This is a genomic window from Microbacterium sp. Y356 (genome assembly GCF_059445355.1).
Window position 1 is genome coordinate 1,314,833 of record NZ_JCAIUE010000001.1, and the last position, 114,376, is coordinate 1,429,208.

Below are 114,376 nucleotides of genomic sequence, written 5' to 3' on the forward strand. Positions count from 1 at the left end.
CTCCGGCCGCGGCCGCTACCTCGCGCACGCTCACTGCCACCTGGTTCTCCTCCTTGGGTGATGTCCGCGAGTGTACGGCATCGCCGTCTCGCTGACCTCGTCGGCCGCATGCTCCTCGCAGCTGCATTCGCAGGTATTGCGCTCGCTGTCTCATCACTCTACGCTTGAAACGATTCACACCTTGATCGAGGAGCCCTCAACGATGACCGCCCCCACCCGCATCTGCTTTCAACTCCAGGTCCGCCCCGAACTGCTGGACGAGTACCTCGCCAGGCACTCCCCCGTCTGGCCGGAGATGCTCGCGGAGATCGCGGACTCAGGCCGCCGCAACTACTCGCTCTTCCTAGGTGAAGGCGGAACGCTGATCGGCTACTACGAGACCGACGACGATGCGGCCGCCCAGTCCTACCTCGCCAAGTCGGAGATCGCCGCTCGCTGGGAAGCGGAGATGGCGCGGTTCTTTGTCGATCTCTCCGGCCGGCCCGATCAAGCCGCGACTCCCCTCACTGAGGTTTTCAATCTGGCGGAGCAGCTCTCCGAATCCGCATGAGCGCCTCATGCCCGGCTACGCTGGCCGACACCATCCGTGTTCTTGAGAACGGCTCCGCCCCACCCGCCCTCGACCTGATATAGCGGCCCACCGAGGAAGGTGATCCGGCGACGACCGCGTGAGACAGGTCGCCAAAGACCGGGTCGGCGACATTGAGGACGATCATGCCCAGGTACGCACCTTCTCGCAGATTGACGCCTCCCGTATGAGCGGCTAATATTCCGAGAAGGCAGGGATTGAATCGATTCAGTTTCGCCGGAGCACGCACAAGGAGAGCACCCATGACGACGACGTTCGACTCCATCACCCCCGATCTCGAGAAGCAGGGCATCGAACTCCCGAGCTGGGCCTTCGGCAACTCCGGCACCCGCTTCAAGGTGTTCGGCACTCCCGGCACCCCCCGCGACCCGTGGGAGAAGATCGCGGATGCCGCGCAGGTGCACAAGTACACCGCCCTCGCCCCGTCGGTCGCGCTGCACATCCCGTGGGATCTCGTCGACTCGTACGACGACCTCCGCAAGCATGCCGAAGACCTCGGCGTCGCCCTGGGCACGATCAACTCCAATACATTCCAGGACGACGAGTACAAGTTCGGCGCCCTCACCCACGAAGATGCCGCGGTCCGCACAAAGGCGATCGACCATCACCTCGCGTGCATCGACGTGATGGATGCCACTGGCAGCCGTGACCTGAAGATCTGGCTTGCCGAGGGGTCGAACTACCCGGGCCAGGCCGACCTCCGTGGCCGCCAGGACCGCCTGCAGGAGTCGCTGCAGAAGATCTACGCACGCCTCGGCGACGACCAGCGCCTGGTGCTCGAGTACAAGTTCTTCGAGCCCGCTTTTTACCACACCGATGTTCCGGACTGGGGTACTTCGTACGCTCAGGTGAGCGCGCTCGGCGACAAGGCGATGGTGTGCCTGGATACCGGCCACCACGCGCCCGGCACGAACATCGAGTTCATCGTTATGCAGCTGCTGCGCCTCGGCAAGCTCGGATCGTTCGACTTCAACTCGCGCTTCTACGCCGACGATGACCTCATCGTGGGTGCCGCCGACCCGTTCCAGCTCTTCCGCATCCTCTTCGAGGTCATCCGTGGCGGCGGCCTGAACAACCCCGACGTGGCCTTCATGCTCGACCAGTGCCACAACGTCGAGGACAAGATCCCCGGTCAGATCCGCTCGGTGCTGAATGTGCAAGAGATGACGGCGCGCGCGCTGCTCGTCGACAAGGATGCTCTCACCGCCGCCCAGAAGTCGGGCGACGTGCTCGCGGCGAACGCCGTGTTCATGGACGCCTTCTACACTGACGTGCGTCCGGCGCTGGCCGAATGGCGTGAGTCCCGCGGCCTCGCCGGCGACCCGATGGCAGCGTACGCGGCATCCGGCTACCAGGAGAAGATCGCGGCCGATCGCGTCGGCGGCGTCCAGGCCGGTTGGGGCGCGTAGTCGATGACCACCGGCATCGAGGTCACCGAACGGATCCTGGACGGGCCACACGGCCCGCTCAGGGTGCGCGTGTACGCGCCAGCCACCCCGACGGGTCACGGACTCGTCTGGGTGCACGGCGGCGGATTCGCCGCTGGTGACCTCGACATGCCGGAGGCCGACTGGGTCAGCCGCGCCTTCGCCGACCGCGGCATCGTCGTTGTGAGCGTCGAGTACCGCCTCGCCCCAGCCGTGCACTATCCGGTGCCGCATGACGAGGTCGTCCACGCCTTCCGGTGGGCGACGGAATCCGGCCTCGCCGTCGGCCCGTGGGCGATCGGCGGAGCCAGTGCGGGCGGCAACCTTGCGGCCGGCGCTGCCCTGCGCCTCGCGCACGACGGCTGGTCCGTGCCCAGCCTGGCCGTGCTCGCCTATCCGACACTGCAAGCAGAGCAGGATGCTCCGGATGCGGCGCTGCGTTCACTGCTCGATGCGAACCCAGAGGCTGATCACTTCCGACCGTCCGCGGTGCTGAGCATGTACGAGAACTACGTGGGCGGCCCGGTCTCGGAGGCGGATGTCTACGCGATCGCCGGCACAGCCTCAGCTGCCCAGCTCGCTGCATTCCCTACAACGATCATGATCAACGACGAGACAGACGAGCTCCGCGTCTCCGGTGAAGCCTTCGCGCGTTCGCTGGCGGATGCCGGAGTCGAGATCGACGTTACGACAGAACCCGGCACGACTCACGGCCACCTCAACCGACCGGACGACCCCGCAGCCACGCTCTCCATTGACCGCTTCGCGGCCCGCATCGTTCGCCTGCCCCTCGCTTCGCACACAGCTCTCGACTGACACAAGGAACTCTCATGACCAACCCCACCGCAGCCGCACTCATCGCGCGCAGCAACCGTCTCGGCGCAGACGCGAAGAACACGAACTATGCCGGCGGGAACACCTCGGCCAAGGGCATGGAGACCGACCCCGTGACGGGCCAACCGGTCGAGCTGCTGTGGGTCAAGGGCTCCGGCGGCGACCTCGGCACGCTCAAGGAGCAGGGCCTGGCCGTGCTGCGCCTCGACCGCTTCCGCGCGCTCGTCGACGTCTACCCCGGCATCGACCGTGAGGATGAGATGGTCGCCGCGTTCGACTACTGCCTGCACGGCAAGGGCGGAGCTGCCCCCTCGATCGACACCGCCATGCACGGCCTGGTGGATGCTGCGCATGTCGACCACCTGCACCCCGACTCCGGCATCGCGATCGCCACCGCGGCCGACGGTGAGGCGCTGACCTCCAAGATCTTCGGCGAGAAGGTCGTCTGGGTGCCGTGGCGCCGCCCCGGCTTCCAGCTCGGCCTCGACATCTCGGAGATCAAGAAGCAGAACCCGCAGGCGATCGGAACGATCCTCGGCGGCCACGGCATCACTGCGTGGGGCGACACCTCAGAAGAGGCAGAGGCGAACTCGCTGTGGATCATCGACACTGCCGAGGCATACATCGCTGCAAACGGTAAGGCGCAGCCGTTCGGCGGAGTGCGTGCCGGTTTCGAAGCGCTAGCCCCGGCCGAGCGCCGTGAGCGTGCGGCGGCCCTCGCCGGCACGATCCGCGGCATCGCCTCCACCGACAAGCCCATGGTCGGTCACTTCACCGAGTCCGACGAGGTGCTCGACTTCCTGGCTTCCGAGAACGCACCCGCGTTGGCCGCGCTCGGCACCAGCTGCCCTGACCACTTCCTGCGCACCAAGGTGAAGCCGCTCATCCTCGACCTGCCGGCCACGGCATCCATCTCGGACCAGCTTGCCCGCCTGAGCGAACTGCACGCCGAGTACCGCGCCGACTACCAGGCCTACTACGACGCGCACGCGACCGACGAGTCGCCCGCGATCCGCGGCGCCGATCCGCTGATCGTCCTGATCCCCGGCGTCGGCATGTTCTCGTATGGAGCCAACAAGCAGACCGCCCGCGTCGCCGGAGAGTTCTACGTCAACGCGATCAACGTCATGCGCGGCGCTGAATCGCTCTCCACCTACTCCCCCATCTCGGATGCCGAGAAGTTCAACATCGAGTACTGGGCGTTGGAAGAGGCGAAGCTCCAGCGGATGCCGAAGCCGAAGTCCCACCAGGGTCGCATCGCCTTCGTCACGGGAGCAGCCTCTGGCATCGGCAAGGCCATCGCCACCCGTCTCGCCGCCGAGGGCGCGTGCGTCGTCGTCGCCGACCTCGACCTCGAGAAGGCACAGGCCGCTGCCGCCGAGCTCGGAAACACGGATGTCGCGATCGGCGTTGCCGCCAACGTCGCGGATGCCGACGCCGTGCAGGCCGCGCTCAACGACGCCGTCCTCGCCTTCGGTGGCGTGGACCTCGTCGTCAACAACGCCGGCCTCTCGCTCTCGAAGCCCCTGCTGGAGACCACCGAGAAGGACTGGGACCTTCAGCACGACGTCATGGCGAAGGGTTCTTTCCTCGTCTCCAAGGCCGCAGCGCGCGTGCTCATCGACCAGAAGCTCGGCGGCGACATCATCTACATCTCGTCGAAGAACTCGGTCTTCGCCGGCCCGAACAACATCGCGTACTCGGCCACGAAGGCAGACCAAGCACACCAGGTGCGCCTGCTGGCCGTCGAACTCGGTGAGCACGGCATCCGCGTCAACGGCATCAACCCCGACGGTGTCGTCCGCGGGTCTGGCATCTTCGCCTCAGGCTGGGGCGCGAACCGCGCCGCAACCTACGGTGTTGCCGAAGAGGACCTCGGCCAGTACTACGCGAACCGCACGATCCTCAAGCGCGAGGTCGTTCCGGAGAACGTCGCGGATGCTGTGTTCGTGTTGACCGGACCAGAGCTGACCCGCACGACGGGCCTGCACATCCCGGTCGACTCCGGCGTCGCGGCCGCGTTCCTGCGATGAGCAGCACACGCCCGCGCGCCGTCGCAGCCGTCGACCTCGGTGCGACCAGCGGGCGGGTGATGATCGGGCGCGTCGGCACGGGAACCCTCGAGCTGGAGCTCGTCACACGCTTCCCGAACGGGCCCGTCCAGCGCGAAGACGGCCTGCACTGGGACTTCGACGCGCTCTACGAAAACATCGTCGACGGGCTCGCCGAGGTGGTGCGCCGCGAACCCGAGATCGAGAGCATCGGCATCGACTCCTGGGCAGTCGACTACGGCCTGCTGCAGGATGGAAAGCTGCTCGCCCAACCGTTCCACTACCGCGACTCACGCTCTGAGCGGGGCGTCGCCGAGGTGCACGAGATCGCGCCGTTCGAGGAGCTCTACGCCCGCAACGGTCTGCAGTTCCTGCCGTTCAACACGCTGTACCAATACCGCGTCGACGACCGGTTGGCGGATGCTGACGCAGCTCTTCTCATCCCCGATCTCATCGCGTTCCTCCTCACCGGTGCGCGCGTCGCAGAGCGCACAAATGCGTCCACGACCGGACTCCTCGGCGTCCGTTCCGGCGAGTGGGATCTGGAATTGGCTGAGCGCCTGGGCATATCGACCGAAGTGCTCCCGACGCTCGTCGATCCCGGCACGACGCTCGGGATGCTGCGCCCCGAGCTGGCGGAGCGCATCGGCAAGGAGCTTCCGGTGATCGCGGTCGGATCGCATGACACGGCATCCGCCATCGTCGCGGTCCCGCTCTCATCACCGAACGCGGCGTACATCTCATGCGGAACGTGGGGACTGGTCGGCGTGGAGCTGACCGAGCCCGTCCTGACGGATGCCGCGCGCGAGGCCAACTTCACCCACGAGCTCGGTGTCGACGGACGCTACCGTTTCCTGCACAACGTCACCGGGCTCTGGCTTCTCAGCGAGACCGTGCGCACGTGGGAGGCAGAGGACGGGTCGTCGATCGACCTGCCGGAACTCCTGGCCGCGGCATCCGCTGTCGCCGTGGAGGTCGAGCTGTTCAACGCGAACGATCCTTCGCTCAGCGCGCCCGGCGACATGCCCGCGCGGATCGCCGCGCTGCTGCGTGCGCAGGGTTCCCCGATTCCCGAGGATCGGGCTACGTTCGCGCGCACGATCGTGGAGTCGATCGCCGCCGCCTTCGCCGCGGCCGTGCAGACCGCGGCTGATCTGTCTGGGCGCGAGCTCGACAGCATCCATCTCGTCGGTGGCGGTTCCCTCAATCGTCTGCTCTGCCAGACCACAGCCGATCGTTCAGGCCTTCCTGTGCTGGCAGGCCCCGTCGAGGCGACCGCGCTGGGCAACGTGCTCGTCCAGGCCCGCGCACTGGACGGTACTCCTGCGTCACTCGAGGAGCTGCGCGCGCTCGTAGCCCGCACCCACCCGCCGCAGCGCTTCGACCCGAGCTGAGTTGCCTCTGGCCGGGTCCCGCGACCAGTGCCGGGTGTCGGGTGTCGGGTGTCGGGTGTCGGGTGTCGCAGAATGCCGCCAAACACCTACGGAGACGACAACCAGTGACACCTCCCACACCTGGCGCGGCGGCCGGGTGTCGCAGATTGCCGCTGCACCCGCATCGAGACGACAACCAGTGACACCTCCCACATCGGGGCGCCCCCACACGGAGCAGGACGCCCCTACCGCGCAAGCAGCAGAGGCGTCCCAATCTCGACTCAGAAGTCGAAGTCGCCGATGTTGTCCGCGTTGAACTCGTACGGGTCACCCAGCAGCACGACGCCGTCGGCGCCGACCGTGTACTCGCCGAGGTCGCCCGCCTCGAAGGTGTCACCTTCAGCACCGGTGATGTCACCCTCGATGAGAGCGGCCGCAGCGAAGGCCGACAGGTAGCCGAGCTCCTCCGGGTTCCACAGCGCGAACGCGGTGACGGTGCCGTCTTCGACGTACTCGCGCATCTGGTTTGGCGTGCCGAGACCGGTCAGAGCAACCGTGCCCTTGTAGTCCGAGGTGGACAGGTACCGTGCCGCAGCTGCGATGCCGACCGTCGTGGGCGAGATGATGCCCTTCAGGTCGGGGTGCGTCTGCAGCAGAGCCGCCGTCTTGTCGAAGGAGGTCTGGTCATCATCGTCGCCGTAGACCGTCTCGACGAGCGTGATGTCGGGGTAGTCGCTGGCGAGGTACGCCTCCATCAGCTCGATCCAGGCGTTCTGGTTCGTCGCGTTCGCCGAAGCGGACAGCACTGCGATCTCGCCTGCGCCGCCGATCTGGTCGGCGATGAGGTCGACCTGAACCTTTGCGATGCCCTCGGCATCGGCCTGGTTGATGAACAGGTCGCGGCACTCGGGGTTGGTGTCGGAGTCGAAGGTCACGACCTTGATCCCGGCATCCCGTGCCTCGTTCAACGCATCGCAGATCGCCTGCGGGTCGTTGGCCGAGACGACCAGAGCGCCGACACCTTGCTGCGTGGCGGTGTTGATGTAGCTGACCTGTGCATCGGGTGTGGCCTCTGCCGGACCTACCTCGGCGAAGGTGCCGCCGAGCTCTTCGACTGCGGCCTTGCCGCCCTTGCTGGAGGTGTCGAAGTACGGGTTGCCGAGGTTCTTCGGCAGGAACGTGATCGAGAGGTTGTCAGAGCCGCCCTCTGATCCACCACCGGTATCGCCACCGCCGGTTCCGCCGCTCGTGTCGGCACAGCCGGTCAGAGCCAACGCCGCGGCGACGGCGACGGCCGCGAACGCAGTGACGCGCTTACGTGCAAACTTCATTGTTCTTCCTTTCGTTGGGAATGCCACAGACGGATGCCGGCGGCGAGAAGTACCCTCAGCTGGTCGAGGGGACGGCGAGACGAGGCGGAGGCCCCGCCTTGGCACGTGATCGTTGCGCCCAGGCGAGAAGACTGGCGGCAACCACGGAGGCGACGAGCAAGCCACCGGTGATGATGTTGATGACATCAGAGGTGACGTTCGCGAGGCGCAGCGAACTTCCGAGCACGCCGATCAGCAAAACCGCGGCCACGACGCCGTGCAGCTGACCGCGTCCGCCGAACACCGACACCCCGCCAAGGACGACAGCGGCGATGACCTGGAGTTCCAGTCCTGTGGCGTTGTCGCCGCGCGCGCTACCGAAGCGGAGGGTGAAGAAGATTCCCGCAAACGCGGAGACAACACCGGCGAGCACGAACAGGATGAACTTCGTGCGCTCGACATGCACGCCGGAGAACCGGGCAGCATCCTTCGACAGGCCGATTGCGAAGATCCCTCGACCGAACGGCGTGAAGTGCAGCAGCACGACGAAGATCACCAGCAGAATCAAGAAGGGAATGACGATGTACGGGATCGTGGTCCCGGCGATCTTCGCCTTGGCCAGCGCCGTCCACTGCTCCGGGAAGTCGGTGACGGCCGTGGTGCCGAGCAGGCCGACGGCAAGTCCGCGGAACAGCGCCAGTGTGCCGATCGTGACGGCCAGGGATGGCAGCCCGACCACGGTGACGAGGAATCCGTTGATCGCGCCGCCGACCACACCGACGGTGAGGGCAGCGAGGGCAGCGACTTCGAAAGGCGCACCAGCGTGCGTGAGCACACCGGTCACGACGCTCGCCAGGCCCACCATGCTGCCCACGGAAAGGTCGATCTCACCGGTCACCATGATCAGCGCCATCGGCAACGCGATAAGCAGAATCGGCGCGACGTCGAGCAGCAGATAGTTCACGGTGATCGGCTGCGCGAACCCCTTCACTGTGACCGATGCGACGACGACCACAAGGATGAGAAGCGCGATGATCGCGACCTCGCGAGTGAGCAGGAGTCGACGCCACAGCGGGCGGCCGTGGTCCTGGATGACGCGAATCGTGGAGGTGGTGGATGTCGTGGTCATGATTCGTCCCTCGCCTCGATGAGCCGCCGTTTCTGCCGGACGGCGAGCACTCGGTCTAGCACGATGGCGCCGATGATGAGCACTCCGACAACAGCCCGCTGCCAGAAGTCCTGGATGCCGAGGATAGGCAGCGCCCTGTTGATGGTCATCAGCAGCATGGCGCCGATTGCGGCGCCCCAGACCGAGCCAACGCCTCCGGTGATCGCGATGCCGCCGATGACGGCTGCACCCACGGCATCCAGCTCCCATCCGGCGCCGGCCTGCGAACTGACCGAACCGTAGCGGGCCGCGTAGAACACCCCGGCGAGCCCCGCGAGGGCTCCAGACAGCGCGAAGGCGGACAGCAGACGACGTGTGACTTTGAGCCCGTACAGCTCTGCCGCAGCAGGATCCGAACCGATCGCGTAGTACTCGCGACCGCCCCGGGTGTTGCGCATGTACCAGGCAGCAGCGGCCAGCACGATCAACGCGATGATCGCGAGCACTGGGATGCCGACCAGCTGCGCAGTACCGAGCGCGAGGAAGTCCTTGGGCATGTCAGAGGCGTTGACCCGACTACTACCGGCCCAGAGGACGTTAATGCCGCGATAGGCGTACAGCGTGCCCAGCGTGATCACCATCGCAGGAACCTTCGCGAAGGCGACCAGCGCGCCGTTGATCAGCCCGAGCAGCCCGCCGAAGATGACGGCAGCGAGCACGACGAGGATGATGGGGATGCCGGGAATATCGATGAAGAGCCGGCCCGTGAGATACGCGGTCAGGCCCATCACCGACCCGACCGAAAGGTCGACGTTGCGAGTGATGATGACGATCGCCTGGCCGACCGCGACCAGCACGAGGATCGAAGGCGTGAGCAGCAGGTCGCGCCATCCGTCCGAGCTGAACAGGAAGTTGGGATTCTTCACGGTCGCGGCGATGACGACAATGGCGAGGGCGATGAGGATGCCGAACTCCCGCGCTCGGCCAACGCCGCCCAGCGTCTTGCCGAGCCCAGTGCGCGAGATCGAGGTTGTGGTCACGAGTGAAGCTCCGTTGCGTGTGTCGCGGCGAACATGACGTTTTCACTGGTCGCCTCGGCGCGGTCGATCTCGGCGGTGATTCGGCCTTCACGCATGACGAGCACCCGGTCGGCCATCCCCAGCACCTCGGGGAGTTCGGAGGAGATCATGAGGATGCCCATGCCCTCACCCGCGAGCTGCGAGAGCAGGCGGTGCACCTCGGCTTTGGTGCCAACGTCGATGCCGCGTGTCGGTTCATCGATGATGAGCACGCGCGGATTCGTCGCCAACCATTTCGCGAGAACCACCTTCTGCTGATTTCCGCCGGAGAGGGTCGAGGCGATCGTGTCGAGTGCGTGGGTCTTGACTTCAAGACGGCTCGCCCACTCCTTCGCGGCGCGGTTCTCAATACCCGTGGTGATCAGACCGAACTTCGCAAGTTGACCGCGGATCGCCATGGTGATGTTGCTACCCACACCGGATTCGATCACCAACCCCTGCTTGCGACGGTCCTCGGGGACGAGAGCGAGGCCGGCGCGCATGGCATCGGTCGGGCTTCGTCGCGGCACCGTCGCACCCAGCATCCGCACCTCGCCCTCCCGATACGCGTCGACGCCAAACACGGCGCGGGCGACCTCGCTGCGCCCGGCGCCGACGAGCCCGGCGAGGGCGACGATCTCACCGGCTCGTACGGTGAACGAGATGTCGTGGAAGACGCCAGGGCTCGTGAGAGCGGCGACCTCGAGCAACGGCTCACCGATCGGCACAATCTGCTTGGGGAAGAGCTCGGTGACATCGCGGCCGACCATCTGCCGCACCAGCTCATCCACGGTGGTCTCGACGATCGGCGTCGTGCTGATGTATGCGCCGTCGCGCATCACCGTGACGGTGTCACAGAGCGCGAATACCTCATCGAAGCGGTGCGAGATGAACAGCACCGCGCGGCCTTCATCGCGCAGGCTTCGTGCAACAGCGAAGAGCCGCTCGACCTCCACGCCGCTGAGGGCAGCCGTCGGCTCGTCCATGACGAGAACGCTGGCATCGAGAGAGATCGCTTTGGCGATCTCGATGATCTGCTGGTCGGCGATCGACAGCCCGTCGGTGATCCGGTCGGGGTCAAGCGTCACTCCCAGTCGCTGGAAGATCTGCTCGACCTCCTGGCGCATCGCCTTGCGGTCGATGCGCCCGAGGCCGTTTGTCGGCTGACGTCCCATGAAGATGTTCTCGGTGACGGAGAGATCAGGGAACAGCGTCGGCTCCTGGTAGATAACCGCGATCCCGGCTGCCTTGGATTGTGCCGTGCTGGAGAAGTCGACCGGCTCATCGTGCAGGCGGAAGTCCCCCGAGTCACGCCGATACAACCCCGCCATGATCTTCACGAGGGTCGACTTCCCCGCGCCGTTCTCACCGATGAGCGCGTGGATCGACCGAGAGTGCAATGTCAGGCTGCCTGAGCGCAGCGCCACAACCGGCCCGAAGGACTTCACGACGCGATGCAGTTCCAGCGCCACGCTCGGCGAGCTGTGCTTGTCGTCTTCGACGGCCACTGGCGCGTCCTCTCCCTTGAGGTAGATCGTTTTGATCTGAAGATGAATCTACATGAATCGATTCAGGTAGGTTTCAAGCTAGTGTATGAAAGAACGCCAGGAGGTCAACACCCTGGTAACCGAATCGTGATCCGATCGACGAAGAGAGGTGAGGTCGTGCCTGCGAGCATCCGCGATGTCGCCCAGCGCGCCGGCGTCTCCGTCGGCACCGTCTCCAACGTTCTCAACCGACCAGAAGAGGTCTCGGCAGATTCGGTTCAGCGCGTCACCCTGGCGATCGAAGAGCTTGGCTATGTGCGAAACGATGCGGCCCGGAAACTGCGAGCCGGCACCAGCACGACGGTCGGCTTCGTCGTGCTCGACGGCCAGAACCCGTTCTACAACGACGTCGTCCGCGGCGCGGAAGACGAGGCCACCGCCCACGGGATCGCGATCCTTTACGGAAACACCGATGAGAACCCTTCCCGAGAGAAGGTCTACCTCGATCTGTTTCAGGAGCAGCAGGTGCGCGGCCTTCTGATCGCCCCCTACGGCGACGTGATGACGCAGCTGCGTCGCTTCCGCTCCAGTGGCATCGCCACGGTCCTCGTCGATCGTTTCAGCGGCGACGGGAACTTCTCCTCGGTCTCGGTCGACAGCGTCGCCGGTGGGCGGCTTGCCGTCGAACATCTCATCGAAGTAGGGCGCCGCCGAGTCGCGTTCGTGGGCGGGCCCTTCGACATCCGACAGGTGAACGACCGTCTCGCTGGCGCGAGGGCCGCTGCCGAGAACGCCTCCGTACGAGTCGACCTGGAGGTCATCGCCACATCGGCCATGACCGTCGAGGAGGGCGTCGCCGCCGGCGCCCGCATCCTCGCGCGGCCCCGTCGCGAATGGCCGGATGCACTCTTCGCGGCCAACGATCTGCTCGCGCTCGGGTTGCTGCAGTCGCTTGTGTCCGGCGGTCAGCTCTTGGTGCCAGACGAGATCGCAATTATCGGGTTCGATGACATCCCGTTCGCCGCGGCCGCCGCAGTGCCGCTGTCGTCGATCCGCCAGCCCAGTCGGATGATCGGCCGTACGGCCCTGCGAATCGTGTTGGAAGAGGCGGACGACCCAGACAGCATCCCTCGCCAGACGGTGTTCCCGCCCGAGCTGGTCATCCGTCGTTCCACGACCGGCTGAGCCGTCGTAGCGAACGTTGCCGTTGAGCAGGTCTCCTGGGCCCGCACCCACACCCCACCCGACCAGGTGTCACAGATTGCCGCCAAACACGCGCGGAGGCGACAACCAGCGACACCTCCCGCGTCCGGCATCCGGACCCGGTGTCACAGATTGCCGCTAAACAAGCGCGGAGCCGACAACCAGCGACACCTCGCGCCGCGGCAGCTCAGACCGGCTGAGCCGTCCTAGCGAACGTTGCCGTTGGAGCAGGTCTCCTGAGCGGCGGAGTTCCCCTTGACGTTGTCCGGCAGCGCGAAGACGTTCGGATCTGGCGTCGCGGTCTCGTCTACCGGAACCTCGGACTCTTCGATGATCACTCCCTCGTTCTCGGAGTTCTCGTGCGTGACCTGCAGCTGCTGGTTTGCGTTGATCGCATCCCACATCGCCTGCGCCGATTCCGTATCGGCGACCACTTTGTTCACGTCGAAGGAGTCCTCGAAGGTCGGGTACTGCAGGAAAACGATGTCCTCGAACGGCACGTCCTTGAGAGCGAGCGCGACCTGCACGATCGTCATCGGATTCGTCAGCGTTGTGCTCGCTTCGAGGTTGCTCAGCGCAGTGTTCGCCAGGCGGAGCATGGTGGGGACGTTTCCGAGCACCTCGCCGCTGATGAGTTTGCGGGCCAGGCTCGACATGTACTGCTGCTGGTTGCCGATGCGCCCCAGGTCGCTGCCGTCGCCGACACCGTGACGGGTCCGCAGGAACTGCAGAGCTTCCAGGCCGGAGACAGTGTGGATGCCCGCTTCCATGTCGAGACCGGTGTGGTAGTCCTTGATCGGGCTGGCCAGGCACACATCGACGCCGCCGATCGAGTTGGTGATCTCGATCACGCCGCCGAAGGTGACGGATGCCGCGAACTCGATGTCCTGCCCGGTAATCTGCGAGATCGTCTTCGCGACGCAGTTCAGGCCGCCATACGTGTAGGCACTGTTGAGCGGCTGCTTGCTCATCGCCGAGGTCTCGCTGCCGTCCTCACGCGTGCACGATGGGATCGGAAGCATGAGGTCACGCGGGAAACTCACCGCTGTGACACGTCGCGGTTCCTCTGAGACGTGCATCAGAATGTTCACATCGTTGAGGTTGCCCTCAGAATCCGCACCGGAACAGCGGTCGCCGAACAACTCCGCGTATGCCTCTTCGCAGGTGTCGGTGCCGACCAGCAGCAGATCGAATCCACCCTCGTATTCGCTGATGTTCGGCGGAGCTGATTCCTGGCCGTCAAGCTCGACTGCGTTCGCGCTGACGGTGTTGCTGAGATCAGTGACGACGAACGCCGCAACGCCGAACCCACTGACCAGAACGACCGCGAGGCCGATGCCGATGATCTTCAGGAGCTGACTGATCGGGCCCGGAGACCGCAACTGCCCATGGCGCGCCACGGTCTTGCGGCGACGGATCTTTTCGCTCACGGGGTACCTTTCACTCTGACTGCGGGGGTACCGCAGTCAGTTCTCTGCGGAGGGCGTGGGATTCGAACCCACGAGACATTTCTGCCCACTGGTTTTCAAGACCAGCTCCATCGGCCGCTCGGACAGCCCTCCATCAACAGACGAATCTGTCGATCAGTGGTCGAGTCTAACCGGTTTCATTCTCCCGGTTCGACCTGAGCGGGCGCTGGACGAACCAACAGAGTGTCCAGTGCGAGCGCGAGACCACCCTCTGCGACGTCTGCGGTGACCTCGCCAGCAGCATCCTTGACTTCATCGGGCGCCTGTCCCATCGCCACCGCACGACCGCCGATACTGAGCGACCACCCGAACATGCCGATGTCGTTGCGCCCGTCGCCGGCGACGAAGACCTGCCCGCCGTTGATACCGAGTTCTGCATGAACGCGCGCGAGAGCGGTGCCCTTGTCGACACCCTGCGGTGCGATGTCCAGCCAGGCCGTCCAACCGATCGCATACGAAACCTCGTTGAGCCCGGCATCCGCCACCAGCTCGTGGAAGTCTTCCTCATCATGGCCGGGCGACACCACCACGACACGAGAAACCGGCTGAGCGCCCAGCTCCTCAAGGGTCACTTGCCTGCCCCCGTCGAGCGTCCAGTCATCGATCTCGCCGGTGAACAGCCGCTGACCGGACTCGAGCTCGACCATGTAGTGCGCTTCGGGCAGTCGGTCGGTGAGCAGCGTCAGCACAGTGCGCGGGTCGAAGACCTCGACATGCCAGCGCTCCCAGCCATCCGCGACACGGCGCATCGTGACGGCACCGTTTGAGCAGACGACAAACTCCGGAGTGATCTCGAGTGCATCCACCCAGCGCTCGGTGGCCATCCAACTGCGCCCCGTGGCGATCGTCACCACGTGGCCGGCATCCCGCACACGCGCGACTGCCTCCGGCACGCCAGGGCTCATGGTTTCGTCCTGCAGAATGATCGTGCCGTCGACGTCGAGGCCGACGAGCCAGGGAGCAGTCATTTCGATGCCTGACCCTTCGACGAATTGAGCGGCCGGGTAGTCGGCTCCATAACCGCAAGACCCCCCAGGTAGGGGCGCAGCACCTCAGGAACGATGACCGAGCCATCTGCCTGCTGATGCGTCTCGAGCAGAGCAACGATCCAGCGTGTGGTCGCGAGCGTGCCGTTCAGCGTGGCGACGTGCTGAGTCTTGGCCGGAGCCCCATCCACAGCATCCGGGCGGTGACGCACATCAAGCCGACGCGCCTGGAACGTGGTGCAGTTCGAGGTCGACGTCAATTCGCGGAACGCGCCCTGCGTCGGAACCCACGCCTCGATGTCGTACTTGCGAGCGGCGCTCGAGCCAAGGTCGCCTGCTGCGACGTCGATCACGCGGTACGAGAGGCCCAATGCAGTCAGCATCTCCTCCTGCAACGCGACCAGACGCAGGTGCTCAGCCTCCGCGTCCTCGGGGTTCGTGTAAACGAACATCTCCAGCTTGTTGAATTGGTGCACGCGGATGATGCCGCGGGTGTCCTTGCCGTACGACCCTGCCTCACGGCGATAGCAGGTCGACCATCCGGCGTAGCGCAGTGCGCCGCCTGTGAGGTCGACGATCTCGTCCTTGTGGTACCCGGCGAGCGCGACCTCACTGGTGCCGACGAGGTACAGATCGTCGTCTTTGTCGAGGTGGTAGACCTCATCGGCGTGCTCGCCGAGGAAGCCGGTGCCCTGCATGATCTCCGGACGCACCAGTGTCGGTGTGATCATCGGCACGAAGTCGTGCTGCAGCGCCTTGTCGAGCGCCAGATTCATCAGCGCGATCTCGAGGCGCGCGCCGATGCCGCGCAGGAAGTAGAACCGCGCCCCCGACACCTTCGCGCCACGCTCCATGTCGATCGCGCCGAGCATCTCACCGATCTCAAGATGGTCACGGGGCTCGAAATCGAAGGTCGGCGCCTCGCCCACACGGCGCAGTTCGACGAAGTTCTTCTCGCCGCCGGCCGGCACCCCATCGATCACGACGTTCTCGATGCGAGCAAGAGCGGATGCCGCGGCATCCGCTGCTTCGTTCGCCGCCTGCTGCGCCTGCTTGACACGCTCGGCGAGCTCTTTCGCCTGAGCGACCAGAGCTGCCTTTTCGTCCTTAGGAGCCTTGGCGACCTGCTTGCCGAATGCGTTCTGCTCTGCCCGCAACTCTTCGAATGCGGTAAGCGCCACCCGGCGCGATCGGTCAGCCTCGATCGCGGCGTCGACGGTGCCTTCGTCATTGCCGCGGGCCACCTGCGAGCGGCGGACGAGGTCAGGCTGGTCGCGGAGAAGAGCGAGGTCGATCATCCTCCAAGTCTAGATGGCGTGACACGCACGGGTGGATCCGGGCCGTAGAGTGATCGCCATGAGGAAGAGCACCTCGCGCCACCGCCAGGCGGCTCTCGTTTACAACCCCATCAAGGTCGACGAGAGGCATCTGCGCGGCCTCCTGCGCGACCTGTCGAAGGAAATGGGCTGGGACCACCCCACCTTCTATCCGACGACGGTTGCGGATGCTGGGCAGTCGGTGACCCGAGAAGCACTCGAACACGGCGTCGATGTTGTGCTCGTCGCCGGTGGAGACGGCACCGTGCGCGCGGTTGCAGAGGCCATGGCCGGCACCGGTGTACCGCTGGCGATCGTGCCGAGCGGCACCGGGAACCTGCTTGCCCGCAACCTCGGACTTCCGCTGGTGGATCCGCGCGCAATGATCCGCGCGGCGTTGGGCGAATTCCGGCATCCGATCGACATCGGCTGGGCTGAACTCACCCGCGCGAACGGAGAGACGGGCGAGCACGCGTTCGTCGTCCTCGCCGGTATGGGGCTGGATGCCGACATGATCGCGAACACCCGACCGGACCTGAAGAGATCGGTCGGCTGGGTGGCCTACCTCGATGGTGCAGCGCGGTCCCTCCCGAACGCCAAGCCGTTCCGGATCGTTTATCAGCTCGACCAATCGCGGCTGCATTCCACAAAGGTGCACAGCGTGCTGTTCGCGAACTGCGGCACGCTGCCGGCCGGGATCTCGCTCATCCCGTCCGCATCCGTCATCGACGGCGACCTGGACATCGCGATCATCCAGCCGACCGGCCCCTTCGGCTGGATCGGTGTCTGGCGCAAAATCTGGTGGGACAACTCGGTACTGCGCAGGTTCCGCGCCGGGCGTCTGGTGCTCCAGCGTCGAGGGAAGGATGCGTCGGTGCGGTATCTACGCGGACGATCCATCGAGGCCGCCGCTGTCGAACCAGCACCCATCGAGCTCGACGGTGACGAATTCGGGATCGCCGTCCGCATCCGCTGCCGCGTCGACCCCGGCGCTCTCCTACTGGCGCTGCCCGCTGGCCACCCGGTCGACTCGCTCTGACCTGATCAACCCTCGATCACGGTGACCGTGGCGTCGAGGTTGTCACCGACGAGGGTCAGGATGAAGTCACCGTCGTCGTCGATATCGTCGCTGAATCCGAGCATCGTCGCCCGAGGCGCCATGTCCATGGTGCACACCCCGTCCTGAGTCTTGAACGTCACGGTCGCACCTCCCGGCTGTTCCTCGAGGTTCTCCACGATCGGAGCGCACGTGGACGACCCCCAAGTGAGCAACACGACACCCTCGTCGTCGAACCATCCGGCGCTCGGCAGGAAGTCGGACGATTCACCGGGGATACCGGCAAGGGCGGAGTTCCCTTCGAGATCGACATCATCTGTGACGTCGCCGACTGTAACGATGAACTCGACGTCCTTGGTCGGATCCACGCCCTCTGGAATTCCTCCGATGCTCGCGCGAGGGGCGAGATCGGCGGTGCAGGCCGTCTCCGCACCGTCTGCACTCGGCGCGTCGACGAGAGCGACGGTGACCGTCTGCCCGTTCGCGGTGACCTCGTCGACCACCGGAACGCACGTCGAGGATCCCCAGGTCACGATGGCGAACAGTCGCCCATCGTCGAGCCATGCCGCCTCGATGTCATCATCGGCCACCGGCGTCGTGGACGACCCGGAATCATCCGGTGTCGCGGCGCTCGTCGGTGCCTGGGAACCAGGCGAAGAGGTGCAACCGACAACGAGCAGGGCGGCAGCGAGCACGGCCGACGCAGACAGAGCGAGACGCAGTGAGGAGGTCATGCGCTCAGGGTATCGCTAGAGGACGATCAGCGGCAGAGATTTCTGCCGCTGATCCGGGCGCCGTCGTCGGTCGTTATTGCACTGCCGAGGTGAGGCGGGCGAGGTTGTCAAGCACTGTGGAGCGCAATGGCTGCTTCATCCATTCCTCCAGAGTGAGTTCGCGACTGAGCGAACGATACGTGTCTTCAATCTCGCGCATCTCCGCCACGAACTCCTCGCCGCGCACGAGCATAGAGATCTCGAGGTTGAGCCCGAACGAGCGCATGTCCATGTTGCTCGAGCCGATCACCGCGACCTCGTCGTCGATCGTGAGGCTCTTGGTGTGCAGGATGTACGGCTTGCGGTACATCCAGATTCGCACCCCGGCGCGCAGTAGCGCCTCGTAGTAGCTGCGTTGCGCGTGGTAAACCATCGCCTGGTCGCCCTCTTCCGAGACGAACAGTTCCACCGAGACACCGCGGTCGCACGCCGCGCTGACGGCAATCAACAGCGCACCGTCAGGCACGAAGTACGGACTCACGATCATGATCTTCTCCCGTGCCGCATAGAGCAGCGCGAGGAAGAGTCGCAGATTGTTCTCGACCTCGAAGCCCGGCCCGGACGGGACGATCTGGCAGTCCAGATCTCCGCTTCCGGTCTGCGCGTGCGTGATGTCGATCTCGCTGAGCACCTCGTCTGTTTCGGCGTACCAATCGCTGAGGAATATGGCGTTGATGCTCAGCACGATCGGTCCATCGACGCGGGCCATGAGATCGACCCAGTGCAGTCCACGTTTGATGTTCTTGGGCAGGTTGTATGTCGAATCGGTGACGTTCTGCGATCCGAGATACCCCACAGTTCCGTCGACGACGAGCAGCTTGCGGTGATTGCGCAGATCTGGCCGCTGCATCCGACCCTTGAGCGGCTGCATAGGCAGCATCAGATGCCAGTGTGCACCCATCGCATCCAGTCGATTGATCGTCGTGCGATATCGCGGCTTCCAACGGTTGGCCCAGTGATCAAGAAGCACGCGGACCTCGACACCACGAGCGGCTACTTCTTCGAGTGCACGGAAGAAGTTGTCGGTCGCCTTGTCCGACTGCAGGATGTAGAACTCGACGTGCACGTATTCGTTTGCGGTGCGGATCGTTTCCGCCATCGCATCCAACGACTCCTGATAATCGCTGATCAGATGCGCGCCATTGTCGCCCGAGATCGGCAGTGCACCAAGGTTTTGATTCATCGTCACCAGAGAGGAGAACCACTCCGGTGCGTTCGGGCGCAGCGTTCCGAAGTGCAGTTGATCGCTGGTCTCAGCGATGTAGGCGTTGATTTGATCCTGCTTGCGGCGACGCGCTCGCGGCAGTCGTGGATTGCCGATGACCAGGAAGAGGATCACGCCCACGTAGGGAATGAAGAACACTGCGAGCAGCCAGGCCATCGCGGAGGTCGGGCGCCGGTTGCGCGGGATCACGATGATCGCCATCACACGGATGACGATATCGATGACGATAGCGATCGAAAGAACCCACCATGGCCATGACCATTCCCACATGCGCGTCACCCCCCGCAAACACTGAGCAGAACTCGCCGAACTCGGCGTCTGGCTTCAGAGTAGTCGGTAGCGCAGACAGCGCCGTCAGGCGCGGGGCGGGAGCCCGCGCGCGAGGCGCTCTTCAGCCTCGACCTGCGCGTGTGCTTTCCGCTCAGTGCGGTCGGAGCGAATGATGCTGCGCAGCACAAAGAAAAAGACGACGCTGACTCCGAGTGTCGGCAGAAGCGACCATGCCGCGGCGACCCAGATGTTGTCCATGGTTCCATCGTACGCTGTCGTTCCTTTGAGAAAGTTGACTTGTTCTGCACCGATGGGAGTTAACACCCGAAGCTGTGAGTGCTCGTTTCTGGCAGGACTTCTCCGCGACACTCTCTGCATGAACACAGTCCTTCGTGCCACTGATTCCGCCGAGTTCCTCGGCATCGTCCCGAGCCTCGCCGGGTTCACACCGAGGCAGAGCATCGTGCTGCTGCCCTTTCAACGCTCACGCGCCCATGGCGCGATGCGCATCGATCTGCCCCGAGACGATGTCGATCTCGACGAGTACGTCGACACCGCGATCGGCCTGATTTCGCAGGTCACCGGAACGGATGCTGTCGCCGTGGTGGTGTACACCGATGAGCCCCCGCAGCACACCCCGGACGGCATCGTGCTGCCGTCGACCATCGTCGTCGAAGACCTGCTCGATCTGGCCGTCGATCTCGGGCTGCATGTGGTCGACGCGCTCTGCGTCACACCAGAGGGTTGGTCGAGCTATCTGCACGACGACCCAGTGATGCGTCCGTCTGCCGAGATTCCCGTGGCCCCGACGGTTCCGGGCATCGGCGATGTCTCGGGTGATCAGGATGCCGGCACGGCGCTGCCCGTCGTCGATCTCGCCGAGAAGGAACGCGTGGGTCGAGCACTGCTCGACCTGTCAGACGTGTTGGCGCACGAGCACCTCGGCCTCACCGGCGCACGCGAGAACCCACAGGCCATCGCCGCCTCGGTACTGCTCGACGACCTGCCGCTGTTCTTCGAAGACCTGCTGGATTCTCCGGAGCACCTACCGCCGTTCGTGACCGCAGCTCTGCTCTGGTGCTTGGACCGCCCACGCTACCGTGACGTCGCGCTCCTGCAGTGGGCGACTGACCTGCCGACCGGCATGCGCGCACTGGACGCGCAACTCGCCTACGCCGAAGTCGGCGCAGGCGTGTCAGATGATTTGGGCCAAGTGTTCCTCGGGCGTGGGCCGAGTCCGGACGCCGACCGGCTCACAGTCGCCTTGGCGATCGCCCGCAACGTCGCGGCTCGCGCACCCCGCGCTTCCAAATCCGCACCGCTGACCGCGGCGGCCTGGCTGTCATGGGCGCTCGGACGTTCCACGCACGCCGCGCACTACCTGCGACTGGTCGCCGAGATCGACCCCTGCTACTCGCTCGCATCGCTGATCAGCAGCATGATCGACGCGGCCATACTGCCGGAGTGGACGTTCCGCCGCGGCGAGGCCGCAGGCACCTGAGTGCTACTTGACCAGCGGGAAGAGAATCGTCTCGCGGATGCCGAGACCGGTGATCGCCATGAGCAGACGGTCAATGCCCATGCCCATGCCGCCCGACGGCGGCATGCCGTGCTCGAGTGCACGCAGGAATTCCTCGTCGACTGGCATCGCCTCGACATCGCCACGTGCGGCGAGTTTCGCCTGCTCGACGAAACGCTCACGCTGGATGACCGGGTCGACAAGCTCGGAGTAGCCGGTGGCCAGTTCGAATCCGCGAATGTACAGATCCCACTTCTCCACGACACCGTCGATCGAGCGGTGCTCGCGCACCAGCGGCGAGGTGTCGACCGGGAAGTCCATCACGAACGTCGGGCGCGTCAGGTCGCCCTTCACGAAGTGCTCCCACAGTTCTTCGATGAGCTTTCCGTGCGTGGCGTGCGGCGGAAGACCGACGCCGTGTTCCTGGGCGAAGGAGATGAGGTCTTCGACCGAGTCTTCGGTGGTGAACGTGCGCTCAGCTGCCTCAGATAGCGAGTCGTACATCGAGATGCGATCCCACTCGCCGCCGAGGTCGTACTCGGTGCCGTCGGCCCAGGTCACCGTGGTCGAACCGGTGACCGCGATCGCAGCCTGCTGCACGAGCTCCTGCGTGAGTTCGGCCATCTGGTTGTAATCGCCATAGGCCTGGTAGGCCTCGAGCATCGCGAACTCGGGGCTGTGCGTCGAGTCGGCGCCCTCATTGCGGAAGTTGCGGTTGATCTCGTACACACGCTCGATGCCGCCGACGACAGCACGCTTCAGGTAGAGCTCCGGCGCAATGCGCAGGTACAGCTCGGTGTCGAACGCGTTCGAGCGCGTGACGAACGGACGAGCGGATGCTCCACCATGCTGCACCTGCAGCATCGGTGTTTCGACCTCGAGGTATTCGTGCGAGGAGAAGGTCGCACGAAGACTTGCGTTCACCGCAGCGCGGGCCCGCACCGTGTGGCGCGCCTGCTCACGAACGATGAGGTCAAGGTAGCGGCTGCGAACCCGGCTCTCCTCGCTGAGGTCGCCGTAGGCGTTGGGCAGCGGCAGGATGGCCTTCGAGGCGATCGCCCATTCATCCGCCATGATCGACAGCTCGCCACGGCGGCTGGAGATCACCTGTCCGTGCACGAAGACGTGGTCACCCAGGTCGACGAATTCTTTCCACTGCGCCAAAGACTCTTCGCCGACCTCGGCCAGCGAGATCATGGCCTGGATGCGCGTGCCGTCGCCGGCCTGCAGCGTCGCGAAGCAGAGCTTGCCGGTGTTGCGGCTGAAAACCACGCGGCCCGCGATACCGACGGTGACGCCGGTTTCGGCTCCTGCTTCAAGGTCGCCATACTCAGCGCGTAACGCCGGGATCGCGTGTGTCACCGGCACGCTGACCGGGAATGCTCCACCTGCGGCATTCGCCCGCTGCTCGATGAGTCGCTCGCGCTTGGCGAGACGTACGGCCTTCTGCTCGTGAACGTCCTCGCCATCGGCGTCGTCAGGGGTGGATGCAGGCGCGTCTGGCGCGGTGGTCATAAGGGCTCCTTGGAAGTCTCCCCCAGTTTACCGGGGCGGCGCTGAGAGCCTCGCCGACGGGGCACTCCGCAACTTCCGAGCACACACATCGATACGCTCGAAGCATGTTCCGGCATCGTGTTCCTCGTTTTCTGACCTTGATCGCAGTGACGTCCGGGGTGTTGCTGGCAGGCACGGCGGCCGCAGCATCCGCAGCATCCGCGGCATCCGCAGCAGAACCACGCACCGACGTCGACGATTTCAATTTCTCCACGTGGAGCGCGATCTACGAGATCGGCATCGACGATGACGGACGCGCGACGATGCATGTCGAGGAGACCCGCGTTGCCGAGTTCCCCGACATCGATCAGAACCGCGGCATCGTGGCCGGTTACCCGGAGACCTACGAGGGCGCAGGGCTCGGCACGACGATCCTCTCTGTGCGGGATGAGAACGGCAACGACGTTCCCTACGAGACCGAGGACGACGACGGGTTCATCTACGTCCTCACCGGAGACGACGATTACGTGCACGGCCCGACGACCTATGTCATCGAGTACGAGATGCGCGACGTGATCATCGCCGCGACCGAGACCGAAGTCGACGAGTTCTACTGGAACCTTCTTCCTCTGGACAGCACTCAGGACATCGCAGCGTTCGACGCCGAGATCATCTTTGATGATGACCTGGCGACGAATCTGACCGGCGATGCATCCTGCTATCGGGGCATTCAGGGCTCGACCGACCCCTGCGATCTCACCCGTGACGGATCGACGTTCACCGTCTCCGAAACCGACCTCGCCGCCGGCGACGGCATCACTGTCGCGATCGCCCTCGATCCAGGAACCGTCACTCAGCCTTCGGCCCGCCAGCCCAATGCCGCCACTGATGTGCTGCCATATGCCGTGGGCGGTGGCGCGATTCTGTTGTCGATCGGCGGCTGGTTCGCCACTTCTACCATGATCCGCTCGCGCCGCCGCGGTGCTGGAATCGTCGTCGCGCAGTATGACGTGCCTGCTTCCATGCCGCCGCTGTTGGCGAGCGCGATTGTCCCGAAGGCGAAGAACACTCTCAGCGCTCAGATCATCCACCTCGCCGTGAACGGGATGCTGCGGGTGGAAGAACTGCCAGAGGAAGGGCAGAAGAAGGGCAGGCCGCGACTGCGTCGACTCGACGCTCCGATCCCAGATCCGCTCGATGAACAATCGCTGAAGGCACTGTTCGGCAGCACTGAGCCGAATGTCGTCATGAGGATGCCGAAGAATAGTTCGGCGTTCGCGACACGGATTCAGAAGCTGCTCAAGGTTGGACCGAGTGAAGCGAACAAGCGCGGGTTCACGACGAAGGCGTCGAGCACGCTTGCGCGCGTCATACAGGCCGTCGCACTCGTGGTGTTTGCCGGCATGGTTGTTCTGCTCGGATGGGGCCTGTTCACTGGCCGGGCGTCGGCGGGTCCGGTCTTCTTCGCAACGCTGATGAGCGGCATCGTTGTGCTGATCTCCAGCGTCGTGGCGTTCAAGAAGCACACGGTTCTCACCAAGGACGGCGCGCTGCAGTTGGAGTATTTGGAGGGCGTGCGCGAGTTCATCCGCGTCGCAGAGGCTGACCGTCTCCAAATGCTGCAGTCATACACGGGCGCTGAACGTCGCAGCGACGGCGCCGTCGACGTGATCCACGTATACGAGAAACTGCTGCCGTACGCGATCCTGTTCGGTCAGGAGCGAGAGTGGGGCGAGGTGCTCGAGTTCGCCTATGGCGCTGCGGCGCAGGATCCAGGGTGGATCAACGGGTCCAGCCAAGGCCTTGTCGCCCGAATGCTGATCTTCTCATCGGCAACCCGTTCGTCGTCCACGTACACAGCACCCAGCACTGGCTCGTCTGGTGCTGGCGGCTCGTCTGGCGGAGGATTCTCCGGCGGAGGAGGCGGCGGCGGCTTCTCCGGCGGTCGCTGAGCGCGACGTCGCTCAGGGCAAGAGCGGGTCGGATGCTTCGCGCAGGGCCCGCTCGGCCGTCGACTGTACGAGCGCCGAAAGGTAGCCACCGGGATTCTCCACACCGATGCTGCGCAGAAGCGACGTCGACTGCCCGATTATGGCGCGGGAAAACTCGGATGCCGTGGCAATGGCCTCGGCATAAGCGGCCCGGTCGGCTTCAGCGATAACGATCGGCTCGCACCCGATCTCGACGGCGAGCGCCTGAGCAATCGGCAGCACCGGTGCGGGGGCAGTGACGGCCGCGAAGCTCGCCTGCAGCTGACGGAGGTCAATCGAGGTGCCGGTGAACGAAATAGCCGGATGCACCGCGAGCGGGATTGCGCCCGAGCGCTGCGCAGGCTCCAGAACACCGATGCCGTGGGCGGGGTCGGTGTGCAACACGAGCTGGCCGGGCTGCCACGCGCCGACTTCAGCGAGCCCGTTAACCAATCCGGGAAGCACGTCATGCGGCACGGCCAGAATCACCAGCTCACTGCGTCGCAGCACCTCGGTGGCTTCGAGCACTGGCACGCCCGGAAGGATCCCCGAGACACGGTCGTCATCTGAACCGCTCGTGATTCCCGTGATCGCATGCCCCGCGCCAGCGAGAGCGGCGCCGATCACCGGACCGACGTGCCCGGCGCCGATGATCCCGACGCCGAGCCTGCCGTCACGATTCATGCGGTGCCTGTGATGGATGGAATGTGGGCGGCGCCGGTGCAAACTCTGGCTGTGCGAAATCCGTCTGTCCGGATGCGTCGGGGGCAGGGTCCACGGCCACTGACTCCTGCGCATACTGGGCCCAACGGTGGCTGTGATCGCGGCCTGTGGCAGCAAAAGTTCTGCGGGTGATGTCGTCCATCGTCGTCATCATGGTCGTACTCTCGATGCCGACGACGTCGCCGAGAACGGGACCCGCCACGCTGTGCGCCTTCATCCACGCGACGCGCTGCAATCGATCGATCGGCCCCTGCGACACAGAGACCCCCTGCAGCCTGGCGAGAGGAACCACGGCGAGCTTGCGCCAGAACTGTCCGCGGCGCATCAGCAGCGCGAAGTCGGTCACGGTAAGGCCGTGCCGTTTCCACGACATTGGCCGGCGCCACCAGGCACGACGCTCTAGGGAGGTATACGGGTCATTCTCTTGGGGCCCGAGGATGCCGTGTTCCCAGACCAGCGGGACATCCTCCGCCGGCAGGTCGGGAAGGATGAGCGCGAGCACCCTCTCGACATCGGCGCGCGTGCCGACGGGAAGCACCACGTTGAACTGCTGCGCTGATCCGGACTGCTGCTGAGATGCGCTCTTGCCCGACATGCGGTTGATCTTGATGGTCCACCAGCCGAACGGACGCCACAAAAGTGACTGCGTCACCTCGGCTGCGAAGATACGTCCTGGAGGGATCGTCTCGGTCACCGTCGTGAACAGGCCATAGGTGATGCGGACACCGTCAGGCGTCGGCGCGATCGCGTAGCGCAATGACTTGGAGATCTGTCCCCAGGTGATGGCGACCGTGGCGATGATGAGGGGGATCGCGACGCCGAGTCCGGATCCGAGCAGGATAAACAGGCCGTCTCCATCTTCGTTATCCAGCGCGATGGGCAGCATCGTGGCGATGAACACGGCGAAGATGATCAGGAAGAAGACGAACCAGAGCGCCCCGGCGAGCAACATTGAACCGACGAGCCGTCCGGTCGGGATCTTCACGACACTGTCAGGCGTAACATCGGCGAGGTCGACGCCGCCGATGAGACCGCTCACTCCGTCGTTCATCGAGCCGACAAGCTGGGAGCGCAGCCCGCCAGAAGTAGTTGGCTGCGCGGGCGCGGGCTGTCCGGTACGACGCACTTCACGTGACTGACGGGCACCGGAGGCGAGCCGGAGGATGTCGGTACGAACGGCCTCAGCCTTCGGCGTGGAGAGGTACTCAAGCGGAACGTTCGCGTCGGTGCCGGCACCGACGACCTCGAGTTTGGCCATGCCGATCAGCCGCGCGGGGAAGGGGCGTGTGAGGTTGACTCCCTGCACACGATCGAGCGGCGCGCGTCGGTGCGAGCGGAAGATGATGCCCTTGCGGACCTCGACGTGCTCCTCGGAAATGCGGAACTCCTGGAACCGCCACACCAGCCAGAACCCGACGATGAGCACAATCAAGACGCCCAGTACGACGAGCAGCGCGACCAGAATCAGGTTGTTCGCCAATACCCAGTCCACTGGGTCGCCGCCGGAGTACTCATCAGCATGCATCTCCTCAGGAGTGAAGAGATTGATGAACCAGAAGATGATCCGGTCGCGGAAGTTGTTGAGCACGATGCTCGCCACGATGATGAGCACCAGCCCGCCTTTGAACAGCGGCGTCAGCGGGTGCAGGCGGTGCCAGTCACCATCGGCGAGCGAAGTGCCGTCAGCGAGGATTGCTGCCGGACTCGATGGCCCCTCGTTCGGGGCAGGCTGCTCAGGCGTGCTCACAGGCCGGTCCGACGGGTCTCGGCGACGTCGATGAGTGTGTCACGCAGCGCTTCGGCGGCGGGCCGCGTCAGCCCGGGGATCTGCACGCCCGTCGTGGCGGCAGCGGTGACCATCTTCAGCTGGGACACTCCGAACGCACGATCCAGCGGCCCCTGCGTGATGTCAACGAGCTGCATGCGCCCGTAAGGGACGGCGATGATCCTCTGCCACATGATGCCCTTGCGAAAGACGATGTCATCGGCGCGGAGCATGTATCCGATTGCTTTCGCCTGCCGAGGCAGAATGACGAGAGTGATGAGTTCGATCACGATCAGGATTCCGGCCGGGATCCAGACCCAGGTCTGCTCAAAAGCGATGCTCAGCACAAGCGCCGCGATCAGAAGGAGCGCGAGCAGAATGCCGTTCTGCAAAAGCTGCGACACGACATAGCGCGGTGAGATCTGATGCCAGTGCCCGTCGAGAGCGAGACGTGCGGCGCCGCGAGGTTCGCGGATCTGTGAGTACGTGCCCTCATCCAACACCGGCGGTGTCACCTGCTGAGATGGATCAGCGCCCGGCGTCGGCTCCGGAGGCGGGGTCATCTGGATGTCGGTCATCAGGATCCTTCGGCAGAGTACAGAACTGTTCGGCGACAAGTGCGGCGACCACGAGCACGATCGAACTTGCCACGAGGGCGGCCATCGCCACCATCGACCCTACCGGGGGATCCACCGGGCGCGACAGGAGGAACACCCCTAACCCTCCGCCAAACCCGGCCGTGATCGCACCGAGCAGACTCGACGCCCGAGCCAGAGTCGCTGCACGCATCGCACGGAATGGGTCTATACGGCCGGGCGTGCGTCCACGCGCGCTGCGGCGCACCGGCCAGGCAAGCGAGAGCACCGCAGCAGCGATCAGGAGCAGGAGGAGCGGCAGAAACCCAGATGGAGCGAAGGTGGACCGCCCCGACACCGTCAGCACATGATCGACCAGGTAGCCGATACCCCCGCCGAGCAGCGCAAGGATGATCAGCAGCGCGGCGGATGTGCGCTTCATCCGTGCTCCGGAGCGTCGTCCACGGCATCCGCTCGCAATCGGGCAACCAGCGGGGCGATCCGTCCCCGCCCTGGAATCTCGGCGTCCGAGTCAAGGCTCAGCCACGGTTCGAGTACGAACAGTCGCTCTGCGGCCCGCGGATGCGGCAGCTGCAGGTGTGGGTCTTCAGAGAGAAGATCTCCGTAGGTGATCAGGTCGAGATCGAGGGTGCGGTCGCCCCAGCGTTCGTGCCGTTCGCGGCCGTGCTCGTCTTCGATCGCGTGCAGCAGTCCCAACAGCACCTGCGGCGCGAGACGTGTGCTGACCAGCGCGACAGCATTTACGTAGGTCGGTGCGTCCGGGTCTGGGCCATCCGGTCGCATGGCGACCGTCTCGTACAGCTCTGACAGCCGTACACCTTCGACAAGTGGCAGCCGGGAGATCCGCTCAATCGCGCGACGGATCGTCTCGTGGCGGTCGCCGAGGTTCGCACCGATGGCGATGACCGCGTGCACGATGTCGCGGCCGGGGCGCGGATCCGGTGCCGTCAGCGGCGGCATGCGGATCATCACTGGGCATCCGCACTGATGCGAAAAATGGTGACCGAAACATCCGAGAACGTCAGCGGAATGGGAGCGTGCGGTTTGTGCACGGTAACTGCCACCTGCTTCACGCGCTCTTCCCCGAGAACCACATCGGCGATGCGCTGAGCGAGCGTCTCGATGAGGTTCACCGGCTCACCCGCGACAACCGCTGCAACCCTCTCGGCAAGCTCGCCGTAGTGCACCGTGTCGGTGACATCATCGGATGCCGCGGCATCCGTCAGCGCGAGCTGCAGACGCAGATCGATCACGAACTCCTGACCGTTCTCCCTCTCGTGCTCGAAGACGCCGTGACGGCCGAACACGGTGAGCCCGGTGAGCTGGATCTCGTCCAAGGTCTGCATCATCAGCCCTCCCACGCGTGTGCGATCGCGAGGGCATCTCGGGTCGCTGCGACATTGTGCACCCGCACGGCCCACACACCATGTCGAACGGCCAGTGCACTCGTGACCGCGGTGGCAAGATCGCGTCGCGACTCGTCGATCGCCTCCCCGGATTCCTGGCGAAGAGGTTCGACCAAAAACCGCTTCCGTGACGTACCGATCAGCACCCGGTGACCGAGCGCCGTGATGTCGGCGAGGCCACGCAGAACGTCCCAGTTCTGCTCCCCCACCTTGGCGAATCCGATGCCGGGATCAACGATGAGTCGCGCTGGCGCGATGCCCGCGGCGGCGGCCGCGCCGACACGCTCGCGCAGCTCGCCGGCGACCTCGCGAGAGGCACGACGGTACTCGGCGCGCGCGTACATGTCATCGGAGGGCCCACGCCAGTGACCGATGACGAAATCGGCACCAGATGCGGCGACTGTGCTGAGCATGTCGGGGTCGGACAGGCCGCCGGAGACATCGTTCACGATGCGCGCCCCCGCCCGGACGGCGGCCGTAGCCGTCGACGCGTTCAGCGTGTCGACGCTCACGGGGATGCCCCGGGAGGAAAGCGCCTGGATCACCGGGATGACTCGCTGCTCCTCGACGGCGGGGTCAACGCGCTCGGAGCCAGGGCGCGTGGACTCTCCGCCAATGTCGAGCACTGTGGCACCGGCATCTCGTAATGCGAGCCCGTGGGCGATGGCCTGCTCGGGGTCGATGAAACGCCCACCATCGCTGAAGGAGTCGGTCGTGACGTTGACGATGCCCCAAATTCCGGTCATTACGCGCCCCCGATCCCTGAGCCTGCAGAGAGTCCGATCAGCGTGATCAGCTCTTGCCGGGCGACGGGCTCGCTGTACTCGCCGCGCGCGGCAATCGTCAGAGTCGATGCTTCGGGCTGACGTCCGCCACGCATCGTCACGCAGCCGTGCGTGGCGTCCAGTACGACGAGCACCCCGCGGGTGTCGAGGTGCTCCGCGATCGTGTCGGCAATCTGCTCGCCCAGTCGTTCCTGCACCTGGGGACGCGCCGCGAGCGTCTCGACGACCCGCACCAGGGCGCCGAGGCCGACGACCTGTTCGCCGGGCAGGTACGCGATGTGCGCACGCCCGGTGAATGGCAGCAGGTGGTGTTCACACACTGAGCGGAAGAGGATGTCGCGCAGCAGCACCGCGCCGGAGGGCAGAGTTTCCGGGGCGGGTCCGCGCGCAACGCTGATCGTGTGGGCCAGCGGCGCCGCAGCATCCTCTCCCACACCAGAGAAGAACTCCGCGTAGAGGTCAGCCATGCGAGCAGGAGTCTGCTTGAGACCTGGACGCTCCGGGTCTTCACCGATCGCTTCGAGAAGCTCGCGAGTCAGCCGCCGGACACGATCTCTGTCTACGGCCACGGTCAGGCCGTCGCCGGACGTGCCTGCCCAGATGCGGGCGTGCCGTCTGTCGCGCCGTAAGGTGCCGCAGCATCCACAGATCCTTCGACAGTGGCCGCAGCATCTACCGGGATGACACGCTTCGGTACCTCGATAGGAGGACGAGTCGACACCGGCCGCTCATTGCTGGAAAGCCACAGCGGGCGCTCCGGCAGCTTGCGGATGTCGGTGAAGATCTCGGCGATCTGGTTGTGGTCGAGGGTCTCCTCCTCGATCAGCGCGAGGGCAAGGCGATCGAGGAGGTCGCGGTTGTCGCTGATGACCTGGTAGGCCTCGTCATGTGCCTGCTCGATGAGCTGGCGCACCTGCGTGTCGACGCGTTCGGCGATCGTCTCGGAATACTCGCGTCCGCGGCCCATGTCGCGGCCAGCGAACGGCTCGCCACCCTCTGAGCCGAGTTTGACCGGACCGAGGTCGGTGGTCATGCCGTACTCGATGACCATCTTGCGGGCGATGCTGGTCGCCTTCTCGATGTCATTGGAGGCGCCGGTGGTGGGGTCGTGGAAGACGAGCTCCTCCGCGACACGACCGCCCATTGCGTAGGTCAGCTGGTCCTGCAGCTCGTTTCGAGTGATGGAGTACTTGTCGTCCAGCGGCATCACCATCGTGTAGCCGAGTGCCTTGCCGCGCGGAAGGATCGTGATCTTCGTCACCGGATCGGTGTAGTTCATCGCCGCCGCAGCGAGAGCGTGACCACCCTCGTGGTAGGCGGTGATGAGCCTCTCGCGATCCTTCATGACGCGGGTGCGACGCTGCGGACCGGCGATCACGCGGTCGATGGCCTCGTCCAGTGCGCGGTTGTCGACCAGCTGCGCATTCGAGCGAGCCGTGAGGAGCGCCGCTTCGTTGAGGACGTTCGCGAGGTCGGCGCCGGTGAAGCCGGGGGTCTTGCGAGCGACGACTTCAAGGTCGACGCTCTGTGCGAACGGCTTGCCCTTGGCGTGCACCTGCAGGATGTGCAGGCGTCCCTTGAGATCGGGAGCATCCACTCCGATCTGGCGGTCGAATCGGCCCGGGCGAAGAAGGGCAGGGTCGAGGATGTCGGGGCGGTTGGTGGCCGCGATCACAATGACGTTCGCGTTCGGGTCGAAGCCGTCCATCTCGACGAGCATCTGGTTCAGCGTCTGTTCACGCTCGTCGTTGCCGCCGCCCATACCGGCACCACGGTGACGGCCGACGGCGTCGATCTCGTCGATGAAGATGATGGCAGGCGCGTGTTCCTTGGCCTGGTTGAAAAGATCGCGGACGCGCGAGGCACCGACACCGACGAACATCTCGACGAAGTCCGAACCCGAGATCGAGTAGAACGGTGCCCCCGCCTCGCCGGCGACTGCGCGAGCGAGAAGAGTCTTTCCGGTTCCTGGGGGGCCGTACAGCAGCACGCCCTTCGGGATGCGGGCGCCGATCGCCTGGAACTTGGCGGGGTCCTCGAGGAACTCCTTGATCTCCTGAAGCTCTTCGATCGCCTCGTCGGCACCGGCGACGTCTGCGAAGGTGACCGTCGGGGTCTCCTTGTTGACGAGCTTCGCCTTGGACTTGCCGAACTGCATGACCTTTCCGCCGCCGCCCTGCATCGACGAGAGCAGCCACCAGAACAGCAGGCCCAGCAGCACCAACGGAAGAAGAAGCGAGAGGAAACCGTCGAACCAGGTAGCACGCGGAACAACGTCGTTGAAGCCGTCCTTCGGGTCGGCAGCGTTGACTGCGTCGACGACCTCGGCGGCACGTGCATCTACGTAGTAGAACTGCACCTCCTTCGAGTCCTCGAAGGCCTTCGACAGGGTCATGTCGACGCGCTGGTCGCCGTCGGTGTTGGTGACCTCGGTGACGGTCTCCCCCGACAGGAGATCGAGCCCCTGTTGGGTGGTGATCGTGCTCGGGGCATTGAGGTTTGAGATCAGCAGGAACCCGCCGAACAGCAAAACACCGATCAGCACTACATAGAGCAGCGGATTACGAGTGATCTTCTTCACGTCCATGATGCGTTCAGCGTATCGCGTGGAAGTTAGTGGTCCCCTGGGATTCGCCCATGGCGTACGTCTCCGCGCTCAGCTGTAGATGTGCGGTGCGAGGACGGCGACGTCACGGAGGTTGCGGTAGCGCTCGTCGTAGTCGAGCCCGTAGCCGACGACGAACTCGGTGGGAATGTCGAAGCCGACGTACTTGCAGTCGATCTCGACCTTGGCGGCCTCGGGCTTGCGTAGCAGCGCCAGCACCTCAATCGACTCTGGGCCACGCGACTCGAAGTTCTCCAGCAGCCAGCTCAGCGTCAGGCCGGAGTCGATGATGTCTTCGACGATGAGTACGTGCTTGCCGTGCAGGTCGGTGTCGAGGTCCTTGCGGATCTGCACCACACCGCTGGATTTCGTGCTCGAGCCATAGCTGGAGACTGCCATCCAGTCCATCGGAGCGTGAAATGGCAGCGCTCTGGCGAAGTCGGCCATCACCATGATCGCACCCTTGAGAACCCCCACGAGCAGCAGGTCTTTGCCCTCGTAGTCCTTCGCGACCACGGCCGCGAGCTCATCGAGCTTGGCTATGATCTCCTCCTCTGTCACAAGGATCTCTGCAAGGTCATCTTGGATCTCAGCCGCGCGCATAGATTGATTTTAGGCGACGGTTGCTATGGGTTCCGCAATACTGTGAGGAATGATCGGGCGCACGCCCGCCGAAGGAAGGAATCACCATGGCTCTTGACGACATCCTCACGCAGGTGCCGATCGATGACATCGCCGCGAAGCTCGGCGTCTCCCCCGACGTCGCCAAGGCTGCGGTCGAGCAGGGCGGGGCCGTCCTCCTGGGCGGACTGGCCAAGAATGCCGAGAGCGAAGAGGGCTCTGCGGCGATCAAGAATGCACTCAAGAAGCATGAGGGCGCGAAGAGCGTCACTACGATCGACGACGTCGATCAGGCTGACGGAGAGAAGATCGTCAAGCACGTGCTCGGAGAACAGTCACAGGATGTCGCCGCGAAGCTGACCGCGTCAGAGAAGACCGCAGGCATCGACTTCGGCAAGCTTCTGCCGATTCTCGCGCCGATCATCATGGGCTTGATCGCGAACAAGAACAAGTCGGATTCCACCGATGGTGCGGAGTCCGGCGGGGGAATCGGCGACCTCATCGGAGGACTCCTCGGAGGAGGCGGCAACAACTCGTCTGGTGGCGGGATCGGCGATCTGCTGGGCGGCATCCTCGGCGGCGGTTCGTCATCCGGCGGAGGAATCGGCGATCTGCTCGGTGGTCTGTTCGGCGGCAAGAAGTAGCGAACGCTCAGCGAGCGCGGCTCAGCGCGCACGGCTCAGCGCGCAGTGAAGACGATGCGCCCGCCCTGCCGCACCGCAGAGCAGCCCGGCAGATCGATGGGGCCCTGTCCTGACCAGTCGGTGACGAGTCGAGCGACTTCCACGGTCTGCGTGCGGGTGAGGCTCGCGCCGAACTCGCTGTGCGCGACGAGGCGGATGATGCGGTTGCGCAGTGCGGTCGGGTTCGCCGCGAGCGCGGCGACGCTGACAGAGATGCCCGCCTCGGCGTGCTCGACGATGTCTTCGATCGTCTCGTGGATCATCTCGTCGAACGCCTCGGCATCCTCCCGAAGCTGTTCGGCGGTGCGTGTCAAAGCCTCCGCAATGCCGGGGCCGAGTTCGGCTTCCAGCACGGGCAACACACGTTCACGCACACGCACGCGCGCGAAACGCGCTTCGAAGTTGTGCGGGTCGTCCCAGGGCGTGAGATCGGATGCTGCGCAGAACGCTTGTGTCGTCTCACGACGCACGCCCAGCATCGGTCGCAGCCAGACGGTGTCGTCTTCATCTTCGCGGCGCGGGGCCATGCCCTGAAGACTCGCGGCACCCGAGCCGCGAGCGAGACCGAGCAGCACGGTCTCCGCCTGGTCATCGAGGGTGTGTCCGAGCAGCACGGCCGCAGCATTCTCATCTGCAGCGATCCGGCGCAGTGCCGCGTAGCGTGCATCGCGCGCGGCGGCCTCCGTGCCACCACCACCACCACCACCACCCGCACCGCTGCCTGCTCGTGTCGAGGAGCTCGCCACGTCCACACGCTCGGTCAAGGCGCGGATGCCGAGACTCTCGGCCTTCGCCGCGGCCTCAGCGGCGACATCCGCCGACCCCTCCTGCAGCCCGTGATCGATCGTGGCGCTGACCACACTCATCCGGCGCGAGCGCCCTTCGAATACCGTCGCGGCCGCGAGGGCGAGTGAATCCGCACCTCCAGAAAGAGCGACGATGACGGTCGCTCCATCGGGCAGGTCGACCAGTGCGGTGCGCACGGCGAGGCGGATCTCAGCGATGGCAGGGACAAGCGAAGGCACAACTCAACGGTACGGCACCGAGAAACACCTACCGCGGCATCCGACTCGGTCGTAGTCTGGGCGCGTGACGCAGCCGACGACGTTTGCACCGAAGCGCCTGAAGGCGTTCGTCGATGCTGTCGTGGCGATCGCGATGACACTGTTGATCCTGCCGTTGTTGGAAGCTGTCTCTGATGCTGCGGGCTCAGGGATCGGCACTGGCGCGTTCCTCGCGCAGCACCGCGGTCAGCTCATCAGCTTCGGTCTCAGCTTCGTCCTCATCGCGGCATTCTGGATGGAGCATCATCGGCAGTACGAACGCGTGCGTCGCGTCTCCACACCGCTGCTGTGGATCAATGTCGCGTGGATGCTCACCATCGTGTGGCTTCCGGTTCCGACGGCGATGCTCGGTCAACTGGAAACCGATCCGCTTCAGGCCGCGCTATACATCGGGACGTTGATCATGACACAGGTGATCACGCTCGCCGGAAAGCTGTACTTGGCTAAGCACCTGGTGCTCACCGATTACACCGTCGATGAGCTCCGACGAGGGTCGATCGGCGACATCGCTGCGATCATCCTGTTCTGCATTGCCTTTCCCATCGCCGCGTGGGTGCATATGATCGGGTACTTCGCCCTGCTGCTCGTAGCGCTGTCCGATCCACTGGAGAAATTGCTGTTGCGGATGCGCAGGTAGGGTAGTTCCCGGTATCCGACCGTTTTTCCTGAGGAGTACACGCATGGGCGCACACGACGCCGTCATCGAGATCCCACGCGGCAGCCGCGTGAAGTACGAAGTCGACCACGAGACAGGGCGAGTACACCTCGACCGTGTCCTGTACACGACCTTCGGATACCCCGCCGACTACGGCTACTTCGACAACACGCTGGGCGAGGACGGCGATCCGCTGGACGTACTCGTCCTCCTCGACCACGCACTGTTCCCGGGCGTCGTCGTCGAGGTGCGTCCTGTTGCCGTGCTGAAGATGAGCGATGAGGCCGGCGGCGACGACAAGCTTGTCGCCGTGCTCGCTAAGGACCCGCGCTGGGCCCACATCCAGGACATCGACGACATCGCCGAGTACACGAAGAAGGAGATCACTCACTTCTTCGAGCACTACAAGGACCTCGAGCCCAACAAATGGGTCAAGGTCGACGAGTGGGGAAACGCTGCCGAAGCACAGCGCATCCTCGACGAGGCAATCGTGCGCGCAGGCGAAACCGGTCACTGAACCGCACCAACAACGTCACAGAAGCCCTCGTGTCCGCATTTCAGCGGCCGAGGGCTTCTTCGTGCGTTCGCGAGGTCAGACCCCGATTCCGCGCGCACCCATGAAGTCGATCGGGTTCGTGTAGCCGCCGTTGATGTACACCTCGAAGTGGAGGTGGCATCCGAAAGAGTTTCCGGTGTTGCCCGCGTAGGCGATGATCTGGCCGGCATTGACCCACTGGCCCCAGCCCACCACGATGGCGTTGATGTGCCCGTAGCCGGTGCCGACGCCACCGCCGTGCTGAACGCGAATGTAGTTTCCGTAGCCGCCGTTCCAGCCGGCGTAGTCGACTGTTCCTGACTGCGCGGCAAAGATCGGGGCCCCGCAGCCGTTGGCGAGGTCGACGCCGTAGTGGTACCCGCTCGAGCAGTACCCCGTGCCGCACTGCACCATGCGCGGACCGTACCCTGAGGATCGGTGTCCGCCCTGCGGTCGGACCCAGCCTCCGCTACCGACCGCACCGCCACCGTCGCCGCCGCCAGCGCCTGCTGGAGCACCGCCACCGCCGCCTCCGCCGCCGTTTGCCGCTTCCTCGTCTCGCCGGCGCTGTTCTTCCTCGGCTCTCCGGCGAGCGTCCTCTTCGGCTCTCCGGCGAGCTTCTTCCTCTGCAGCCCGTCGCGCCGCTTCTTCAGCCTTGCGCTTCTCTTCAGCGATGCGCTTCGCTTCTGCGACGCCCGCTTCGTAGTCGGCGACCGTCTTCGCGGTCTCGTCTCGCAGCGCTACGAGCTGTGCCTCGAGAGTGGTGAGGTACTCGGCCTGCTCGGCGAGCGCGGCTTCAGCAGCAGCAGCAGCCTGCTGTGCGGCGAGCATTTTCTCTTCGGCGATCTTCTGCAGACGGTCACGCTCTGTGCGAGCGACGACAGCCTGATCGCTGAGTGACTGGGCGGAGTTGCGAGCAGCGACTGCGTCGTCATAGACCGACTGGTTGTACTGCAGGAGCTTGTCCATCGTGCCGAGGCGCGAAAGCAACTGGTCGGCACTTGCGGCAGAGCCGGCGAAGAAGAGCTCGAGGGCGGTGTCGTCGCCGCCGTTGCGGTAGAGCTGCGCAGCTACCTGTCCGGCCTTGCGCGCGGATTCATCGGCGATCTTCGCCTGCGCGTCGGCCTGAGTCTGCAGCGCTTCGGCCTCGGCGATCGCGTCGAAGAATGCCTGCTGTGCCTCGAAGTACTCATTGCCGGCGGCCTCGGCCGCCGCCTGGGTCTCGGCGACCCGCTGTGTGAGGGCTTGGATCAATCCCTCGATACGGGTGATCTCGGTGGCCTTCGCCGCCTCGTTGCCCCTGGCGCGCTGCACGTCGTCCCAGCTCGGGTACGTGGCCGCATAGGCGGCGTTGACGCCGGAACCGATGCCGAAGGCACTGAGCGCCACCACGCTGAGGGCGCCAAGGCCCAGAGCATTTCGGCGCGTGAGTGCGCTCTTCTGCCAGAAGGTGCGCTGCTCGTCGACGCTGGGTGCGCACCCGCAGGAGTCCCCTGCGTCGAGCGCAGCGTCCATCGTGGACTGCTCGGCGTTCACAGGGCCCCTTCCAACGGATTCACATAAGCCACAGTAACAACATCTTTAACATCCGCAACAAGCAGCGATGATGTTCTGACGTGGCAGATGACACCCCATCGTCCTCCCGAAACGCCCGGGCGCGACGATGACTCGCCCTCGATTCGCGTTTTGCTCAAAAGATCGCTTATGCTTGAGCGTCGGCAAGGAAGTCCCCCGGGACAGCCTCGGCCCCATCGTTTAGCGGCCTAGGACGCCGCCCTTTCACGGCGGTAGCACGGGTTCGAATCCCGTTGGGGTCACTCAATCCGATACAATTTAATAGCATGGCCCTGTAGCGCAGTTGGTTAGCGTGCCGCCCTGTCACGGCGGAGGTCGCGGGTTCAAGTCCCGTCAGGGTCGCTCTAAGCGACGGGCCCTTTTTTCGAAAAGGGCCCTTTCGTCTAGGTTGCGGCAGATTTATGATGTGCCGCATGGCTCTGTAGCTCAGTTGGTAGAGCGCACGACTGAAAATCGTGAGGTCACGGGATCGACGCCCGTCGGAGCCACACGGGTGATCATTACAGTCATCCTAGAAACCCCCGCCTAGCTTCTAACATGGCGGGGGTTTTGCTTTGCCCTGGTGAGAGGCGGTTTCCGAGCCGCTCCCGTGGGCGGTTCCGGCCTGGTCGTTGAGCGAGTGGAACTCCCGGACGTTGAGCGCGCGCAGCGAGATGAAACGCCCTCGGCATGGAGCCTGTGCCGGTTTTGTGCCGGACACCTCCCCGATACCCTGGTTTGATGTTGGAGAATCCCAGGCTCGATGTGAACGACGAACTGCGCACCGCGAAGATTCTGTCATCCAGCTTGATTGATGTCTCCAATGCTGCCGTCGCATCTCTCCCCAGCGAGAAGACCCTTGGTTCTTCGGAACCCTCTGCGGCGACACGACTGTACGTGGCAGCGGAGCAGCGCGACGGAGGACAGCACGTCCTCGAGGCGGCACGCCTGGCCGAGCGTTCATTGCTCAGCGCCTGCGATCGCGCCCGCGCATTTGGCCAGCTCATCCGCACAGAGAAGCGGCCCGCTACCGCCCTCATCACAGTGGCACGTGGCGGGCTGGAAGCAGCGGGGCGGTCCCTGTGGCTCACGGATGCTGTAGACCTCGAGACCCATCTTCATCGAATCATCTCGATGCTCTATGCAGATCTGAGATACGACGTGGGAGTTGCCGACGCGCTCGAATCGCGCACAACCGGCGAGCTAGTCGACGCCGCCGAACGCCGGGACTTCTACTCTTCCGAGCTCACGCGCATGGGACTTCCCCCATCGAAGAAACCCGAGCTCTCCGCGATGGTTCAGAACCTCGTCGCCGAGACGTCGAAACTGTTCGACGAGAAGCGGCTCTACTCCGTGTACTCGGGCATCGCCCACGGACAGCTGGGGGGCCTCAACGCCTTCTTGGTTCCGACCGAAGGCCCATCGGCCCCGCGGCTCAAGGCGCCACTTCCCGTCATCACCGCCGCGTCTCTGCAGCTCATCACCGCCATCCGACTTACCGCCGATCAGTACATCACTTGGCTTGGCGGTCCCGGCGCTACGCGGCCACGGCTCATCGATGCCATGAACCGCGTTGCAAAGAATACGGCTGATCTGCCCGTGGTGGCATTCGCAAGCGATCCTCCCGAAACTAGGCGCGCGGGGGAATTCACGTAGCCTCGGGGCCCAGCTCCACCAACGGCTTCGATTATCCACTCAGTCGCTCGTCGCGGCACGAAGGGAGGCGAGCTGTGAGAACTTTCTTTACTCATGCAAGGCCGGCCTAGCGGCCGGCTGTGAGGGAGTGGGAGGCCGTCCTGCGGTGCGTCCGGTCCTCGCTCCGCTGCGGTCCGGGCGCTCCTCGGCGTCATCCCGCTCCCTCACGGTCTGCCAGAATGCGAGTACTAATAAGCGGAAGGATGCGGCGTGGCATATAAGGAAAACCCCATTGAGCACGTCCTGGTGCAGGACCTGCACCTCGACGTAACGAACTATCGGTTCGCCAATTCGATGCCATCTGAGACGGCCGCAATGAACTACCTCTGGGCGGAACAGAAGGTTGACGAAGTGGCGAAGCTCATCCTCCGTGACAAGTATGTCGATAACGAGCTGCCCATAGTGGTGCGCGAGAACAACAAGTGGGTCTTGCTCGAAGGTAACCGGCGAGTTTCCGCGCTCCTTGTACTTCACACCCCGTCCCTTGCGCCAGCCCATCAATCCGAAGTCGAGCAACTCAAGAAGCGATTTGCGATCGAGGCAGCGTCGCTGCCGTCGATGATTCGAGTGATGGTTTTTGAAAGCAGAGAGGCCGCTGCACCCGTCTTGGCGCGCCTGCACATCGGTCAGCCGAAGAAAGCATGGAATCTCGACGAGCAGGCAAAGTTCGTCCTTGCCCAGCTCACACACGGAACCAGCCTCGACCAGCTCCGCGCTCAGTTGCCAGCTATCAAGGACGTGCCGCGCGTAGTTCGGATGGGTCGCGTGCGCGAAAAGCTGATGGCGACTAAGTTCGAGTCCGACGAGGTGACCGGCTTCGTCCACGGAACGAAGCTCGCAATGTCGTCATTCGAGTACGCATACCGAAACCCGCATATCCAGAAGTTGATCGGACTCGAGTTCGACTCAGAAGCCCGAGTGACCAGGTGGTCCGGCTCGAAGTCTGAGATAGCGGCGCTCGAGCGGCTATTGGACGCATTCCGCACTGGCGAAGTAAACACGCGCCGCGGCCTGAAAGCGGGTACCCCCGAGCATGAGGCTCTCATCAGCGCAATGAGCGGCTCCACGTTGGCCGAAGAACTCAATGGCGACGCCGGCGACGATGGGAATGAACCGTCGATCGCAGAGCCGAGCTCCAAAGAATCAGACACGCCGACATCACCGTCGGGGCCCCATGACGGTGCTGAGGCCCCGTCCGCAGCGGACGATGTCGGCCCTACTCCGGCCGAAGCAACGTCCGACGACGAAAGCAACGGTCTTCCGTCAGACGAACAGTCGGATGACGCCAACGGATCCATGGGCACCACGGAGGAGACTCCTAACAGCGATGATCCGAGCATCCGCCGCGGCCCTAACGCTCCAGAAACAAAAGCATACCTCTCGCTGAGCGGGATTGATGAAAGCAACCTGCCGCTGCCACTGCAACATCGAATGCGAGAGCTACGACGCATCAACGTTGGAGATTTTCCGGCGGCCGCGGCGATGCTTGTGCGTTCTGTAGTAGAAGCATCCATCAAGGAGCACTACGGCTCAGGCAACGGACTACAGGCTACGGGCACCCTTGGCGACGTGATGCTGATCGTAACCCGCGACCAACGGACGAACGGTCAGCTTGCGCATGCTGTCTCACAACTAAACCGGACGAAGCGGGAAGCAAGCAATACCCCCGGTACAGGACAGTGGTTCAACTTAGTGACGCACAGTGTCAATCTCGACATTTCCGGGCCAGATGTCCATACTGCGTGGCGCGTCGTCTATCCGCTCGTGCGCTTCATGCTGACTGAGCGTCCGACGTTGTCCGCATCGCCTCAACAAGGTTCTCCGAAACAATCATGAGCTCTGACGCTCGGCCAGGGTGTCTCGCTGAGTAATTAAGCTCATACGGGAAGTAAAAGTAGTCGCGGTAGAGGCGCTCGATCAGCTCCGAGCGATCGTACGTCATTATCCAATGGGCTGCGGCAACCGTTGACATTATCGCAGCGAGATCCGCGTGGTCTCTTGCATCGAACGCATTGAGATAGAGCCGCGATCCAGCCGCTACGTACGGAGGGTCGACGTACATCAAAGCATTTGTGTCATCCGCGAACTCACGGATCACCGATCGACCATCGTGATCACTCACCGTGATCTGATCCGACATGGCACCGATCGCTCGCAACCTCGAGACGAGCGTGTCCCGATTAAACCTCGCGTCCATCTTGTAGTTGCCCGTCTGGTCGAGCCCGCCGATGACGCCACCCGTAAGCACACCCGAGCGATTCGTTCGATTTAGGTAGAAAAACGCAAAGCCGAGGTCGAGCGTATTGCTCGCGTCCGCTGCACGATAAATATCTCGCTGACGTTTCCACTCGGTCACCGTAAGTGTCGCTGACTTCACCATGCGGACGAACTCGGCGTTCTCGTGAACGATGCTCTGCCAAAAGGCATGCACGGCCGGATCAAAATCGTTCACAACTAGCCGACTCACTACACCTTCGCGTAGAAGCGCGATGCCCGCTCCGGCACCGCCTGCGTACGGTTCAACGTACGTGACATCCGGCAGCCCAAGCTCGCGAAGCAGATCCTCGAACAAGCCTGCGAGCGCCGCTTTTCCCCCGGGGTAACGAAGTGGCGACAGCGTCCCGTAACGTCTGCTGGCACGGATCGCGAGCGGCCGTGTAGTCATGTGAAAGGCCCTTCTACGCGAGATCAAAGCTCGATGTCCCACCTTACGGCTCTCGATGCGACATGCCGAACACTGACCGCGCTGTAGCGATTGCCTGCCCTGTATCGGAAAACGCCACTCTACGAAATCGCCCAGCAGACGGGCATCGACGCCTCCTCGCAGCGCACCTGTGGCTCAATCATGCTCATCCGGAAATCTGCGCCGCTCCCGTGGCAGGTTCGTGTCGAGTCTCCAGAGGAGCCCTTGGCTCGTCGCCAACTCAATCCCGCGAGAGTCACCCTCCAGGCGTGCAAGCACCCATGCTGCAAGACAACAGCTCGTCGCGAGCGTGTGATAAACATCCAGTTCGTGCACATCCGAAGGCGCATCAGCCACTGCAACCACGCCGCTCGTGTCCACGAAGTAGTCAGTAACTGCCTGATCGGTCACATGACTGACTCGGGAGAGCACCGCATACGCCCGCCGAAGGTACCCGGTGTGGTCGAGTTCAGATGCGACGCCTTGATACCCGGTGAACTTGGGCATGCTAGGGCGCGGATCTCCGTTCTCGTCGCGAGGGATCTGGGACTCGACATGCCTAATGATGTCAGCCCACTCAGGGTCCGCCGCATCACGCGATCTCTTCGCATAGTCGGCTCGTGATCGAAGCAACCCAACCTCAAGACGCCGGAGCCCATCTGGAACGAGGTATGCCCACTGTGCCGTAACCGCATGCTCCAACGCGCTTCGAACTAGAACTCGACCTTCTGCGGCGTATCCGCGCTTCTCTAGGTGAAGATAGCCTCTCGCCATTCTTCGTACTCGTTCGAGCAGACCTCCCAGCACTCGAAAGTCCCACGCATACTCCTCAAGAACTTGGATACCCTCTGCGTGCCCGCTGTCCTGGATAAATCTCAACATCCATGGTTCAAGTTGGCTTCGGTTAGGACGGATTCCCATAGCGCTCAATCTACTGAGTTAGACGGATTGTCGCCGCCCTGTCACTTGAAGCGAATCCTTCGCTAACGTGAGCGCATGCACCAATGGCGATCCACCTCAACCAACGCCGAGACGAAGGCGCGGGACATCCTGTCCGCGGCAATGTGGCTTCACTCGACATTCCAGGAGCGCGTATGGTTATGGCGCGGACAGGCTGAGGGCAGTTTTGGTATCGAGCCGGGGGTCCACACCCGCGTGGTCAGGTCTACGTTGCCTCACACCGACGCCACCGCGACTAAGGCAACAAAGTCGCTACTCGACTCCGCCCGAGGGCTAAGGCTCGATGAACGGGACGGCCATACCCTTCCGGATCTCGCGCTGTTAGCCAATCTGCAGCATCACGGCGCAGCTACTCCGTTGCTCGATGTCAGCACGGATCCACTGATCGCACTTTGGATGATCGCCTTCGCTGATGCCAAGAAGCCGGAAAGACTCGACGGCTCAACCGGTTCATTGTTCGGTATCGCGCGCCCACCCCGGGAGCGATGGATTGAACCACTCGACTCTCGCTCACTTGCTCAGGTTGCGTCCACTCTGCAGGATGGAGTGTGGTGGTACAGGGCTCCTGATGTGACGGAACGACTCCGTATTCAGCGTGGATCTTTCCTCATCGCGCCCCTCTCTAACGAAAACAATTGGAGCGACACGACTCTGCCCCTAGATCTCGCACTCGACGAACCCAATTTCATCGAGAATCGGATAAAAAACCGTGGTCAGAGAGGCAACGGCCATCTCGGTCGAGTCCAGGCGTTCCGGATCGTTGTACCCGCTGCAAGCAAGCCGTACTTGCGCCAGTTGCTTGAAGATCGGTCAGGCCTGTCCATCGAAGCGATTTATCCAACGCCGTGGCACCAGCCATTCATTACACAGTTCTCGAGCACATACGGCCGAGCACGGAAGTTGGAGCTTGATTTGTCGCCCGCATCGTAATTGGATCTCCGGAGCGCAACCTAAAACGCACCTGCCGCGACCGGCTGATCGACGATGGTCTGTCGTGTGCCGGTAATGTGCCGGTAGCCCCACTGAAACCACCCTCAACCAGTCGCGACCAACCATGACAACTTCCGCGGAATCACGCGGCAAACGGCGACCAACGGGCACTCGCTAGCCCACCGAATCCAACTGAAAATCGTGAGGTCACGGGATCGACGCCCGTCGGAGCCACACGGGTGATCATTACAGTCATCCTAGAAACCCCCGCCTAGCTTCTAACATGGCGGGGGTTTTGCTTTTCCCTGGTGAAAGGCGGTTTCCGAGCAGCTCCCCTGGCCTGTTCCGGCCCGGTCGTTGAGCGAGTGGAACTCCCGGACGTTGAGCGCGCGCAGCGAGACGAAACGCCCTCGGCGGTTGCTGAGCGAGCGAAGCGAGACAAAACGTCTTCTGCGTCCACTGCGTCCACTGCGTCCACTGCGTCCAAATGGTGTGCCGGTAGCAGGTTCCGGTTCACCCCTCAGGCCCCCGAAGGTGATCGAAAAAGCCCGTCAGATCCGCCCTCCGAACAGCGGAAGCTGCAGTGCAGCACGACTGACGGCGTAGGTTGCCGCAAGCAATACAAGAATCAGAATCGTTCCGATGATTGGAGCAGCGACGGCAGCCCAGCCGCGATCCCGCAATATGTGAATGACCACGGCAGTCGCCACCAGTAGATCGACCGCTCCGATGTAGAAGGTGTTGATCGAAGCGGAAAAGGCGGAGTAATCGCATGAGGTCGCCGTGCAACTGGCGACACTCAGTTGCGACAACCACATATGGACGGCACCCATCAAAGCCACGACCAGCTGCAGACCCCACCACCCAATGGCGGCGCCGACTCGGCTCGGTGATTCCATGTTGCTCATGACGGCACTGTAGCGACTGGCGTGGCGGCCGGGCGTGACGCGCGCATCTTTAAATGAGCGAAGCGAGCCGAACGCTCCCGAGCGTGCGGCCTTCTCGGGCATTTCGCATCTGCTCAATCCCGGCCAATAGCCCAGCTTCCTGTCCCCGGACGTCACCCCACGTTGTAGAGCTAGTCGCGACTGCGCCGCCATGGTCGCTAGCAATTGAGCTCGCATCCAGCCTGCCGAAGGGCAGATCGGTTCTCGTCGGTGGCCTCATGGTTCATGTCCACGCGCTGCATGCCGGAGCGAAAGGGCGGACTCGAAACACCAAGGTCACGAAACAGGCAGTTGATTTCTGCGAAACTCGTTGGATGGCATCCGACGAGCGCGTAACTCTCGTTGCTAGTGAGTACGAAATGTGGGCGCGAAAGGCCGCCGAGATGGGGGTCGAACTCTTAGAGCACCTACCTCACGCGAAGATCGAGCACATTGGATCCACATCTGTTCCGGGGCTACCGGCGAAGCCGGTCATCGATCTAGCGGTCGGCGTAGCTGCGGATGAGATCGTGCTTTCTGGTCGCGAGCTGGTGCGGCGCGGGTTCGATCTTGAGGGAGACCTAGCCGATCACGCGTGGCTGAGCTATCCGGATCGTTCAGCTCGTGTGTTCGTAATCCACATCTTCGAGTTTCAAGGTGAGAAGTGGAGCAAACGGCTACGCTTCCGCGAAATCCTGCTGACGGACAAGAAAAGCCGAGAGAGGTACCTCGCTGTCAAACGGGAAACAGCAGCGCTGGCAAACGGATGGGGCGAGTACACCAGAGCGAAATCTTCTGTTGTGTCCGAGATCCTCACGAACGGCTCGTTCAACCGAAACTAATCAGGACTTTTCCTCATTTTCAGTGAGATCGACATATTGCTCGCGGTCGGGAACAGCGTGCGCCGTATCAGCTGGCGGTCGCGGCGAGACGGCACGCAGTGCCCCCGACTCCGCTGTGCCATGCTCCACAATCTCGATTACGACCGAGTCCCAGCGATAGATATGCGTCCCGGCCACGGGGCTTTGTGACGTGATGTAAAAGAGTCCTGGCCACGCTAGTCCAGAGATCGGCGGCCCGTCCGGGTCCGGGTTCGCCAACGTGACGCCAGCAGCGTCGGCAACATCGCGACCAATGTGGAATGGCATACCGACGACGTTCGGAACGACAACCGTGTCCGCGAATCGATCAGTCATGCACTGCATGGTACGCCGGGCGGTCCGGCGCGACTAGGGACTGGAAACTTCAAAGGGAGAGAGCCCAAGGAACGTTAGATCAGGCGACTACCGCGTACGGCAATGCCAGGTTGACGAGACTCACAACGAATTTCCCCGGCTCTTCATACATGCATAGGTGTGCCGAGTTCTCGAACCAGACAACGTGCTTCGATGGTGCAGTCACCCTTTCGATCCAGCGCTCGACCGGAGCCGTCGGGGTCGTCCAATCGTGGCGTCCGAGGAACTGCAGCACGGGCACATCGAACGCGATCTGATCCCGCGCGTCAAAGCTAAGCAATTGGGGAAGCACCAGTGGCATGGTCGCCTGTTGTCCGACGCCGATCAGGTCCAACTCATCGTCCGTGTAGTACGGCGACAGCTCTTCCGATTCCGTGAAAAAAGCGGAGTCGGATCGATACGCAGATAGCCCCCCGTAATGCTGCGCCCATTTTCGGCAGGTGACGATTCGCTCAACGGTCAATGGCTGCGCGCCGGGATATTCACCGAGTGCCCGAAGCTCCGCGAGTGCTTCATCGTTCTGATCCGCAGTCGCACTCCGGATCGCATGCTCGAAGCTCTCAACTTCGTTCTCAGGACCAGAAATCACCTGGCCGACACCGATGTAACTCCAAAGCAAGTCAGGTCGTCGCTCGGCCAATGTGACGCCGATGATCGTTCCCCAGCTGTGGCCTAGAACACCCACTTTCCTGACGCCGAGCTCGCCCTGGAGCCAGGCAATCAGTTCCACGAGATCTTCGACGTACCTGTCGACGCTCAGGTCCATTTCGCCGTTCACGCTTGCCGCAGACTTGCCACTGGCACGCTGGTCATAGTTGACGACCGTGAAATAGTCTTCAACTCCTCGTTGCCATATCCATGACGACGGCAATGAGGGAAGCGCCGGCCCCCCATGGCAGACGATAAGGACCGGGTTCGTTGTGCTTCGACCTCGAATGGAGACGAACTGCTCAACACCGCCGAGCTCGACGAATGTCGTGCGATCGATCGCTTCGGGGTTGGGAATGCGGCACAGATCCACGATCACTGCTCGGCCGGTTTCGTCACTCATGTCGGTCAGTCTAGAAGGACGGTCGCCCACACCGTCAGAGCCTGTGCCGCAGGCTGGAGCGAGCTGCGGGATTGTGTCGTGACCGAACGTCAGCCTTCGAGGCCGGCGGTGACCCTGGCGAGTTCTGCGACGACATCGCTCAGCTGACCCGTCTTCTCGAGCATCGCTCGCTGGCGCATGGCGCCGTTGCCCCGCGTAAAGATCTGCTCGACCTGTTCGTCGACGAGTGCCTCGTCGCCGTTCTCGCGCAGCGCTGCACGAATGTGATCGACGAGATCAGCGACGACCTCACGCGCCGCGCGCGGCTTGAGCGTTCTTGGATCGATAAGGTCACCTTCGATGCCGAACCGCCCAGCCTGCCAGCTCATGAGGCGGAGCATCGAAACGGAGAAGGGCAGCGGTTCGTCCCCCGCGCGCCACGCCGCGGCAGCGGTATCCACAAGACCACGGCACAAGGCTGCAATCAGCACCGTGTCCGCGGCATCCGGGCAGACATCGGCAACACGAATCTCGACGGTCGGATAGTGGTGCGACAATCGTGCGTCGAAGTAGACCATGCCCTCATCGAAAATGGCACCGGAACCGATCATCGAGGCGACAAGCTCGTGGTAGCGGTCAGCAGTTCCGAACGCCTCAGTCGGACCAGCCGTCGGCCAGCGCACCATGGCCTGCGAGCGAAAACTCGAATACTTTGTGTCCTCACCCTGCCAGAACGGCGAATTCGCGCTCAGCGCGAGCAACACAGGCAACCAGCCGCGGATGCGGTCAAGCACACCGACGCCCTCATCGTCTGACTCCACGGAGACGTGCACGTGACACGCTCCAGTGAGCTGCTCGTTTGCGGTCAGCCCGAAGTGCTCGACCATCTGCAGATATCGAGGTTTGTCAACGACCGCAGCCCCTGCCGGCAGCGGCGACGTTCCGGAAGCGATCACCCGAGCACCTGCACGCCGTGCCGCGGCGATCGCGTGCCCACGCCACAACCGAACATCGTCGCCTAGCGCGACCATGTCAGTGTGCGGAACCGTGTCAGTTTCGACCTGCTGCTGTTGCAACTCGTGCTCGAGCGAGCCGCCCGGTACATCGTCGGATGCGGCGGCCAGCCCCGTTGCCTCAGAATCTGCCGACGCATCGCGACCGCTGGGCTGAACAGATTTCGCAGCTTCGGCCCCGTACCGCAGCGTGCGCGCGGCAACCGATCGAGGTCGGCCGCTCTCCGCATCGACGAGCAGCAGTTCCTCTTCAACTCCGACAGTGCGCATGCGCCCATTTTGTCAGGTTGGTTCGACGGATGCTGCAGGGGTTGCGCGTAGAGCACAAAGCGCCAACCGTGGTTGCTTGCACACGTCGAAGAGAGAAAACTCGGGGTGATTGCGAGAGGAGAACCGCACCATGTGTCGACTGCTTGGTTACGTCACCACCCGTCCGACTTCGGTCGTCGACGTCCTCGGACACGACGACTTCGAGACCTTCACCGCGCTCACCGAGGTGCACAGCGACGGGTGGGGCATGGCATGGCATCGCGCGCTCGGGGGCGACACCGAAGCGATCTCATCCGCGCGCAACGCGTCGGTCGACACCCAATACAAGGCGCTCTCAGAACAGGCGCTCGGATGCTGCGGACTCGTACACCTGCGCTGGGCGACAGGTGGACTGCCGGTATCGCCTGAGAACACCCACCCGTTCACCGACGCGGGGTACGCATTTGCTCACAACGGCCATATCGCACCGATCTCTCACCTCGAATCACAGCTCAGTACGGCATCACGGCAGAAGCTCATCGGCGACACCGACAGCGAGCGCTACTTCCGCCTCATCATGCAATGCATCGACGAGGCTGCTGGCGATGAAGCCGACGGGGTCACCCGCGCGCTCGAGACTTTGGTACGTGAGTTTCCGAACTCGAGCCTCAACGCTCTCCTACTGACGCCGAGCAAGCTGTTCGCAATTCACATCAACAGTCGCGTCGACTCGCCCTTCGAAGCCCTCCGCGAGATCTTCGAGTCTGCCGAGGCGATGCCCGCCAGTCACGCAACCGAGTACTACGCCATGGACTATCGCATCACTGACGACGCCGTGCACGTCATCTCGAGCGGCGTCGACGCGGACGGCTGGACACGGATCCCTGAAGACACCGCAGTGATGATCGACCTCGCGACGCGTGAGGTGACGCGGCTGCATCCAGTACCGCTCGCATAGTCGGTGCTACTTCACGAGCACCCGCAAACCCATCGCGCACTCGGAGGCGAACCCACACGTAGCGCGCCGCTGCAATCGCCCTCAGCGCTGGTCTCGTGCAATGAGGAAGGTCCGCAGCGTGATTCAAGCCAACGCCGTCACCACCCAGCAACCCGCCGCACGGCCGCCGCGGCATCCTCGATCGAGAGATCTCGCGTGTAGACGTTGGCCTCGTTCTCCCTCAGAGGCAGGGATGCCTGCACGCTGCCGGCCTGGATGATGCGGTTGATCGCGTCGTCCGAAGCGTCGAGGACATCATCGCCGGCGAGCAGCGGACCGCCAGCTCGCCTGCGAACGTCGGCATGCGCACGAAGGTCCGCGGGGCGGGGCGTGAGCCGCACGAAGGACACCACCGAGGTCAGGAGCGCCGCGCGCACTGCCGCCGGATCGACCTCGAGTGGCGCGACCATGACGAACCGGTCGGTTCCTACGTCGCTGAAAGCATCGTGCAGGCGCGCGAGGTTCGCCAGCCCCACCGGCCGCTCGACGTTCCATGTGAAAGACAGCTGGGCGAGATCCACGAATCCTGTTCGACGCCCCACACCCCACTCGCTGTTCACGACCGCCCAGCCGATCTGCGATGCGCCCGCCAAGCGCGGACCGGTGATCCACAGCACTCGACTCGCGGCCCGCGTCGCAGCTGACAAGGCCCGGGTCGACCACTCCCGCACGTCGTCCGGCTGCCACCTCGCCAGCACGTCCTCGACAGTTTCGGCCTCCGAGCTGTTGTCTGTCGAGACCCGATCCCACGCTGCATTCACTCGCTCGGCCTCCGCACTCCCCGCTGACAAGAACTGTGCGAGCTGCTCCCGGCTGATATTCCGCGAGCTGAGACGCTCGGATCGGATCCGCTCGGCGGCATCCAGCCATATCGACCGCACCGATACACCGTCGAGCTGTGGCGGCGGGTCATCCGGCCACGCGACCCCGGAGACAACCAGCCGACTCACGCCGGCGCGTCTGAACTCCTCCGCAACGCCGGCAAGCGCTCGCTCTTTGAGCATCCAGCGATCCGGATCATTGTCCGGAGCCGGATAACACATGCCCAATTGATCGATGTCGACGTAACCGGTCGCCACGCCATCGGACGCGAGGCGCCGCGCGACAGCCCACGCCGTCGTCGACTTACCGACGCCCGGCGCACCCGCGAGCCGCAAGAGATCCATCTGATGCATCGTAGTGATGATCGACTCCCGGCAGTATGGACGCATGGCAGAGGAATCGACGACGGCGTCCGCGCGAGCCATGCTGGCTGGCTCTCGCGGCAGGCGGTTGTGTCTGGAATATGCGATGGCCGTCTCCAGCGACATCCGACAGGTGGTCTTCTGGTTCAGATATCGGACCGAACCAGGGCGCACAATTCTTTTCACCGACGCCGGCGCGACCGAGTCATTCACTCCACCCGAGTACACTCCGACAGATCTCGTCGCCCTCCTCGATTCACTCGACTTGGCGCACCCGAATGAGGAAGCGGTGCGCGCAGCGCTGATGGCCTCGGTTGATTTCGCCCGTTACTGGCAGGAGCCCGACGGTGAGGATTCTGTCGCAGCACTTCCGCAGCTGCGTGCTGTGCTGACGAGGATCGCTGAAGCCGTGCTCTCATCGCAGACGGCGGCTGGATGGGACTCTGCGCGCTCAGCCGAGCAGTGGGCCATCGATTGGCGCGAGCCGGCGGATGCTTCTCCGCTGCCGTCGGATGCCTCGACTCTTCTCACCGAGTGGGACCAGGCGCAGCGAGAAGAGGAGACCCGCGCGGCACACGTGCGCCCGCGCGACCCTCATGCGAACTTCTCGGGAGAATGGTGGTCGGTGCCCCAACGGCCGCTCACGTCTCAAGGGCGGGTCGCGGACGCGCTCGAACTCGTCGAGGACTCGTTCGGCTGGGAAGTCGCGACCGTCATCCCCGTCCGCGGCGACGGACGCGTGCTCGAGATACGCACCGCCGACGACTGGGCGGAACTGTGCCGCGCCTATCCATTCGAGGTCACAGCATCCCGTCGCCACGATTGGTTCCGCGTGACCGGAAGAGATGGGCGCTGGCTCATCCCCGACTGGTTGCGTGTCGCGAAAGAATGGGATGCCGTGCACCTCAGCACCCTCGCGTATCTCTGCGCTGCCGCAACACTCATCAAGATCGATGCGGAGTACGCGACGGTCATCGGAGGATGGGCGCCGGATGCCACCATCTGGCTCACGGACGCTGCACACGAGCAGGAGCAGCCACGTCAGCGCTGGATCCGAACCCGCGACGGCGACGAGTGGGTTCAAGCCTGACGGGCGGCCCCTGATCGGCTCAGCTCAGCTCGATCGAAACCGTGACGTAGGAATGTGCTGGCAGTTCTACCTCGAGGCCGCGCGAGTGTACGCGGATGCCGTCATGAGCAACCGGCGCGACCGCGTCTGGGGTATCGGGCGTGTTGTGTGCCTGCAGCGAGCCGCCCGTCAGCACCCGGGCCGCGAAACCCGTGACGTCGCGGCCGCGCAGATCGAGCACGATGGTGCGCGCTTCGGCGGCGTCGAGATTCGACAGCGAGATGAGCGCCGCCCCGTCCTTCGTGGATGCCGACGCCGATATCAGCGACAGCTGCGTGCCGTCCACGTCACGTGCCGGGATGTCGCCCGTGAACGAGACGTCGAGGGATGCCGCATCATGATGCCCCGTGTTCATCTCGAATACGTGATAGCTCGGGGTGAGCACGAGTGCGCCGGTGTCAGGATCGGTGAGGATCATGGCCTGCAGCACGTTGACTGTCTGGGCGATATTGGCCATCGCGACGCGATTGGCGAATGTGTGGAACACATCGAAATGGACGGATGCCACCAGCGCGTCGCGCAAGGTGTTCTGCTGGTACAGGAAGCCGGGGTTCGTGCCTTCCTCAACGTTCCACCACGTTCCCCACTCATCAACGACGAGCCCCACAGTGCGCTGCGGGTCATAGACATCCATGACGGCGCTGTGTCGCCGCACGAGTTCCTCCATGTGCCGCGCCTGGCGCAGCGTCGTGTACCACTCGTCCTCCGTGAAGGTGGTCGCATTACCTTTATCGCTCCACGAACCCGACATCGTGTAGTAGTGCAGCGACACCGCCTGAAAGTGCTTCCGAAGCTCGCCACCACAATTGCTGCAGTCGAGCGACTTCATGAGTGTCTCCGTCCACGAGTAGTCGCCGGCGTTCGCGCCGGCGGCGATCTTGTAGACAGAATTGTCGCCATGGTTGCGGATGTACGTGCTGTATTGGCGCGCGACGTCTGCATAGTGCTCGGCCGTCATGTTGCCACCGCACCCCCACGGCTCATTGCCGATACCGAAGAACGGCACCTTCCACGGCTCATCCCGTCCGTTCTCGCGGCGCAGTTCCGCCATGGGCGAGTCATCCCCACGCGTGAGGTATTCGACCCACTCACTCATCTCGCGGACCGTTCCCGACCCGACATTGCCGTTGATATACGGTTCGGCGCCGAGCAGGTCGCACAGGTGCAGGAACTCGTGCGTACCGAACGAGTTGTCCTCCACGACATCGCCCCAGTGCGAGTTCACCATCCGTGAACGCTGGTCGCGCGGGCCGATGCCGTCCTTCCAGTGGTAGTCATCGGCGAAGCACCCGCCGGGCCAGCGCAGGTTGGGGATGCGGATCGCGCGCAGCGCGTCGACGACATCGAGACGGATGCCGTCCTCGTTCGGGATCTCGGAGTTCTCGCCGACGAAGAAACCGCCGTAAATGCAGCGTCCGAGGTGTTCGGCGAAGTGTCCATAGATATGCCGACTGATCGTCGCACCCGGCAGGTCGAGGTTGATAATGGCGGCCAGGTCAGCGCTCAATGTGTCTGTCTCCAAGTTGGATGGTGTGTTGTCGTGCTCGAAAGTCATCGAAGTTGCGCAACGACCCTCGAGTGGCCCGGCGCGATGTCGAATATCGCGCTTCCGGATTCGGTCGTGATCTCATAGGTGCCGGCGAAGCCGGTCAGCTCGACCCGCCCATCGGCATCGCTGCGGCAGTCGCGATCAGCCATCCACCACTCCCCGCGGATGAGATCCCGAAGCGCGTCGTATGAAGGTTTGGGGGTGCCGTCGACGCGTACGAGTCCGGCAGGCGCGCCCAGCCAAGCGCTCGCGTCGTCCAGGCCCCAGTACGTGATCGACTGCACGGCGGGGTGCGCGACCAGTGTGCGGTAGTGCCGCACGATGTCATCCGCCTGCCTGGCCTCGCCCTCGACTGTGGAAGGCCATTCCGCCACACGGAAGTCATTGAGGTCGTCGATTTCGGGAGGCATTAGGTCACCGGAGACGAGCGTCGTCTCCGTCCAGTGCAACGGCAGGCCGAAACGACCGAATCGGTCGCAAATGTCACGCAACTGATCTTCGCCACGGAAGCCCTGATGCATGTGCGACTGCAGCCCGATCGCGTCGATCTGGATGCCGGCATCCAGAACTGCCTCGACGAGTTGCTCATACTCCGGGCCGAGATCGAAGTCATTCAGCACGAGGAACGGATTCGTCCCCTGGCTGCGAGCCTCGTCCACCGCAAGGCGGACCATCTCGATCCTGCCCTTCTGCGCCGCCAGGCGAGTCACCGCATTAGGAACGCCATCCGGTTCGTTCTGAAAGCGTGGCATTATGACGACCTCGTTGATGGCATCCCAGGCATCGATGAGCCCCGCAAAGTCGTGTGTCTCCCGGCGGATTCGCGCACGCAGTTCCGCCTCTGCCTCATGCAGCGGCAGGGCATCGAGCCAACGAGGTTTGACGGTATGCCACACGAGGGGATGCCCCTTCAGTCGCACACCCCTGTCTGCATACCAGCGGGCGAGCCGCTCGACGTACTCGCGGGCGGTGTGCCCCCGTTCTGGCTCGTAGCGTCCCCAGTAGAACTGCGCGAGCGTTGCCGTGTCGAACAGATTGAGCCAAAGTTCCCGGAGGCTCTCATCGGCGTCGAGATCGACGGTGGTGCAGCCGAACTGGAATGCGTGATGTACCTGCCGCATCGTGAGGTCGGCGCTGGCGAGGGGCGCTCCGCTCGCATCAACGAGCTCGATCACCGCATTGCCACGGCGGTGCGCGTACAGATCGGGTTCGCTGATACTGCTCACCGGTGGCCGTCCCATCCGCCGCGGGCTAAACGACGGTCATGTCGATGACGCCGCGCGCGGAGCGGGTCACTACCATCGCTCAGCGCGGCTGTTTGTATATCGATAGACTAAGCATACTGCGCCACCCATCGAGGTCAAGTCGGACGTCGGTGTCTGAGAGACTGTGCAGGGAGGGTCACAATGGTCACAATGAGCGATGTCGCACGTGCAGCAGGCGTGTCGGTGATGACTGTCTCCCATATTCTGAACGGACGCCCGCGGGCATCCGAGGCCACCCGCGAACGCGTTCTCAACGTCGTGTCCGACCTGGGATATGAGATCAACCTCACCGCGCGCAATCTGCGTTCAGGGCGAACCGACGCTGTCGCACTCATCGTGCCGAGCTTCCATGATTACTTCGGCGCCGTGGCCGACCGGCTCGCTCTGCTCCTCGAAGCGTCTGGGCACCACCTTGTGCTCGAGCGAACGGCCGGGACCGCGGAACACGAGCGCGAAGCGTTGTCGCTCTCCCGACTGCGCATGTACGACGGAGTGCTGCTGTCCGCTTTCGGAGTCAGCCCTGCTGAACTCGAGATTGCGGGCAAGACCGTGCCGCTGGTGCTGCTGGGCGAACGGGACATGCCAGCCAGCCTCGACCATGTGCGCTTGGACAATGAGGAGGGCGGACGCTTGGCCACCGAGCACCTCATTTCACGAGGCGCTCGGCACATCGCTGTGATCGGCGGCCGATTCGAGACCGAGCGCAGCATGGCCTCGGCCCGCCGCGAAGGCTGGGAGACAGCCCACCGCGAGGCAGAACTCGCGTGCGACCCAGGGCTCGTGGTCCCGGTCGAGGAATACTCGATGAGCAGTGCCCGCGATGCAATGCGGAAACTGTTGGATTCAGGTCGCAGATTCGACGGCGTTTTCGCCGTCACCGACATCCTCGCGCACGGGGCGCTGGCGGCGCTTGGCGAACGCGGCATCCGCGTTCCTGACGATGTGCAGGTCGTCGGCTTTGACGATCTCGACATCGACGAGTTCGTGACACCGGGCCTGACATCGATCAACCCGAACCATGACGATCTGTCCGCAACGGCCGTGCGACTGCTCAATCAGCGAATGGCCGGCCTCAGCGAAGCGCCTGAACACGTGGTTATGCCGGTAAGCCTGGTGGTGCGCGGTTCCACGCGCTGAAATTCGCCTCTCACTCACCGGCGGTGAACCGGACGGTGACGGCGTTCACCACCGGACGTGACATCAGTTCGATCATCACCACGAACGCCCAAGCGAGCAGCAGAAGTGCGATCTCCGTGGCGAAGTAGACCAACGCAATCGCAACGATGGCCAACGAGATGAACGCGAGGCTTACCCGCCAGCGGGAGAACAGTTCGACGGTGGCGATCCGCGCCACATCGCGGGTCCGAAAGGAAAAGAACGAGCTGATCACGAGTGCGTGCCCCGCCCACAGGACGCTCAACACCGCAAACACGACGCTGACTCCACGGAGGGCTGGCCCCGCGAATACGGCATCGGCGAAGACGATGTTGACGCTCAGGACGACACCCGCCACCACCACGGGCACCCACCATTTCAATACGTCCCGCACGTTCAACAGGTAGCCCTTGAGGAACACGAGGAACGGGCCTTCGTCCGAATCCTGTCGCCAACTGCGAACCGTGTAGAGGCCCGCTGACAGCGCGGGTGCGACCGGCAGCAGCGCAACCACGAACACGGGGATGTTGGACAGGTCCGATCGGAACAGCATCTGCACGATAACCGTCGGAAGGCACGCCAGGGCAAGACTCAGCCCTAGCGCCATATGCCGATAGATCACGTCCGTGACGCGAGTGAGCGGCGCGTCGGCGACACGCGTGAGGGGCGCGTCGCCGACGGTATCGATCCGTCTGCTCATGACCGGCCTTTCCAGGTGTACGGGATTGTCGCCAAGGCTCAGCCCTTGACCGAACCAAGCATGACGCCAGAGACGAAGTAGCGCTGCACCATCGGGTACACGGCCACGATCGGAATCAGAGTCAGAATCATCGTCACCGCTTGTATATTCGCCGAGATGGCATCCTTCTGCGTCCCGGCGGCCGCAGCGCTCTCGGTCGCCGCCGACGAGGCGCCCGCGATGAGGTTGCGTAGGAACAGAGTGACTGGGAACAGCTCCCGCTGGTCGAGGTAGAGGAACGCGCTGAACCAGTCGTTCCAATACGCAACGGCGTAGAAGAGCACCATCGTCGCGAGCACGGCCTTCGACAGCGGGAGGGTGATGCGGGTGAAGATGCCCCACCAGCCGAGACCGTCGATCTGCGCGGCTTCTTCGAGCTCGCGCGGCAGGTTCTCGAAGAAAGCCTTCATGACCAGCAGGTTGAACACCGACAGGGCTCCCGGAAGCACGACCGCCCACATCGTGTTTTTCAGGCCGAGCGACGAGATGAGCACGTAGTTCGGGATGATGCCACCGTTGAAGAACATCGTGAACACCGCGAGGCCCGTCAGCAACGATCGCCCGCGCAGGTGCTGCTTGGAGATGACATACGCGAGCATCGTGGTGAGCACCATCGCGATGCTCGTGCCGATGACGGTGTAAAGCACGGTGTTGCCATACGACGTCCAGAACTGCTTGTTCTGCGCGACGGCCACGTACGTGTCAATGTTGAACCCGACAGGGATCAGGTTGACCAGTCCCGCTTTGATCGCCCCAGGGCTGGAGAATGACTGTGCCAGCACCGCGACGAACGGGTAGAGCATGATCGCGCATATCAGCAGCAGCAGGATCGTGTTCAGGATAGTGAAGGTGCGATAGCCCTTCGTGTCGCGGATTCCGACCGGACGCGCGGCGCGGCCGCGATTCGACGGTGCCGCCATGCTTTGGATTACCACAGGCTTGTTCCCACCAATCGCCGCGAAATGAGGTTCGCGGTCATGATCATCGCGAAGCCGATGCACGCCTGGAACAGGCCGATCGCCGCCGCATAACTGAGGTTGTTCGAGACCAGTCCGACCCGGTACAGGTACGTCGATATGACGTCGGCTGTCTCGTAGGTCAGCGGGTTGTAAAGCAACAGCACTTTCTCGAAGCCCACATTGAGGAACGTGCCGATGTTCAAAATCAGCAGCGTGATCATCGTGGGGCGGATACCCGGGAGCGTAACGTGCCAGGTCTGGCGCCATCGACTGGCGCCGTCGATGCGTGCCGCTTCGTACAGCGAAGCATCGACCGTCGTGAGCGCGGCGAGGTAGAGGATGGTGCCCCACCCGACCGTCTGCCACGCCTCGGTGCCGACGTAGATCGCACGGAACCATTCCGCACGCTGCAAGAACGGGATCGCCTCACCTCCGACCGCTTCGATGAACTGATTCACCGTTCCGGTCACGGACAGCAACTGCATAGTCATGCCCGCCACGATCACGATCGAGAGGAAGTGCGGCAGATAGGAGATCGACTGGACCGTGCGTTTGAACACCGTCTTGCGCACCTCGTTGAGCAGGAGGGCGAGCACGATCGGCAGCGGGAAACACACCAGGAGGGTCAGGCCCCCGATGATGACCGTGTTCGTGAACACATGCCAGAACGTGGGGTCGTTGATGAACATCTGGATATAGCGCAGCCCCACCCATTCCTCGCCGAAGATGCTGCCGCCTGGGCGGAATCGACGGAAGGCGATGACGTTCCCGATCATCGGCATGTACCGGAAGATGGCGAGGAAGATCAGCGGCAGAACCGCCATTGCGTAGAGCACCCAGTCGCGTCGAAGCGCGGTGCGCCACGGCACCGCAGGCACCTTCGCAGAGCCGGGAGACCTGCGGTTTCGGCCCATGCGCAGCACAGAACCACGAGGGCCAGGCGTAATGAGCGTCCTCGTATCGGATTGCTGCTCCGATTGAGAGACCTCCTGCCCGAGGTTGAGGGTCATCTATCGCTCCTTTGCGATGCGATGGGCGGTGGGACGGCACCAGGATGCCGACCCACCGCCCGCCTGCGGCGGGATCAGTCGGACTTTTCCGCGAGACGCTGCTGCGCCCCGTTGATCAGATCGAGATACCCCGAGAGGTTCTGACCGTCAGTTTCGCCAAGGAACGCGTCCCATTCACTGAGCGGGCGCTGACCAAGGATGAATTTCAGTGTGTTCGTGTTCAGACTGTCCTTGATGGGTGTGGACATCAGAGCGGACTGCTCAAGCTCGGCTTCGTTCAGCGGCGCGGCTGGGAAGGGCGCACGAGGAGTGCGCGTTGACGTCACGGTGTCGATGTAGTCCACGAGCTGAGCCGAGTTATACGACTCCTTCAGCGCGCGCGACTCGGTTGAATCGGCGAGCACACCGTTACCGAAACCAAGATCCGTGAGGAGGTCCGTCTTGCCATCTGGGTTGATGTTGAATGCGTTGTACGAGAACTCGGGGTTCAGCGTGATCGAGCCGTCGTCGGCCTTCGTGTAAGTTTCGCCTTCGACACCCCAGCGCAACATCTCGCGAGCCTCCGGGTTGTAGTACAACCAGTCGAGGAACTGCAACATCGTGAGGAAACTCGGGTCCTTGGCTGCGTCAGCGGTGAGCATGAAGCCATTCCAGAAGTTGCGCGGCTCGATAACTTGCCCTGCCGGCCCACCCGGCGGTGCGATCTGGACGAGCTCGTAGTTGCCTTCGCCTACCGTCTCGTTCAAGGCGGTCGCGAACTCTTGCACGGTGCCGGCCGCACCGGATGCCGCGAACACCTCGCCGGCGGCGAACTTCTCGGTGACCGTGCCTGCGCCGTCATTGGCTGCGGTGAAAGACTCAGCGTCCAGCAAGCCGTCTTCGTAAAGGCCGCTGAAGTACTCCACCATCTCGCGGTAGCCCTCGTTACCAGCGAATTCAAACTCGCCCTCGTCTTCGTTCCAGAAGGTGGCGTTTCCCAGGCCCCAGCCTGCGACCGTACCGAAGGCATGCGCGGCGTAGTTGATCATCGCTTGACCTTCGAAACCGTCAGCCAAGGGGTACGAATCGGGGTACTCCGCCTTGACCTTCTCCAGGCCATCGCGCAGTTCATCCCACGTCTCGGGGATCTTGGCACCGACCTCGTCGAAGATGTCCTTGCGCAGGATGATCGTGAAGACCGGGACCGACACCTCCTGAAGACCAGGCAGCATGTAGTACTTGCCGTCGTCTTGGCGGAGGTTGTCCATCATGTCTTCCAGACCCCACTCCTTGACGTACTTCTGGAAGTTCGGCATCTTGTCGACGTAGTCACTCATGGGAAGAACGGCGCCGGCCGCAGCGAACTGATCCTCGTCGCCCGTGTAAGTCAGCGGAATGACGTAGGGCGCGTCACCGGCGCTGATGAGCAGGCTCCGCTTCTCGGTGGCGTCACTGAACGGGATGTTGGTCAGGTCGAGGGAGACATTCGTACGCTTCTCGATCTCGTCGAACACCTGCCACGAGTCAGTAATCGGGCTGTCCGGCCAATCGGTCCAGAGCATCGAGAAGTCCACCGGCTCAGTGGCTTTGAACTGCTCGTCCGCCTGGAAATTCTCCATCGCACCGACGGCAAGGTCCTCCAACGCGACGCCATCGTCGGCATTACTTTCTCCCGCGCCGCAGCCGGCGAGTACGAGTGCTGCAGAGACCGCGACGGCTACGGCCGCACTCCCCCGCCGCGCAAGTGCTGATGTCCTTCGTGTCATTGCTTCATGCTCCTCATTGAGATGTACCGCAGGGGGAATTCACACAATCCACCGATTTTGGTCTATCGATCGACTAACGCAGTCTATCGATAGACTGATTCTTGTCTACCCCGAATCAATGACAGCCGTAACAATGCGAAGTGATTTGACGAAGGTCACCCGCAGCATTGCCACCGGTAGGCTGAGTGCGCGTCGACGATCGTCCGCAAAAATCCCAGCGCATCGCCGACGAGAATGCATCATGCAACCGCAGGAGTCTCCATGTCCGAAGCCGCCACTCGCCGCATCGAGTTGACCTTGCACAAGCCCTGGTTCGCCCTGTACATCGCCCCGAAACCGACATTCGTCATCGAAGGCCGCGGTCAGCCAATCCAGTGGGGTCTCGGCACTTGGCAGGTTCCGTCTGACAAAACGGTGAAGCTGGGGGTGTTCCTCTTCAACCGGTTGTGGCGCTTCGGTCAGGCTGAGTTCTCACTGGAACCCCACCACGCGCCGGCGATCAAGTATCGGGCACCAATGCTGCCTTTCCTTCCCGGTAGGATTCAGCTCGATACGAATCGAAGCACGAACGCATAGCGAGTTAGCCCACATGCCCCCGGCAAGGGTGGTATTCAGCTTGCGCATTGCCACAATGGGAGTATGTCCCGCGAACGCGAGTGGCGGCTGCTGACTTCGGTACGCCGCGCCATCCGAACGGACCCGTCACGGGTCGCACTCACCGAGGCATATCCGGTCCTCAATGAGACCGTCGTCGTGAAGATCCTCGACCTCGCGCTGCGGGTGGGCGAGTCTATGTTCGCCGTCGGTGCCTCTGCTCACGATGCCACCTTCGCCATCACTCGAATCTCCCAGTTTTACGGACTCACCGGGGTGCAGGTTGAGGTCGCATTCAACGCCATCACCGTCTCTTACCATCGCGGCGAGGAGGACTGGCCGACCACACTGCTCCGCGTGGTGCGCGCCGCGTCTCCGGATCACGCGAAGCTGCAGCGATTGCAAGCGCTGGTCGTCGACATCACCGACGGAATGGAACTCGGCCCAGCGCGGATAGCCTTCCGGATCATCCGACGCACGCCATTCTTGTATCGCCCCATCGTCGTGATCATTGCCCGTGCGCTACTCACCGTCGGCGCCGCGATCCTGTTCGACGCTTCACCGATCATCATCCTGCTTACCTTCATCGCGGCGCTCTGCGCTGCGTTCACCCAGGCCGGCCTCGCGCGCCTGCAGGTGCCATCGTTCTTCAGCCAGATCGCCGGCGCATTCGTCATCACCGCCTTCGCCGCCATCGTCTCGGCCCTCGGAGACGCGGGCATCACACCCTTCGCTGAGGTACAGCCTTCGATCATCGTCGCCTCAGGCATCGTGCTGATGCTCTCCGGCCTGACCGTCGTCAGTGCCGCGCAAGATGCCATCGACGGGTTTGCGCTCACTGCCGGCGGTCGCATCCTCGACCTCACGATGCAGACCGTCGGCGTCGTGCTTGGCATCCTCATCGGCCTCGAAGTCGCTCGCCTGTTCGGATTCAGTGTGGCTTTGCCCGACGACGCTCTGCCGTTCGGCTCGCTCCCCTCACAGATCGCTGGCGCCGCGATCATCGCCGTAGCGGTCGCGTTGTTCAACGGCGCGGGGATTCGAATCATCCTCGTCAGCGCAGTGCTCAGCGTGATCGCGATCCTCGGCTACAGCTCCACGATCCTGCTCGACATCCACGAGGGCGCGGCGAGCGCCGTCGGCGCGCTTCTGGCCAGCTTCGTCGGCATCCTGATTGCACGCAATCTGCATGTCCCCTCCGTCGCGGTCACGACCGCAGCGATCGTTCCACTGGTACCCGGTTTGACCGTCTTTCGGGGATTGCTCGGGATCGTCGATTCCGACGGCACTGCAGAAGGGATGCTCGTCAGCATCAGCCCGCTCGTGCTCGCCGCGTCCATCGGCGTCGGCCTCGCTGCCGGCGCATCCCTCGGGCTCTACCTGGGCACCCCGTTGCGTGCCACCCTCGCCAGCGTCGCGAAATCGCGCGCCCGCGTCAGACGCTGACGGAACGCCGCCTACCCGGGTCAGCCACGGCTGCGCGCGACGTAGACGGTGTTCGATGAGACCCCACCGGTGACGGGGTTGTCGAAGTCGACGACGTGCGCGACGGCGTCGTCGAACACCGCGTTCAGTTCGACCATGAAGTCGTCGTCCGGCGGATCATCCGACCACAGCGCGAAGACACCACGCGGCGCGAGATGTCGGTCGAGTGCGCGCAAACCGGCCGCGTCGTAAAGGTCAGCATGCGTCGGGTCCAGCTGGTGACGCGGCGAGTGATCTACGTCGAGCAAGATGGCGGAGTATCCGCCGCGATCCGCGGCAGGTTCCGCGCGGATGACGGCGAAGAAGTCGTCCTCGACAAGGGTCGTCCTCGGGTCGCCGACGAGCTCGGTCGACACCGGCAGCAGCATCCGCTCGTGCCAGCCGATCACGGCGCCGAGTCGGTCGATCACCGTAAGTGCGCGCACCCGTTCGTCGCGCAATGCGGCGACAGCCGTGTATCCAAGCCCGAGACCGCCGACCAACACTGACAGGTCATCGCCCTGGACTGCGGCGAGCCCGAGATTCGCGAGTTCTTCCTCTGCCACCGTGAACAGGCTCGACATGAGGTACTCGTCGCCGAGCTTGACCTCGTAGATCTCCTGACCCACTGACGGCTCCGTGCGCCGCCGCAACATCAAGTCGCCGATCGGGGTGGGCTGCCAGTCAAGTTCTTCGAACCGAGTGATCACTGCGGCATCCCTCCGTCTCTGCTCACACTACCTGCCGTATTAGCCCAGTCACTGCAAGTATGGGTTTCGTGAACAGTGATTACGGAACGGGCAAGAACGCCAAAGACACCTCGTCTACGCCGCGTCCGGCCACGCGTGCCGTCGAAGTAGCACGCAACATCGCACGCAGCTTGAAGGATCTGCCGCCGAAGAGTGTGCATCCGGCGTTGATCCCCGGAGTGGGAGTGGAGCAGACCGGGCGCACGTACCGCACCGATTGGTTGGTGTTCGGCGTCGCAGCGGCCTTCGTCATCGCATTCATCAGCTGGGGTGTCTTCGGTGGTGAGAGCCTGTCGGCCACCGCACAGTCCGCCCTGGACTGGGTCATCGAGTACACCGGAGTCTTCTTCACCTCGGTGGCGACGGCGATCCTGCTGTTCATGATCTACCTCGGGGTCAGCAAGTACGGTCGCATCCCCCTCGGGCGCGATGGCGAAGCCCCCCAGTTCTCGATGTTCTCCTGGATCTCGATGCTTTTCGCCGCGGGCATGGGCATCGGCCTGGTGTTCTGGGGAGCAGCGGAGCCGCTGACCTTCTTCGAGACACCACCGCCTGGAACAGTCGAGGGCGGAACGCTCGAGGCCATGCAGACGGCGCAGGCACAGGTGCTGTACCACTGGGGTCCACAGGCGTGGGCTTTCTACGCACTGGTGGGCGCCGCAATCGCGTACGGATCGTTCCGCCGCGGGCGCACGCCACTCATCTCATCGGTCTTCGCACCGTTGCTGGGGGAGCACAAGACGACGGGTCCGCTGGGCAAGACGATCGACATCTTCTCGATCCTCGTGACACTATTCGGCACGGCGGCGTCTCTTGGTCTTGGTGCCTTGCAGATCGGTCATGGCGTCGAAATCGTCTCCGGCATCGGAGAGATCGGCAACGGGGTACTCATCGCGGTGATCGCCGTCCTCACCGCCTGCTTCATCGCCTCAGCAGCTTCCGGCGTGTCTAAGGGAATCCAGGCACTGTCGAACATCAACGCTGTCGCAGCCATCGTGCTGTCACTGTTCGTCTTCTTCGTCGGCCCGTCACTGCTGATCCTGAACATAATTCCATCGATCGCTTTCGAGTTCATCAATGATCTCCCCCAGATGATGGGACGCTCCAACGCACAGGGTGAGGCGACACAGCAGTTCCTCGCCTCCTGGACGATCTTCTACTGGGCGTGGTGGATTTCCTGGTCGCCGTTCGTCGGCATGTTCATCGCCAAAATCTCGCGCGGCCGCACCATCCGCCAGTTCGTGCTGGTCGTGATACTCGTGCCGTCGCTGATCTCGCTGGTCTGGTTCGCGATCTATGGGACGACCGCGATCGACCAGCAGATGAACGGAGCAGAGCTGGCGACGACTCCGCCGGAGAATGTGCTCTTCGGTGTGCTCGAGAATCTCCCGCTCACGGGGATCACGAACATCGTGCTGATGCTCCTCATCGCGATCTTCTTCATCACCGGCGCCGACTCGGCATCTCTCGTGATGGGCACGATGTCGCAGCAGGGCCGTCCAACGCCCCAGCGCTGGGTCACGATCACCTGGGGCACGCTCGTCGGCGTGATCGCTGCGGTACTGCTTGCTACGGGGGTCGAGGGCAGCGGTCTGCGCGCACTGCAGAATGTGACGATCATCGCCGCGTTGCCGTTTGCCGTCATCCTGGTGTTCATGATGATCGCACTGATGAAGGACCTCAGTCGCGATCCGTTGATCCTGCGCGACAAGTACGCACGGCAGGCACTCCGGCACAGCGTGCGCACGGGGCTGGAGGAATACGGGGACGGCTTTGCACTCATTCCGAGCGAGTATGACCATTCCCTGGACGGACACCCTTGGATCGACGTGCCAGTAGATGAGGCGTTCACCGAGGTATTCGAGACCTCGGCGCTGCCGATCATCACGACCGATGAGGTTGCCGCGGATGCATCCCTGATCGAGCCGGATTCTTCGGATGCCTCGGATGCCTCCGATGCCTCAAACGCCTCGGACGCCTCGAACGGAGATGCAAAATGAGCGACGCGACGACCGACGATTGGGCCCGCCTCTGCGCACTGTTGGACGACGACCCCGAGCTTGAGCCGGCCGTGAGGCAGGCAGCCACCGGAGGGCTCGACGCCTGGCAGGCACTCCTTGATGGGCTCGACGAGGCGGGCGCGCTCGCCTACCTCGATGGGAAAGACACCGGAGTTGAGTTGGCCGACGCACTACCCGCGCTCCCCCGGATCTTCCAGGCCAGTATCGATATCGATGCCGTCGGCGACGTCGACGGCGACCTGCCCGCCGCAGTCGCGCGCGCCGACGAGCTCCTCCACCCACACGGATTCCGCCTGATCTACCTCGACGAAGACTCGGACGCCTATCCGCTGATCGCCGTTCCGATCGCCAACGCCGAGGAGATCATCGCCCTCTCGCAGCGCGTGGGGCACACCGCGCGCCTATTCGGCTGAGGCGAGGACCTTCCTCCGGACGACACTGATTACGCGATGACGCCGACCTCTGCATCAGGCGGAGTCAATTTTTGGTCCTGCGCGGGAAACAGCACCTTCTGCACGATGATGATGATGCTCGCCGTCACCGGGATCGCCACCAGGGCGCCGAGGATCCCCCCGAGTGCACCGCCACCGACCGCGGCGATCACGACGATCGCACCCGGTACGGAAACCGCGCGACTCATGATGCGCGGGCTCAGCACGTACGCCTCGATCTGCATGTAGATGAGGTAGTAGATGGCCGCGATCAGCGCGGTGACCGGTGCGTTGAACAGACAGATCAACGAAATGATGATCGATGCACTGAGCGTTCCGACGAGCGGGATGAGCGAACCGATGAATGCGATCAGCGCCAACAGTGCCGGAACCGGCGCCCCAATGATGCTCATCAAGATGATCGTCAGCACCGCGTTGATCGACGCCAGACTGACCTGACCGATCACATAGCGCCCCACCGCCGTTGACACGTCTTCGAGCAGCTCGCTGAACCGGGGCCGCCGATATGCAGGAACGAACCGCGCCGCGGTCCGCTTCATGCTCCGCAGCGACGCCATGAAGTACAGGGTCAGGATGAGCACAATGATCACCCCGGTGACTCCGCTCGCGATCCCCGATCCCACAGCGATCAGCCCCCCGCCGATCTGGCCAAGGTTGTCGGGATCCTGGAAGAATTCCAGTGCGCCGTTGGCAGCGTTCTCAATCTCTGCGCCGTATTGGCCGGTCACCTGCGTGAACCAGTCGCTACCCATCACGTCTTCGATCATCTTCGGTGCGTCTTCGACGAGATTGCCGATCTGGCGCACCAGTATGGGCACGATCGCGAGCAGGATGCCGGCGAAGACCGCCAGCACTCCGGCGACCACTACGGTCACTGCTGCAGCCCTCGGCATCCGCTTCTCCAGAAACACCACGACGGGGTCGAGGCCGAGCGAGAGGAACAACGCCACCCCGATATAGATCAAGACCGTCGCAAGCTGGCCGACGATCGCGCCGATCAGAAGTGCGACGAGCACTCCCAGCGCCCCGACGAGCCCGAATCTGAACGGTTCGATCCGGTTCAGATGACTTCTGTTGCCGGACGTTCCACCGTCATTGCTAGCCCTAATACGACCCCGCATGATGCCCCCTCTAGTTCAATTCCGTGTGACATTTGAGCACCCGCAACGTCGTAGGTCAAGGGGCGTGCAATCAATGGCGATTCGTGATTCAGGTGGGAAGCAAACCCCACACCACAGGCCGCGGCAAACCGTCGACTCGGCGCTCGAGCTCAGCGGCGAGCGCGATGATCGCCGCTTCGCCACCAGGACGCCCGATCAGCTGCACGCTCACTGGATGCCCCGATGCATCAAGGGTCACCGGAACCACCACGGCGGGAAGACCTGCGACGTTCACGAAACTCGAGTACGGGGCGTAGCGCACCTGCTGCGAGAAGTTCTCCGCGGCATCAGTCGAGTGGAACCATCCGACCGGCTGCGGGGGTAGCGCGAGCGCCGGAGTCAGCACCGCATCGAATGGCGCGAACGCCGTGATCGTGGCACGTTCGAATGCCGTTGCCGCGGCGAGCGCCTCCAACACCTGCGCACCGCTCAGGCGACGCCCCTCCCGAACCAGCCACGCCGTGATCGGCTCGACGAATTCAAGCTCGACATCCGACAGGGTCATGCGCGCCGCGCTCGTGCGCCAGATCGTCGTGAACATCTCCGCATAGCCGCGCGGACGCCAGTCGAACTCGTCGACGCCGTGTCCGGCATCCAACAACAGCTCCGCCGCCACCGAAACCGCCCGCGCCGCATCCGGGTCAAGCCGAATGTCGTCGGCATCGTCCCACGGTGAGACGGTCGTCACGCCGACACGAGCGGATGCCGCATCCGCCGTCGCTGCGTCAAGAAACGGACCAGAGCCGGGCGCCACCGTGGCATACGGGTACGGCCGCCCGCCCACTTGCACGTCAAGCAGCAGCGCAGCATCCGCGACCGTGCGGGCGATCGGCCCCGCCACCGGCAGCCCACCGGGACTATCAAGTCCCGAAGCGAACGGGATGCGCCCGCGCGAGGGCTTGATCCCCACAACGCCGACCGTCGCGGCCGGAATGCGGATCGACCCGCCACCATCGGATGCCGGGGCGAGCGGCAGCAGCCCCGCCGCCACCGCGGTCGCTGCTCCCCCGCTTGAGCCGCCTGCACCGTTCGCCGGATTCCACGGGTCACGCGCGGGAGGTGCGACCTGCGATTCGGTGTATCCGGTGAGTCCGAACTCGGGGGTGTTCGTCTTGCCGAGGCTGATGCCGCCCGCCTCATCGAGCACCGCGGCCTGGTCCGCCGTGGCATCCGGCACGAAATCCTTGTGTAGGCGGGAGCCGAACCGCGTCGGCACTCCGGCGCGTGCGACGAGGTCCTTGTCCCCGAACGGGAGTCCCCAGAGGGCGCCCTCAGGTGCCTCGTTGGCCATGGTCGCGGCGCGGTCGCGCGCGGCATCCGCTGTTACCTCCACGAAAGCGCCGAGTCCACTGTCGAGCCGGTTGATGCGTTCGAGGTAGTGCGCGACGAGATCGGCCGGGCTGATCTCACGCGAACGAAGCGCCGCCAGTTGTTCGATCGCGGTCAGGTCGTGCAGCTCAGCCATGGCTCGAGCCTACGGGTGACTTGCCATCGAGCATCCACCGATCGGTGGATACGCGAATCAGCCGCCCGGCCGCTATCGGCCGGCCCTGCACCAGGCCACGCTGGAACCATGACAGAAAACGTGATCGAGGTTCGCGACCTCCGCAAGTCTTACGGAGCCTTCACCGCCGTCGATGGCATCAGCTTCGACATCCACCGCGGCGAGACCTTCGCTTTGCTGGGACCGAACGGTGCGGGCAAATCCACGACCATCGAGATCCTGGAGGGCTACCGCCACCGCACTTCCGGTGACGTGCGAGTTCTCGGCGTCGACCCACAACGCGGCGGACTAGCTTGGAAGGCGCGACTCGGCATCGTGCTGCAGTCAACCGGCGAGGCCGGCAACGCTTCGGTGCGCGAACTGCTCACCGAGTTCGCTGGCTATTACCCTCGCCCTCGCGACATCGACGAGGTGATCGCTGCGGTCGGGCTCGAACAGAAGCAGAAGACGCGCGTCGGCAAGCTCTCCGGCGGGCAGCGGCGCCGCATGGACGTCGCCCTCGGCATCATCGGCCGCCCCGAGATGCTCTTCCTGGACGAGCCGACGACAGGTTTCGACCCCGAGGCCAGGCGCCAGTTCTGGAGCCTCATCAACTCGCTGAAGGCCGAGGGCACCAGCATCCTGCTCACCACCCACTACCTAGACGAAGCCGCGCAGCTCGGCGACCGGGCAGCCGTCATCACAGGAGGGGTGATCTCCGCGATCGGCCGCGTCGACGAGATCGGCGGGGCGGATGCCCGCACCCCACGCGTGCGCTGGACCGACTCCGACGGCACGACTCACGAACAGCACACCGATCAGCCCGGCGCCGTCGTGGCCGGGCTGTTCCGCGACGGCGGGGAGCCGCGCGGGCTCGAAGTCGTCCGTCCCACGCTCGAAGACATCTATCTCGGCCTGATTCGCGAGCAGTCAGAAGCCGACACCGTTTATAACTCCGCAGAAACGGCCGAGAAACTCGCAAAACCTGCAGCGGCACCTGCATCCACGCTGATCTCTGAGGAGTTGTGAACATGAACGCCACCACACTGACCCCGAATGCCACGAACTTCGGCCTGCCCCGCACCTTGCGTCTCGGCGTCCGCCGCATCGGCTTCGAGCTGCGCCAATACTTCCGCGCCGGAGACCAGGTGTTCTTCACCTTCCTCTTCCCGACGCTGATGTATCTCGTCTTCGCGACGATCTTCACCGGCGACATCGGCGAGGGCCCGGATGCCGTGAGCATGGCGACGTACTACCTGCCAGGGCTCATCGCCGGTGGCATCCTGCTCTCCGGATTGCAGGGTCCGGCGCTCGAGATCGCTGCGGAGAAGAGCGACGGCACACTCAAGCGCCTCGGTGGCACACCGATCTCGCCCGTGACGTACTTCATCGGCAAGCTCGGCCAAGTCTTCGTGACCGCCATCCTTCAGATCGCCCTACTGATCGTCGTCGCCGCCGTCCTCTACGGCGTAGAACTACCGACGGATGCCGCAACATGGGGCCGCTTCGCCTGGATCTTTGTGTTGGGACTCATCACCTGCACGCTGCTCGGCATCGCGCTGTCCTCCGTGCCGCGCACCGGTAAAACGGCGTCAGCGGTCGTCATCCCGATTGTGCTGCTCATCCAGTTCATCTCCGGCGTCTACATCGCGTTCTCGATGCTCCCGGAGTGGCTGCAGAATGCCGCCGGTGTGCTGCCGGTGAAGTGGATCGCACAGGGCATGCGCTCGGTGTTCCTGCCGGATTCCTTCGCGGTCGCCGAGGTCAGCGGCTCATGGGATCTCGGGCTCATCGCGCTTGTGCTTGTCGGTTGGCTCGTGGTCGGACTCATCATCAGCCGGCTGACGTTCCGCTGGATCCACCGCAACGGATGAACAGGGGTGGAAGAGTGGTACGCATGAGCAACAGCATCCACCGCGAGCAGCTGGGCTGGGATATCGCCAGCGGCGGGCTGTTCATCGTGATCACGATCATCGCGTTTGTGGACCCGCCCCGATTCCCCGGATCGCCATGGGTGTTGGTCACGATCGCTGCCGGCATCCTCGCCGTCTACGCGTTCGGTGCCCGGCGGTACGTCAGCATCCGCGAATCACCGCTGCCGACTCCGTTGACCTCGGCGCTCCTGCAGATCAGCCTCGTCGTCCTCCTCGCCGTCGGAACCTCACTCGCTCCGAACATGCTCCTGCTGCAGACCATCGTGCTACCGCTGATCTGGATGACGTCACGATCCACCCGCCAATCGGTGCTCGTCACGCTCGCGAATGCGCTCATGCTGACCCTCGCCTACTCGGTGTGGGGCGGATTCGAACCGGCGACGGTGGTCGCCGGCTTCCTCACCTCGGGCCTCTCCGCGGCGTTCAGCATCGCTTTGGGACTCTGGATCACGCGCATCGCCGAGTGGGGCGCTGAGCGCCAGCGTCTGCTCGCAGAGCTCACCGAAGCGCAGACCAGCCTGGAGGCCGCCAGCCGCGAAGCCGGTGCCACCGCCGAACGCTCGCGTCTTGCACGAGAAGTGCATGACACGATCGCGCAGACGCTGACCAGCATCGTCATGCTCGCAGAACGCGCCCGCCGCGATGGATCAGCCGACACCATCGCTCTGATCGAGGAAGGCGCCCGCGAAGCTCTGCGCGAAGCCCGCACGCTCGTGGTCGTCGAGTCGCCGGCGTCCACCCCTTCTGGTTCACTCGCGCAGGCGTTGCACCGACTCGGCGAGCGATTCGAGCGCGAGACCGGTGTGAGTGTTCGCGTGGAGGCGTCCGAGTGCGACGTATCGCGCGACATCCAGGTCGTCCTGCTGCGCTGCGCACAGGAGGGGCTGGCGAACGTCCGCAAACATGCCGCTGCGAGCGCGGCATCCGTCGTCCTCACGATCGGTGCCGACGCGACGCTTACTGTGCGCGACAACGGCCGCGGTCTCGGCGATGCCACCATCGATGCCAGCCATGGCTTCGGGCTGGCTGGCATGCGTGATCGCATAGCTCTCGTAGGAGGAACGTTGAACGTGACGGATGCCGCACCGAACGGCACGGCTCTCACCGTGCACATCCCATTGAAATCTGAGGCGGCGCTGATCGCTGCGGAGGTTCCGGAATGATCCGCGTCATTGTCGCCGACGACCACCCCATCGTGCGCGCCGGCATTGTCGGACTGCTCTCGCTGGATGACGGACTCGAGGTCGTCGGCGAGGCGTCAGACGGCGCGGAAGCAGTCGCGCTGGCGCACGCGCTGCGTCCAGACGTCGTGCTGATGGATTTGCGGATGCCCAACCTCACCGGAGCCGAAGCCACCGCCCGTCTCGCCGCAGAACTACCGGATGTGCGGGTGCTGGTGCTCACCACTTATGAGAGCGACGACGACATCCTCGGCGCGATCGAAGCCGGCGCCAGCGGCTATCTACTCAAGGCCGCACCGCAGGAGGAAATCGTTGCCGGCATCCGCTCGGTCTCTGACGGCCACACGGTGCTCGCGCCTTCGATCGCGGCGACCCTGGTGACACGCATGCGCACCGCGCGCGAGGAACGCCCGCAACTGAGTCCGCGCGAACTCGACGTTCTGAGGCTCGTCGCGGCGGGAGGCAGCAATCCCGCGATCGCGAAGTCGCTGTTCATCGGCGAAGCGACGGTGAAGACGCACCTGCTGCACGTGTTCGAGAAGCTCGGGGTCTCCGACCGCACTCGCGCCGTCACGCTCGCGTTGGAACTCGGGTTGCTGTAGCAACGGTCGCACGTTCGAGAGCGTCCGCGTCGACGCCCCTGACGATCAGCCAGACACCAAGACTGAACTCCCATGCGGCGATAGGGAGGGCGGCGATCGCCGCGATCGCCGACACCTGATCCACCACATCGAAGACCGTCAACAGAGCGGATGCCGCGAGCAAAGGCGCCCCAATCAGACCGATCAGCGGGATGACGCGCGGCACGAGCCGGGCGCGGTACAGCACCGTGCCGAGCAGGAGTGCGTTCGCGGCAGGCAGCAGGCCCGGTCCCGCAAGGAACGCCGCGTCGTGGAGTGCGACAAGCACCGGCGCAGCACTGCCGTCCGCGCGCCCGATGTCCACCAGCGACAGCAGCGCGATCACGCCGACGAACACGGTTGAGGCCTCGAGCACTCGCGAGCCGACGAACCCGAGTGCGAGCGCTTCGTTCGCCCTCCGCACGAGCGGGTAGAGCGCGATGGCCGTCCCGAGGCAGCTGAGTGCGAGCAAAACGTCAAGCACGATCGCCCACCTCATGGATGCCGAATCACCAGCTCCGAGCGAGTCCAGGAACGGCTGCTTCAGTGCCAGGGCGGGGATCGAGGTCACGAAGGTGACGAGGTACAGGATGCCGGCGATCCTGGCGAGCGTGCGGTCGGACATGGTTTTCCCTTCGAAATCAACGAAAGGTGTACGGCGTACACCTGTTCACCCCGAGCCTAGGTGTACGCTGTAAACTCGTCAAGAGGGAGATCGATGACCGCACCGAAGCGCGTACCCCTCGACCGAGGTCGCGTCCTCACCGCCGCCGCCGCGTTCGCCGATCGCGAAGGCTTGGCACCGCTCAGCATGCGCGCACTTGCGGGCGGACTGGGTGTCGTGCCGATGGCGCTCTACAAGCACGTCTCCGACCGGGATGATCTCATCGGTGGAATGATCGACCTTGTCGTCGCGGAGTATGAGGCGCCGGCATCCGGTCTTCCTTGGCGAGACGCCGTACGTGCGCGGGTGCTGTCAGCGCGGGAAGCGCTGGCTCGGCATCCGTGGCTGCGATCTGCGATCGAGAGCGCCACCCGGCAGACTCCGGGCGCTCTCGCCTATGTGAACGCCGTCGCCGGAGAGTTCATCGATGGTGGAGTGTCAGTAGATCTCGCCCACCACGCTATGCACGCGCTGGGCTACCGCATCTGGGGGTTCAATGCCGAGGCGTTCTCGGCCGCACCTGCGCCGGCCGCGGCATCCGAAGCAGAACAGCAAGCGATGATGCAGTTCATGGCTGCTCAATACCCGCATGTCACAGCGATCGCGATGGATGCGGCCATCCGCAACCCGCAGGGCGCGTGCGACTATCAGTCCGAGTTCGAGTTCACACTCGACCTGCTGCTCGATGCCTTCCAACGCCTGCACGAGACCGGATGGGTGTCGCGGGTAGCGTGACCTGCAGCAAGTTTTGCGGCCGTAACGAACTTTTGCGGCCCTAACGAACTTCTGCGGCCACTCCCGAAGGATGTGGCCGCGGAAGCGCGGATGGACCGCTGAAGTTTGCGGGGAGCTATGCCGCTGCGCGACCGAACTGCGTCGCAGCAGGGCAGTCGAACGGATCGGCACCCGCGGCGAGCCCGACGCGGTTCAGGTACTCGATGACGATCGCATAAGAGCGGATCAGGTTCGTCTCGGTGTACGGCACGTCGTTCGAGATGCAGTAGTCGCGCACGATGCCGCGAGCCTTGGCCAGGTGCGGCCGTGGCATGTTCGGGAACAGGTGGTGCTCCACCTGGTAGTTCAGGCCACCCATGAACATCGTGACCCACCAACCACCGGAGATGTTGCGAGAGGTGCGAACCTGCTTGGTGAAGAAGTCCAGTCGGGCACCCGGCTCAATGATCGGCATGCCCTTGTGGTTCGGGGCGAACGCGGCGCCCATGTATACGCCGAAGACGGCAAGCTGCACGCCCATGAACGCGAACGCCATCCCGAGCGGGAGCATCAAGAAGACCGGAACCAGAACGGCGGCGAGACGCGCGGTGATGAGTGCCAGTTCAATCCAGCGACCCTTGACACCCTTCTTAGTGAACAGGTACTTCAGGCCGAGGTAGTGCAGGTTCAGACCCTCCAGCGTGAGCAGCGGGAAGAACAGCCACCCCTGCTTGCGGGTGATCAGGCGGATCAGGCCACGGGACTTGGCAGCATCCTCTTCGAGGAACGAGACCGTGTCGACTTCGATGTCCGGGTCCTTGCCAACCTGGTTGGGATTGCCGTGGTGCTTGGTGTGCTTGTTATCCCACCAGGAGTAGCTCATGCCGACGAGGCCGACGAGGACGCGAGCGAGGCGGAAGTTCGCCGGCCCAGAAGTCAGCACCTGCCGGTGTGCAGCTTCGTGCGCAACGAAGGCGATCTGCGTGAAGATGATGCCGAGCGCGCCGGCGATGAGCAGCTGGAACCAGCTGTCGCCAAGCAGGATGAACCCGGTGATCGCACCACCGAGGGCGAGGGCGATGCCCACTCCCGTCAGCAGGTAGAACCACTGGGTGCGATTGAGCAGTCCGGTCTCACGTACGACCTGCGACACGCTTCGATATGCCTTCGCCATCGGAGGGAAGTCGGCATTGCCTGCGTACGTCTGGCGTACTGGTCCGAGGATGTTTTCGGTCGTTTCGACGACCGTTGAGGTGGAGATAATGCTCTCCTGTCGATCGGAGCCCTTGAGCTGTGAAGCCAAGGGCGGACGCCGTTCGCTTCACTCCAGGCTAACGTGCCCCGTATACGCCACCGCGTATACGTTCGGCCAACGGAAGCGACCTTCAGGAACGAGCCCTGGTCAGATGACGACGCAGCGTCTGCCGAATCGAACGCGTGCGGCGGCGCGGCGGGTACTCGAGGGCCGACCGAGCGTCGGCGAGTGTGGAGAACGAACCGAGGTCGGCTCCGTGGTTGTCGTGGACAACGTGTGTGGCGCCTTCGCGCTCGACGAAACCGGCGAATTCGCCTTCGCGGGTCGCGACAAAGACGTTGTCGTCTGCTTGTTTCCAGTTCAGGGGTAAGGGTGAATGTGTGGACGTACTGCTCATTATGGTGATGCTCATTGCTTTGTGCGGACGCGCGCGCAGGCGCATCTCAGGTTCTTGAAATCAGAAGCGGATGCCGCGCGCGTCGGTGCGAGCGGTCCTTTACGGCCCTGATCAGTGGCTACGTGAAGCGCCGAATCACGGCGAATCGTTCACGTTGCACAATCAGCCTACCAGCCCTTCCACGATGCGGGCTGGGAACGCTCAACTTGTCACTCAGACGTCGGCCGTGCGTGCGCCGATCTGATTCGGCATCATCAATCAGCCGTGAGTACGTCCATGATGTGCTCACCGATGAGCAATGACGCCGTTGCCGCCGGTGACGGCGCGTTCAGGACGTGGAGGGTGCGGCCGCTGCGCACGAAGTGGAAGTCGTCGAGCATCCGTCCGTCCCTGCCAACCGCCTGCGCCCGCACGCCTGCTTGGGAGGGCGCGAGGTCGCCGGGTTGCAGTTCAGGGAGCATCTCCCGCGCGGCGCGCAGCATCGCGCGCCCGGAGAGCGAACGGAACACCTCTTTCGCCCCCACGCCGATATAGCCAGCGCCCAACCGCCAAGCACCGGGGAAGGCGAGCGTATCCGCAGTGTCGCGGATCGAGATGCGACTCCAGGAGTAACCCTCTCGCGCAAGTGCCGGCACGGCGTTCGGCCCCACGTGCACCGTGCCGTCGATCCCGCGCGTGAGATGCACGCCGAGGAACGGTAGGTCAGGATCAGGCACCGGATACACCAGCCCCTTCACCAGATGGGCACGGTCTGCGCGGAGTTCGCTGTACTCGCCACGGAAGGGAATGATCCTCACGTCGACAGAAAGTCCCGATCGACGGGCGATCCGGTCGGCGTGCAGCCCTCCGCACACGGCCACCCGATGAGCGACAAGCGAGAGATCACCAGCCTCGACTCTGGCTCCTTCTCCCGACTCCACGACAGAGGACACCTCGGCTCCGAACCGCACCTCACCTCCGGCTGCCCGCACCTCTGCGGCGAGCGCCCGCGAGACCTCCCCATAGTCGACGCGTCCGGTCGGCTCGACGACGAGCGCAGAGAGGACATCGATGTGGGGTTCACGTTCTGCGATTTCGCCGGGTTCTGGGTCGCGGACCGACACCCCGTTGGCAATACCCCTGGCGCGCAGCGCCTCCAATCTGGGGAGCTCCTGCGGACGAGTGGCGACGACGAGCTTGCCCGGAACGTCGTAGCGGATGCCGTGCTCCTGGCAGAATTCCTGGAGCAGGCGACCTCCGCGGATCGCGAAGTCGGCCTTCAGTGAACCGGGGGCGTAGTAGAGCCCCGAATGGATCACGCCCGAATTCCGACCAGTCTGGTGCAGCGCGACGTCGCGCTCCTTCTCGAGGATGACGAGCGGGCGATCTGGATCACGCCGAAGCATCGCCCTGGCGGTGGCGAGTCCGACGATTCCGGCCCCGACGACAACGTTTGGCAGCATGAGCAGCATCCCTTCCGTCAGGCGGGTTGCATCACACGAGACGAAGCAGCGCGCCGCCCCTCATCCTAGGGTCGCCCGTCGACGCTCAGAGCTCGCCGGGGCGCATCGCCTCGGCGTCGATCGCACGGATGATGCGCTGCCCCGCCGTATCAGTCGGCGGCTCAGCCGCGGCATCCGACTTCCCCCGCCTGCGCGGCGCATAAACAACCAGCGAGTGGAACAGGAACCTCGCGAAGAACGCGACGATCAGCGAGAGCGCAGTGGCCAGCACGCTGGAGATGTGCCAGGTCTCGACCATGAGCGCCATAATCGGAATGCGAAGCGTCGCTTCGATGCCATTGAAGGTGAATGATGCGCCGAACCGCGCCCAGGCGCCGCGGGCATCCTGACGCATATCGGCGAACACGAACCGTTCCTGCAGCAGGAAGTTGCCGATGATCGTCACCACTGCGCCGATGATCGCCGCCCAGACATATGGCATGCCCATCGTCGTGAGCGCCCACATGATGCCGAGATTCGCGACCGCGCCGATCACGCCGATCAGCGCGAACAGCGACATCTTGCCGAATCTCAACCGGGTCAGGTGTGCGACGAAGGTGGCACCCTGACGTAGCGTCGCCTTCGACGTGCCATTGCGGCGCTCAGAGAATTCCATCGGAACCTCGGCGATGCGCACATCCGACCGAGCGAGGATCTCCAGCAGGATCTTGAATCCCTGCGGCCGCAGGGCCGGCAGATCGAGGCGTCGTCGATCGACGAGGAAGAAGCCGGTCATCGGGTCTGTGCTGCGCGCCAGCCGCCGCGGGAACATCGCTTTCGCCAGCCAGGTCGCCGCCCGCGAGACGCCGAATCGCAGCGCCGTGCCGAGCCCACGGGAGTCACCCCCGCCGACGTAACGGGATGCCGCGACGACATCAGCGTCGCCCTGCTCGAACCGCTTCAGCATGATGGGCAGCAACTCGGGCGGATGCTGCAGGTCACCGTCCATCACGATGCAGATGTCGCCTGCGGCCTCTGCCATGCCCAGCACGACCGCGCCGCCCAGCCCGCCGACGTTCGCACTGCGATGAATCACCCGCACCGGCAGCGCAGCGTCGGAGGCGACGCGCACGACCTCCGCGGCCGTGTCGTCTGAGCTGTCATCGATGAAGAGGATCTCCGCTTCGCGGCCACCCAATGCCCCACCGATGCGTGCGACGAGTTCGGCGACGTTGTCACGCTCGTTGAAGGTCGGCACGATGACAGTGATTGACGTTCCCACGTGCCTCTCCTCCCCGACGCTCGCATTGCCAGCATCTATCGTTTCATGGCTTGCGATCCGACGGTGACAGCACTTTCGACGCCCGGTCTGCTGGGTCGACATATCCTGGATATATGACTTCTCCTGCCTCTGACACCATCACGTTGTTCGGCGCCGACTGGTGCCGTGACTGCATCCGCACCAAGAAGCAGCTCGACGAGCTCGGTGTCGAGTACACCTACGTGGACCTGGTTGCTGAGCCGGCCGCCGCTGACATCGCCAAGGAGATCTCCGGGCGCATGAACATCCCGGTCATCGTGTACCCGGATGCTTCGCATCACGTCGAACCTTCGAACGACGACGTCGAGTCGCGGCTTCGCGAGCTCGCGCTGATCTGAGCAGGCTGATCTGACCCGGCTCCGCGCCGCTACACTGGCGCGATGAGCACTGGCGCTCGGCCCGAACGAGCATCCTCCCGCCTGTCTCCGCGCACGATCGTGAATTATGCGATCGGCTCGCTGGGCACCGGCGGTTACGCGACCCTTCCCGGGCTTGTCCTGACGTACTTTCTCACCGACAATCTGGGTGTCGCCGCCCTCGCCGCTGGACTCATTGTCACCTCCGCGAAGGTGTGGGACGTCGTCATCGATCCGCTGATCGGGGCGGCATCCGATCGCCAACTCGCACGCACCGGCTCTCGCCGCGGATTCATGGTGACCGGCGCACTCACACTGCCGGTCTTCTTCGCGCTGACGTTCGCCGTGCCGCCGTCCTGGGGCCCTGCCGCGAGTGCGACCTGCGTGCTGCTGGCATTCCTCGGCACCGCGACTGCGTTCAGCCTTTTCCAGGTGCCATATGTCGCGCTGCCGGCCGAACTCACCCGCAGCTACGACGAGCGCACCCGCCTGCTCGGCTGGCGCGTGGTCGTGCTCACCGCCGCGATTCTGCTGTTCGGGGCGGGCGGGCCCATGCTCCGCCGCGCCACTGGCGATCCGGTCACCGGCTATCTGCTGATGGGCATCGTCGCCGGCGTCGTGATCGGGATCGGGATGCTGCTCGCAAGTCGCACAGCGACGGATGCTGCTGCCGCGGCCGGTTCGATTCCTGAGCCTGCCGAGGGATCAAAAGTCGTAGCGTCCAGCCTTCGCGACCAGTACCTCTCTGGGTTCCGGGCGCTGCGCCGCAGCATCCCGTTCCGCGCGTTGCTCGGCACCTTTCTGCTGCAGGCCCTTGCCACCGGCACGATGCTCGCCGGTGCGCAGTACGTCGCAAGCTGGGTTCTTCGCGATGAGGCCGCGGTCGAGCTGCTGTTCGTCGCGCTTGTCGGCCCTGCGCTTCTCGCGACGCCAGGCTGGACGGCAATCGCGAACAGGATCGGCAAGGAGCGAGCGTTCTTCGGTGCCAGCATCCTTTTCTTGGTCGCCTCCGCGACGATCACCATCGCGGTCTGGGCTCCTGGCGAATGGATATACGCCTCAGTGGCCGTGGCCGGTATCGCCTACGCCGGCCTGCAGTCGTTGCCTATGGCGATGCTGCCGGATGTGATCTCGCACGACGAGCTGACGAGCGGCCCAGGCCAGGCAGGCACCTTCACCGGGATCTGGACAGCCGGCGAGACCATCGGATTTGCGCTGGGTGCCACCACCGTCGCACTCGTGCTTGCCGCAACAGGTTATGTCTCCAGCGTGGCCGGCCTCGACCTCACCGGCGCCGTAACTGTGCAACCGGACGCCGCGATCGCGGGCATCGTGCTCAGCTTCAGCATCGTGCCAGCCGTCCTGATGTCGCTGAGTCTCATTCCTCTCCTCCGGTACCCGCTGCGCCGGCACGATATCGAGACCGCGGCAACCCAGCCCGCATAGGCTGGAAACCCGCCTGAAGGAGATCCTGATGACCTCAGCAACCGCTGCCGCGACCGGTCTGACTGACACCGATCGCGCACGCCTCGACACCGCAATCGACGAGCTCGAGACGGGCTCGCTCACTTGGTCTGCTCTCGGCGTCGGCCAGCGCGCGACGCTACTGCGCGCTGTTCGCACAGCTGTCGCCGCCTCCGCTGAGGAGTGGGCGCACACCGCCGCAATGTCCAAGGGGTTGAACGGCAGCCATCCCTTGCGGGGCGAGGAGTGGCTGGCAGGGCCGTACAGCGTGCTGGGAGCGCTCGACGCATACATCGAGACGCTGTCTCGCCTGGCCGAAGGACGCAATCCGCTCGAGGGAATCCAGCTCGGTCGCGCACCGGGCGGCCGAACGATCGTGCACGCGTTCCCGCTGACCGGCATCGACAAGGTGCTGCTCTCTGGCTTCACCGGCGAGGTGTGGCTCACGCCTGGCACGACGCCGCGATCGGCGCGCGCGGGGGCAGGCCTCGCCCAGCGCACTCCCGCAAGCGCCGGCGGTGTCGGCCTGGTGCTCGGTGCGGGCAATGTCACCTCGATCCCCGTGCTCGATGTGCTCTACGAACTGCTCGCACACAATCGCACCGTACTTCTGAAGGTGAACCCGACGCAGGATGCTCTGGTGCCGGTCTTCGAACACGCCCTGGCCGCACTGATCGAACCAGGCTTTCTACGGATCGTCCGTGGTGACGGCGAGACCGGCGCCTACCTCACGGCTCACAAGAAACTGATCCATGTGCACATCACTGGGTCGGCAGCGACCTTCGACACGATCGTGTGGGGCAAAGGCGCGGCAGGCAAGCGCCGCCGCAGGGAGAACCGCCCGCAGCTGAAGACGCCGATCACCGCGGAGCTCGGCGGCGTTTCGCCCATCATCGTGGTCCCCGGCGAGTGGACGGAGGCCGACCTCACGTTCCAGGCAGAGCACATCGCGACGATGCGACTGCAGAACTGCGGCCACAATTGCATCGCCGGTCAGGTCGTGATCATGTCGTCCGATTGGGCTCAGCGCGATGCGTTCCGTGTGGCACTGCGTCGCGCCTATGCGAAAGCCCCGGAGCGTCCGGCCTGGTATCCGGGCTCCGTCGACCGGATGCAGCAGGCGAGCGATGACTACCCCGACGCCCTTGTGCTCGGCGATCGCCTGCTCGTTGAGATCGGCGATGGCGACGACGCGAGCGCGCTGCAGAGCACCGAGTACTTCGCTCCCGTGCTCGGCGTTGTCGAGATCACCGGCACCGGTCAGGAGTTCTTGGATGCCGCCGTCGCCTACGCGAACGACGAACTCCAGGGCACGCTCGGCGCAAACCTGCTGATCGACCCGACCACGCAGCAGTCCCTCGGCACGGGATTCGAACGAGCGATCGCTGACCTGCGCTACGGCTCGATCGCGATCAATGCCTGGACCGCATTCGGCTTCATCACACCGACGTTGACGTGGGGCGCATTCCCCGGGAACACGATCGACGACGTCGGCAGCGGACTCGGCGTCGTGCACAATGCCCTGCTCCTCGACAACGTGGAGCGGTCGGTCGTGCGTGGCCCATTTCGCCCGTTCCCGCGCTCGCTGCCCGTCGCAAACGGCGGCGGACGCTTCACGATCCTGCCGAAGCCACCATGGTTTGTCACTGCACGCACTGGAGCGGTCGTGTGTGAGGGCCTGACGCGTTACCGCGCGAGTGGCGACGTCCTGGGTCTGGCGAAGACGCTGTTCCAGGCACTTCGCGCCTGAGCCGATTACGCGGGTCGGCGCGGATCAGTCGTCGGCGAAAAGATCGGTTGCGTCGCGCAGCGCGCTCTGGATGCCGGGTTCGGATGCCGCGTGCCCGGCGTCATCGACAACGACGAACTCCGCCTCCGGCCAGGCTCGGTGCAGATCCCACGCGGTCATCATCGGCGTGCAGACGTCGTAACGCCCCTGCACGATCACCGCGGGGATGTGCCGGATCGCGTCTACCCCGTCCAGCAGCTGCCCCTCAGCCCACCAGCCACGGTTCACGAAGAAGTGGCTCTCGATGCGGGCGAATGCCACCGCCGTGGCATCCTCGGTCATCTCCGCGACCTTGTCTGCATCCGGTCGCAGTGTGATGGTGGAGCCTTCCCACGTCGACCACGCCTTCGCGGCCGGAACGTGAACGGCAGGGTTCGGATCGAACAGTAAGCGGTGATAAGCCTCGATCATGTGGTTGCGCTCGAGAATCGGAATCGGCGCGACGAAGTCTTCCCACAGGTCGGGAAAGAGTGCACCCGCTCCGCCCTCGTAAAACCATTCCAGCTCCATGCGGCGGAGGGTGAAGATGCCGCGCAAAATCAGCTCGGTCACCGCATCCGGATGCGTCTGTGCGTAGGCGAGCGCGAGTGCACTCCCCCACGAGCCACCGAAGACCTGCCACTTTTCGATGCCAAGGTTCTTACGCAGCAGTTCGAGATCGGCGATCAGATGCGCGGTGGTGTTGAAACGAAGATCAGCTTCTGGCTCGCTCGCGTGCGGCTTGCTGTTGCCGCAGCCACGCTGATCGAAAAGCACGATCCGGTACTTCTCCGGGTCGAAGAACTGTCGATGCCACGGGGCGGTGCCGCCGCCGGGACCGCCGTGCAGGAATACGACCGGCTTCCCGTCAGGATTGCCGCTGACCTCCCACGCGATGCGCTGTCCGTCGCCGACGAGAAGCGTCCCGCTGTCGTACGGCTCGATCGGTGGATAAAGCGCATCCAGATTCATATTCAACCCCCGATGAATAAGATTTGCCGCCACATGGCGGTCTCTTCACCGTACCGCGCAGCACCCGCCGACTGCGGGAGGAGAGACGCTATCCGAGCTGGTCTGCGCTGATCGTGAAGGTGTCGCAGCTGCCGAGCCCGTTCTCGTAGCCGCTTGCGAACCACCTCTGACGCTGGTCGCTCGAACCGTGCGTCCAGGACTCGGGGTTGTTGAAGCCGGACTGCTCCTGGATGTGGTCATCGCCGACGGCAAAGGCGGCGTTCAACGCGTCCTCGATCTGGGCCTCGGTCGGTGTCTCCAGGTAGTTCCGGCCCTCCGGATCAGTCTGACTTGCCGCATCGGCAAGCCAAGCGCCCGCGTAGCAGTCGGCTTGAAGCTCGGTGCGCACGCTGTTGCTGGCGGGCCCGGTGCCGTTGTTCGGGTAGGCGTCCATCGTGCCGGTGATGCTCTGGATGTGATGGCCCCACTCGTGGCCCACGATGTAGAGCTGCGCCAGTTCGCCGGCGGATGCGTCGAACTGCTGACGCATGATCTGGAAGAAGTCCGGGTCGATGTACACGCCCTGCTCCGGAGGGCAGTAAAACGGACCGACCGAGTTCGACGCCGTGCCGCACTGCGTCGACGTTTGACCATGGAAAACGTACAGTTGCGGCGGCGTGTAGCCCTCGACATGCTGCGCCCAGTATTCGTCGAGCATCAGCTGGGCGCCCGCCATGCGGCAGTCGTCCTGTGTGTTGGCATCCTCGCCGCTCTCGCAGGCGAGCACCGTGCTCTCGTCAGATCCCGATCCGGGGTCTTGGGTGCCGCCGACGAGCCCCGACAGGTCGATGCCGAGCAAAGGACCGGCGACGAGCGCGATGAGGACGAGCAGTCCGATACCGCCGCCAGCGACCGCGGCTGTGCGCCCGGGACGACGAGTCTTGTGGCCCGAGATATCGGCGTCAGGATTGAACGTCATGCGATGAGATTACCGCGCACTCTGTGCTTGAGTGACCCCCAGTCGTAGGCTCGAATCATGTCGACCACAATCACGATCACAGGTGCGGGCGGGCAGATCGGGTATGCGCTGCTGTTTCGCATCGCCGCAGGGGCACTGCTCGGCCCTGACGAGAAGGTGCGGCTGCGGCTGCTCGAGATCCCCCAGGGCCTCAAGGCTGCAGAAGGTGCGGCCCTCGAACTGCAGGATGGCGCATTCGACCTGCTCGAGCACGTCGAGGTGACGGACGACGCCGCCACCGGCTTCGACGGGGCAAACCTCGCACTGTTGGTCGGTGCTAGGCCACGCGGGCCCGGTATGGAACGTGCTGATCTGCTGGCGGCCAACGCCGGAATCTTCGGCCCCCAGGGCAAGGCGATCGCCGACAACGCTGCGGCCGATGTGCGTGTCACGGTAGTCGGCAACCCCGCGAACACGAACGCGCTGATCGCCGCGGCATCCGCTGACGGGCTGCCCTCCGAGCGCTTCACGGCCCTGACGCGTCTCGATGAGAACCGTGCCCGCGCTCAGCTCGCCCTAGCACTGGATGCACCGGTCTCGAGCATCCGACGCCTACCCATCTGGGGAAATCATTCCGCGACGCAGTTCCCTGATGTCTCGCACGCGACCGTCGATGGGCGGCCGGCTCTCGAGGCGCTCGCGGAGCGTGTCGGTGATGTCTCGGCGTGGCTGGAGCAGACCTTCATTCCGCGGGTCGCGAAGCGCGGTGCCGAGATCATCGAGGTGCGCGGTTCTTCTTCCGTGGCATCCGCCGCGAACGCGACGATCGAGCACACCCGCGATTGGGTGCAAGGGACGGATGACTGGACCAGCGCCGGCGTCGTCTCACACGGTGAGTACGGCGTTCCGGAGGGGCTCATGTCATCGTTCCCGGTGCGCTCGATCGACGGCGAGTGGCAGATCGTCGAAGGCCTCGAATTGGATGCGTGGGCGCGGGCGCGAGTGGACGCGTCCGTCTCTGAGCTCGTCGAGGAACGCGAGGCGGTGCGGGGGCTCGGGGTTCTCTGAGCCAGTACCGCGCACGCTCGAGAACAGGGCAGAATGGATGCTGGAGGTGCGCCGATGAGTGATTCGACTGATCTGACGACCGTATCCGGACATCACGAGCCATTGACAAGCCCGCTGCATCTGCCGCACCAGGCGACCCAGTGCTCGAAGTGCTTCACCCAGCTTCAGCACGACCACGACTGGTGGCACGCACGCCCCACTGGATCGCGCTTGGTCGGGCTGGTCGTCTCACGCGATGGGATGCCGTCGGTCGTGCAGCAGCGCGACGACCTGACCCGGTTCGGTGTCCCGATCGAAGGGTTCCGGCATCCGGCACCCGAGATCCTGGAGAGCTGGAGCGACCGTCTGGCGCGTTTCATCCCCACACTGAAGAAGGGTGATGTGCTCGTCGTCACGAACGTGCACGCGCTGGGCCGCGACCGTGACGAAGAGACCCGTACGATCACGGATCTGCGTCAGCGCGGGATCATGGTGAAGGTACTCAGTACCGACTCACGCCACCTCGCCGACGCGATGCGCTGAGCAGAGCAGAGCAGCTCAGTCGCCGTCGGAATCGCTCTGATTTCGCAGTGACTCATCGTCGAGTAGAGGAAGGTCCGCGCGGGTAACAACCTGTGTGGTCACCGCGTACTCGACCAGGCGGGCACGACGGTTGGTCGCCAGCTTGCCCGGGCCGCCGCGAAGACCCTGCACTCCCATACGGTCAAGCTTGTCGCAGACGTTGTCGAGCTTGCGGTTGAACTTACTCATCGTCCACCCGAGACGCTCGGCAGCGACGCTCGACGACGGCAGCTCGTTGATGCTCACGCCTTCACGGCGCAGCATCGGCTCGGCAAGGGCGACCATGAGCTGCTTCTGCAATGGCGTAAAACTGGCCGGCATGACCGTCTCTTCGCCGCTCATTGACGCTTCCACCTGGTGGGACACCTCATACGGGGCCTGCTCGGTGTGCAGGCTCAGCTCATAGGTGACGGGGCCAGCAGTAAACACGATCACGCTGCGCTCGAAGACAAGCGGCATCCGTGCGCCCGGCGAGAGCCACGACTGGACCGCGCCGCCGGCGCTGGAGACCGTGGCCGCGATACGCACGCCGATGTTCGCCAGCCACCACAGGCCATCGCGGTGCTGCAGCTCCAGGAAATGGCGGTGCAGGTAGGGGTTGTCGTCGATCTCGAGGTCACCCTCGCGTCCGATAATGAACGGTTTCTCTGTGGGCAGGTCGTGCCATTCACCGGCGAACTCAAGGCGAAGCGGTGCGACATGGTTCGCATCCCTCGCCCTGGCGGCCTCTTCAGGCTCCGAAGCAGGATTCAGTTCATTCACGTAGCGAGCCCCCTCGGGAACATCCTGCCATGGAGGGGGCGGCGGCGCTGGATCGCGATGCGGTCAGTCGAACTTTGGGCGCAATTCCTCGCAGATCTCGTCGAAATTGCGCGGCGTGACCTTCCAGCGTTTCTCGTCAGTGTCCTCGAATATCACGTTGTAACGTCCGGATACACGGTCGAACTGAACGAGAATCTTCACCGGCAACGTCTCATCCGGTTTGTAGTAGCTGTCCGTATACGCCTTTACCGCCGGTGCGACCGCCCACGGGTCTGAAGCAACGGCAGTGATGACACCGTCAGGAGAATACGTGTACCCATGAGCCTCGTTGAACTCCCCTTCGGGGAATTCGAGGATCATCGCGAAGGAGTCCCAACCACCGCTGTCGCCCTTCATGTTCTCGATCAGCGCTCGAATGACATCGGCTACGACGTTGTCTGGCATGACGTTTCCTTTGGGTCGATTCAAAGCTGGTCAATCCGGTCAAACGTCTGATCAGCGATGTTGGCGAAGCTCGGGTCGCGGACTTGAAGGATTCGGCCTGTAACTGGGTCGGACACCACATACACGACCTGAAATCTATCAGGTCGTATTGCCCCGGGCGGATCGACTGAGATGCGGTAGTCGACCCGGCAGCCCTCGGCAACGGAATCGGCCCACTCACTCTCCATCTTCTTCCACGCGCCCCGGTTGAGGTTGGCGATCTGTGGCACGATTCCTTCATCCGCGGTGTCCCCGAAGAAGCGATGCGCGCCAAGGTGCCCACCGTCGTCGCCTGGGTTGCCGAGATGGCCGACCGCGGTTGCGTTGTCGCCGCGCGTCGTACCGCCGAAGTCCGCAAGGATCGTGCCCTCTTCCTGGACGGGCCGCTTCGAGTCAGGATCCCAGTACGTCGTCTTGGTGTTCGGGCTTCGCGGAGTGACGGTGCTGTTGAGATTGTCAGTGTCGCGTACCTTCTTCACCACGGCGTCGAGGTGTTCGGTGATCTTGTCGGCAAGCCGTGGAAGCTTGTCATCCATGTGGCGAGCGGCATCAGCACCCGCTTGCTTCAGTTGTCGTATCGCGGCTCTCGCTCCTGCGCTCATCAGGCGTCCCCTCCGAAGTCGAGTGCGGAGAATTCCGAGAAGAACGTCGACGTCAACGTCTGAATATCCGCACCGTGCAGCTTCATCTCCGACTGCGCATCCTCCAACGCCTGCAGATCCGCGTAAAACTCATCCGAATCGCCCACAGAACTTTCCACCATCGGCGCATCCAAGATCGCATCAAGCACCGCAGGCAATTGCTCGGCCATCGGCTCAATCGCCATCGGCAGAAGCTGATTCAGCAACTGCTCCACTGCGATGTCCACCGCCGCATTCAGCAACTTCTTCTTGATCAGCAGCATCGGACCCGCGCCCACCGCAGTGATCGGATTCGTCAACATCGCAACCAATGTGACCAACGTTGTCGTCACATCGACGATGACCTTCATCTTCAGCGCGAAGATCGCGTCTGCCCCGATATCCATCGCCGTCGACGCCGGGGGCATAATATCGATCAGTTTCTGCAGGTTCTGCGAACGATTCGTGTTCCATGCGCTCATCGTCGCGGGGCCCGTGTGACCCTTCATCGCACCGCCAAGGTCCCCATTGACCTTGCGATCCACAGCCTGAATCACTGTTTCCAAATCCGAACCAAAGGTGCGCACCAGGACAGCGCCCTGGCGCACCTCGTCCTCGTCGATATCCGGCCATTCAAAACCCAGCTTCTCCAACACCCAGACAAGCTCGTTCGGCAACATCATTCCCACGATCGCACCTCCTGGATCGACTGTATGATCCGGGCGCAGGCACCACCATGGGTAGCACTTCCCACATAGCGGTGTCCGTGCACGCCGTTCACTCTCCGGGGTAATCGATCTCGATACTCGCGAAGCGCGTGTCTGGGATCAGGTTGATCTCGACCGTCGCACCATTGAGAGAGCCGGGTTCCAGTCCGAATCGTTCCTCGAGCTCGGCGTGACTGAGACCTGTCAGATCGTTTGCCTCGCTAGCAGGAGCGAGGAATCTCGTGTCTCCTTGGCCCGTTTTGCCGTACTTGTCTGGGTCGTCCTGCCCGATCGCATCTTCATACAGCTCTTCGACGAACTGCCCCGGCACCTTCTTCGGCACGTCCTTGATCTCGTCGAGGACGTCGCCGGGGAGCGCACGAACGTCCTTGCCCAGCGACAGACCGAGATCACGGGCAGAGTTGTAGTCCGGGTTGCGGTGTCGCGGCTCGTGTCCGAACGACTCGCGACCGCGAGTGACATCCTCGACGATCTTGTACTTCTTCGCGTGCGACGTGGACGGTTCAGCGCGGTGCTGCGGAGTGCTGTCGCGTCCGCGCCGGTCCACGCCACGAATGCGGTCGGCATCTGCCCGGTGCTTTCCGCCGCGTTTGCGAAACGCACCCGCGAAACCCTGTTTGAACTCGCGCCCTGCGCCATCCACGGCATCCACGAGGTCCCGCATCAGCGTCTTCATCGATGACATCGTTCACTCCCCTGAGATCTGTAGGTTGGCGAGGTCTGCGAGCAGTCGATCCGTCAGATCCTCGACATCGGCGGCGTGCGCATCCATGTCGTCGGCTGCCTGGTCGAGAGCTACGAGATCCGCGTAGAACTCGTCCGCGTCGCCAACTGCGCCCTCGACGACGGGAGCGTCCAGCATCGCCAACACCAACCCCGGCACCTGTTCCGCGAGGGGTTCGATCGCCAGCGGCAGCACCTGGTTGATGACCTGCTCGAGCGTCGCCTCCATCGCCATCGAGAAGAGCTTCTTGCGTGCCAGTATCAGCACCGCGGCGCCGCCCAGCCCGAACGGTCCTGCGGCCAGCAATGGGATCAACTGGGCGAGAGTGACCGTGACGTCGATGATCACCTTCATCTTCAACGCGAGCACGATATCCGCGGCGAGGTCGATACCGGTGGCTGCGGGTCCGAGAATATCGAGCAGCTGTTGAACATTCTCGGAGCGGTTGCGATTCCACCCGGTCACATGTGCGGTGCCGGTCTGTCCGACCATAGCAGCACCGAGGTCGCCGTTGATGCGACGATCGGCTGCCTGCACCAGCGTCTCCATGTCGTCGCGGTAAACGCGCACGAGACCGGCGGCCTTCCACACCTCGTCTTCATCGATGTCGGGCCATTCGAGCCCCATCTTGTCCATCACCCAGATGAGCTCGTTCGGCAGCATCATTCCCACGGCAACCACCTCCGGCTATGACGCTACCGAGGGGCGAGTGCAGAGGCGATGGGGAGATCAGCCCATCACGCTGGTATTTTCCCTTCAGTAATCGTTTAAAGATTCTAAAGTGGAATATCTTCTTGTTTCGGATCAAACCCTTCAGTCTCAGGATATTTCCACTATTTTAGAACAAATCTTCGATACTGACTCGATTTTGCGATAAGCTGAAGACATGTCAAAGCTGACCGTTCTGCACCAGGCGCTCTCTCGCCTTGATGAAGTGTGGGCAGACGCCAGCGAGGCAAATGACCTTTCGAGGGAACAGCTCATCGCGGTCACGAACGCGGTCGGCCTGTTGCAGCGTCGGTTGGATGCTGTGCATGTCGATGTGGCGGCGGGGATTGCGAGCGAGTCACGTCCTGAGCTCGGCGCCGACTCTCTGGCGAAGCAGCAGGGATTCCGTTCGGCGGCAAAGCTGATCGCGGCGGCGACTGGCGTGTCGACTGGGGACGCGTCGCGTCTGATCAAGGTGGGCGAGGCAACCGCGATCCGCACGGATCTGCTGGGCTCGCGCCTGCCTGCGAAGTACCCGCGTGTGCGGGAGGCGATGGAGGCCGGGACGCTCAGCGCGCAGGCGGCGGCGTTGATCATCGCAGTGCTGGAGCGGTGCCGGATCGCGGCCGGGCTGGAGCAGACGTCCGAGGGCGAGCAACTGTTGGTTGACGCTGCACCGGGACTCGCACTCGATGAGGTGCGCCGACTCGTGGTGCGCGTGGAGGCATGGCTGGATCCAGACGGTGTGGAACCGCGTGAGGATGAGCAGCGCGGCAGACGTTCGCTGACGTTCCACGAGCGTGGCGGGCGGTTGCACTTCGACGGGGACTTCGACGTCGAGACCGGTGCGCCGATCGTGGCCGCGCTCCGCGGTTACGTGTCCGCCGCGTTCGCCGCCCGCAACAACGCCCCCGATCCGGATGCTCCGGATGCCGACCGCCGTACTGTCGCGATGTTGCAGGCCGACGCGCTCGCCCTGTTCTGCTCTCACGCCCTCGGTTGCACATCGCGCACCCCTGTTGCCGGAGCGACGGTCATCGTCCGCATCAACTATGCAGACCTCGTAAACGGCACCGGGACGGCGACCATCGACGGCATCGACCAGCCCGTCAGCGCAGGCGCCGCACGGCGAATGGCCGCAGGCGCCGGCGTGATCCCGCTCGTCCTCGGTGGCGACAGCGAAATCCTCGACTGGGGCAGACACAAACGCCTCTTCACAAAATCACAACGCCTCGCGCTCGTAGAACGCGACGACGGATGCGCGATGTGCAACCTCCCACCCGAGATGACCAAAGCACACCACCTGCGATGGTGGAATCGCGATCACGGACGAACGGACCTCTCCAACGGGATCCTCCTGTGCGAGACCTGCCACCACCGCATCCATGACAACGGCTGGGAAATCCGCATCGACGGGTCGGGTACCACCGCAGGGGTCTGGTTCATCCCGCCCGTCTACGTCGACCCCGCACGCACACCACGCTTAGGCGGCCGCGCACGATTCGACATCGCGGCTTGACTGTCCGCGACACACTCTCGATCGCCGGGAGCGTGGTCAGCGCGGCGGTTCTCCAGGCACGAAGTAGCGCAGCGGCGATAGGCCAGTGCGCACGACGGCCTCGCCAGCGGCATCGAGGAACTCGTTCATTGTCGCCACACTGAGTGCGCCTGCCGGATCCGCGATGATCACATTGTCAACGACTGGCAGCAGCGTCGCGGTGCCCTTTGGCCAGGTCGCGAACGTGGTGGTGACACCGGTCTCGAGGACCTGAATCTTGGGGTCGGCGAGGTGAACATCGGGACGCTGGAGCGCCACGGTCTGCGCCTCGTACGCACGCACGCCGAACAAACGGAGTACGCGCTGGATGCGCATCTCGAGCGCCGGGAAACGCTCGAGCCACGGGAACGGTGCCCAGGCGCCGTCATCAAGGATGATGGGGTGAGCGCTCACCAACGGACCACCCGCGTCATACAGTTCCTCAGCCAGGTCTAGAACGCGTGCGATGCCGGCCTCGTCGTCGGCTCCTGCGATCACAAGTCGGTCACGCGACAGCGCGAACACGACCGGGGCGCCCTGAAGCGCCACCGCTGCGGCACGCGTGCGATCGATCAGCACTGCCGAAGCCAGCACTTCATCGTTGATGACGATCGTTCCCGCCACGACGTCGGGCAGTGCGCCCGCCGTTGCTACGGCCGCAGCCACCGCGTCGCTGAACGGGCGTGACCATTCCTCTGCCTGCCCCCGAGTGACCGCCGCGCGAATGTCGCCTGCGTCCAGTCCGACGAAGATCTCGCCGCCGACATACTCCACCCGAGGATGAGCGTCGCCCGGAGCCGTGATCGACAGCACTCCGAGCTCGCTCGCACCGTAGATGCGTGGTACCACGTTCACGTCGACGTTCCCAAATGCACCTGTCATGAGTCCTGCCCCTCTTCGTCCACCTTTGCCAGGGTATCTGCCGTCACAGACGCCTCCCGACGTGCGAACTCGACCACTTCCGCCCACGACCAGCTGAGGTCCAATCGCGGTACCTTCTTCGCAGGTCGGCGCGTTGATACCCAACCGCTCGGAACCACGTGCACGGCGATCATTGTCTTCGGGGCCGGTAATGGTTCGCCGTGAACGACCAGGACCACCGCACAGTCGCCGAATTCCCACCAGTCAGCTCGTCTGACTCCTGTGCGCACCAGCTCCGACACATATCGCCCACTCTGACCGGGCTCAGGGGCAAGATCGATCGCGATCGGATTGCCCTGCCGGTACGAGCATGAACTCCGAATATCGATCCACAGCTCGTTGGCTCGATCACGCAGCTTTTGTCGTTCGGATGCATCCCCGTCACGCTGCAGTGGCTCCCAAGACAGCGGCACGATCCACGCCGCACCTTTCGACAGAAGAGGTACGTTGTTCGCGAGCCACTGATCAGTGCGGTCCAGCGTCAGTCCGGGGGCCGTCAGTCGAGCTTCGACGGCGCGAATGATCACTTCCCCGCTCACGATGAGCTTCTCCCCGCTGAACGAAATCACGGCGCCAGTACGGACCGAGTCAGGAGCAAAGGCCTTTTCGAGACTCATGGTCGCGTCGGCATGCTTTGGCTCGTTCCGGGCCAAAGTCCGGGGTTATAGTCATCGCCGCCGTTGGGTATGACGTTGCCATCATTGTCCAAGACGGCCCCTACTCCGGTGGCGCTTCCAGGAATGTCAATCACTGCCTCTGGAACCCCCGTCGGCAGGTAGCCTCCCGGAATCCACTGGGCGTTCGCGCCGCCTTCGTTGCCGGAAGGCATGCGGATGTTGGCGAGTTCGGACGGATCAAAGTGGCGGATTTCCAAGGGAAGCGGGTTGCCGTCCGCATCGAAGAAGTCACTTGGCTGCATGCCGAGCCGATCCGCAAGTTCAAAGGGATTTCCACCCGTCTCGTCAAGAATCTCCTGCAGCTGCGAGGTGGGGAACACGTAGGTGCTTCCGCCATTGCCTGGGCCCCATTTGTGCAGAGAGTCTGAGAAGTAGATCCGGCTCGCGCCGTCTTCAAATTGGGCGAGGTGATTTCGGATGTAGTCGTCGTCGAGGTACTCGCTCGGGTCGGGACGGTCACCCTTACCCCAGCTTTCGACCTGGTTCGGATTCCAGCCGGAATCCGTGTTCCAGCCATCCCGCAGCTCCTGCGGCACGCCGGTGTTGTCAAGATCAGTGACGTCGCTGTTGTTGCGCTTGTGCGCATTACCGTGCTTGCGGAACATCTCCGCGAGCTGCCGCACGTGAATCGGCATGCCATCAAGCGAATGCTTAATGGCATCGGCGATCTCTGAACCAGGACCCCTACCCATACTCAGTCTCCCCCGATGTTGAGCGTGGCGAGATCTGCCATCAGCCGCTCCGTCAAAGTCTCGATATCGGAGGCGTGCATTTCCATGTCACCCTCCGCTTGTTCCAAAGCCTGCAGATCGGCATAGAACTCATCCGGGTCACCCGCGACGGCCTCGACGATCGGCGATTCCAGCGCCGCCATGATGGCCGCCGGAAGATGCTCAGCCAATGGCTCGACCACCATCGGGAGCACCTGATTCAATGCCTGCTCCACCGCGATATCAACCGCCGCATTCAACAGCTTCTTCTTGATCAGCAGCATCGGACCCGCGCCCACCGCCGTGATTGGATTCGTCAACATCGCCACCAACGTGATCATCGTCGTCGTCACATCCACGATGACCTTCATCTTCAAACCGAAGATCACATCAGACGCGATATCGACACCCGTCGGCACAGGACCCAGCAGATCCAGCAGCTTCTGCAGATTCTGCGAACGGTTCGTATTCCACGCGCTCACATACGCGGGTCCCGCCTGACCACGCATCGCCATCGCAAGATCCCCGTTGACCTTCCGGTCCATCACTTGAATCTTCGACTCCAGCTCACCGTGGAACGCGCGAACCATCTCGCCGCCTCGACGTAGCTCGTCCTCGTCGATGTCCGGCCACTCGAACCCCAGCTTCTCCATTACCCAGATCAGCTCATTCGGCAACATCATTCCCACAGCAAAACCTCCAGAGGAGACTCTACGGGTCGCGACCGCTGCCTCGCGATGGGGAGAACAACCCACAGCGTCCGGTTCACGGCACGACCGCCCACTGCACGGAGCCGTACGTCAACGGAGCCGCCGCGCCGTTGCGTGATGTGACGCCGGTCACGTCGCGATCGCTGATCGTCACCCGCGGATTCGCGGCGATCGGAAGTGCGATGGCGGCACGCACAATCGTCGCCTCAATCTGCGCACGAAGATCTCGTGCTTCGTAGATATCAGTGGTCTGGGCGAGCTGAGTGATCAGAGCGTCACGCTCTGGATCCGCGTGGCGAGTGATGGATGCGTCACCCTGACTGCCCCACTGCGCAGCGATCTGCCCTGGCGTCTGCGGGATCGGCACGCGGGCGATCACTGCATCCCACCCGCGCTGCACGAGCGCGCCGTCGAAGTCATCGCTGCCGCAGTCGACCACGCTCCAGCCGAATTCGCCTGCGGCATCCCGAAGTGCCGCGAACGCCCCGACCGCGAACTCGCTCCGCCGGTCGTACAGCACGCAGACATGTGTTCTTGGAGCGAGACCGGCAGCTTCCCGCTCCAGCGCCGGGTCGTCTCCAGGATCGCCGAGCGTCTCGGCGAATCCGGAGTCGGCGCTCACGATGTCGTGGGCGCGAGAGCCGGGCGCCGACACCATCGATGTGGTGACGGCGTACGCGGCGGCCCATTCACCGGAACCGCGCTCCACCATCGCACTCGCCGGTACCGCGTGGATGAACGCGGTTCGCGCCTGCTGCTCAGTGAAGACACCAGCAGGATTCAACAGCATCGCCCACACCGTTCCGTCATGCGTTGTATCAACAGTGAAATCCTTGCGCTCAAGCTCGACGATCGGCGCCCGATTGGCCGCGATCGGAGCCACTTGCGCAGCATCCAGCTGGTCGCCGATCGTGGCGATCGGGTCGTCGCCCGGTGGCACGAGATCGATGCGGGCGACCTGAGGCGTCACGAGACCCTGGTACGACGGGTTCGGCACCAGCGTCACACTCTGTCCTGCTTCGCTGCGATCTGCCCCTTCAACCAGGAATGGTCCGCTGGAAAGCATCAGATCCGCGGGAAGTTCCCCCTGGTCGGAGAGCTCGAAGCCTTCGTTCCAGACCTTGGCGATCGCCTCGAGCGCGGTCGGATCCCGCTCTTGAATCGCCCGGATGACCGCCTGCTTCGCCTCCATGTCGTCGTCCATGTTGAAAGCGAGTCGACCGACGACGTGCGCGGGCACCGGCACCGTGACCGCCTGCTGCCACTCGATAATCGGCCGCGGAAACGTCACCTGAATCGCGCGTGCGAACTCATCAACGATAGGGATCGCGAGCTCGGGATCCGCTGTCTCGCTTTGGTCACTGAGGTCGAAGTATCCGGATGCCCCGGCCCAGCCCAGCAGCAGATCTGCCGCGTCGAGAGGGATGTCATCCGACCACGACGGCTCGGCGAGGTCAAACCGCACCGTGAACGGGTCGTCACTGACGATCGTGACCGCGCCGAAGCCTTCGTCGGGAACGAACTCGCCGTCGATCACGTCTCCGAAGTCGCCTCGGATCGTCTCGGCGATGTCGACGTTGCCTGACGTGGGGGATGCGGCGGCGTTGGTCGATGTGAACTCGCCCGTCCACCCCACGGTGATCGCCGAACCGGGCACGACCGATTCCGGCATCGCCGGCGCGCACGCTGCCAGGCTCACCGCAAGGAGGGCGACAAGCGGTACCGCGATGCGGCGGCGCATCCTCATGACGTCACCGTCACACGAAGTCGGCGCTGTCGTCGCCTTCAGCCATCTCGCGGAAGCGCTCGCTCTCTTCGCTCTCCAGCCACGCGCGCGCGTGCTCCAACAGCACCGCCGGCGAATCCTGTGCCTCTTCAGCAGTAGCGAAGGGCCCGATCGTGTCCTCGGAAGGGCGCTCATCCGCACGCTGGACCGACTGGGTCGACAGGTTGTACCAGTAGCTCTGCGTTCCGCTCATGTTCCCGATTCTATTCGCCGTTTAATGTGCGTCTCAGGCAAAAACAGAGGTCGTGGCGTCAGTCCCCCCGACGCCACGACCTCCGAAAGTGCAATGACTCAGGCGCCGCCGGCCATGCTCGAGTCGGTGTCGCGGATCTGGTCCGCCATCTGGTCGAGTGCCTGCGCCATATCGTTCACGGCCTCCGCAGCATCGTCGAGCGAGCTCGTGAGCTCCGAGTACGACGTGTTGTACGCCACCGAAGCGTTCTCGGTCTTGAACCCGTCCTGGACGAGGTCCTCAATGACGCCCTGCAGTTCCTTCAGCGTGTCGGTGACGGTGGTACGTCCGTCACGAAGGCGCTGAGCCGCGCTTTCCATCTCGCTGTATGTTGCACCAAAATCTGCTGCCATGAGAGCCGCCTCCAAGTTTCGTCTTCTTCAGGCCGCTCGGCCTCTTACAACGAGGTTAGCCAAGGTTCTCGATCTGGCATACGGGGAGCGGTACCCATGTACCTCTACCCATGAGTCGGCGCATCAGGCACGAACGGGATCTGCATCGTGACAGCTTTACCCGCCTGTACGAAGATGCCACGACCGACGGGAAAGTCCGATCGCTTGACGCGGCCGAACGGAGATTTGAAGATCGATTCCCCGTCGTAGGTGTCTGGCTTGAGCACGATGCCCTGCCTTCCGGTCTTCCACTCCCCCATCACACCGATGCTGCCGCTGGCACGGCTGATCTCGGCCTCGCCGATCAGCAGATGGTCGCTGTTGTTCATCGCCTGCAGCAGTGCCCGCATCGGGCGGTCAGCCGCACCGTCGGCCAGGTGCGGCATGTCCTCGATGACGATCATGATTCGGCCATCGGGCGAATCGCTTACGACCAGTTCTGCGAGCTCTGTGGCGAGGTCCTTCTCGTCCTCGGCGCGCGTCGCGCTGCGCACCCACGGACGGAAGTCCTTGAGCTCCGAGCGACGGCTGCCGAAGTGATACATCCGCACGTTCGGGTTGAAGCGCTCCATGGCAATGATGAGCGCCTTCAACGTGTTCGTCCTGCCGGATGCCGGGGGACCCGAGATCACGAACGAGCCGATCGGCTCGAAGCCGTGAGGTGCGAGTGTGTCGTCGGCGACGCCGAACACCGGCATCCCGCCTACCTGTGCCGGCATCTCGGTCACCGGAACCATAGTCGGAAGTGCGCCGATCTCCGGCAGATCACGCACGCCCTCCTCGCGAAGACGGTCAGCGAGCACAGCGAGCGCCTTGGTCTGTTCGACCACGTTCATCGTGCCGCCCAGTACCGCGATCTGCGCCTCATGCCCGTCGATGACCGACCGACCCGGCGCGGATTGCTCGTCAAGGATGTCCCGCGGCGCGTTCAGCAGCATGTACTGGCTCGGATCTCCCATCCGCAGCACGACGCGACGCGAGATGTTCGCCGCGACCGCGCTCGGCACCGCGTTGCCGCGGTCGGCGGTGATCACCGTGTGCACGCCCAGTGTGCGTCCCTCGCCGAGGATGCGCATGAAGATGCGGTAGAACGGCGCACGGCCCGGCGCGAACTCCCAGTCCTTCTTGAACTCGGGGAAGTTGTCGATCAGCAGCAGGATGCGCGCCATGTTCGGATCGACGAGTTCCCGGTATTCCTGGACGGATGCCGCGCTGGCAGCCGAGAACGACGCGGAACGGCGATCCATCTCCCGATCCAGTGTGCGCAGCAGTCGCTGGATGCGCTCGACGTCTGCGCTGTCCACGACAGAGCCGACATGCGGAAGTACGGCAAGCGCACCCAACGCACCCGAGGCGAAGTCAAGGCAGTAGACCTGCACGCGGCCACGATCCGGCCGCATGCCTGCGGCTGTGCCGATCGTCTTCAGGAGGGTCGATTTACCTGAACCGGAGGTGCCGTAGATCACCAGTGAGCCATCGCGGTCAGGGGCGAACACCGCCGGCTGCTGCAACTGCTTCTCGGGCACATCCACCAGCGCGAGCGGAATGCGAGTGTCACCATCATTTGGCAGGTCGTACAGATCCACGAGTGGCGACAGGTCGTCGAGCCATGGGCGGCGGGGCCGGATGAGTCCCCCGACGTCACTGGCGCGGATCAGCGTCGACACGATGCGCTTCTGGTCGTTCGGCCCGAGATCCTCCTCGTGGGAGTCGGACTCGGCTGGGCGGTCGGATTCCCACTCCGCGCTGGAGCCGAAACGCAGCTCGGCCACGCGCACCTCGGCCACCGCGGCATCGTCGTCGGTGGTCCAGCCACCCGCGTACGCCGACTGGAACGGTACAAGCCGGCCAGGGCCGGTCTTCGCGATCGCACGGCCGGGGATCGCTGCGGAGAAGGTCGACGCGATGCCGTCGTCGACGACGTCGCGGGAGTCTGCCTCGTCCGCCATGCGCAGGGCGATGCGCAGGTTGGTGTTCGCGCGCAGGTTGTCTTTGATGACACCGGCTGGTCGCTGGGTCGCCATGATCAGGTGGATGCCGAGAGACCGACCGCGCTGTGCAATGTCGACCACGCCATCGACGAACTCCGGCATCTCGGATGCGAGAGCGGCGAACTCGTCGATCACGAGAACGAGGGCTGGAGGGCACTCCGGATCCTGACGCTTCTCGAGCTCGAGTAGATCCTTCGCCTTCTTGCGATTGAGCAGATGTTCCCGCTGCTGCAGCTCGGCTCGCAAGCTCGTCAGCGCACGGCGCACGAGGTGCGGGCTCAGGTCAGTCACGAGCCCCACGCAGTGCGGCAGCTCCACGCAGTCGGCGAAGGCGGATCCGCCCTTATAGTCAACGAACAAGAACGTGACGCGATCCGGACTGTGCGCCGCAGCCATACCAAGAACCCATGCCTGCAGGAACTCGGATTTTCCCGCGCCGGTCGTGCCGCCGACGAGTGCGTGCGGGCCCTGCGTGCGCAGATCGAGTGCCATCGCGTCGCTCGCCCCTTGGCCGATGATCGCGCGGAGCGTGCCGGACTTCTTCAGCCGAGGCCGAGGTCTCGGCGAGCGATCAACGATGGTGTTGTTCTGCCGCCAGCGCTCGATCACGACCTGCGGGTCGTCCGCGATCGCCGGGTCGACCAGTTGCAGGAACATCACCGAGCTGGGGATATCGGACGCATCGTGCACCACGGTGCTCGCGTCCACCACCGGCGCAAGACGTCGCGCGAGCATGTGCATGTACGCGTTGGAGACACCTTCCACTCGCACATGCTCGAAGTTCTCACCGGTGCGGACCAGGCCCACCTGGGCATCTTCGAGACCCGTTGTGACGTCGATGTAGCTGCGGCACACGGCCGGGAGAGACTCGACTGTGGGCGAGAGGAACACGGCGTGCACGCCGCGATCCGCGCCGCGCTCCAGCACATCCGTAAGTCGCCCACGGTCGACCGGCGCATCACTGGTCACGAAGACGATCACCGACAGCGGTGGAGTGCTCTTGTGATCGGTAGCCGCACGAGCGACATCCGTCCCGTACAGCTGCGGATTCCAGTCCTCCTTGAACGGCCCGCGCGGCTCACCTCCGCCGCCTTCTCCGCCGGCGCGCAGCACGTACTCCTCGAGCATGCTCAGCAGGGCGGCACCTGTCGGCGCGGAATCCGCGAGTGCCAAATCCCGGAACGGGCTCTTCTCGCTGGATGTGTGCGGCATCCATTTGAGCCAGTCGAGCTCGGGTGTCCATGCGGAGTCGGCGAAGGCTACGGCGACCACATCGTTGGGCGCGTGCAGCCCGAACAACTGGACGGCCATGCCGCGCATCGTGTCTGCCACCGCGGCTTGAGGACCAGCGATTCCGATCGATCCGGCGTCGGCCATCGTGTCAAAAACCGGCACGTCATCTACGAGCTCGTAGCGCTCGCGCAGTCTGTCGATGCGATCGATGAACTCAGGAAGGCCGTCCGGCTCATCGGCATCGGCGATCATGTTGCGTGCCGGGAGCCTGCAGCTGCCCAGCCTCAGGCCGAGGAAGTTCCAGTGCTCTGGCCGCCTCGTCCACAGCATTGCACCCAAGCGCATTGCGTGGTCGAAGACCTCGGCGACAGGCGGCGCCTCCGCGTTGCGGGCGCGTTCTTCTTCCGGCTTGCCACGGAAGAAATCCTCTTCAAGCTGTTCATACTGTCGCTCGAACAGGAGGAACTCGTGATTGGTACTCTTCTTGCTCTGCACCGCCTGATTGATGATGTTGCCGAACGCCATCAGTGGCGTCATCACGATCATCAGGAGCGATCGCGGATTCTCATTAAGGGCGTACAGCGCCATGCCCATCAGGATCGGCGCAACCAGGATCGGCCAGGGGAAGATCTTGCCGATCTTCTCGGTGGGCAGACGCGGGGACTTGAACCGCGTCCCCGGGTAGCGCACCTCGACACGAGGGCTGCGGTTGAAATGCAGGCCGCCGCCTCGTTCGATGATCGGCTCCTCAGCCGCCGAGCCGTCAAAGGATCGCGCAAGGCGCAGGACGAGCGTGGTGCCGCCGATCACGAACGGCTCACCCTCTTCAACCCGCACGCGCTGCACCGCGACGCCGTCCACCAGCACGCCGTTCGCGGAGTTCAGGTCGACGACTTCGATGTGCGTACCGACTTCGAGTCGGGCATGACGCTTGGAGACCATCGGGTCGAGGAGCACAACATCGTTGTCCGCGTCCCGCCCTACGAACACGTGCCCGGCTGCGATGGCGAACTCCTGACCTTCGAGAGTTCCTGCGGTGGCGCGCAGTACGCCGACGATGTCGCCTCTTCCGGTGGACGCGTAGTTCGGGCCGTAATTGACGATGGATGCCGCGAAGCCGGAGCCGATCGGTGCTTCGCCGATTGGGATGTCCGGTTGAAGGGGAATGAGCCGCTCACCGGCAGGGGGCGCGACGGCGAGTGTGAGCACGTCTCCCTCGGCGACGGGTGTCGACCGGGTCGGATCCGCCTCGGCGACGTGACGGGCCACGTCAGCGGTGGTGGCCGTCGAATCCGTCGTGATCACGATATCGACGGGATCGCCCGCCTGACGGTGCAAGGTCAGCTTCAGTCGCATTCGTGTTCCTCAGTCCTGCTCAACTCGCCAGCGATCATGTGCTCGCCCTCGCTCATATCCGAATCACGGCCGCCGTACGGTCGCCGATCCGAATCAGGTCGCCGTCCGTCGTCATGACCTGCGAACCAGCAACGACAACGTACTCGACACCGTCTCGGATCAGTCCCGACCCGTTTGTGGATCCGCAGTCGGCGATCTCAAGTCCACCGTCGACGGGGCGCACCAGCAGATGGGTCTTCGACAACGACCTGCTGTCATCTGCCAGCGCGATCGGTCGTGCCCCAAAGTACTGCGCCGGATCCGGGTTGCGCCCAAGAAGGACGGGTTCGGATATCAGGATGCTCTCACCCGTATCGAGGCGCAGCCCGAAGCGTGCCGCCGGGGCGGACTCAGGCACGGGCACTGGGGCAGGCTCCGGTACGGGCGCTGGGGCGGGCTCCAGCATGGGCGCCGGAGCGGGCTCCGGAGCGGGCTCCGGAGCGGGGGTCGGGTCGGGAAGCGGCGCGTCCAGGCGAACGCCAGACGCCACAGTCTGGGGCTCCGCTCCGGCGGCGGGCGTGCCGTCAGAGATCCGGTATCCGCCGAGCACCGGCTTGCCCGCCTCACCTGGGCCGGCCTCCGCAGGCGGGACCGTCTGGGGGAGACCAATAACCGGACGCTCACGCGCCTCGTAGGGACGCGCAACACCGATCACGCCGGCGCTGACGCGGTTGCCTGGGCGATATTCGGGCTGCGCCGCCGGATCCACCGGGGTGGCAAGGGAAGGTAGCGCCGATCGCTCTGGAGCCGGCTCAGCCTTCACCATCTTGCGTGCGACACGCATCCGCTTTTCGTCGTAGGGTTGCAGCCCCTTGCGTACGTCCACCAGCCAGACGTTCGTTGCCTTGTCGTGCCATCCGCGACCGCGACGCTGTGGGTCGAGCGTCGGAGAGATCAGGAACAACACGAGGCCAAACAGCGGCACCAGGCTCGCGGCTGCGACGATGAGGAAACGAAGTAGCACCGCGCCGAAGCCAGGACGCTCGAGCGTGCGCACATTCACGCTTCGGATGCCGGCGATGGCCTTGCCGATCGTCAGCCCCTTGGTTCCGTGGAGGGCCAGCTGCACGATGCTGAACACGAGGGTGAGAAGTACCGTGACGCCCGCCGTCACGACAGCGAGTACGAAACTCGGATGATTGATGAACCCGTAGGACGAGATCGATCCGGTTGCGAGTTTGAACAGTAATGGCATCGCGCCGAGCCAGAGCGGCAGCTGCAAAAGCAGCCAGAACGCAACATCGCATGTCAGGGCGAGTGCACGGCGCCCGAACGGAGCACGCAGCAGGCCGAGCGCGGCGGCATATGCGGGATCCGGTCGCCCATCGGCGTCGAGTCCCTCAACCGTCTGCTTCTTCTCGTCGATCTCCCAGATCATGTCAGCTCACGCATCCCCGCACCGGTTCGGACGAGCGCCCGTCCGCGCGGATCAGGGAGACGTCGATGCAGACCTCTCCTGGCCCCTCCGCGGTGAGCGTCGCCGTCGGCGTCGTCACGCGCTCGGGGCTGGTCTCTCCGGAAAGGACGATCTGCTCCCAGATGTAGAAGTCGCCCTCTTGCTCGTCTGGATTCGCCCAGGTGAAGGTGACCTGTTCACCGTCACGGGTACCGGTGACATCAGTCGCACTCGGGACGGCAGTCGAGACGACGTCCTGTGGGTCCACGACCTGTTCGGTTTCCTCGGGGTCGGGCTGCGGGGCGTTCAGACTCGTGGCGATGAGGTTCACGCCGATGATGCCGCCGACGATGACCACCACCGCCGCGGCGATCCCGCCGATGATCCAACCCATGCGCCCCCGAGCAGGTGACGCTTTGACCTCGGCAGGGGCGAGTCCCGGCGTCTGCGGCGTCTCCGGCGCATGCGGCGCCACGATCCGTGGCGGACGCAGCAGGGTGCGGTCATCCGCGGAATCCTGCGATGGCTCGGGAACGACGACCGTGGGCGGCCGCATCACAGTGTCGTCGACCTTTGGCGAGACCGGCGCAGAGTCGAGGCTCGGGGCGAACGGCTGCGTCATCGCGGACGGACGGGTCGCTCCAGCATCCGGGGCGATGCTGACGACTTGACGCACCCTGGTGAGTCCGTCGTCATCATCGTCGATCTGCTCGACGGGATGATCATCGACGATGTCGATAGGTGTGACGGAGTGCGACAGCTCGATCTGAATCTTCTGCAGCGCACGTGCGAAGGCGACAGCACTGGGGTACCGGTCGGCGGGATTCTTTGCCATCGCCCGGTCGAGGACGCGCTGCAGACTTGCCGGCGAATCCGCGCGTTCGAGTGGTACCAACGGAGCGCGTTCGATGCGCTCGATCAGGTCAGCGCTGGCGTTGCGCTCACCCGGACGTTCGAACGGCGAACGCCCTGCGAGCAGGGTGAACAGGGTGGCACCGAGGGCCCAGACATCCGACCACACGCCGCTCCGCGGCGGGTCGCCGAACGACTCAGGCGGCGACCACGGAATCGACATCCCCATCGCTTCTGGGAGAGTGGCGGTCGTCGAGGCGATGCCGAAGTCGGTGAGCGCAGGGCGGTTGTACTCGGTGACGAGGATGTTTGCCGGCTTGATATCGCGGTGCAAGACACCGGCACGGTGCGCGGTCTCCACGGCTCCGGCAACCTGGATGCCGACGCGCAGAGCCTCAGCGACCGAGAACGGCTCCTTACGTGCACGCAACTGCAGGTTCGGTCGAGGGCAGTACTCCATCACGAGGTACGGTCGGCCGTCTCCGGCAACCGCGGCCTGATAGATGGTCACGATCGCCGGGTGCGTCGACAACATCGCCATGACGTTCGCCTCGTCGGCGAACTCCTGCGCGGATCCGCTCGAGATGCGATCGGCCAACAACACCTTGACGGCGACACGCCTCTTCGGCATCTGCTGCTCATACAGGAACACGTCGGCAAAGCCACCAGTGCCCAGCGGCTCCACGTATGTGAAGCCAGGAAGCTCGGGAGGCGAAGAGGGGGGTCTGCTCACAGAAGACCCTCGAACGTGACGACGACACCATCACCGAGGTCGACGGCGTCGCCGCTCAGCACCAAGACCTGCTCACCGGGGTGCAGGCGCATGGGATCGACACCCGGCCGCAGCAGCGTAGAGCCGTTCGTGGTGTGCAGGTCGATCACCACCACCGTGTCACCCTCTGGGCGCACCTCAAGGTGATTGCGGGAGATGTCCTGCTGGGGGCTGTCCACCGCGATGAGGTGAGGCAGGTTGGCGCCGCTGGCCCTGGTCGATCGCGGCCGCCGGCCGATGATCACCGGGCGGTCAAGAGTTGCGCTCTGCCCTGTGGAGAGCCGGATGCGGCCGACGGACGCCACGGGGATCACGACGGTCGGTGCTTCCGATGATGACGCTGCGGCCGGCTCACGGAGCGCGCGGGCCTCGGCGAGCGAGATGGTTTCACCGTCATGGTCGCCGGTGGTGCCCTTGGGCACGGGACTTCCCGCCGGGATGATGTGGACAGTGTCGCCCCACAACAGATCGAAGTCATCTACCTCTGCGGTGGAATCGACCTGCTCCGGCATTAGCGTGTCTGCAGTGTCTGGGCCCTCGTCCGAGGCAGCAGAAGGTGTCTCCTGTCGTAGCGGCAGGGCCACGGGAACGGGAGGAGCCACCGGCAATTCCAGCTCCACCGTTGCCGGCGCCGCTTCTTGTTCCGGCTCTTGTTCCCGCTCCGACGCCACCAGCTCCACAGTCACTGCAGCAGCGAGCACCACACCGCCGACGATCGGGAAGGAGACATCAGCGTCGTCTGCGATTGCGATGTGTATCCGGCTGGCCGAGCGGATCAGACGTTCACTCCAGGTGGTGATTTCTCGTCCGCTGACGCGCATCTCACCCTCGGGTGAGTCGACCGTGACATCGGGCACACCGCGTACGGCGACGCGAACGTCTGCGCCATCCGTGGCGATCGCCACGAAATCCGGGATCCCTGCGAGTGATCCTCCGGAGCCGAGGGTGAGCAGATCCACCAGCGCGCCGAGTTCATGCGCGTCGCGCATACCGTCCCAGATCTCGGCGACGAACGCCGCGTCTGCTCGCGGAGGCAAAACGATGACGGTGTCTGCCCTGATGAGCGCGTTCCACTGTCCAGGGCGATAGGTGACGTTCATGGGCGCACTCCTCCTGCGGCTTCGCGCGGACGAGTATCCGCGATATCGGGAACATCTGTCTCCACAGGCCGCCCCGGACGGGACGCGACGGAGACGGCGTCGACGATCACGGCCGTCACGTTGTCGCGACCGCCGGCTCTCACAGCTTCGGCCACAAGGACGTTGGCCGCGTTCTGCGGGTCGGCCTCGAGGGAAAGGACGTCGCGGATGTAGTTGTCGGGCAGTTCAGAGCAGAGCCCGTCCGAGCAGACCAAGATTCGGTCGCCGAGGTCTGCGGGGAACATCCAGTAGTCGGCCTCGCCGGTGCTGCCGCCGCCAATCGCCCTGGTGATGATGTTGCGGCGATGATCGGTGGCGGCTTCAGCCGAAGTCAGCTCGCCAGACTCCAACAGCTCCTGAACAACTGAATGATCCACACTGATCTGTTCCAGCTCGCCGTCCGACAGTCGATATGTGCGGGAGTCGCCGATGTTCAGGACGAGCCAATAGCCGGTGCCGTCGACGGAGGCCAGCACGACTCCACTCAAAGTGGTGCCTGCGCGTCCGGTGCTGGCGGTGGAGATGTCGTCGACGGCGAGACGTGCACTGCTCACGGCAGCGCGCACATCATCGAGGACGAGTGACTCACGGCCGGAATACCGCTCGAACTCGGCGAGCGCCGCGGCGCTCGCGCGCTCCCCCGCCTCATGTCCGCCCATACCGTCCGCGACGAGGAAGACGGGAGCGCTCGCCAACAGCGAGTCCTCATTCAGAGTGCGGCGACTGCCCACATGCGTGGCCGAGCCGGACGTCACGATCAGCGATGCACTCATACGTAGCCGCCGATCGTGACGATGCGATCGCCGATCTCGATGGCATCGCCGAGACGGACGCTCACCTGCTCGCCCGGGGCGCATGCGATCCGCTCCCCGTCTCGCACGATCGTCAGTCCGTTGGTGGAGTGACGATCCATCACCCATCCGCCGCTGACGTCCGCACCGGCTTCGAAATGAGTCTTCGACAGCGACAGCGTCTCGTCGCGCACTGACACCACGGTTGCACCTTGCTCTGGAAGGGGATTGCGCCCGAAGAGGGTACGCCCGGACACCGAGACTCGGGTGCCGTCATCCCAGGTGAACACCAGCCGGTGGCCGGGGACGCTGATCCGGGTGTCCTCGATGTCCTCCGGTTCAACGCCGTCTGAGTCGGCAACCGCGGCGAGATCGGGCACGATAGTGAGCTCGCGATCGAGATCGGGCTGTGAAACCGTCACATCGGCGGTCCGCGCAGGCCGCTGCGGCGGGGTGTCCTGCGTCACACCGGGCACGAACGCAATCAGCGCTTCCTCGGCAACCGGTGCAGGCGGCGCGACCGGTGCGACAGGTGCAACAGGTGCGGAGCTCGGCGTCACAGGAACGGCCGGCATCTGCGGAACCATCGGCATCTGCGGAACAGTCGGCCGCGGGGCCGTCGCGAGTGTGGGCGATCCGGGCTGTGCCTGCGGCAGCGGCGGGCGCGGCGGCACCTGCATCGCCTGGGTTGGAGGAGCCGCAGTGGCCGCGGTCGGCACCGTGTGCGAGTCCAGCATCAGCGATTTCGCGACCTTGTCGTGCCAGCCCTGGAATCGCCCCGAGCCGTCGAACAACGGCGTGAAGTAACCAACGATGATGGATGCTGCGAGGCCGAAGATGATGTTCCGCACCAGGGTCATGCCGAATCCGAGCGGCGCGCCGTCGACCTCGCGCACGAGGCGGATGCTCTGCGCGCGCATGCCGATCGACCCACGGCCGCTCTGCATAAGCGTGTAGACGATGAACCATCCGAGCATTACCACCGAGATCAGCGGGCCGCCGATGGCGAGCACGCCGAGGATCCCATCAAGGCCTGCCGAGATGGCAACCACCGTGAGAATTATGCTGAGCACGATCCCGAGCCCGGCCGCGATCGCGGCGTCGATGATGTATGCCACGGCGCGCCGCGACGTCGGGGCGACCGTGCCGAACGCCAGTTGTGTCATGGTGTCTCACTCTCGGATACATCGGAAGTGCTGTTCTTGATCGTGCCAGGTTCTCGTCGAACGCGCGCGGTCGCGGCATCCTTCAGGCCCTGGATACCTGCCGAGAGGTTCGAGCCTCCCAACAGTGAGCGGAGGTTCAGACGTGCCTTGATCCGCTTCCAGAACCCGACCTCGCTGCCGAGGCCGACGACGATCTCGTCGACCTCCTTCCAGAAGGCCTCGACCTCTTCTGGGCTCGGGTCGCTTGGGCCGAAGACCTCGGCGTCGGCACGATCGGCGAGCGACGTCGCGGCAGAAACCGCCAGCTTCTCGGCGACATGAGCGGCCTCCTCACTGCGGGTGGCGCCGGCGGTGAAGCGCGCCCCATAGTCGACCGCCCGGTCGGTGAGCTCGTCCCAGCCGCCGGAGATGCGATCCGCGGTGCGCTCTGCAGCCCGGCGCGACCGGCGACGCGACGCCTTCCACGCGCCGATGATGATGAACGGTGAGGCGAGCAGGGCGATCACGCCGAGCGAGATGCCACCGATCGCGAGGATCACGGCGATGATGCCGCCGATGTCCGACTTCTCATCCTCGGACTCGCGATCGTCCGGAAGGGTCGGCGGAAGGTCGACCGGCTCCTGCGGCGGAGGCGGCGGCTGCAGCACCTGCGGCTTCGGATCGGCACGGGGCTTGGTGTTCTGATCGTTCGGAACCTGGTCTTCCGGAGGCGTCGGATCGAACGACACCCATCCGAAGCCGTCGAAGTTGACCTCGACCCAGGCATGCACGTTCTCGCCGGTCGCGGTGAACACGGCGTCCTTCTGCTGTTCTTCGTCGGGATAGAAGCCCATCACGACGCGTGCCGGAATACCGAGCTCGCTGGCGAGCAAGGTCATCGTGACCGCGTACTGCTCGTCGTCTCCGACCATCTGCGCGCCGCCGATGAGAGTAGAGATGCGCTCGGAGGTGTGCCCGGCGCGTGAGATCACCTCACCCTCCAGTCCGTGGCTGAAGAAGCCCTCTTCCGAGAGGAATGTCTCCAGCGCCCGCACCTTCTCGATCGGCGTCTCCGCATCCGCAACGGTCTCCGCAGCCAGCGCGGTGAGGTCTTCGGGGACGTTCTCGTTCTTGGGCGCGCGCACGGTGCCGAACTCGGCATCCGCGAGCTGCTCCTCGGCATACTGCGCGGGGATCGTCGTCTGCACGGAGTAGGCATCGCCCTCCGCGATCCCGCTCGTCGTGACCGCGGTGCCGGTGCCTGTGCTGTAGTAGGTGTTCCGTCGCAGCTCGTCTGCATCGTCGCCGTCGAAGGTGAACTCCGACACGGCGCCGGCATTGGGTACCCAGACCCCGTCGTAGTCGCCGATCTCGAACTCCAGCGTCACCGGCACGCCTTCGGCGCTAGGTGACATGTTGGAGCGGATGGGCGAGAATGCGCTGGAAGAGCCGGGGCCTCCGTCTACGACATTGATGACCTGACCGTCGAACTCGTCCATGGATGCCAGCCGGATGCGCGCACCGGGCGGAAGACCGCTCACTGTAAACAGCGTCTTCTCGGCGGCGTCACGCACATCGCCGCGGAAGGACTGCAGCGCGCTGGGGTAGTCACGCACATCGAACGGAGGGATGACGACGTCGCGGAGCACGTGGCGCGTCTCGGACGGAGTGGTGAACGCGCTGGTGGCGACGCCTGCACCACCGGCGAGCGCCAGCACCGCAGCCCCGGAGAGCAGCCGACGCGTGCGCATGTGACGGGCACGCGCCACATCGACCTGGCCGGCCGATACGGCCGCGTTCTGCGGAGAGGCGATCTCGCGCAGGGCGAGCCAGGCCACACTCACGATGGCGAAAACAGTGCCCTGGATGGCGGGAACGGCGGGCTCCGGAGTGCCGAAGGCGATAACCAGCGCGAGCAGTGCGCCGGCGGGCATCAACGCCCAGGCAGGTCGGGTAAGACGCAGAGCGAGAGATGCGGTGAGTACTGCGGCGACCAGCATCAGCAGGAACGGCACGATCAGGTGCCCGTCAGGCGCGGCCACCGGTGCAACTGTGGTGAGCATCCGCTTCCACGCCGTGATCACCCCGACCGCCAACTGCTGCAGCGTGTCGAGCGTCGGGATGACGCCAGCGATCGCCGTGTGCGGGAGCGCGAGCGCGCCTCCGAAGACGAAGTAGACGAGCACGGTGAGCCCGGCGACGAGGAGGACACCCCACTTGCGCCAGGTCGAGACGGCGGCGATACCGATGCCAAGCGCCATCCCTCCGAGCGCGGCGACGAGGTAGCTCGGACCCGCGAAGCTCGGCCAGAACCCCACAACGGAGACGCCGAGCAGCACTGCCACCGCCGCGAGATCGATCATCCATCGGCGAACGAAGACCGGCGGGGCAGCGGACGCGCTCATGCGAGAACTTTCTGGAGTGCGAGGGGGATCTGGTCGAGCGCGCCGAGGCTGACGACATCCGCATCGGCGATCCGACGCAGTGTAGGCCGTTCGACCGTCGTGTCGGCCACGACGGCCATCACGCGTGCGCCGAACGGCAGACGTGAGCAGGCGAGGCGGAGCTCTTCGTTCGAGACTTTCGAGCCACAGACGAGCACCACGACACTCGCGAGCGGCATCGTGGCGGCGATTAGGCCGCTGAGCTCCGAGATGCCGCCGTCACGCGGTTTACTGCTCTCCACGGCCGCGAGCGAGTCGAGTAATTGCTTGCCGCTGCCCGCCCGCAGTTCGCTCCCCTGCACGCGCGCATCAACGCGCTGCGAGTCGCGCAGGGCGCGCAGGCCGACTGAACCGGCCACCGAGACACCGAGCTCGAACTCGGCGTCGGTCGCGTAATCGCCGCTCGAGCGCGAGAGGCCGATGACGAAGTGGGATCGGCGGGTCTCCTCGTACTGTCGCACCATCATCACACCTGTGCGAGCAGTCGAGCGCCAGTGCACGTGACGAAGGTCGTCTCCAGGCTGGTACTCGTTGAGCGCGTGGAACGAGACGTCGTCCCGAGAGAGATCTGCGGCGGGAAGTCCTTCGAGATCTCGGAGGAACCCCAGAGACTGGCCGCCGAACATCACCGTCTTCGGGTGCACATAGAGGTCGACGGGATCATCGCGCCGATGTGCGCGCTCGAACAGCCCCAGCGGGTCGCCGCGCACTACGCTGACTGGGCCGACCTTGACGACGCCGCGCCTCTGGGTCGGGATCGCGAACAGCTCCTCCGACTTCTCCCCCGGCGCGAGCCGGTGGATGCCGAACTCACCGCGTCCGGCCCCGACTGGAAGTACCACCCGCGATGGCAGGATCGCACGACTGCTCGGATTGGCTAGCGTCAGCGCACCGACGGCTCGCTCACCGACAACCACACGGGTGCGCGCTAGATCGAGCGCGACGTCATACTCGGTGCGCCCGATCAAGAAAAGTGCGCACAGGATCAGCGTGATCGTGATGACGACGGCGGCGATCGTGGGCTCGATCCAGCCGAGGCGCTGGCCAAGCAACCAGAAGACGATCACCAGCGCCATGAGCACCCAGGCGAGCGGTCTGATCACTCTCACTATCTTCCGCAGACGCGCGCCGATTCGCGCCCCGATGACCGCCGCGATGTCGCGCCAACCGGCGTCGCGTTCGATCTCCGGTGCGTCTGGCGGCGTACCTGCGGTCATCAGGCCGCCGATCGCGCCTGCGGTGCCGCCACACGGTCGAGCACACGGTCGATGACGACATCCGGCGTCGTACCAGCGAACTCGGCTTCGGCGTCGAGCAGAAGACGATGCTGCCACGCTGGACGGACCAGCGTCTTGATATCGTCCGGCAGCACATAGTGCCTGCCGTGGGCCGCTGCCCAGACCTTGGCCAGACGGACTAGCGCGATCGCGCCCCGCACGGACACTCCCAGGCGTACGCCGGTGTCCTCACGAGTCGCTTCGGCAAGCTCTGCCACGTAGCGCAGTACCGCCGCGTCGACATGGGCACTCGCGCCGAGGTCTGCCATATCGGCGACCGCACTGGTGGTGATGATCGCCGAGAGCCTCGCGGAGGGGTTGCGATCGGACGCGCCCGCAAGGATGTTCTCGGTCACCGCAAGGTCTGGATAGCCGATCGAGGTCTTGATGAGGAAGCGATCGAGCTGCGCCTCGGGGAGCTTGTAGGTTCCGGCCTGTTCGACGGGGTTCTGCGTCGCGATAACGAGGAACGGGCGGCCAGCCTCGTGCGTGACGCCGTCAACCGTGACGCGTGACTCTTCCATAACCTCGAGCAGCGCGGACTGGGTCTTCGGAGAGGCGCGGTTGATCTCATCCGCCAGCACGATCGATGCGAAGATCGGGCCCTTGTGGAACTCGAACTTGTGCTCCTGCTGGTCGTAGATGGTCACGCCGGTCACGTCAGATGGCAACAGGTCAGGTGTGAACTGGATGCGTGAGCTACTGCCCTGCACCGTCGCGGCGAGCGCCTTCGCGAGGCTGGTCTTGCCGGTGCCTGGAGCATCTTCGAGGAGCACGTGCCCCTCAGCGAGCATCGACGCCAGCACGAGGCTGACGATCTCACGCTTGCCCTGCAGTGCCTTGTCGACGTTGTCGACGAGGCGGTTGAAGGTGCCCTGGAACCAAGCGGCCTGCTCGGAGGTCATTGTCATGCGTGTGATTCCTTGTTTCTCTCAGAGAGTGCGCTCACGGCTACCATGCGCGTTTCTCATAGGCTTTGCCGTCAATTTCCACCCACACGTTGTCGCCCGGGTACCCGTAGTAGCAGGAAAGCTGCTTCGTATTGTTGGAGGGGACGTCCACGGGGTTGTTGCCGCCGACCGTTCCTTTGTCTGACACGCATTGCACGTTGTGTTGACCGCCCGGGAAATCCTTGGTGTTCAGCAGGAAGTACGCACAGGACGCCGAGTCGCAGTTTGGCATCCCCTGAGCGGAGTCACCGCGGGTTACCCAGGCGCGCGGGGACGGCGGTGGTGGCGGTGGCGGTGGCGCCTCCGCCGTGGTGCGCGAAATCGAGGTGGTCTTGGTCTGTCCTACGGCGTCTGTGACTCGCACATGCATCTTCACCGGCTGGCTGTACCCGTAGTTGCCGGTGGTGCTCCCATTGAGAGCGACTTTTGCCCACGCACCCCCGTCGAAGCGAACTTCCATCACGATGTCCCGGCCGTTGCGGGCAGGGGCTGTCCAGGACCAGTTGATCGTGGTGCCGGTGACGGCACCGTCTGCACCGGGCTGGCCCACCTCTCCGTAGGGTTGCACGGCAACGGACGACGCGGACGACGCTCCGGCGTACACAGTTCCGTCCACGGTCGCGACTGCTCGAACGCGGATCCCGTAGCTGCCGTTGTTGCCTACCTGGCCGTTGCCGATCGTCGTGCCGTCCCAGTCCGAACGCCAGCCGCCGTTGTTCACGCTGTATTGGTACGTGACCTCATTGGCCCTGGCACCGTTTCTGTCCCCGGGCGTGTAAGTGACCGGGCTGATCACGTTGTCACCCGGGCTGCCGGTAACATTCGTCGGCGCCGAGGGTGCGATGACACCTCTCCGTTCCGCTGACGGTGGGCTCCAATCGCCCCAGCCCGCCTTGTTGATCGCGTGCACGATGTAGGTGTATCCGGTCTCCGACGTGTTGACAGTCACTGCCTGGCTGGTCTGACCGGCCGGCACGTTCAACGTCTGCACGACCGTGGATCCGTTGCGCACCTGCAGCTGGTAACCGGAGATCGCGTCACCGTTATTCGACGGTGCGACCCACGACACGCGCATCTGCGCTTGCGAGCCCACCGGGTCCAACGCCGACGTCGTCGGCGCGACCGGTGCGGCAGGGGGACCAGCCGGAATCTCCGATGTCGACCAGCCGCTCCAACTCGACGGCTCGGGCGCCTTGTTGTGCGCCTGCACCTGCACCTGGTAATCCGTGCCGTTCTCCAGCCCGTCCCAGACGAGCGTGTTCCCGGTGACCTTCTTCTCTGTGATGCCGGACGGCGGGGCCGGTGAGATCCGCAGGGTGAAGGATTCGACTGGGGACCCGGGTGTCGTCGGCGTCGTCCACGCCACAGCCAACGACTTGTCACCGAAGTTAAGCGTCGGCGGGGCCGGGGTGTCCGGGCGGGCATCCGGACGCGCGACCTCGGAGACAGCCGAAGGTTCCGAATCGCCCACCCGGTTCGTCGCGGTCACCTGGAAGGTGTACTCGACATTGTTCGTCAGCCCATCCAACGTGCAGGTGGTCGTGTCACACACCTTCGAATACGGGCGGCCACCCACGCTGGTCACGGTGTACTTCGTGATCTCAGCACCATTGTTCGTCGGCGCCGCAAATGACACGGCGACCTTACGATCCTGCACACTCGTCACCGTCGGGCGTCCTGGCGCATCCGGAACGCCCTGCACAGTCAGGACGATCTTCCCTTCGACCTCGCGGTCGGCATCCTCAGTCGCATCCTGGATCCGATAACGCACCACCATGGTGCCCACGAAGTCGTCCGACGGCGTCACGGTCACCTGGTCGCCGTCCACCTTCACCGAACCTTGGCCAGTCTCCCGCTGCGCGGACAGGACCTTCAACGGCGTTTCCGGGAAGGGGTTCGAGTCGTTCGCCAGTACCGGGACGGTAACAGGTTCGCCCTGATCGGCTTTCGCGATCGTGTCGGTGTTCGCGGCGGCGAGCGGCCTGGTCGACGCGGTCACGTGCACGAGAATCGTGCCCTCGATCGGATCGGTCTCTCCATCGGAGACGCGCACGGTCAGGGTCGCCGTCGTCCCCTTCTTTGCATTCGACGCCGCCTCGACGCTGAGCGTGCCGCCCTCGATACCGGCAGTGAGTCCGTCGCCGGGGCTGCCCACGAGTGCGAATTCGTGCTCGTCAGCGGCATCCGGATCGGTCGTCAGAGCGGCCAGATCGAGCGTCGATACGGCCTCCCCTGGCGAGACCTCGAGTTCCCCGCGAATGAAGGTCGGTTGCTGATTCTCAGGCGGCAGCACCCTGATCGGGATGGTCAGCGTCGCCTTGCGTCCGTCCGGATCGTCGGGGCCGGTGCCGTCGGTCACCTCGAGCGTGATGCCGTCTTCGCCGAAGTATCCCTCCGCGGACGTGTAGACCAGTGTGCTCGGGTCGCGGATGAGATTCGCGCCGTTCGCGTGGGCGGCGCTCACCTTGGCGTGCTCGGTGATGATGACACCGTGGCCGTCGGCAGCGGTCACGTAGTCGGCGAGCGGGAGCACCTTCGTCTCACCGCTGACGACCTCGACGGCGGCGGCGAGGATGGGCACTGGGCGCAGATCCGCAACGGCAGGAACAAAAATGAACGCCGAAGTGGTCAGCCCGTCAACGTCGGTGAGCCCATAGCGGATCAGCTGCATCTGGTCGCCGATGGTCACCTGAACGCTACCGTCTGGCATCTGCGTCGCGCCCTCGCCGAGATCGACGTCGAGCGCCTCGGTCGTGCCGTCCGGATCCTCATCATTTGAGAGGATGTCGACCGTGGTGGTCAGCTCGCCGACCTCCAGGTCCTCCATCCGCACCCAGTCATCACGGGCGATCGGGGCGAGCAGCGGAACCTCTTCGTCCACGGTGATCTGCAGCACAGCATCCGCGGTGGCGCCGGCCTCGTCGACAATCGTGTACTGGATCGACGTCTCGATCGCATGATCCGGTGCCTGCACCAATACCCGATCACCAGAGACGCGGGCGGTCAGCCCTTCCTGATCCGGCACGACCAGTGCATCTTCGACCAGGGCGACGGTTCCACCCTCCGGGTCGGAATCATTGACCGTGACGGGAACCGCGACCTCGCGGCCAGGGCGGACGACGATGGAATCCTTCACCGCGTACGGCGCCTGGTTAACGTTCTCTGCAGGTGCAATGCCGACCCTGATCGTCGCGAGTCCCTCTTTTCCGAGGCGGTCCCGCACACGGTAGGTGAACGTGTCGACACCACTCGAATCGGCGTACGCCTCGTAGGTGAAATAGTTCTGAGCGACGGTGACGCGCCCCTTCGCGGGGTTGGATGCCAGACCCACCAGCTCGATGGAGTCCCCATCGGCGTCGATCCCATCCAGCGGCACCGCGATGTTCGTCGTCTTGCCGCTGAGCACACGCGCCGTGATATCGCGTGGACGAGGAGCAGCATTGTTCTCCTCATCGACCGCCAGAATCTGGATCGTGATGTA

Annotated in this window: 104 protein-coding genes and 4 tRNA genes (2 of these 108 cut by a window edge); 37 read left to right on the forward strand and 71 right to left on the reverse strand. The window is 64.2% G+C overall.

Features of this window, described 5'->3' with window-relative positions; all coding sequences use genetic code 11:
* Window positions 1-40 carry the beginning of a LacI family DNA-binding transcriptional regulator gene (locus AC1C2Q_RS06335; protein WP_495449423.1) on the reverse strand. It extends 962 nt beyond the left edge of the window, so only the first 40 of its 1,002 coding nucleotides appear in the window; it begins with the start codon at window positions 38-40; the stop codon falls past the left edge of the window.
* A gap of 162 nt (window positions 41-202) precedes the next feature.
* On the opposite strand from AC1C2Q_RS06335, the gene AC1C2Q_RS06340 reads away from it, so the two are divergent.
* The 5 genes from AC1C2Q_RS06340 to AC1C2Q_RS06360 all read left to right on the forward strand — a co-directional run bounded on the left by AC1C2Q_RS06340 (window position 203) and on the right by AC1C2Q_RS06360 (window position 6,295).
* On the forward strand, window positions 203-550 hold the full coding sequence (locus tag AC1C2Q_RS06340; protein ID WP_495449424.1) for an L-rhamnose mutarotase: 348 nt from the start codon (window positions 203-205) through the stop codon (window positions 548-550).
* 281 nt (window positions 551-831) lie between these two features.
* On the forward strand, window positions 832-1,998 hold the full coding sequence (rhaI, locus tag AC1C2Q_RS06345; protein ID WP_495430239.1) for an L-rhamnose isomerase: 1,167 nt from the start codon (window positions 832-834) through the stop codon (window positions 1,996-1,998).
* A 3-nt stretch (window positions 1,999-2,001) separates the two neighbouring features.
* A complete protein-coding gene (locus AC1C2Q_RS06350; protein ID WP_495449425.1) occupies window positions 2,002-2,832 on the forward strand; it encodes an alpha/beta hydrolase in 831 nt (276 codons plus the stop codon).
* A 14-nt stretch (window positions 2,833-2,846) separates the two neighbouring features.
* Window positions 2,847-4,883: a bifunctional aldolase/short-chain dehydrogenase gene (locus AC1C2Q_RS06355; protein ID WP_495449426.1), complete on the forward strand. Its 2,037-nt coding sequence runs from the start codon at window positions 2,847-2,849 to the stop codon at window positions 4,881-4,883.
* Window positions 4,880-6,295 (forward strand): rhamnulokinase, encoded by a 1,416-nt coding sequence (locus AC1C2Q_RS06360; RefSeq protein ID WP_495449427.1) that lies wholly within the window; start codon window positions 4,880-4,882, stop codon window positions 6,293-6,295. Before AC1C2Q_RS06355 ends, AC1C2Q_RS06360 begins: the two co-directional genes overlap by 4 nt.
* A 260-nt stretch (window positions 6,296-6,555) precedes the next feature.
* Here AC1C2Q_RS06360 and rhaS read toward each other — a convergent pair whose 3' ends face one another.
* From rhaS to AC1C2Q_RS06380, 4 genes are read right to left on the reverse strand one after another with little or no spacing between them, the layout of a single operon-like run.
* The gene (rhaS, locus tag AC1C2Q_RS06365) at window positions 6,556-7,605 is read right to left on the reverse strand and encodes a rhamnose ABC transporter substrate-binding protein (protein WP_495430243.1); all 1,050 of its coding nucleotides are present in this window, start codon (window positions 7,603-7,605) and stop codon (window positions 6,556-6,558) included.
* A gap of 55 nt (window positions 7,606-7,660) precedes the next feature.
* Window positions 7,661-8,713, reverse strand: a complete 1,053-nt coding sequence (locus AC1C2Q_RS06370) for an ABC transporter permease (protein WP_495449428.1) — start codon at window positions 8,711-8,713, stop codon at window positions 7,661-7,663.
* Window positions 8,710-9,732 carry an ABC transporter permease gene (locus tag AC1C2Q_RS06375; protein WP_495430245.1) on the reverse strand — a complete coding sequence of 341 codons (1,023 nt, stop codon included), beginning with the start codon at window positions 9,730-9,732 and terminating at the stop codon, window positions 8,710-8,712. The genes AC1C2Q_RS06370 and AC1C2Q_RS06375 overlap by 4 nt, the downstream gene beginning before the upstream one ends.
* Entirely contained in the window at window positions 9,729-11,258 is a 1,530-nt protein-coding gene (locus AC1C2Q_RS06380) for a sugar ABC transporter ATP-binding protein (protein ID WP_495449429.1), read from the reverse strand. The genes AC1C2Q_RS06375 and AC1C2Q_RS06380 overlap by 4 nt, the downstream gene beginning before the upstream one ends.
* Window positions 11,259-11,414: 156 nt before the next feature.
* Here AC1C2Q_RS06380 and AC1C2Q_RS06385 point away from each other — a divergent pair, with 156 nt between their 5' ends.
* Window positions 11,415-12,422 (forward strand): LacI family DNA-binding transcriptional regulator, encoded by a 1,008-nt coding sequence (locus AC1C2Q_RS06385; RefSeq protein ID WP_495430247.1) that lies wholly within the window; start codon window positions 11,415-11,417, stop codon window positions 12,420-12,422.
* 224 nt (window positions 12,423-12,646) lie between these two features.
* Here the strand turns inward: AC1C2Q_RS06385 and AC1C2Q_RS06390 are convergent, their stop codons facing one another.
* From AC1C2Q_RS06390 to serS, 4 genes are all read right to left on the reverse strand, one after another.
* Window positions 12,647-13,870 carry an LCP family protein gene (locus tag AC1C2Q_RS06390; protein ID WP_495449430.1) on the reverse strand — a complete coding sequence of 408 codons (1,224 nt, stop codon included), beginning with the start codon at window positions 13,868-13,870 and terminating at the stop codon, window positions 12,647-12,649.
* Between the two features lie 47 nt (window positions 13,871-13,917).
* Window positions 13,918-14,002: transfer RNA gene (locus tag AC1C2Q_RS06395), tRNA-Ser, on the reverse strand.
* Between the two features lie 44 nt (window positions 14,003-14,046).
* On the reverse strand, window positions 14,047-14,877 hold the full coding sequence (locus AC1C2Q_RS06400; protein WP_495449432.1) for an HAD family hydrolase: 831 nt from the start codon (window positions 14,875-14,877) through the stop codon (window positions 14,047-14,049).
* Entirely contained in the window at window positions 14,874-16,193 is a 1,320-nt protein-coding gene (gene serS, locus AC1C2Q_RS06405; protein ID WP_495449433.1) for a serine--tRNA ligase, read from the reverse strand. Before serS ends, AC1C2Q_RS06400 begins: the two co-directional genes overlap by 4 nt.
* A 58-nt stretch (window positions 16,194-16,251) precedes the next feature.
* On the opposite strand from serS, the gene AC1C2Q_RS06410 reads away from it, so the two are divergent.
* On the forward strand, window positions 16,252-17,250 hold the full coding sequence (locus AC1C2Q_RS06410) for a diacylglycerol/lipid kinase family protein (RefSeq protein WP_495449434.1): 999 nt from the start codon (window positions 16,252-16,254) through the stop codon (window positions 17,248-17,250).
* A 5-nt stretch (window positions 17,251-17,255) separates the two neighbouring features.
* On the opposite strand, the gene AC1C2Q_RS06415 is transcribed toward AC1C2Q_RS06410, so the two are convergent.
* From AC1C2Q_RS06415 to AC1C2Q_RS06425, 3 genes are all read right to left on the reverse strand, one after another.
* Window positions 17,256-18,002, reverse strand: coding sequence for a hypothetical protein (locus AC1C2Q_RS06415; RefSeq protein WP_495430252.1), 747 nt, complete (start codon window positions 18,000-18,002; stop codon window positions 17,256-17,258).
* 73 nt (window positions 18,003-18,075) lie between these two features.
* Window positions 18,076-19,536, reverse strand: a complete 1,461-nt coding sequence (gene cls / locus AC1C2Q_RS06420; protein WP_495449435.1) for a cardiolipin synthase — start codon at window positions 19,534-19,536, stop codon at window positions 18,076-18,078.
* 84 nt (window positions 19,537-19,620) lie between these two features.
* On the reverse strand, window positions 19,621-19,794 hold the full coding sequence (locus tag AC1C2Q_RS06425; RefSeq protein WP_495449436.1) for a hypothetical protein: 174 nt from the start codon (window positions 19,792-19,794) through the stop codon (window positions 19,621-19,623).
* 118 nt (window positions 19,795-19,912) lie between these two features.
* On the opposite strand from AC1C2Q_RS06425, the gene AC1C2Q_RS06430 reads away from it, so the two are divergent.
* Window positions 19,913-21,037, forward strand: a complete 1,125-nt coding sequence (locus tag AC1C2Q_RS06430) for a DUF4192 family protein (RefSeq protein ID WP_495449437.1) — start codon at window positions 19,913-19,915, stop codon at window positions 21,035-21,037.
* A gap of 3 nt (window positions 21,038-21,040) precedes the next feature.
* On the opposite strand, the gene lysS is transcribed toward AC1C2Q_RS06430, so the two are convergent.
* Window positions 21,041-22,570, reverse strand: a complete 1,530-nt coding sequence (gene lysS, locus AC1C2Q_RS06435) for a lysine--tRNA ligase (RefSeq protein WP_495449438.1) — start codon at window positions 22,568-22,570, stop codon at window positions 21,041-21,043.
* A 104-nt stretch (window positions 22,571-22,674) separates the two neighbouring features.
* Here lysS and AC1C2Q_RS06440 point away from each other — a divergent pair, with 104 nt between their 5' ends.
* The gene (locus AC1C2Q_RS06440; RefSeq protein ID WP_495449439.1) at window positions 22,675-24,501 is read left to right on the forward strand and encodes a DUF2207 domain-containing protein; all 1,827 of its coding nucleotides are present in this window, start codon (window positions 22,675-22,677) and stop codon (window positions 24,499-24,501) included.
* A gap of 12 nt (window positions 24,502-24,513) precedes the next feature.
* Here AC1C2Q_RS06440 and AC1C2Q_RS06445 read toward each other — a convergent pair whose 3' ends face one another.
* The 10 genes from AC1C2Q_RS06445 to hpt all read right to left on the reverse strand — a co-directional run bounded on the left by AC1C2Q_RS06445 (window position 24,514) and on the right by hpt (window position 33,002).
* A complete protein-coding gene (locus AC1C2Q_RS06445) occupies window positions 24,514-25,203 on the reverse strand; it encodes a DUF2520 domain-containing protein (protein WP_495449440.1) in 690 nt (229 codons plus the stop codon).
* Window positions 25,193-26,989 (reverse strand): PH domain-containing protein, encoded by a 1,797-nt coding sequence (locus tag AC1C2Q_RS06450; RefSeq protein WP_495449441.1) that lies wholly within the window; start codon window positions 26,987-26,989, stop codon window positions 25,193-25,195. Before AC1C2Q_RS06450 ends, AC1C2Q_RS06445 begins: the two co-directional genes overlap by 11 nt.
* A complete protein-coding gene (locus tag AC1C2Q_RS06455; protein ID WP_495450550.1) occupies window positions 26,986-27,570 on the reverse strand; it encodes a PH domain-containing protein in 585 nt (194 codons plus the stop codon). Before AC1C2Q_RS06455 ends, AC1C2Q_RS06450 begins: the two co-directional genes overlap by 4 nt.
* A complete protein-coding gene (locus tag AC1C2Q_RS06460) occupies window positions 27,536-28,024 on the reverse strand; it encodes a DUF3180 family protein (protein ID WP_495430260.1) in 489 nt (162 codons plus the stop codon). The genes AC1C2Q_RS06455 and AC1C2Q_RS06460 overlap by 35 nt, the downstream gene beginning before the upstream one ends.
* Window positions 28,021-28,572: a 2-amino-4-hydroxy-6-hydroxymethyldihydropteridine diphosphokinase gene (folK, locus tag AC1C2Q_RS06465; protein WP_495449442.1), complete on the reverse strand. Its 552-nt coding sequence runs from the start codon at window positions 28,570-28,572 to the stop codon at window positions 28,021-28,023. The genes AC1C2Q_RS06460 and folK overlap by 4 nt, the downstream gene beginning before the upstream one ends.
* Window positions 28,572-28,949, reverse strand: coding sequence for a dihydroneopterin aldolase (gene folB / locus AC1C2Q_RS06470; protein ID WP_495450551.1), 378 nt, complete (start codon window positions 28,947-28,949; stop codon window positions 28,572-28,574). The genes folK and folB overlap by 1 nt, the downstream gene beginning before the upstream one ends.
* 2 nt (window positions 28,950-28,951) lie before the next feature.
* A complete protein-coding gene (gene folP, locus AC1C2Q_RS06475; RefSeq protein ID WP_495449443.1) occupies window positions 28,952-29,755 on the reverse strand; it encodes a dihydropteroate synthase in 804 nt (267 codons plus the stop codon).
* Complete coding sequence (gene folE / locus AC1C2Q_RS06480; RefSeq protein WP_495449444.1) at window positions 29,755-30,363, reverse strand: GTP cyclohydrolase I; 609 nt, start codon at window positions 30,361-30,363, stop codon at window positions 29,755-29,757. Before folE ends, folP begins: the two co-directional genes overlap by 1 nt.
* Window positions 30,364-30,365: 2 nt before the next feature.
* Window positions 30,366-32,381, reverse strand: a complete 2,016-nt coding sequence (gene ftsH, locus AC1C2Q_RS06485; RefSeq protein WP_495430264.1) for an ATP-dependent zinc metalloprotease FtsH — start codon at window positions 32,379-32,381, stop codon at window positions 30,366-30,368.
* A 69-nt stretch (window positions 32,382-32,450) separates the two neighbouring features.
* A complete protein-coding gene (hpt, locus tag AC1C2Q_RS06490) occupies window positions 32,451-33,002 on the reverse strand; it encodes a hypoxanthine phosphoribosyltransferase (RefSeq protein WP_495449445.1) in 552 nt (183 codons plus the stop codon).
* 86 nt (window positions 33,003-33,088) lie between these two features.
* Between hpt and AC1C2Q_RS06495 the strand changes: the two genes are divergently transcribed.
* Window positions 33,089-33,664, forward strand: a complete 576-nt coding sequence (locus tag AC1C2Q_RS06495; RefSeq protein WP_495449446.1) for a DUF937 domain-containing protein — start codon at window positions 33,089-33,091, stop codon at window positions 33,662-33,664.
* Window positions 33,665-33,699: 35 nt separating this feature from the next.
* Here the strand turns inward: AC1C2Q_RS06495 and tilS are convergent, their stop codons facing one another.
* Window positions 33,700-34,728: a tRNA lysidine(34) synthetase TilS gene (tilS, locus tag AC1C2Q_RS06500; RefSeq protein WP_495449447.1), complete on the reverse strand. Its 1,029-nt coding sequence runs from the start codon at window positions 34,726-34,728 to the stop codon at window positions 33,700-33,702.
* Window positions 34,729-34,792: 64 nt separating this feature from the next.
* On the opposite strand from tilS, the gene AC1C2Q_RS06505 reads away from it, so the two are divergent.
* Together AC1C2Q_RS06505 and ppa are read left to right on the forward strand one after the other, a co-directional pair.
* Window positions 34,793-35,404 carry a TMEM175 family protein gene (locus AC1C2Q_RS06505; protein ID WP_495449448.1) on the forward strand — a complete coding sequence of 204 codons (612 nt, stop codon included), beginning with the start codon at window positions 34,793-34,795 and terminating at the stop codon, window positions 35,402-35,404.
* Between the two features lie 43 nt (window positions 35,405-35,447).
* Complete coding sequence (gene ppa / locus AC1C2Q_RS06510; protein WP_495449449.1) at window positions 35,448-35,939, forward strand: inorganic diphosphatase; 492 nt, start codon at window positions 35,448-35,450, stop codon at window positions 35,937-35,939.
* Between the two features lie 75 nt (window positions 35,940-36,014).
* Here ppa and AC1C2Q_RS06515 read toward each other — a convergent pair whose 3' ends face one another.
* Window positions 36,015-37,472: a peptidoglycan DD-metalloendopeptidase family protein gene (locus AC1C2Q_RS06515; RefSeq protein WP_495450552.1), complete on the reverse strand. Its 1,458-nt coding sequence runs from the start codon at window positions 37,470-37,472 to the stop codon at window positions 36,015-36,017.
* Window positions 37,473-37,701: 229 nt separating this feature from the next.
* Between AC1C2Q_RS06515 and AC1C2Q_RS06520 the strand changes: the two genes are divergently transcribed.
* The 5 genes from AC1C2Q_RS06520 to AC1C2Q_RS06540 all read left to right on the forward strand — a co-directional run bounded on the left by AC1C2Q_RS06520 (window position 37,702) and on the right by AC1C2Q_RS06540 (window position 41,042).
* Window positions 37,702-37,774: transfer RNA gene (locus tag AC1C2Q_RS06520), tRNA-Glu, on the forward strand.
* Between the two features lie 26 nt (window positions 37,775-37,800).
* Window positions 37,801-37,874: transfer RNA gene (locus AC1C2Q_RS06525), tRNA-Asp, on the forward strand.
* 73 nt (window positions 37,875-37,947) lie between these two features.
* A tRNA-Phe gene (locus tag AC1C2Q_RS06530) sits at window positions 37,948-38,020 on the forward strand.
* A 232-nt stretch (window positions 38,021-38,252) separates the two neighbouring features.
* Window positions 38,253-39,167, forward strand: coding sequence for a hypothetical protein (locus AC1C2Q_RS06535; protein WP_495449450.1), 915 nt, complete (start codon window positions 38,253-38,255; stop codon window positions 39,165-39,167).
* A 249-nt stretch (window positions 39,168-39,416) separates the two neighbouring features.
* Entirely contained in the window at window positions 39,417-41,042 is a 1,626-nt protein-coding gene (locus AC1C2Q_RS06540; RefSeq protein ID WP_495449451.1) for a hypothetical protein, read from the forward strand.
* Here the strand turns inward: AC1C2Q_RS06540 and AC1C2Q_RS06545 are convergent.
* Together AC1C2Q_RS06545 and AC1C2Q_RS06550 are read right to left on the reverse strand one after the other, a co-directional pair.
* On the reverse strand, window positions 40,978-41,871 hold the full coding sequence (locus tag AC1C2Q_RS06545; protein WP_495450553.1) for a DNA adenine methylase: 894 nt from the start codon (window positions 41,869-41,871) through the stop codon (window positions 40,978-40,980). The genes AC1C2Q_RS06540 and AC1C2Q_RS06545 overlap by 65 nt on opposite strands.
* A gap of 174 nt (window positions 41,872-42,045) precedes the next feature.
* Window positions 42,046-42,810 carry a DUF5677 domain-containing protein gene (locus tag AC1C2Q_RS06550; protein WP_495449452.1) on the reverse strand — a complete coding sequence of 255 codons (765 nt, stop codon included), beginning with the start codon at window positions 42,808-42,810 and terminating at the stop codon, window positions 42,046-42,048.
* Between the two features lie 75 nt (window positions 42,811-42,885).
* Between AC1C2Q_RS06550 and AC1C2Q_RS06555 the strand changes: the two genes are divergently transcribed.
* Complete coding sequence (locus tag AC1C2Q_RS06555) at window positions 42,886-43,779, forward strand: FRG domain-containing protein (RefSeq protein WP_495449453.1); 894 nt, start codon at window positions 42,886-42,888, stop codon at window positions 43,777-43,779.
* A gap of 551 nt (window positions 43,780-44,330) precedes the next feature.
* Here the strand turns inward: AC1C2Q_RS06555 and AC1C2Q_RS06560 are convergent.
* Window positions 44,331-44,687 carry a hypothetical protein gene (locus AC1C2Q_RS06560; RefSeq protein ID WP_495449454.1) on the reverse strand — a complete coding sequence of 119 codons (357 nt, stop codon included), beginning with the start codon at window positions 44,685-44,687 and terminating at the stop codon, window positions 44,331-44,333.
* A 353-nt stretch (window positions 44,688-45,040) separates the two neighbouring features.
* Here AC1C2Q_RS06560 and AC1C2Q_RS06565 point away from each other — a divergent pair, with 353 nt between their 5' ends.
* Window positions 45,041-45,547 (forward strand): GrpB family protein, encoded by a 507-nt coding sequence (locus AC1C2Q_RS06565; RefSeq protein ID WP_495449455.1) that lies wholly within the window; start codon window positions 45,041-45,043, stop codon window positions 45,545-45,547.
* Here the strand turns inward: AC1C2Q_RS06565 and AC1C2Q_RS06570 are convergent, their stop codons facing one another.
* From AC1C2Q_RS06570 to AC1C2Q_RS06580, 3 genes are all read right to left on the reverse strand, one after another.
* Entirely contained in the window at window positions 45,548-45,901 is a 354-nt protein-coding gene (locus tag AC1C2Q_RS06570) for a hypothetical protein (RefSeq protein ID WP_495449456.1), read from the reverse strand.
* Between the two features lie 79 nt (window positions 45,902-45,980).
* Window positions 45,981-47,021, reverse strand: a complete 1,041-nt coding sequence (locus AC1C2Q_RS06575; RefSeq protein ID WP_495449457.1) for an alpha/beta fold hydrolase — start codon at window positions 47,019-47,021, stop codon at window positions 45,981-45,983.
* Between the two features lie 59 nt (window positions 47,022-47,080).
* Window positions 47,081-48,253 (reverse strand): glutamate--cysteine ligase, encoded by a 1,173-nt coding sequence (locus AC1C2Q_RS06580; protein ID WP_495449458.1) that lies wholly within the window; start codon window positions 48,251-48,253, stop codon window positions 47,081-47,083.
* Window positions 48,254-48,383: 130 nt separating this feature from the next.
* On the opposite strand from AC1C2Q_RS06580, the gene AC1C2Q_RS06585 reads away from it, so the two are divergent.
* On the forward strand, window positions 48,384-49,190 hold the full coding sequence (locus AC1C2Q_RS06585) for a class II glutamine amidotransferase (protein WP_495449459.1): 807 nt from the start codon (window positions 48,384-48,386) through the stop codon (window positions 49,188-49,190).
* 137 nt (window positions 49,191-49,327) lie between these two features.
* On the opposite strand, the gene AC1C2Q_RS06590 is transcribed toward AC1C2Q_RS06585, so the two are convergent.
* Window positions 49,328-50,395 carry an AAA family ATPase gene (locus AC1C2Q_RS06590; protein ID WP_495449460.1) on the reverse strand — a complete coding sequence of 356 codons (1,068 nt, stop codon included), beginning with the start codon at window positions 50,393-50,395 and terminating at the stop codon, window positions 49,328-49,330.
* Window positions 50,396-50,438: 43 nt separating this feature from the next.
* On the opposite strand from AC1C2Q_RS06590, the gene AC1C2Q_RS06595 reads away from it, so the two are divergent.
* On the forward strand, window positions 50,439-51,503 hold the full coding sequence (locus AC1C2Q_RS06595; RefSeq protein WP_495449461.1) for a hypothetical protein: 1,065 nt from the start codon (window positions 50,439-50,441) through the stop codon (window positions 51,501-51,503).
* A 19-nt stretch (window positions 51,504-51,522) separates the two neighbouring features.
* Here the strand turns inward: AC1C2Q_RS06595 and AC1C2Q_RS06600 are convergent, their stop codons facing one another.
* Together AC1C2Q_RS06600 and AC1C2Q_RS06605 are read right to left on the reverse strand one after the other, a co-directional pair.
* A complete protein-coding gene (locus AC1C2Q_RS06600; RefSeq protein ID WP_495430278.1) occupies window positions 51,523-53,049 on the reverse strand; it encodes an alpha-N-arabinofuranosidase in 1,527 nt (508 codons plus the stop codon).
* 44 nt (window positions 53,050-53,093) lie between these two features.
* Window positions 53,094-54,317, reverse strand: a complete 1,224-nt coding sequence (locus tag AC1C2Q_RS06605; RefSeq protein ID WP_495449462.1) for an endo-1,4-beta-xylanase — start codon at window positions 54,315-54,317, stop codon at window positions 53,094-53,096.
* Between the two features lie 189 nt (window positions 54,318-54,506).
* Between AC1C2Q_RS06605 and AC1C2Q_RS06610 the strand changes: the two genes are divergently transcribed.
* A complete protein-coding gene (locus AC1C2Q_RS06610) occupies window positions 54,507-55,493 on the forward strand; it encodes a LacI family DNA-binding transcriptional regulator (protein ID WP_495430280.1) in 987 nt (328 codons plus the stop codon).
* Between the two features lie 10 nt (window positions 55,494-55,503).
* On the opposite strand, the gene AC1C2Q_RS06615 is transcribed toward AC1C2Q_RS06610, so the two are convergent.
* From AC1C2Q_RS06615 to AC1C2Q_RS06630, 4 genes are all read right to left on the reverse strand, one after another.
* Window positions 55,504-56,211 carry a hypothetical protein gene (locus tag AC1C2Q_RS06615; protein ID WP_495449463.1) on the reverse strand — a complete coding sequence of 236 codons (708 nt, stop codon included), beginning with the start codon at window positions 56,209-56,211 and terminating at the stop codon, window positions 55,504-55,506.
* 38 nt (window positions 56,212-56,249) lie between these two features.
* Complete coding sequence (locus AC1C2Q_RS06620) at window positions 56,250-57,170, reverse strand: carbohydrate ABC transporter permease (RefSeq protein WP_495430282.1); 921 nt, start codon at window positions 57,168-57,170, stop codon at window positions 56,250-56,252.
* A gap of 8 nt (window positions 57,171-57,178) precedes the next feature.
* Window positions 57,179-58,123 carry an ABC transporter permease gene (locus tag AC1C2Q_RS06625; protein ID WP_495431719.1) on the reverse strand — a complete coding sequence of 315 codons (945 nt, stop codon included), beginning with the start codon at window positions 58,121-58,123 and terminating at the stop codon, window positions 57,179-57,181.
* A 170-nt stretch (window positions 58,124-58,293) separates the two neighbouring features.
* A complete protein-coding gene (locus AC1C2Q_RS06630) occupies window positions 58,294-59,964 on the reverse strand; it encodes an ABC transporter substrate-binding protein (RefSeq protein WP_495449464.1) in 1,671 nt (556 codons plus the stop codon).
* 261 nt (window positions 59,965-60,225) lie between these two features.
* Between AC1C2Q_RS06630 and AC1C2Q_RS06635 the strand changes: the two genes are divergently transcribed.
* A complete protein-coding gene (locus AC1C2Q_RS06635) occupies window positions 60,226-60,540 on the forward strand; it encodes a hypothetical protein (RefSeq protein ID WP_495430284.1) in 315 nt (104 codons plus the stop codon).
* A 63-nt stretch (window positions 60,541-60,603) separates the two neighbouring features.
* On the forward strand, window positions 60,604-62,004 hold the full coding sequence (locus AC1C2Q_RS06640) for a threonine/serine exporter family protein (RefSeq protein WP_495449465.1): 1,401 nt from the start codon (window positions 60,604-60,606) through the stop codon (window positions 62,002-62,004).
* Between the two features lie 20 nt (window positions 62,005-62,024).
* Here AC1C2Q_RS06640 and AC1C2Q_RS06645 read toward each other — a convergent pair whose 3' ends face one another.
* Window positions 62,025-62,732: a spermidine synthase gene (locus AC1C2Q_RS06645; protein ID WP_495430286.1), complete on the reverse strand. Its 708-nt coding sequence runs from the start codon at window positions 62,730-62,732 to the stop codon at window positions 62,025-62,027.
* Window positions 62,733-62,800: 68 nt separating this feature from the next.
* On the opposite strand from AC1C2Q_RS06645, the gene AC1C2Q_RS06650 reads away from it, so the two are divergent.
* Together AC1C2Q_RS06650 and AC1C2Q_RS06655 are read left to right on the forward strand one after the other, a co-directional pair.
* A complete protein-coding gene (locus AC1C2Q_RS06650) occupies window positions 62,801-64,771 on the forward strand; it encodes a BCCT family transporter (protein WP_495449466.1) in 1,971 nt (656 codons plus the stop codon).
* Window positions 64,768-65,205, forward strand: coding sequence for a DUF6630 family protein (locus tag AC1C2Q_RS06655; protein ID WP_495449467.1), 438 nt, complete (start codon window positions 64,768-64,770; stop codon window positions 65,203-65,205). Before AC1C2Q_RS06650 ends, AC1C2Q_RS06655 begins: the two co-directional genes overlap by 4 nt.
* Before the next feature lie 29 nt (window positions 65,206-65,234).
* Here AC1C2Q_RS06655 and AC1C2Q_RS06660 read toward each other — a convergent pair whose 3' ends face one another.
* Both AC1C2Q_RS06660 and AC1C2Q_RS06665 read right to left on the reverse strand, forming a co-directional pair.
* Window positions 65,235-66,260 carry an AI-2E family transporter gene (locus tag AC1C2Q_RS06660; protein WP_495449468.1) on the reverse strand — a complete coding sequence of 342 codons (1,026 nt, stop codon included), beginning with the start codon at window positions 66,258-66,260 and terminating at the stop codon, window positions 65,235-65,237.
* 193 nt (window positions 66,261-66,453) lie between these two features.
* A complete protein-coding gene (locus AC1C2Q_RS06665; RefSeq protein WP_495449469.1) occupies window positions 66,454-67,869 on the reverse strand; it encodes an amidase in 1,416 nt (471 codons plus the stop codon).
* 108 nt (window positions 67,870-67,977) lie between these two features.
* Between AC1C2Q_RS06665 and AC1C2Q_RS06670 the strand changes: the two genes are divergently transcribed.
* The 4 genes from AC1C2Q_RS06670 to AC1C2Q_RS06685 are packed head-to-tail and all read left to right on the forward strand — an operon-like array spanning window position 67,978 to window position 71,604.
* Window positions 67,978-68,916: an ABC transporter ATP-binding protein gene (locus AC1C2Q_RS06670; protein WP_495449470.1), complete on the forward strand. Its 939-nt coding sequence runs from the start codon at window positions 67,978-67,980 to the stop codon at window positions 68,914-68,916.
* 2 nt (window positions 68,917-68,918) lie between these two features.
* Window positions 68,919-69,761 (forward strand): ABC transporter permease, encoded by an 843-nt coding sequence (locus tag AC1C2Q_RS06675; protein ID WP_495449471.1) that lies wholly within the window; start codon window positions 68,919-68,921, stop codon window positions 69,759-69,761.
* A 23-nt stretch (window positions 69,762-69,784) separates the two neighbouring features.
* Window positions 69,785-70,984 carry a sensor histidine kinase gene (locus AC1C2Q_RS06680; protein ID WP_495449472.1) on the forward strand — a complete coding sequence of 400 codons (1,200 nt, stop codon included), beginning with the start codon at window positions 69,785-69,787 and terminating at the stop codon, window positions 70,982-70,984.
* On the forward strand, window positions 70,981-71,604 hold the full coding sequence (locus AC1C2Q_RS06685) for a response regulator (RefSeq protein ID WP_495449473.1): 624 nt from the start codon (window positions 70,981-70,983) through the stop codon (window positions 71,602-71,604). Before AC1C2Q_RS06680 ends, AC1C2Q_RS06685 begins: the two co-directional genes overlap by 4 nt.
* Here the strand turns inward: AC1C2Q_RS06685 and AC1C2Q_RS06690 are convergent.
* Window positions 71,573-72,247, reverse strand: a complete 675-nt coding sequence (locus AC1C2Q_RS06690) for a DUF4386 domain-containing protein (protein ID WP_495430295.1) — start codon at window positions 72,245-72,247, stop codon at window positions 71,573-71,575. The two genes, AC1C2Q_RS06685 and AC1C2Q_RS06690, sit on opposite strands and share 32 nt — an antisense overlap.
* A gap of 93 nt (window positions 72,248-72,340) precedes the next feature.
* Here AC1C2Q_RS06690 and AC1C2Q_RS06695 point away from each other — a divergent pair, with 93 nt between their 5' ends.
* Entirely contained in the window at window positions 72,341-73,021 is a 681-nt protein-coding gene (locus tag AC1C2Q_RS06695) for a TetR/AcrR family transcriptional regulator (RefSeq protein WP_495449474.1), read from the forward strand.
* Window positions 73,022-73,136: 115 nt separating this feature from the next.
* On the opposite strand, the gene AC1C2Q_RS06700 is transcribed toward AC1C2Q_RS06695, so the two are convergent.
* From AC1C2Q_RS06700 to AC1C2Q_RS06715, 4 genes are all read right to left on the reverse strand, one after another.
* Window positions 73,137-74,303 carry a fatty acid desaturase family protein gene (locus AC1C2Q_RS06700; RefSeq protein ID WP_495430297.1) on the reverse strand — a complete coding sequence of 389 codons (1,167 nt, stop codon included), beginning with the start codon at window positions 74,301-74,303 and terminating at the stop codon, window positions 73,137-73,139.
* 82 nt (window positions 74,304-74,385) lie between these two features.
* Complete coding sequence (locus AC1C2Q_RS06705) at window positions 74,386-74,652, reverse strand: hypothetical protein (protein ID WP_495430298.1); 267 nt, start codon at window positions 74,650-74,652, stop codon at window positions 74,386-74,388.
* Between the two features lie 254 nt (window positions 74,653-74,906).
* A complete protein-coding gene (lhgO, locus tag AC1C2Q_RS06710) occupies window positions 74,907-76,094 on the reverse strand; it encodes an L-2-hydroxyglutarate oxidase (protein WP_495449475.1) in 1,188 nt (395 codons plus the stop codon).
* Between the two features lie 85 nt (window positions 76,095-76,179).
* A complete protein-coding gene (locus AC1C2Q_RS06715) occupies window positions 76,180-77,355 on the reverse strand; it encodes a glycosyltransferase (RefSeq protein ID WP_495449476.1) in 1,176 nt (391 codons plus the stop codon).
* Window positions 77,356-77,468: 113 nt separating this feature from the next.
* Here AC1C2Q_RS06715 and AC1C2Q_RS06720 point away from each other — a divergent pair, with 113 nt between their 5' ends.
* From AC1C2Q_RS06720 to AC1C2Q_RS06730, 3 genes are read left to right on the forward strand one after another with little or no spacing between them, the layout of a single operon-like run.
* Window positions 77,469-77,732 carry a glutaredoxin family protein gene (locus AC1C2Q_RS06720; protein WP_495430301.1) on the forward strand — a complete coding sequence of 88 codons (264 nt, stop codon included), beginning with the start codon at window positions 77,469-77,471 and terminating at the stop codon, window positions 77,730-77,732.
* Window positions 77,733-77,774: 42 nt separating this feature from the next.
* Window positions 77,775-79,196, forward strand: a complete 1,422-nt coding sequence (locus tag AC1C2Q_RS06725; protein ID WP_495449477.1) for an MFS transporter — start codon at window positions 77,775-77,777, stop codon at window positions 79,194-79,196.
* Between the two features lie 28 nt (window positions 79,197-79,224).
* A complete protein-coding gene (locus AC1C2Q_RS06730) occupies window positions 79,225-80,964 on the forward strand; it encodes an aldehyde dehydrogenase family protein (protein ID WP_495449478.1) in 1,740 nt (579 codons plus the stop codon).
* A 24-nt stretch (window positions 80,965-80,988) separates the two neighbouring features.
* Here the strand turns inward: AC1C2Q_RS06730 and pip are convergent, their stop codons facing one another.
* A complete protein-coding gene (gene pip, locus AC1C2Q_RS06735; protein ID WP_495449479.1) occupies window positions 80,989-81,954 on the reverse strand; it encodes a prolyl aminopeptidase in 966 nt (321 codons plus the stop codon).
* An 88-nt stretch (window positions 81,955-82,042) separates the two neighbouring features.
* Window positions 82,043-82,912 (reverse strand): KPN_02809 family neutral zinc metallopeptidase, encoded by an 870-nt coding sequence (gene ypfJ / locus AC1C2Q_RS06740; RefSeq protein WP_495449480.1) that lies wholly within the window; start codon window positions 82,910-82,912, stop codon window positions 82,043-82,045.
* A gap of 57 nt (window positions 82,913-82,969) precedes the next feature.
* Between ypfJ and AC1C2Q_RS06745 the strand changes: the two genes are divergently transcribed.
* Together AC1C2Q_RS06745 and AC1C2Q_RS06750 are read left to right on the forward strand one after the other, a co-directional pair.
* A complete protein-coding gene (locus tag AC1C2Q_RS06745) occupies window positions 82,970-83,959 on the forward strand; it encodes a malate dehydrogenase (protein WP_495449481.1) in 990 nt (329 codons plus the stop codon).
* Between the two features lie 54 nt (window positions 83,960-84,013).
* Window positions 84,014-84,481, forward strand: coding sequence for a recombinase family protein (locus tag AC1C2Q_RS06750; protein ID WP_495430307.1), 468 nt, complete (start codon window positions 84,014-84,016; stop codon window positions 84,479-84,481).
* A 15-nt stretch (window positions 84,482-84,496) separates the two neighbouring features.
* Here AC1C2Q_RS06750 and AC1C2Q_RS06755 read toward each other — a convergent pair whose 3' ends face one another.
* The 6 genes from AC1C2Q_RS06755 to AC1C2Q_RS06780 form a co-directional block, all read right to left on the reverse strand.
* The gene (locus AC1C2Q_RS06755) at window positions 84,497-85,177 is read right to left on the reverse strand and encodes a hypothetical protein (protein ID WP_495450554.1); all 681 of its coding nucleotides are present in this window, start codon (window positions 85,175-85,177) and stop codon (window positions 84,497-84,499) included.
* Between the two features lie 168 nt (window positions 85,178-85,345).
* Window positions 85,346-85,726 carry a hypothetical protein gene (locus AC1C2Q_RS06760; protein ID WP_495449482.1) on the reverse strand — a complete coding sequence of 127 codons (381 nt, stop codon included), beginning with the start codon at window positions 85,724-85,726 and terminating at the stop codon, window positions 85,346-85,348.
* A gap of 20 nt (window positions 85,727-85,746) precedes the next feature.
* Entirely contained in the window at window positions 85,747-86,301 is a 555-nt protein-coding gene (locus AC1C2Q_RS06765) for a DNA/RNA non-specific endonuclease (protein ID WP_495430309.1), read from the reverse strand.
* A gap of 65 nt (window positions 86,302-86,366) precedes the next feature.
* Window positions 86,367-87,068: a WXG100-like domain-containing protein gene (locus AC1C2Q_RS06770; protein WP_495450555.1), complete on the reverse strand. Its 702-nt coding sequence runs from the start codon at window positions 87,066-87,068 to the stop codon at window positions 86,367-86,369.
* A 94-nt stretch (window positions 87,069-87,162) separates the two neighbouring features.
* On the reverse strand, window positions 87,163-87,798 hold the full coding sequence (locus AC1C2Q_RS06775) for a hypothetical protein (protein WP_495449483.1): 636 nt from the start codon (window positions 87,796-87,798) through the stop codon (window positions 87,163-87,165).
* Between the two features lie 3 nt (window positions 87,799-87,801).
* Window positions 87,802-88,503 (reverse strand): WXG100-like domain-containing protein, encoded by a 702-nt coding sequence (locus tag AC1C2Q_RS06780; protein WP_495431722.1) that lies wholly within the window; start codon window positions 88,501-88,503, stop codon window positions 87,802-87,804.
* Between the two features lie 220 nt (window positions 88,504-88,723).
* On the opposite strand from AC1C2Q_RS06780, the gene AC1C2Q_RS06785 reads away from it, so the two are divergent.
* Window positions 88,724-90,064, forward strand: coding sequence for a DUF222 domain-containing protein (locus AC1C2Q_RS06785; protein ID WP_495449484.1), 1,341 nt, complete (start codon window positions 88,724-88,726; stop codon window positions 90,062-90,064).
* Between the two features lie 36 nt (window positions 90,065-90,100).
* On the opposite strand, the gene AC1C2Q_RS06790 is transcribed toward AC1C2Q_RS06785, so the two are convergent.
* The 17 genes from AC1C2Q_RS06790 to AC1C2Q_RS06870 all read right to left on the reverse strand — a co-directional run.
* Complete coding sequence (locus AC1C2Q_RS06790) at window positions 90,101-90,937, reverse strand: hypothetical protein (RefSeq protein WP_495449485.1); 837 nt, start codon at window positions 90,935-90,937, stop codon at window positions 90,101-90,103.
* A 23-nt stretch (window positions 90,938-90,960) separates the two neighbouring features.
* Complete coding sequence (locus tag AC1C2Q_RS06795; RefSeq protein WP_495449486.1) at window positions 90,961-91,620, reverse strand: hypothetical protein; 660 nt, start codon at window positions 91,618-91,620, stop codon at window positions 90,961-90,963.
* Complete coding sequence (locus AC1C2Q_RS06800; protein WP_495449487.1) at window positions 91,617-92,303, reverse strand: hypothetical protein; 687 nt, start codon at window positions 92,301-92,303, stop codon at window positions 91,617-91,619. Before AC1C2Q_RS06800 ends, AC1C2Q_RS06795 begins: the two co-directional genes overlap by 4 nt.
* A gap of 71 nt (window positions 92,304-92,374) precedes the next feature.
* Entirely contained in the window at window positions 92,375-93,073 is a 699-nt protein-coding gene (locus tag AC1C2Q_RS06805) for a hypothetical protein (protein ID WP_495430316.1), read from the reverse strand.
* Window positions 93,074-93,155: 82 nt separating this feature from the next.
* Entirely contained in the window at window positions 93,156-94,847 is a 1,692-nt protein-coding gene (locus tag AC1C2Q_RS06810; protein ID WP_495449488.1) for an ABC transporter substrate-binding protein, read from the reverse strand.
* 10 nt (window positions 94,848-94,857) lie between these two features.
* Complete coding sequence (locus AC1C2Q_RS06815; protein WP_439280297.1) at window positions 94,858-95,079, reverse strand: hypothetical protein; 222 nt, start codon at window positions 95,077-95,079, stop codon at window positions 94,858-94,860.
* A gap of 98 nt (window positions 95,080-95,177) precedes the next feature.
* Entirely contained in the window at window positions 95,178-95,471 is a 294-nt protein-coding gene (locus AC1C2Q_RS06820) for a WXG100 family type VII secretion target (protein ID WP_495430319.1), read from the reverse strand.
* Between the two features lie 104 nt (window positions 95,472-95,575).
* Window positions 95,576-100,090, reverse strand: coding sequence for a type VII secretion EssC family protein (locus tag AC1C2Q_RS06825; protein ID WP_495449489.1), 4,515 nt, complete (start codon window positions 100,088-100,090; stop codon window positions 95,576-95,578).
* Between the two features lie 52 nt (window positions 100,091-100,142).
* Window positions 100,143-101,507 carry an RDD family protein gene (locus AC1C2Q_RS06830; RefSeq protein ID WP_495449490.1) on the reverse strand — a complete coding sequence of 455 codons (1,365 nt, stop codon included), beginning with the start codon at window positions 101,505-101,507 and terminating at the stop codon, window positions 100,143-100,145.
* A 1-nt stretch (window position 101,508) separates the two neighbouring features.
* Window positions 101,509-103,110 carry a serine/threonine-protein kinase gene (locus AC1C2Q_RS06835; protein ID WP_495449491.1) on the reverse strand — a complete coding sequence of 534 codons (1,602 nt, stop codon included), beginning with the start codon at window positions 103,108-103,110 and terminating at the stop codon, window positions 101,509-101,511.
* Window positions 103,107-104,249, reverse strand: a complete 1,143-nt coding sequence (locus tag AC1C2Q_RS06840; protein WP_495449492.1) for an FHA domain-containing protein — start codon at window positions 104,247-104,249, stop codon at window positions 103,107-103,109. The genes AC1C2Q_RS06835 and AC1C2Q_RS06840 overlap by 4 nt, the downstream gene beginning before the upstream one ends.
* Window positions 104,246-105,061, reverse strand: coding sequence for a PP2C family protein-serine/threonine phosphatase (locus AC1C2Q_RS06845; protein WP_495430324.1), 816 nt, complete (start codon window positions 105,059-105,061; stop codon window positions 104,246-104,248). The genes AC1C2Q_RS06840 and AC1C2Q_RS06845 overlap by 4 nt, the downstream gene beginning before the upstream one ends.
* Entirely contained in the window at window positions 105,058-106,245 is a 1,188-nt protein-coding gene (locus tag AC1C2Q_RS06850) for an RDD family protein (protein ID WP_495449493.1), read from the reverse strand. Before AC1C2Q_RS06850 ends, AC1C2Q_RS06845 begins: the two co-directional genes overlap by 4 nt.
* Entirely contained in the window at window positions 106,242-108,629 is a 2,388-nt protein-coding gene (locus AC1C2Q_RS06855) for a transglutaminase TgpA family protein (protein ID WP_495449494.1), read from the reverse strand. The genes AC1C2Q_RS06850 and AC1C2Q_RS06855 overlap by 4 nt, the downstream gene beginning before the upstream one ends.
* On the reverse strand, window positions 108,626-109,885 hold the full coding sequence (locus AC1C2Q_RS06860; protein WP_495449495.1) for a DUF58 domain-containing protein: 1,260 nt from the start codon (window positions 109,883-109,885) through the stop codon (window positions 108,626-108,628). The genes AC1C2Q_RS06855 and AC1C2Q_RS06860 overlap by 4 nt, the downstream gene beginning before the upstream one ends.
* On the reverse strand, window positions 109,885-110,856 hold the full coding sequence (locus AC1C2Q_RS06865) for an AAA family ATPase (protein ID WP_495449496.1): 972 nt from the start codon (window positions 110,854-110,856) through the stop codon (window positions 109,885-109,887). Before AC1C2Q_RS06865 ends, AC1C2Q_RS06860 begins: the two co-directional genes overlap by 1 nt.
* Before the next feature lie 40 nt (window positions 110,857-110,896).
* On the reverse strand, window positions 110,897-114,376 hold the 3' portion of the coding sequence (locus AC1C2Q_RS06870; protein ID WP_495449497.1) for an Ig-like domain-containing protein. The gene runs 2,598 nt beyond the window's last position; 3,480 of the gene's 6,078 nt are visible here — the last part of the coding sequence; its start codon lies beyond the right edge, outside the window; the stop codon is at window positions 110,897-110,899.

Excerpts from the sequence above, each read along its gene's own strand:
- AC1C2Q_RS06415 (WP_495430252.1), bottom strand. The coding sequence starts at position 18,002 with ATGACCTCCTCACTGCGTCTCGCTCTGTCTGCGTCGGCCGTGCTCGCT.
- AC1C2Q_RS06685 (WP_495449473.1), top strand. The coding sequence starts at position 70,981 with ATGATCCGCGTCATTGTCGCCGACGACCACCCCATCGTGCGCGCCGGC.
- AC1C2Q_RS06860 (WP_495449495.1), bottom strand. The coding sequence starts at position 109,885 with ATGACCGCAGGTACGCCGCCAGACGCACCGGAGATCGAACGCGACGCC.
- AC1C2Q_RS06440 (WP_495449439.1), top strand. The coding sequence starts at position 22,675 with ATGTTCCGGCATCGTGTTCCTCGTTTTCTGACCTTGATCGCAGTGACG.
- AC1C2Q_RS06725 (WP_495449477.1), top strand. The coding sequence starts at position 77,775 with ATGAGCACTGGCGCTCGGCCCGAACGAGCATCCTCCCGCCTGTCTCCG.
- AC1C2Q_RS06780 (WP_495431722.1), bottom strand. The coding sequence starts at position 88,503 with ATGATGCTGCCGAACGAGCTCATCTGGGTGATGGACAAGATGGGGCTC.
- ypfJ (WP_495449480.1), bottom strand. The coding sequence starts at position 82,912 with ATGACGTTCAATCCTGACGCCGATATCTCGGGCCACAAGACTCGTCGT.
- AC1C2Q_RS06805 (WP_495430316.1), bottom strand. The coding sequence starts at position 93,073 with ATGATGTTGCCGAATGAGCTGATCTGGGTAATGGAGAAGCTGGGGTTC.
- folP (WP_495449443.1), bottom strand. The coding sequence starts at position 29,755 with ATGACCGGAATTTGGGGCATCGTCAACGTCACGACCGACTCCTTCAGC.
- AC1C2Q_RS06690 (WP_495430295.1), bottom strand. The coding sequence starts at position 72,247 with ATGTCCGACCGCACGCTCGCCAGGATCGCCGGCATCCTGTACCTCGTC.
- AC1C2Q_RS06610 (WP_495430280.1), top strand. The coding sequence starts at position 54,507 with ATGAGCGATGTCGCACGTGCAGCAGGCGTGTCGGTGATGACTGTCTCC.
- AC1C2Q_RS06565 (WP_495449455.1), top strand. The coding sequence starts at position 45,041 with ATGGCATCCGACGAGCGCGTAACTCTCGTTGCTAGTGAGTACGAAATG.
- AC1C2Q_RS06350 (WP_495449425.1), top strand. The coding sequence starts at position 2,002 with ATGACCACCGGCATCGAGGTCACCGAACGGATCCTGGACGGGCCACAC.
- AC1C2Q_RS06730 (WP_495449478.1), top strand. The coding sequence starts at position 79,225 with ATGACCTCAGCAACCGCTGCCGCGACCGGTCTGACTGACACCGATCGC.
- AC1C2Q_RS06850 (WP_495449493.1), bottom strand. The coding sequence starts at position 106,245 with ATGACACAACTGGCGTTCGGCACGGTCGCCCCGACGTCGCGGCGCGCC.
- AC1C2Q_RS06550 (WP_495449452.1), bottom strand. The coding sequence starts at position 42,810 with ATGGGAATCCGTCCTAACCGAAGCCAACTTGAACCATGGATGTTGAGA.
- AC1C2Q_RS06455 (WP_495450550.1), bottom strand. The coding sequence starts at position 27,570 with ATGACCCCGCCTCCGGAGCCGACGCCGGGCGCTGATCCATCTCAGCAG.
- AC1C2Q_RS06445 (WP_495449440.1), bottom strand. The coding sequence starts at position 25,203 with ATGAATCGTGACGGCAGGCTCGGCGTCGGGATCATCGGCGCCGGGCAC.
- AC1C2Q_RS06360 (WP_495449427.1), top strand. The coding sequence starts at position 4,880 with ATGAGCAGCACACGCCCGCGCGCCGTCGCAGCCGTCGACCTCGGTGCG.
- AC1C2Q_RS06595 (WP_495449461.1), top strand. The coding sequence starts at position 50,439 with ATGGCAGAGGAATCGACGACGGCGTCCGCGCGAGCCATGCTGGCTGGC.
- AC1C2Q_RS06560 (WP_495449454.1), bottom strand. The coding sequence starts at position 44,687 with ATGAGCAACATGGAATCACCGAGCCGAGTCGGCGCCGCCATTGGGTGG.
- AC1C2Q_RS06705 (WP_495430298.1), bottom strand. The coding sequence starts at position 74,652 with ATGAGCAGTACGTCCACACATTCACCCTTACCCCTGAACTGGAAACAA.
- rhaS (WP_495430243.1), bottom strand. The coding sequence starts at position 7,605 with ATGAAGTTTGCACGTAAGCGCGTCACTGCGTTCGCGGCCGTCGCCGTC.
- ppa (WP_495449449.1), top strand. The coding sequence starts at position 35,448 with ATGGGCGCACACGACGCCGTCATCGAGATCCCACGCGGCAGCCGCGTG.
- AC1C2Q_RS06555 (WP_495449453.1), top strand. The coding sequence starts at position 42,886 with ATGCACCAATGGCGATCCACCTCAACCAACGCCGAGACGAAGGCGCGG.
- AC1C2Q_RS06425 (WP_495449436.1), bottom strand. The coding sequence starts at position 19,794 with ATGGACAACATCTGGGTCGCCGCGGCATGGTCGCTTCTGCCGACACTC.
- AC1C2Q_RS06665 (WP_495449469.1), bottom strand. The coding sequence starts at position 67,869 with ATGGCTGAGCTGCACGACCTGACCGCGATCGAACAACTGGCGGCGCTT.
- hpt (WP_495449445.1), bottom strand. The coding sequence starts at position 33,002 with ATGCGCGCGGCTGAGATCCAAGATGACCTTGCAGAGATCCTTGTGACA.
- AC1C2Q_RS06795 (WP_495449486.1), bottom strand. The coding sequence starts at position 91,620 with ATGAGTCTCGAAAAGGCCTTTGCTCCTGACTCGGTCCGTACTGGCGCC.
- AC1C2Q_RS06865 (WP_495449496.1), bottom strand. The coding sequence starts at position 110,856 with ATGACAATGACCTCCGAGCAGGCCGCTTGGTTCCAGGGCACCTTCAAC.
- AC1C2Q_RS06745 (WP_495449481.1), top strand. The coding sequence starts at position 82,970 with ATGTCGACCACAATCACGATCACAGGTGCGGGCGGGCAGATCGGGTAT.
- AC1C2Q_RS06400 (WP_495449432.1), bottom strand. The coding sequence starts at position 14,877 with ATGACTGCTCCCTGGCTCGTCGGCCTCGACGTCGACGGCACGATCATT.
- folB (WP_495450551.1), bottom strand. The coding sequence starts at position 28,949 with ATGCAGACCTTGGACGAGATCCAGCTCACCGGGCTCACCGTGTTCGGC.
- AC1C2Q_RS06840 (WP_495449492.1), bottom strand. The coding sequence starts at position 104,249 with ATGAACGTCACCTATCGCCCTGGACAGTGGAACGCGCTCATCAGGGCA.
- AC1C2Q_RS06695 (WP_495449474.1), top strand. The coding sequence starts at position 72,341 with ATGACCGCACCGAAGCGCGTACCCCTCGACCGAGGTCGCGTCCTCACC.
- rhaI (WP_495430239.1), top strand. The coding sequence starts at position 832 with ATGACGACGACGTTCGACTCCATCACCCCCGATCTCGAGAAGCAGGGC.
- AC1C2Q_RS06410 (WP_495449434.1), top strand. The coding sequence starts at position 16,252 with ATGAGGAAGAGCACCTCGCGCCACCGCCAGGCGGCTCTCGTTTACAAC.
- AC1C2Q_RS06630 (WP_495449464.1), bottom strand. The coding sequence starts at position 59,964 with ATGACACGAAGGACATCAGCACTTGCGCGGCGGGGGAGTGCGGCCGTA.
- AC1C2Q_RS06855 (WP_495449494.1), bottom strand. The coding sequence starts at position 108,629 with ATGAGCGCGTCCGCTGCCCCGCCGGTCTTCGTTCGCCGATGGATGATC.
- AC1C2Q_RS06495 (WP_495449446.1), top strand. The coding sequence starts at position 33,089 with ATGGCTCTTGACGACATCCTCACGCAGGTGCCGATCGATGACATCGCC.
- AC1C2Q_RS06760 (WP_495449482.1), bottom strand. The coding sequence starts at position 85,726 with ATGCCAGACAACGTCGTAGCCGATGTCATTCGAGCGCTGATCGAGAAC.
- pip (WP_495449479.1), bottom strand. The coding sequence starts at position 81,954 with ATGAATCTGGATGCGCTTTATCCACCGATCGAGCCGTACGACAGCGGG.
- AC1C2Q_RS06370 (WP_495449428.1), bottom strand. The coding sequence starts at position 8,713 with ATGACCACGACATCCACCACCTCCACGATTCGCGTCATCCAGGACCAC.
- AC1C2Q_RS06535 (WP_495449450.1), top strand. The coding sequence starts at position 38,253 with ATGTTGGAGAATCCCAGGCTCGATGTGAACGACGAACTGCGCACCGCG.
- AC1C2Q_RS06675 (WP_495449471.1), top strand. The coding sequence starts at position 68,919 with ATGAACGCCACCACACTGACCCCGAATGCCACGAACTTCGGCCTGCCC.
- serS (WP_495449433.1), bottom strand. The coding sequence starts at position 16,193 with ATGATCGACCTCGCTCTTCTCCGCGACCAGCCTGACCTCGTCCGCCGC.
- ftsH (WP_495430264.1), bottom strand. The coding sequence starts at position 32,381 with ATGGACGTGAAGAAGATCACTCGTAATCCGCTGCTCTATGTAGTGCTG.
- AC1C2Q_RS06655 (WP_495449467.1), top strand. The coding sequence starts at position 64,768 with ATGAGCGACGCGACGACCGACGATTGGGCCCGCCTCTGCGCACTGTTG.
- AC1C2Q_RS06830 (WP_495449490.1), bottom strand. The coding sequence starts at position 101,507 with ATGATCTGGGAGATCGACGAGAAGAAGCAGACGGTTGAGGGACTCGAC.
- AC1C2Q_RS06340 (WP_495449424.1), top strand. The coding sequence starts at position 203 with ATGACCGCCCCCACCCGCATCTGCTTTCAACTCCAGGTCCGCCCCGAA.
- AC1C2Q_RS06640 (WP_495449465.1), top strand. The coding sequence starts at position 60,604 with ATGTCCCGCGAACGCGAGTGGCGGCTGCTGACTTCGGTACGCCGCGCC.
- AC1C2Q_RS06820 (WP_495430319.1), bottom strand. The coding sequence starts at position 95,471 with ATGGCAGCAGATTTTGGTGCAACATACAGCGAGATGGAAAGCGCGGCT.
- AC1C2Q_RS06460 (WP_495430260.1), bottom strand. The coding sequence starts at position 28,024 with ATGAAGCGCACATCCGCCGCGCTGCTGATCATCCTTGCGCTGCTCGGC.
- AC1C2Q_RS06580 (WP_495449458.1), bottom strand. The coding sequence starts at position 48,253 with ATGCGCACTGTCGGAGTTGAAGAGGAACTGCTGCTCGTCGATGCGGAG.
- AC1C2Q_RS06635 (WP_495430284.1), top strand. The coding sequence starts at position 60,226 with ATGTCCGAAGCCGCCACTCGCCGCATCGAGTTGACCTTGCACAAGCCC.
- folK (WP_495449442.1), bottom strand. The coding sequence starts at position 28,572 with ATGATCCGCATGCCGCCGCTGACGGCACCGGATCCGCGCCCCGGCCGC.
- AC1C2Q_RS06770 (WP_495450555.1), bottom strand. The coding sequence starts at position 87,068 with ATGATGTTGCCGAACGAGCTTGTCTGGGTGTTGGAGAAGCTGGGTTTT.
- AC1C2Q_RS06570 (WP_495449456.1), bottom strand. The coding sequence starts at position 45,901 with ATGACTGATCGATTCGCGGACACGGTTGTCGTTCCGAACGTCGTCGGT.
- AC1C2Q_RS06785 (WP_495449484.1), top strand. The coding sequence starts at position 88,724 with ATGTCAAAGCTGACCGTTCTGCACCAGGCGCTCTCTCGCCTTGATGAA.
- AC1C2Q_RS06670 (WP_495449470.1), top strand. The coding sequence starts at position 67,978 with ATGACAGAAAACGTGATCGAGGTTCGCGACCTCCGCAAGTCTTACGGA.
- AC1C2Q_RS06765 (WP_495430309.1), bottom strand. The coding sequence starts at position 86,301 with ATGGATGACAAGCTTCCACGGCTTGCCGACAAGATCACCGAACACCTC.
- AC1C2Q_RS06430 (WP_495449437.1), top strand. The coding sequence starts at position 19,913 with ATGAACACAGTCCTTCGTGCCACTGATTCCGCCGAGTTCCTCGGCATC.
- AC1C2Q_RS06825 (WP_495449489.1), bottom strand. The coding sequence starts at position 100,090 with ATGCGACTGAAGCTGACCTTGCACCGTCAGGCGGGCGATCCCGTCGAT.
- lysS (WP_495449438.1), bottom strand. The coding sequence starts at position 22,570 with ATGACCACCGCGCCAGACGCGCCTGCATCCACCCCTGACGACGCCGAT.
- AC1C2Q_RS06750 (WP_495430307.1), top strand. The coding sequence starts at position 84,014 with ATGAGTGATTCGACTGATCTGACGACCGTATCCGGACATCACGAGCCA.
- AC1C2Q_RS06515 (WP_495450552.1), bottom strand. The coding sequence starts at position 37,472 with ATGGACGCTGCGCTCGACGCAGGGGACTCCTGCGGGTGCGCACCCAGC.
- AC1C2Q_RS06590 (WP_495449460.1), bottom strand. The coding sequence starts at position 50,395 with ATGGATCTCTTGCGGCTCGCGGGTGCGCCGGGCGTCGGTAAGTCGACG.
- lhgO (WP_495449475.1), bottom strand. The coding sequence starts at position 76,094 with ATGCTGCCAAACGTTGTCGTCGGGGCCGGAATCGTCGGACTCGCCACC.
- AC1C2Q_RS06775 (WP_495449483.1), bottom strand. The coding sequence starts at position 87,798 with ATGTCATCGATGAAGACGCTGATGCGGGACCTCGTGGATGCCGTGGAT.
- AC1C2Q_RS06545 (WP_495450553.1), bottom strand. The coding sequence starts at position 41,871 with ATGACTACACGGCCGCTCGCGATCCGTGCCAGCAGACGTTACGGGACG.
- AC1C2Q_RS06620 (WP_495430282.1), bottom strand. The coding sequence starts at position 57,170 with ATGGCGGCACCGTCGAATCGCGGCCGCGCCGCGCGTCCGGTCGGAATC.
- AC1C2Q_RS06810 (WP_495449488.1), bottom strand. The coding sequence starts at position 94,847 with ATGAGGATGCGCCGCCGCATCGCGGTACCGCTTGTCGCCCTCCTTGCG.
- AC1C2Q_RS06815 (WP_439280297.1), bottom strand. The coding sequence starts at position 95,079 with ATGAGCGGAACGCAGAGCTACTGGTACAACCTGTCGACCCAGTCGGTC.
- AC1C2Q_RS06680 (WP_495449472.1), top strand. The coding sequence starts at position 69,785 with ATGAGCAACAGCATCCACCGCGAGCAGCTGGGCTGGGATATCGCCAGC.
- AC1C2Q_RS06615 (WP_495449463.1), bottom strand. The coding sequence starts at position 56,211 with ATGAGCAGACGGATCGATACCGTCGGCGACGCGCCCCTCACGCGTGTC.
- AC1C2Q_RS06625 (WP_495431719.1), bottom strand. The coding sequence starts at position 58,123 with ATGGGCCGAAACCGCAGGTCTCCCGGCTCTGCGAAGGTGCCTGCGGTG.
- AC1C2Q_RS06720 (WP_495430301.1), top strand. The coding sequence starts at position 77,469 with ATGACTTCTCCTGCCTCTGACACCATCACGTTGTTCGGCGCCGACTGG.
- cls (WP_495449435.1), bottom strand. The coding sequence starts at position 19,536 with ATGTGGGAATGGTCATGGCCATGGTGGGTTCTTTCGATCGCTATCGTC.
- AC1C2Q_RS06845 (WP_495430324.1), bottom strand. The coding sequence starts at position 105,061 with ATGAGTGCATCGCTGATCGTGACGTCCGGCTCGGCCACGCATGTGGGC.
- AC1C2Q_RS06355 (WP_495449426.1), top strand. The coding sequence starts at position 2,847 with ATGACCAACCCCACCGCAGCCGCACTCATCGCGCGCAGCAACCGTCTC.
- AC1C2Q_RS06585 (WP_495449459.1), top strand. The coding sequence starts at position 48,384 with ATGTGTCGACTGCTTGGTTACGTCACCACCCGTCCGACTTCGGTCGTC.